81 protein-coding genes, 2 tRNA genes, 2 pseudogenes and 2 riboswitches (1 of these 87 running past the window's edge) are annotated in these 104,584 nt (G+C 44.6%); of the genes and pseudogenes, 15 read left to right on the forward strand and 70 right to left on the reverse strand.

From position 1 onward, the window contains the following. From ACQXR1_RS16065 to ACQXR1_RS16145, 17 genes are all read right to left on the reverse strand, one after another. Positions 1 to 1,128, reverse strand: the 5' portion of a protein-coding gene (locus tag ACQXR1_RS16065) for a beta-ketoacyl synthase N-terminal-like domain-containing protein (protein WP_430772479.1). The gene continues 6,426 nt to the left of window position 1, outside the view; the window shows 1,128 of its 7,554 coding nt (coding positions 1-1,128); it begins with the start codon at positions 1,126 to 1,128; the stop codon falls past the left edge of the window. 17 nt (positions 1,129 to 1,145) lie between these two features. Continuing rightward, positions 1,146 to 5,672, reverse strand: coding sequence for a type I polyketide synthase (locus ACQXR1_RS16070; protein ID WP_430772480.1), 4,527 nt, complete (start codon positions 5,670 to 5,672; stop codon positions 1,146 to 1,148). Next, positions 5,665 to 8,334 (reverse strand): non-ribosomal peptide synthetase, encoded by a 2,670-nt coding sequence (locus ACQXR1_RS16075; RefSeq protein WP_430772481.1) that lies wholly within the window; start codon positions 8,332 to 8,334, stop codon positions 5,665 to 5,667. The genes ACQXR1_RS16070 and ACQXR1_RS16075 overlap by 8 nt, the downstream gene beginning before the upstream one ends. A gap of 19 nt (positions 8,335 to 8,353) precedes the next feature. Then, positions 8,354 to 17,452, reverse strand: a complete 9,099-nt coding sequence (locus ACQXR1_RS16080; protein ID WP_430772482.1) for an amino acid adenylation domain-containing protein — start codon at positions 17,450 to 17,452, stop codon at positions 8,354 to 8,356. 21 nt (positions 17,453 to 17,473) lie between these two features. Next, on the reverse strand, positions 17,474 to 18,616 hold the full coding sequence (locus ACQXR1_RS16085; RefSeq protein WP_151257098.1) for an acyl-CoA dehydrogenase family protein: 1,143 nt from the start codon (positions 18,614 to 18,616) through the stop codon (positions 17,474 to 17,476). After that, complete coding sequence (locus ACQXR1_RS16090; RefSeq protein ID WP_003240117.1) at positions 18,603 to 18,872, reverse strand: acyl carrier protein; 270 nt, start codon at positions 18,870 to 18,872, stop codon at positions 18,603 to 18,605. The genes ACQXR1_RS16085 and ACQXR1_RS16090 overlap by 14 nt, the downstream gene beginning before the upstream one ends. A gap of 25 nt (positions 18,873 to 18,897) precedes the next feature. Beyond that, positions 18,898 to 19,959 (reverse strand): HAD-IIIC family phosphatase, encoded by a 1,062-nt coding sequence (locus ACQXR1_RS16095; protein WP_014663084.1) that lies wholly within the window; start codon positions 19,957 to 19,959, stop codon positions 18,898 to 18,900. A gap of 15 nt (positions 19,960 to 19,974) precedes the next feature. Beyond that, on the reverse strand, positions 19,975 to 20,829 hold the full coding sequence (locus ACQXR1_RS16100; RefSeq protein ID WP_014663083.1) for a 3-hydroxyacyl-CoA dehydrogenase family protein: 855 nt from the start codon (positions 20,827 to 20,829) through the stop codon (positions 19,975 to 19,977). Position 20,830: 1 nt separating this feature from the next. After that, positions 20,831 to 21,532 (reverse strand): thioesterase II family protein, encoded by a 702-nt coding sequence (locus tag ACQXR1_RS16105; RefSeq protein WP_430772483.1) that lies wholly within the window; start codon positions 21,530 to 21,532, stop codon positions 20,831 to 20,833. Continuing rightward, the gene (locus ACQXR1_RS16110) at positions 21,529 to 22,512 is read right to left on the reverse strand and encodes a hypothetical protein (protein ID WP_430772484.1); all 984 of its coding nucleotides are present in this window, start codon (positions 22,510 to 22,512) and stop codon (positions 21,529 to 21,531) included. Before ACQXR1_RS16110 ends, ACQXR1_RS16105 begins: the two co-directional genes overlap by 4 nt. Further along, the gene (locus ACQXR1_RS16115) at positions 22,502 to 24,007 is read right to left on the reverse strand and encodes a serine hydrolase domain-containing protein (RefSeq protein WP_430772485.1); all 1,506 of its coding nucleotides are present in this window, start codon (positions 24,005 to 24,007) and stop codon (positions 22,502 to 22,504) included. Before ACQXR1_RS16115 ends, ACQXR1_RS16110 begins: the two co-directional genes overlap by 11 nt. Beyond that, complete coding sequence (locus ACQXR1_RS16120; RefSeq protein WP_430772486.1) at positions 24,004 to 28,500, reverse strand: amino acid adenylation domain-containing protein; 4,497 nt, start codon at positions 28,498 to 28,500, stop codon at positions 24,004 to 24,006. The genes ACQXR1_RS16115 and ACQXR1_RS16120 overlap by 4 nt, the downstream gene beginning before the upstream one ends. Before the next feature lie 81 nt (positions 28,501 to 28,581). Then, positions 28,582 to 29,775, reverse strand: a complete 1,194-nt coding sequence (locus tag ACQXR1_RS16125) for an MFS transporter (protein WP_069840057.1) — start codon at positions 29,773 to 29,775, stop codon at positions 28,582 to 28,584. 125 nt (positions 29,776 to 29,900) lie between these two features. Beyond that, positions 29,901 to 31,091, reverse strand: coding sequence for a CamS family sex pheromone protein (locus ACQXR1_RS16130; RefSeq protein ID WP_014663077.1), 1,191 nt, complete (start codon positions 31,089 to 31,091; stop codon positions 29,901 to 29,903). A gap of 15 nt (positions 31,092 to 31,106) precedes the next feature. Continuing rightward, on the reverse strand, positions 31,107 to 33,113 hold the full coding sequence (gene ligA / locus ACQXR1_RS16135; protein ID WP_040083946.1) for an NAD-dependent DNA ligase LigA: 2,007 nt from the start codon (positions 33,111 to 33,113) through the stop codon (positions 31,107 to 31,109). A gap of 23 nt (positions 33,114 to 33,136) precedes the next feature. After that, entirely contained in the window at positions 33,137 to 35,356 is a 2,220-nt protein-coding gene (gene pcrA, locus ACQXR1_RS16140) for a DNA helicase PcrA (protein WP_103031688.1), read from the reverse strand. 61 nt (positions 35,357 to 35,417) lie between these two features. Then, positions 35,418 to 36,104, reverse strand: a complete 687-nt coding sequence (locus tag ACQXR1_RS16145) for a heptaprenylglyceryl phosphate synthase (RefSeq protein ID WP_040083949.1) — start codon at positions 36,102 to 36,104, stop codon at positions 35,418 to 35,420. 265 nt (positions 36,105 to 36,369) lie between these two features. On the opposite strand from ACQXR1_RS16145, the gene ACQXR1_RS16150 reads away from it, so the two are divergent. After that, positions 36,370 to 37,947, forward strand: a complete 1,578-nt coding sequence (locus tag ACQXR1_RS16150) for an FMN-binding glutamate synthase family protein (protein WP_103750056.1) — start codon at positions 36,370 to 36,372, stop codon at positions 37,945 to 37,947. A 37-nt stretch (positions 37,948 to 37,984) separates the two neighbouring features. On the opposite strand, the gene ACQXR1_RS16155 is transcribed toward ACQXR1_RS16150, so the two are convergent. The 3 genes from ACQXR1_RS16155 to ACQXR1_RS16165 are packed head-to-tail and all read right to left on the reverse strand — an operon-like array spanning position 37,985 to position 41,066. Then, complete coding sequence (locus ACQXR1_RS16155; protein ID WP_003219429.1) at positions 37,985 to 38,299, reverse strand: YerC/YecD family TrpR-related protein; 315 nt, start codon at positions 38,297 to 38,299, stop codon at positions 37,985 to 37,987. A gap of 2 nt (positions 38,300 to 38,301) precedes the next feature. Beyond that, positions 38,302 to 39,297: a DUF3048 domain-containing protein gene (locus tag ACQXR1_RS16160; protein WP_148343770.1), complete on the reverse strand. Its 996-nt coding sequence runs from the start codon at positions 39,295 to 39,297 to the stop codon at positions 38,302 to 38,304. Between the two features lie 26 nt (positions 39,298 to 39,323). Beyond that, a complete protein-coding gene (locus tag ACQXR1_RS16165; protein ID WP_430772487.1) occupies positions 39,324 to 41,066 on the reverse strand; it encodes an adenine deaminase C-terminal domain-containing protein in 1,743 nt (580 codons plus the stop codon). Positions 41,067 to 41,195: 129 nt separating this feature from the next. Here ACQXR1_RS16165 and ACQXR1_RS16170 point away from each other — a divergent pair, with 129 nt between their 5' ends. Further along, positions 41,196 to 41,423, forward strand: coding sequence for a YgaP family membrane protein (locus ACQXR1_RS16170; RefSeq protein ID WP_040083954.1), 228 nt, complete (start codon positions 41,196 to 41,198; stop codon positions 41,421 to 41,423). 14 nt (positions 41,424 to 41,437) lie between these two features. On the opposite strand, the gene ACQXR1_RS16175 is transcribed toward ACQXR1_RS16170, so the two are convergent. After that, positions 41,438 to 42,712, reverse strand: coding sequence for an APC family permease (locus ACQXR1_RS16175; protein ID WP_430772488.1), 1,275 nt, complete (start codon positions 42,710 to 42,712; stop codon positions 41,438 to 41,440). Positions 42,713 to 42,855: 143 nt separating this feature from the next. On the opposite strand from ACQXR1_RS16175, the gene ACQXR1_RS16180 reads away from it, so the two are divergent. After that, on the forward strand, positions 42,856 to 43,278 hold the full coding sequence (locus tag ACQXR1_RS16180) for an Lrp/AsnC family transcriptional regulator (protein ID WP_430772489.1): 423 nt from the start codon (positions 42,856 to 42,858) through the stop codon (positions 43,276 to 43,278). Between the two features lie 37 nt (positions 43,279 to 43,315). Here ACQXR1_RS16180 and purD read toward each other — a convergent pair whose 3' ends face one another. The 24 genes from purD to mneS all read right to left on the reverse strand — a co-directional run bounded on the left by purD (position 43,316) and on the right by mneS (position 69,661). Next, on the reverse strand, positions 43,316 to 44,584 hold the full coding sequence (gene purD, locus ACQXR1_RS16185) for a phosphoribosylamine--glycine ligase (protein WP_071581614.1): 1,269 nt from the start codon (positions 44,582 to 44,584) through the stop codon (positions 43,316 to 43,318). 15 nt (positions 44,585 to 44,599) lie between these two features. Further along, positions 44,600 to 46,138 (reverse strand): bifunctional phosphoribosylaminoimidazolecarboxamide formyltransferase/IMP cyclohydrolase, encoded by a 1,539-nt coding sequence (gene purH, locus ACQXR1_RS16190; protein WP_430772490.1) that lies wholly within the window; start codon positions 46,136 to 46,138, stop codon positions 44,600 to 44,602. Continuing rightward, positions 46,135 to 46,722 (reverse strand): phosphoribosylglycinamide formyltransferase, encoded by a 588-nt coding sequence (gene purN, locus ACQXR1_RS16195; RefSeq protein ID WP_014663065.1) that lies wholly within the window; start codon positions 46,720 to 46,722, stop codon positions 46,135 to 46,137. The genes purH and purN overlap by 4 nt, the downstream gene beginning before the upstream one ends. After that, positions 46,719 to 47,759 (reverse strand): phosphoribosylformylglycinamidine cyclo-ligase, encoded by a 1,041-nt coding sequence (gene purM, locus ACQXR1_RS16200; RefSeq protein WP_071581616.1) that lies wholly within the window; start codon positions 47,757 to 47,759, stop codon positions 46,719 to 46,721. Before purM ends, purN begins: the two co-directional genes overlap by 4 nt. A 100-nt stretch (positions 47,760 to 47,859) precedes the next feature. Continuing rightward, on the reverse strand, positions 47,860 to 49,290 hold the full coding sequence (gene purF / locus ACQXR1_RS16205) for an amidophosphoribosyltransferase (RefSeq protein ID WP_003233947.1): 1,431 nt from the start codon (positions 49,288 to 49,290) through the stop codon (positions 47,860 to 47,862). After that, positions 49,266 to 51,494 carry a phosphoribosylformylglycinamidine synthase subunit PurL gene (purL, locus tag ACQXR1_RS16210; RefSeq protein WP_430772491.1) on the reverse strand — a complete coding sequence of 743 codons (2,229 nt, stop codon included), beginning with the start codon at positions 51,492 to 51,494 and terminating at the stop codon, positions 49,266 to 49,268. Before purL ends, purF begins: the two co-directional genes overlap by 25 nt. After that, positions 51,478 to 52,161, reverse strand: coding sequence for a phosphoribosylformylglycinamidine synthase subunit PurQ (gene purQ / locus ACQXR1_RS16215; RefSeq protein ID WP_014663062.1), 684 nt, complete (start codon positions 52,159 to 52,161; stop codon positions 51,478 to 51,480). The genes purL and purQ overlap by 17 nt, the downstream gene beginning before the upstream one ends. Then, positions 52,158 to 52,412, reverse strand: coding sequence for a phosphoribosylformylglycinamidine synthase subunit PurS (gene purS / locus ACQXR1_RS16220; protein WP_003219409.1), 255 nt, complete (start codon positions 52,410 to 52,412; stop codon positions 52,158 to 52,160). Before purS ends, purQ begins: the two co-directional genes overlap by 4 nt. Beyond that, on the reverse strand, positions 52,405 to 53,130 hold the full coding sequence (gene purC / locus ACQXR1_RS16225) for a phosphoribosylaminoimidazolesuccinocarboxamide synthase (protein WP_014663061.1): 726 nt from the start codon (positions 53,128 to 53,130) through the stop codon (positions 52,405 to 52,407). Before purC ends, purS begins: the two co-directional genes overlap by 8 nt. Positions 53,131 to 53,203: 73 nt before the next feature. Then, positions 53,204 to 54,499, reverse strand: a complete 1,296-nt coding sequence (purB, locus tag ACQXR1_RS16230) for an adenylosuccinate lyase (RefSeq protein ID WP_003233955.1) — start codon at positions 54,497 to 54,499, stop codon at positions 53,204 to 53,206. Continuing rightward, a complete protein-coding gene (gene purK, locus ACQXR1_RS16235; protein WP_134975876.1) occupies positions 54,496 to 55,638 on the reverse strand; it encodes a 5-(carboxyamino)imidazole ribonucleotide synthase in 1,143 nt (380 codons plus the stop codon). The genes purB and purK overlap by 4 nt, the downstream gene beginning before the upstream one ends. Continuing rightward, the gene (gene purE / locus ACQXR1_RS16240) at positions 55,631 to 56,119 is read right to left on the reverse strand and encodes a 5-(carboxyamino)imidazole ribonucleotide mutase (protein WP_014663058.1); all 489 of its coding nucleotides are present in this window, start codon (positions 56,117 to 56,119) and stop codon (positions 55,631 to 55,633) included. The genes purK and purE overlap by 8 nt, the downstream gene beginning before the upstream one ends. Before the next feature lie 141 nt (positions 56,120 to 56,260). Continuing rightward, positions 56,261 to 56,362: riboswitch (purine riboswitch) on the reverse strand. A gap of 79 nt (positions 56,363 to 56,441) precedes the next feature. Next, on the reverse strand, positions 56,442 to 56,639 hold the full coding sequence (locus ACQXR1_RS16245) for an NETI motif-containing protein (protein ID WP_003219403.1): 198 nt from the start codon (positions 56,637 to 56,639) through the stop codon (positions 56,442 to 56,444). After that, a complete protein-coding gene (locus ACQXR1_RS16250; protein WP_009966729.1) occupies positions 56,639 to 57,193 on the reverse strand; it encodes a DUF2179 domain-containing protein in 555 nt (184 codons plus the stop codon). The genes ACQXR1_RS16245 and ACQXR1_RS16250 overlap by 1 nt, the downstream gene beginning before the upstream one ends. Before the next feature lie 210 nt (positions 57,194 to 57,403). Then, entirely contained in the window at positions 57,404 to 57,571 is a 168-nt protein-coding gene (locus ACQXR1_RS16255) for a Fur-regulated basic protein FbpA (protein ID WP_014663056.1), read from the reverse strand. Positions 57,572 to 57,729: 158 nt separating this feature from the next. Beyond that, positions 57,730 to 58,533 carry a hypothetical protein gene (locus ACQXR1_RS16260; protein ID WP_326274344.1) on the reverse strand — a complete coding sequence of 268 codons (804 nt, stop codon included), beginning with the start codon at positions 58,531 to 58,533 and terminating at the stop codon, positions 57,730 to 57,732. A 210-nt stretch (positions 58,534 to 58,743) separates the two neighbouring features. Beyond that, the gene (gene pbuG / locus ACQXR1_RS16265; RefSeq protein WP_014663054.1) at positions 58,744 to 60,066 is read right to left on the reverse strand and encodes a hypoxanthine/guanine permease PbuG; all 1,323 of its coding nucleotides are present in this window, start codon (positions 60,064 to 60,066) and stop codon (positions 58,744 to 58,746) included. A 134-nt stretch (positions 60,067 to 60,200) separates the two neighbouring features. After that, positions 60,201 to 60,302: riboswitch (purine riboswitch) on the reverse strand. Between the two features lie 147 nt (positions 60,303 to 60,449). Next, entirely contained in the window at positions 60,450 to 61,916 is a 1,467-nt protein-coding gene (locus ACQXR1_RS16270; RefSeq protein ID WP_430772492.1) for a DUF4179 domain-containing protein, read from the reverse strand. Further along, positions 61,898 to 62,431: a sigma-70 family RNA polymerase sigma factor gene (locus tag ACQXR1_RS16275; protein ID WP_017695646.1), complete on the reverse strand. Its 534-nt coding sequence runs from the start codon at positions 62,429 to 62,431 to the stop codon at positions 61,898 to 61,900. Before ACQXR1_RS16275 ends, ACQXR1_RS16270 begins: the two co-directional genes overlap by 19 nt. 108 nt (positions 62,432 to 62,539) lie before the next feature. Beyond that, the gene (guaA, locus tag ACQXR1_RS16280; protein ID WP_040083968.1) at positions 62,540 to 64,081 is read right to left on the reverse strand and encodes a glutamine-hydrolyzing GMP synthase; all 1,542 of its coding nucleotides are present in this window, start codon (positions 64,079 to 64,081) and stop codon (positions 62,540 to 62,542) included. 162 nt (positions 64,082 to 64,243) lie between these two features. After that, the gene (locus ACQXR1_RS16285) at positions 64,244 to 66,457 is read right to left on the reverse strand and encodes a transglutaminase TgpA family protein (protein ID WP_430772493.1); all 2,214 of its coding nucleotides are present in this window, start codon (positions 66,455 to 66,457) and stop codon (positions 64,244 to 64,246) included. Positions 66,458 to 66,478: 21 nt separating this feature from the next. Then, a complete protein-coding gene (locus ACQXR1_RS16290) occupies positions 66,479 to 67,675 on the reverse strand; it encodes a DUF58 domain-containing protein (protein WP_430772494.1) in 1,197 nt (398 codons plus the stop codon). Then, entirely contained in the window at positions 67,675 to 68,637 is a 963-nt protein-coding gene (locus ACQXR1_RS16295; protein WP_040083971.1) for an AAA family ATPase, read from the reverse strand. The genes ACQXR1_RS16290 and ACQXR1_RS16295 overlap by 1 nt, the downstream gene beginning before the upstream one ends. Before the next feature lie 151 nt (positions 68,638 to 68,788). Beyond that, the gene (gene mneS, locus ACQXR1_RS16300; protein ID WP_430772495.1) at positions 68,789 to 69,661 is read right to left on the reverse strand and encodes a manganese transporter MneS; all 873 of its coding nucleotides are present in this window, start codon (positions 69,659 to 69,661) and stop codon (positions 68,789 to 68,791) included. 398 nt (positions 69,662 to 70,059) lie between these two features. Between mneS and gabP the strand changes: the two genes are divergently transcribed. The 6 genes and pseudogenes from gabP (at position 70,060) to ACQXR1_RS16330 (ending at position 75,052) form a co-directional block, all read left to right on the forward strand. Continuing rightward, entirely contained in the window at positions 70,060 to 71,469 is a 1,410-nt protein-coding gene (gene gabP / locus ACQXR1_RS16305) for a GABA permease (RefSeq protein WP_430772496.1), read from the forward strand. 151 nt (positions 71,470 to 71,620) lie between these two features. Beyond that, the gene (gene cotA, locus ACQXR1_RS16310) at positions 71,621 to 73,162 is read left to right on the forward strand and encodes an outer spore coat copper-dependent laccase CotA (RefSeq protein WP_430772497.1); all 1,542 of its coding nucleotides are present in this window, start codon (positions 71,621 to 71,623) and stop codon (positions 73,160 to 73,162) included. A gap of 160 nt (positions 73,163 to 73,322) precedes the next feature. After that, positions 73,323 to 73,563, forward strand: a pseudogene (locus ACQXR1_RS16315) (DUF4003 family protein); the annotation flags it as partial. 38 nt (positions 73,564 to 73,601) lie between these two features. After that, on the forward strand, positions 73,602 to 74,417 hold the full coding sequence (locus ACQXR1_RS16320; RefSeq protein WP_430772498.1) for an alpha/beta fold hydrolase: 816 nt from the start codon (positions 73,602 to 73,604) through the stop codon (positions 74,415 to 74,417). Positions 74,418 to 74,499: 82 nt separating this feature from the next. Next, positions 74,500 to 74,709: a cold-shock protein gene (locus ACQXR1_RS16325; protein WP_003234008.1), complete on the forward strand. Its 210-nt coding sequence runs from the start codon at positions 74,500 to 74,502 to the stop codon at positions 74,707 to 74,709. Positions 74,710 to 74,893: 184 nt separating this feature from the next. Further along, positions 74,894 to 75,052: a hypothetical protein gene (locus tag ACQXR1_RS16330; RefSeq protein WP_040083974.1), complete on the forward strand. Its 159-nt coding sequence runs from the start codon at positions 74,894 to 74,896 to the stop codon at positions 75,050 to 75,052. A 32-nt stretch (positions 75,053 to 75,084) separates the two neighbouring features. Here ACQXR1_RS16330 and ACQXR1_RS16335 read toward each other — a convergent pair whose 3' ends face one another. Together ACQXR1_RS16335 and walM are read right to left on the reverse strand one after the other, a co-directional pair. After that, positions 75,085 to 76,131 (reverse strand): hypothetical protein, encoded by a 1,047-nt coding sequence (locus tag ACQXR1_RS16335; protein WP_430772499.1) that lies wholly within the window; start codon positions 76,129 to 76,131, stop codon positions 75,085 to 75,087. Between the two features lie 65 nt (positions 76,132 to 76,196). Continuing rightward, complete coding sequence (gene walM, locus ACQXR1_RS16340; protein WP_004397746.1) at positions 76,197 to 76,568, reverse strand: cell wall metabolism protein WalM; 372 nt, start codon at positions 76,566 to 76,568, stop codon at positions 76,197 to 76,199. A gap of 436 nt (positions 76,569 to 77,004) precedes the next feature. Between walM and bdhA the strand changes: the two genes are divergently transcribed. Further along, positions 77,005 to 78,045: a (R,R)-butanediol dehydrogenase gene (gene bdhA, locus ACQXR1_RS16345; RefSeq protein WP_069149081.1), complete on the forward strand. Its 1,041-nt coding sequence runs from the start codon at positions 77,005 to 77,007 to the stop codon at positions 78,043 to 78,045. A 46-nt stretch (positions 78,046 to 78,091) separates the two neighbouring features. Here the strand turns inward: bdhA and iolT are convergent, their stop codons facing one another. Next, entirely contained in the window at positions 78,092 to 79,513 is a 1,422-nt protein-coding gene (gene iolT / locus ACQXR1_RS16350; protein ID WP_014663039.1) for a myo-inositol transporter IolT, read from the reverse strand. 569 nt (positions 79,514 to 80,082) lie between these two features. Between iolT and ACQXR1_RS16355 the strand changes: the two genes are divergently transcribed. Then, positions 80,083 to 81,108 carry a potassium channel family protein gene (locus tag ACQXR1_RS16355; RefSeq protein WP_430772500.1) on the forward strand — a complete coding sequence of 342 codons (1,026 nt, stop codon included), beginning with the start codon at positions 80,083 to 80,085 and terminating at the stop codon, positions 81,106 to 81,108. Positions 81,109 to 81,154: 46 nt separating this feature from the next. Here the strand turns inward: ACQXR1_RS16355 and ACQXR1_RS16360 are convergent, their stop codons facing one another. From ACQXR1_RS16360 to gutB, 7 genes are all read right to left on the reverse strand, one after another. Next, the gene (locus tag ACQXR1_RS16360) at positions 81,155 to 82,126 is read right to left on the reverse strand and encodes an SPFH domain-containing protein (RefSeq protein WP_069840082.1); all 972 of its coding nucleotides are present in this window, start codon (positions 82,124 to 82,126) and stop codon (positions 81,155 to 81,157) included. Positions 82,127 to 82,156: 30 nt separating this feature from the next. Continuing rightward, complete coding sequence (locus ACQXR1_RS16365; protein ID WP_430772501.1) at positions 82,157 to 82,924, reverse strand: TPM domain-containing protein; 768 nt, start codon at positions 82,922 to 82,924, stop codon at positions 82,157 to 82,159. Next, positions 82,924 to 83,949: a TFIIB-type zinc ribbon-containing protein gene (locus ACQXR1_RS16370; RefSeq protein ID WP_014663034.1), complete on the reverse strand. Its 1,026-nt coding sequence runs from the start codon at positions 83,947 to 83,949 to the stop codon at positions 82,924 to 82,926. The genes ACQXR1_RS16365 and ACQXR1_RS16370 overlap by 1 nt, the downstream gene beginning before the upstream one ends. A gap of 65 nt (positions 83,950 to 84,014) precedes the next feature. Then, positions 84,015 to 84,698, reverse strand: coding sequence for a PspA/IM30 family protein (locus ACQXR1_RS16375; protein WP_430772502.1), 684 nt, complete (start codon positions 84,696 to 84,698; stop codon positions 84,015 to 84,017). Between the two features lie 194 nt (positions 84,699 to 84,892). Beyond that, positions 84,893 to 85,855: a carbohydrate kinase family protein gene (locus ACQXR1_RS16380; protein ID WP_430772503.1), complete on the reverse strand. Its 963-nt coding sequence runs from the start codon at positions 85,853 to 85,855 to the stop codon at positions 84,893 to 84,895. A 94-nt stretch (positions 85,856 to 85,949) separates the two neighbouring features. Beyond that, a complete protein-coding gene (locus ACQXR1_RS16385) occupies positions 85,950 to 87,341 on the reverse strand; it encodes an MFS transporter (RefSeq protein ID WP_430772504.1) in 1,392 nt (463 codons plus the stop codon). Between the two features lie 73 nt (positions 87,342 to 87,414). Further along, positions 87,415 to 88,476: a sorbitol dehydrogenase gene (gene gutB, locus ACQXR1_RS16390; protein ID WP_069840103.1), complete on the reverse strand. Its 1,062-nt coding sequence runs from the start codon at positions 88,474 to 88,476 to the stop codon at positions 87,415 to 87,417. Positions 88,477 to 88,677: 201 nt separating this feature from the next. Between gutB and ACQXR1_RS16395 the strand changes: the two genes are divergently transcribed. After that, on the forward strand, positions 88,678 to 91,167 hold the full coding sequence (locus tag ACQXR1_RS16395; protein ID WP_430772505.1) for an NB-ARC domain-containing protein: 2,490 nt from the start codon (positions 88,678 to 88,680) through the stop codon (positions 91,165 to 91,167). Positions 91,168 to 91,249: 82 nt separating this feature from the next. Here the strand turns inward: ACQXR1_RS16395 and ACQXR1_RS16400 are convergent, their stop codons facing one another. The 4 genes and pseudogenes from ACQXR1_RS16400 to groES form a co-directional block, all read right to left on the reverse strand. After that, positions 91,250 to 91,939, reverse strand: coding sequence for an alpha/beta hydrolase (locus ACQXR1_RS16400; RefSeq protein ID WP_430772511.1), 690 nt, complete (start codon positions 91,937 to 91,939; stop codon positions 91,250 to 91,252). A gap of 144 nt (positions 91,940 to 92,083) precedes the next feature. Next, a pseudogene (locus tag ACQXR1_RS16405) lies at positions 92,084 to 92,378 on the reverse strand (hypothetical protein); the annotation flags it as partial. A gap of 529 nt (positions 92,379 to 92,907) precedes the next feature. Beyond that, positions 92,908 to 94,542 (reverse strand): chaperonin GroEL, encoded by a 1,635-nt coding sequence (groL, locus tag ACQXR1_RS16410; RefSeq protein ID WP_243572482.1) that lies wholly within the window; start codon positions 94,540 to 94,542, stop codon positions 92,908 to 92,910. Between the two features lie 44 nt (positions 94,543 to 94,586). Beyond that, the gene (gene groES / locus ACQXR1_RS16415; protein WP_003155970.1) at positions 94,587 to 94,871 is read right to left on the reverse strand and encodes a co-chaperone GroES; all 285 of its coding nucleotides are present in this window, start codon (positions 94,869 to 94,871) and stop codon (positions 94,587 to 94,589) included. A 238-nt stretch (positions 94,872 to 95,109) separates the two neighbouring features. On the opposite strand from groES, the gene ACQXR1_RS16420 reads away from it, so the two are divergent. Beyond that, positions 95,110 to 95,844 (forward strand): type II CAAX endopeptidase family protein, encoded by a 735-nt coding sequence (locus tag ACQXR1_RS16420; protein WP_148343756.1) that lies wholly within the window; start codon positions 95,110 to 95,112, stop codon positions 95,842 to 95,844. Continuing rightward, on the forward strand, positions 95,841 to 96,032 hold the full coding sequence (locus ACQXR1_RS16425; protein WP_003225680.1) for a YdiK family protein: 192 nt from the start codon (positions 95,841 to 95,843) through the stop codon (positions 96,030 to 96,032). Before ACQXR1_RS16420 ends, ACQXR1_RS16425 begins: the two co-directional genes overlap by 4 nt. 37 nt (positions 96,033 to 96,069) lie before the next feature. On the opposite strand, the gene tatC is transcribed toward ACQXR1_RS16425, so the two are convergent. From tatC to moaC, 4 genes are read right to left on the reverse strand one after another with little or no spacing between them, the layout of a single operon-like run. After that, a complete protein-coding gene (gene tatC, locus ACQXR1_RS16430; RefSeq protein WP_103031660.1) occupies positions 96,070 to 96,834 on the reverse strand; it encodes a twin-arginine translocase subunit TatC in 765 nt (254 codons plus the stop codon). Between the two features lie 6 nt (positions 96,835 to 96,840). Then, the gene (gene tatAY, locus ACQXR1_RS16435) at positions 96,841 to 97,014 is read right to left on the reverse strand and encodes a sec-independent protein translocase protein TatAY (protein WP_003234072.1); all 174 of its coding nucleotides are present in this window, start codon (positions 97,012 to 97,014) and stop codon (positions 96,841 to 96,843) included. Between the two features lie 21 nt (positions 97,015 to 97,035). Then, the gene (locus ACQXR1_RS16440; protein ID WP_003234073.1) at positions 97,036 to 97,683 is read right to left on the reverse strand and encodes a redox-sensing transcriptional repressor Rex; all 648 of its coding nucleotides are present in this window, start codon (positions 97,681 to 97,683) and stop codon (positions 97,036 to 97,038) included. Then, positions 97,680 to 98,192: a cyclic pyranopterin monophosphate synthase MoaC gene (gene moaC, locus ACQXR1_RS16445; protein WP_003243499.1), complete on the reverse strand. Its 513-nt coding sequence runs from the start codon at positions 98,190 to 98,192 to the stop codon at positions 97,680 to 97,682. Before moaC ends, ACQXR1_RS16440 begins: the two co-directional genes overlap by 4 nt. A 125-nt stretch (positions 98,193 to 98,317) precedes the next feature. Between moaC and ACQXR1_RS16450 the strand changes: the two genes are divergently transcribed. Then, complete coding sequence (locus tag ACQXR1_RS16450; RefSeq protein WP_430772506.1) at positions 98,318 to 100,246, forward strand: ABC-F family ATP-binding cassette domain-containing protein; 1,929 nt, start codon at positions 98,318 to 98,320, stop codon at positions 100,244 to 100,246. A 225-nt stretch (positions 100,247 to 100,471) separates the two neighbouring features. On the opposite strand, the gene tsaD is transcribed toward ACQXR1_RS16450, so the two are convergent. The 7 genes from tsaD to ACQXR1_RS16485 all read right to left on the reverse strand — a co-directional run bounded on the left by tsaD (position 100,472) and on the right by ACQXR1_RS16485 (position 104,507). Continuing rightward, positions 100,472 to 101,512, reverse strand: coding sequence for a tRNA (adenosine(37)-N6)-threonylcarbamoyltransferase complex transferase subunit TsaD (tsaD, locus tag ACQXR1_RS16455; RefSeq protein WP_069840093.1), 1,041 nt, complete (start codon positions 101,510 to 101,512; stop codon positions 100,472 to 100,474). Beyond that, positions 101,505 to 101,960: a ribosomal protein S18-alanine N-acetyltransferase gene (gene rimI / locus ACQXR1_RS16460; RefSeq protein ID WP_003243019.1), complete on the reverse strand. Its 456-nt coding sequence runs from the start codon at positions 101,958 to 101,960 to the stop codon at positions 101,505 to 101,507. The genes tsaD and rimI overlap by 8 nt, the downstream gene beginning before the upstream one ends. A 9-nt stretch (positions 101,961 to 101,969) precedes the next feature. Next, the gene (gene tsaB, locus ACQXR1_RS16465; RefSeq protein ID WP_430772507.1) at positions 101,970 to 102,659 is read right to left on the reverse strand and encodes a tRNA (adenosine(37)-N6)-threonylcarbamoyltransferase complex dimerization subunit type 1 TsaB; all 690 of its coding nucleotides are present in this window, start codon (positions 102,657 to 102,659) and stop codon (positions 101,970 to 101,972) included. Then, positions 102,640 to 103,116 (reverse strand): tRNA (adenosine(37)-N6)-threonylcarbamoyltransferase complex ATPase subunit type 1 TsaE, encoded by a 477-nt coding sequence (gene tsaE, locus ACQXR1_RS16470; protein ID WP_430772508.1) that lies wholly within the window; start codon positions 103,114 to 103,116, stop codon positions 102,640 to 102,642. Before tsaE ends, tsaB begins: the two co-directional genes overlap by 20 nt. Before the next feature lie 14 nt (positions 103,117 to 103,130). Beyond that, positions 103,131 to 104,108 (reverse strand): thiamine-phosphate kinase, encoded by a 978-nt coding sequence (gene thiL, locus ACQXR1_RS16475; RefSeq protein ID WP_430772509.1) that lies wholly within the window; start codon positions 104,106 to 104,108, stop codon positions 103,131 to 103,133. 180 nt (positions 104,109 to 104,288) lie between these two features. Further along, positions 104,289 to 104,365: transfer RNA gene (locus tag ACQXR1_RS16480), tRNA-Asp, on the reverse strand. 65 nt (positions 104,366 to 104,430) lie between these two features. Further along, positions 104,431 to 104,507: transfer RNA gene (locus tag ACQXR1_RS16485), tRNA-Met, on the reverse strand. Positions 104,508 to 104,584: the final 77 nt, after the last annotated feature.

Raw genomic sequence — 104,584 nt, forward strand, 5'->3', positions numbered from 1 at the left:
CATTTTATGATGGAGCATCATAACGGTTTTTATAAATCCCGCTACCCCCGAGGCGGCGTCCAAATGCCCGATATTCGCTTTGACAGAACCAATGCGGCAATATGCTTTTTTATCTGTATTGAAAGCACGGGTCAGCGCCTCAATTTCAATCGGATCTCCAACAGGCGTTCCCGTCCCGTGAGCCTCAACATAACCAATGGTTTCCGGTTCCGTTTCCGCCATCTCCATAGCTGTGGCAATGACATTCGCCTGGCCTTCAGCACTGGGAGCCGTATACCCTGCCTTATTGTTTCCATCATTATTAATTGCAGAGCCCTTGATGACCGCATAAATCACATCACCGTCAGCTTGTGCGTCTTTCAATCGCTTTAACGCCACCACTCCGGCTCCTTCACCAAAAATGGTTCCGTTCGCCTTTTCGTCAAACGGACGGCAATGACCATCTGCTGAATAGATCATTCCTTCCTGATAAAGGTACCCAGATATATGCGGCAGGCTCAGGGTAACACCTCCGGCTAATGCAAGGTCACATTCTCCCCCAATTAAGCCCTGGCACGCCATATGTATCGCGACAAGAGAAGTCGAGCAAGCAGTTTGAACTGATACACTCGGCCCTTTCAAATTAAGTTTATAAGCGATACGTGATGCAAACGACGAATCATTTAAATGCATGATTTGAAATGCGTCTTCATTCTTATGAAGAGAAGACATATGACGGCCCATCCAGGACAAATTGCTGGAAGCACCAGCATACAGCCCGATCAGCCCGTTAAACCGTTCAGCGTCACAGCCCGCATGCTCCAGCGCTTCCCAGGTGCATTCATGCATGAGTCTGATTTGCGGATCCATCAATTCCGCTTCTCTCGGTGAATAGCCGAAAAACGCCGCGTCGAAGTCAGAAACGTCATCAATGATCGGCTTTGCTTTTACATATGCCTCTTGACCAAGCAGCTTCTCATCAACCCCGGCTTCTTTTAATTCTTCATCGGTAAATTGAGTGACCGATTCTATTCCTTTTGAAATGTTGCTCCAATACTCATCAATATTTGCCGCGCCTGGAAACTTGCCCGCCATACCGACGACCGCTATTTCCAGTCCTGTTTCTGTCCATTGTTTCTCGTCAGCCATGGAAATCAGCCTCCCATCTATTTTCGTCTCATTCGCTGTTTTCGCCGGTTTTTCCCTTCATTTATGGCTTTTTGGCGATCTGGCTCTATTCCTTTTATGTGTAAGTCATCACCGTTTTGCTGTGCTTTGACGGCTTCGGTTAATGCTGCAACCGTCGGGTGGGCATACATCATCACAACCGGGATATCCACACCGAGCTCGTTTTTGATTCTCCCGCTCACCTGAAGCAGATCAAGTGAAGAGGCTCCTAATTCAAAGAAATTCATATTTACATCTGTCTCAGAATGAAAATAATCCTTAAAAATATTCATTAACCTTTCTTCAAGTGTATCCAAGCGGTCTTTTGTCAGGACATGCGCTGCGGTTTGTCTGTCTTCTTTCACATAGCTGTCTTTTATTCGTTTGTTCACGTCCTGCAGCGAAATCAGGACTTGCGGGTAGCGCAGCTGCAAAGCTCTCATAAATGCTTTCGCACCTTGAGCCGGCAGGATTCCTTGGTGTTGCTCTCCCTTGTCCGCTATCTTCGAAAGAATGGCCGCCGTTTCTGATTCATATGCCATCCCTACTTGTTCCCAACGGTCCCAGTTAACCGACACCATGTTTTCGCCTTCTTTTCGGCATGCGTGAGCATAGCTGTCCAAGAATGCGTTTGATGCAGCGTAGCCAACTTGGCCCCCCGCTCCTAAAAATGAAACAAGAGAGGAACAAATGAAGAAGAAGTCCGGCTGTTTGTTTTTAAGCGCTTTTCTTAACAGAGCGGTTCCTGTTATTTTGGCTTTTGCCATCTGCCTCTCATCGTCTGGTGTCCTTGCGTGAATCACTTTGCCATCAGGAATGCCCGCTGCATGAATAACGCCATGAATGGCTTGTCCAAAACGAGATTCTGCCGTTTGCAAGGCTTTTTGAAGCTCTGCCTCATCTGAAATATCCGCCTGTAATACCAGCACCTCGGCTCCAGCCTTCTCAAGCTCTTCAACAGCTTTGAGTTTTTTGATTGCATCGTCATTTGCTATTAGTTTATCGGGCAGTCCTGTCCGGCTTAGCAGCACAAGCTTTGCTTGAACTGTTTCAGCTAAATGAGATGCAAGAGATAATCCGATCCCGCCAAGGCCGCCTGTAATGATATAAACTCCTTTATGCCTGAGATTGCCGGCCATATCAATCTCATCTTGCTTGCCCGGCTGCTTCGCCTGCCGAATCCATCTGCTGTTTCCGCGATAAGCCACAATAGGCTGATCATCCTCTTTTTTAAGTTCATAAGAAATCATTTCAGGCCAGTTTGATTGACCGTGCCGCGGGTCCGGACAAAGATCAACAGCTTTACAGCTGATCTGCTGATACTCTTGCGGAATGGTCAAACAGACTCCGGTCAGCGCAGCCTGATGAGGCTGAAGCTCCTCCATTCCCGTCACATCGTGAGCTTGATTGGTCACTACGGTCATGCTGAATCTTTTGTTGCTCTCTGTTCCAAGTAAACGGACAAGATCAAGGAGGGGAAGATAACCGGCTATTGTGCGCTCTGCAAGATCTCCATCACGACAATCACAGTCTTGCAGCCACATCCAGATGATTTCATCAGGGATAAACCCCCTTGCATTCAGTTCATCCAGCAGCTTCCGAAAGTGGGCCGTATCCCGATGGTTTACCGTAAACGTGTTTTTGTCCATTTCCGCAAAGCAATCACCCGGGAGGACAGACACGGCTTCCGCTTGCTGCTTTAGGAGATATTGGCTGACATTATTGTTTTCTTCAAAGACAAGTATCCTTTTTCCTTGATGAATGAATGTCTCATTGGCTGGTTCCATTCGTTCCCAATGCGGGACGGAAAACCACTTATCAAAAGGAAGCTGTTCTTCACTGGAGGCAATGTTTAATTTCAATTCGTTTTTGATCTTTTCTTCCATGCCGCCCTGAGCTGGTTGCGGATCGGGAAATACTTGATGCTCAAAAGGATAAGTCGGAAGCGGGACCCTTTCATATGAGCTCCCCTGGCGAAAGTGCTCCCAGTTCATGTTTACACCATGCGTCCAAAGCCTGCCGATGCGGTTTAACAGATAGACACGATCAGACGATACTTCCTTTGGATGCCTGATGATATTAACCGCAGCATGTTGCTCCGTCATAAAACCCTCATGTTTTCTCACAAACTGCGTCAACGTGTTCCCTGGCCCGATCTCAACAAATACAACATTCCCCATTTGTAAAAGCGTGCTCAGCCCTGAATGAAAATCAACCTTTTCCGTGATTTGCGAAGCCCAGTATTTCGGATCTGCGGCCTGCTCTGCTTGTATCCAATCGCCTGTCACATTTGAAATAAACGGAAGGTCAGGTGCTTGGAATTCTATCTCTTGCAGAATATCAGCAAAACGAGATGCTGCCGGCTTCATCATGCTTGAATGAAACGCATGGGACGTTTTTAAATGCTGAATGGCCACTCCTTTCGACTGAAGGCGCGCGGCAAAAGCATTGATTGGCTCCATAAGGCCTGATACAACCGATAAATCAGAGCTGTTTGAAGCCGCTAGCTCAACCCCTTCTGTCAATTCCATTTCTGTCTCTACGCCAGGCAGTCTGACGCTCAACATTTCTCCCTCCGGCATTTCCTGCATCAATCGGCCTCTCATCACAACCATATGAAGCGCGTCTTCCAATGAACAAATGCCTGACAGACAGGCTGCCGTTAATTCCCCTATGCTGTGGCCAATCATGTATTGCGGTTTTAACCCCTTTTTGATTAAGAAGGACGCCAGCGCATATTCAAAAGAAAATAAAATAGGCTGCGTATACGAGGTTTCATGGATAAGCTGTTCAGCTTCCTCGCTTTCTGTCTCATTATTCGGAAACATAATGCTTCTAATATTGAGTCCTTCCTCAGTTTGCAGAATGTCAAAACAGCGGTGCAGCTCCTCCTGGAATATGGGTTCTTGTTCATACAATTGTTTCCCCATATTGACGTATTGAGAGCCTTGGCCGGAAAACATAAAGACAACGGCCGGCTTCTCCAGCGCTATTGAAGTACTTGCCATATCGCTTGTTATCCCTAAAGGGCCAGCCGTAAACGCTTGACGATACTGAAAATGCCTGCGGCCCTCTTGCAGTGTGTATGAAACGTCTTGGAGCGGCACCTCTTCATTCTCTTTTATAAATCGCTTGACCTGATCCGCGGCCTTCTTTGCCGCTTTTTCAGAACGGGCAGAAATAAGCATAAGGCAGTCTTCATAATCCTCTTGATGACGTCTTTCCTTCATCGGCGGCTCTTCCATCACAACATGAACATTCGTGCCGCCGATCCCAAAGGAACTGACGCCCGCTCGAAACACCCGGCCAGCTACTGTCCATTGCTTTGCTGATGTGCTGACATAAAAAGGAGTGTTTTCAAAATCAATTTTAGGATTAGGCTTTTTGTAATGAAGGCTTGGCGGCAGAGTTCTCGCTTTGAGACTCAGCGCCGTTTTAATAAACCCCGCAATACCCGCGGCGGAATCCAAATGACCGATATTTGTTTTAACAGAGCCGATTGCGCAGTATTGCTTCTTTTCAGTTTGAAACGCTTGTGTTAGCGCCTCTATTTCAACCGGGTCTCCTAACGAGGTGCCCGTGCCGTGCGCTTCGACATAAGAAATACTTTCGGGCTCTACACGGCTGATGTTCAGCGCTTTTCTAATGACATCGGCCTGCCCTTCGATACTTGGCGCGGTGTAACCGACTTTACGGCTGCCGTCATTGTTATATGCGGAACCTTTAATGACAGCGTAAATATGATCTTGATCCTTCAGCGCCTGCTTTAAGGTTTTCAGCACTACAACACCGCAGCCCTCTCCCCCGACTGTCCCATTTGCTTCCGCGTCAAACGCGCGGCAGCGGCCGTCCGGCGACATAATCATTCCTTCTTGATACATATAGCCCTTTTTGTGGGGGCAAGTCACCGTTACACCTCCGGCCAGCGCCATTTTACAGTCGCCGGTAAGCAAAGCTCTGGACGCGAGATGCACCGCCGTCAGAGAAGATGAACAGGCTGTATCCACCGCGATACTCGGCCCTTTCAAATTTAATTTATAAGAAACTTGTGTATTCATAAAATCCTTGTCCGTCAACTGAACAGCAGCAAACTGTTCAGAAGAACTGCTATTTCTCAGCAGCATTGAACTTGCCTGCCAGTACAAATTCGCAGACGCAGCGCCGAATAAGCCGATAGGCTGTGAATAGGTTTCGGGATTGTAGCCGGCGTTTTCAAGAGATTCCCACGCAACTTCATGAAACATGCGCACTTGCGGGTCCATTACCTCAGCTTCTCGCTGTGAGTAGCCGAAAAACGCCGCGTCAAAGTGGTCATGCCGGTCTACTTTTCCTTTGGCTCTGACATAATTCTCATGATCGAGCTGTTCTTTAGGCACACCGGCTTCCATAAGCTCTTCTTTTGAGAAAAATGTGATGGATTCCGTGCCCGTTTTCATGTTCTCCCAAAACTCTTCAATATTTTTGGCTCCGGGGAAACGGCAAGCCATTCCGATAACCGCTATTTCTAAGCCTGTTGTTTTACTCATCAGAAATCCCGCCTAACAGTTGTGCGACATTTTCTAAATCTTCCGCTGCCTCTTCCTCACTTTCTGCATTTGCCTGACAACCCTCAGACTCCGCTTGCCGGCTGAGCTGGGCAGCTATTGCCGATACAGATGTATACTGAAACAGCTGAACAACAGACAGCTCTTGTCCAAACTGCTCTTTCAATTTGTTCGATAGTTCTACGATATGAAATGAGTTTCCGCCGATATCAAAGAAGTTATCTTCCATGCTGATATCAGATTCAGGTATATTCAGAATGCCGGCAAAAATGGAAACCAGCTTTTTTTCGGTTTCATTGTGCGGTTTTATGACCTGCTCGTCAGATTCAGGCTCTTCAAAGGGGTCTGGGAGTGCTTTGAGATCAAGCTTCCCTGACAGGTTCATTGGAAATGAGTCCACGCGGATGAATCGTCTCGGAATCATATACCCCGGCAGCTTTTCTCCTAAAAATCCTCTCATTTTTCGAGTTTTCAGTTTTTGATAGGAAATGAGATACGCCACAAGAAATGGATCATCTGATTCCTTTTGAACTGGAATAATCACCGCATCATGAATAATTTGTCCCGACTCCCGGTAATCAAGCAAGGCTTTTCTAATCTCATCAAGCTCTATTCTGAATCCTCTTATTTTTACTTGATCATCATACCTGCCAAAAAATTCGATGAAGCCGTCACTACGCCATCTCGCCAAGTCACCGGTATGATAAAGCTTGCCGGCAGGAATATGCTGCGGTTCTGTAAATTTTTCTGCCGTCAGCTCTGGCTGACGGATATATCCTCTTGCCACCCCGTCTCCGGCAATGCACAGTTCTCCGTATACGCCGATGGGCACAGGCTGTCCGCAATGATCCAAAATATAAATCTGTTCATTCGGCATCGGCCTGCCGATCGGTACGACGGGTTCATTCCAAGACTCAGGTATGGTAAAAGCCGCTGATTGCACAGCGCATTCCGTCGGACCGTAATTATTTGTCATCACCGGCTTACCCGCACGAAACGTTTGTAAATATTGCTGAACCAATTGGGGCGGCAGCATTTCGCCGCCAGCCATTATTAACTTCAATTCGTCAACGTGATGCGGCTCTTTCTCAGCGGCTTTGATCATGAGGCGCAAATGAGAGGGTGTCGCGTCTGAAATATGAATGCGGTTCTCCTCATAAAAAGACCACAGCTGCTTTCCATCCATCCTTGCATGATCTGGCGCAATATATAAGGTGTGTCCAAGAAGCACTGCCGGAAATATCGTTTGCACGGATGCGTCAAAAATATGTGAAGCAAGCATGCCGATACGGAGGTGCTCTTGTGAAAATGGCTGAAAATGAAGGCTGTCTATGCCATATACTAAATTGATGACTTGACGATGCTCCACCATCACGCCTTTCGGTTTTCCTGTTGTCCCTGATGTATACAGCACATAAGCGAGATTTTCAGGAGATGGCAGGCACCCATGCTCCGCCGCCCCTTCAAATTTCATCATTTCCTCTATACATAAGCTTTTTTGATTCTCAGCAGAAGTGCTATAACCCTTGTTCGTGATCACAAACCGCGCCCCGCTGTTTTTCAGCATATAATCCATTCGTTCAGACGGCATATTTACATCTATCGGCAAATAAGGACAACCTGCTTTCAAAATGCCTAATATGCCGATAACCATTTCTGCCGAGCGATGAACCATCAGCCCCACAGGCTCCTCATGACAAACGCCTTCTTTTGTCAAAAAAGCAGCAATCCGATCTGACAATTCATCAGCCTCACCGTATGTGAAGCTGACATCTTCATACACGATTGCAGGCTGATCAGGTTTGAGAGCTGCCTGTTCTTTGAAGAGATCGACAATCGATTTTTCCTTCGGGTATGGTTGATTTGTGTGATTAAATGTCGTGATGACTCTCTCTCTCTCCTCATGAGAAAGTAACTGCAGCTCAGAGACCAGAGTCTCAGGCGCCGACAAAGCCTGATCTGCCAGCATGCAAAAATGGCCGGCTATCCGTTCAGCAGTATCGAATGTGTAATGCTTCAAATTCCAGCTCAGCTTTCCAGTCAATCTCCCTTCATCACACTGAATGGAGAAAAATAGATTCGTGTCCAGCGCTTTCAATGACACCGGCTGCTGAAGATCATTCACAGCAAGGGAAATGCCGAAGCGGGGCTCCCCTTTTTTATGCAAAGGATGAAGCTCATCCAATAGGATTTTCACAGGAAAATTTTGATGGGCATACACTTCTTGAAAAGCTTGTTTCACATGCTCTAAACAGTCTCTGAAACTCATAGAAGGATTGATTTTCACCAGCAGCGGAAGAAGATCATTGATCACCGGCTGTGTTTCCCGCTGTCTCAACACAGGGGCCGACGCCATGATATCCGTTCTTCCATCGTACCTGTGCAACAATGTGACTGCCGCAGTCATCAAAATCATAAACATACGCAAATCTGAAGCTCCGGATGCCTTTAAGATGGCCTTTTCCAGCTGAGCCGGGAATGAAAAAGGTATTGAAGCTTCTTCATCGTTTTGATCAAGAAGCTGTGAATCATAAGGAAAACGGCAGTCCGACGGGATTTGAGTTAATACAGAAGTCCAATATTGCCGCTCCTTCACTTTTTCAAGAGCTGCGGTTTTCAATTGAAAGACATCGGTTTGGTTCATTGTTATTCACCTATTTCTGCTAGATTTTCAGATCGTCTAGTTCCAGCAACGATACCTTTTCTAAATCATTGATGCCTGAAGTCAGGTCAATATCCTTGAGAGCAGTTTGCTTACAATCAATTACGGCTGACAGCACCTTTTTAATCCCTTTCGCAATGCCTTCAATCGTTTCTCTTGTAAACAGCTCAGTGCTGTATTCAATGACAGAAGATAAACCGTTTTCGTCTTCTGAAGCGATCCAAAGCAAATCAAACCGGGAAACCGCTGTTTCATATTCATAGTCGGTTAGTGTGATCCCGTCTACCTCTAAAGAAGGCTGGCTTAGATTTTGCAGAGCAAAAACGGTATCAAAAATATGATTCCTATTTAACGTCCTATCTAACTTCAAGTCTTGAACCATATGTTCATACTGATAATCTTGATGATCAAAGTCATCAATCACCAGCTGCTTGACATGGTGCAGAAGTTGAGTGAACGTCATCTCTTTTTTCGGATAAAAACGAAGCGGAAGCATGTTAACGAAGATACCGATGATCCGCTGCAGCTCCTCCTGCCTTCTCCCCGCAACCGGAACGCCGACTACAATGTCGGACTGTCCAGTGAGCTTGTGCAGCAGGATTTGATAGATTGATAAAAGTCCCATAAACAGCGTGGCGTCTTCATCGGCCATAATGGCTTTAAACGCCTCAAGCTCTTTTTTGCTTACATCAAAACGATAATGGGCGCCGGCAAAGCTTTTGACATCAGGTCTCCGGTAATCAGCCGGCAGCTGAAGCTCACGGAAGCCGTCAAGCCGTTTCAGCCAATATGTTTTCACCTCATTCAGGTCATCAGACTGAAGCATCTGATTCTGCCATTCTGAGAAATCTTTATATTGCAGTTCAAGCGGTGCAAGCTCTTTGCCGTCATATAGATCCATAAACTCGCTGACCAAGATATCCTGAGATAGACCGTCAGAAATAATATGGTGCATATCGAGCATCAGAATATACTCGTTTTCAGAGTTCTTCATCACACCAGCTCTCATCAAGGGTGCCTGATCAAGCTGGAACGGCTTTAAAAAGCTGCTGATGACTTCTTGTTCTTTTTCGTTTTGCCCTTCCTGGCCTGCCAAATGGGATAGGTCAAAAAAGTCTGCATGAAATTCCGCATGCTCAGCTATGCACTGCATAGGAACACCCTCTATTGCTTTAAAGGATGTTCTTAAACTCTCATGACGATGAATCAATTGCCGGAACGCATTCTCCAGCCTTTGCATATCAAGCTTTCCTGCAATCCGTCCGGCAGTGAACTCATTGTAGCCAGTGCTTGTTTGATCTAACTGCTGAACAAGATAAAGCCGTTTTTGCGCTGAGCTCAGCGGATAATAATCCTGTTTTTCAGCTTTTTCTATCTTTCTGTAAATCTTCTTGTCGGCTTGGCTGATAAATTCGGCCATCTGCCTGATCGTCGGAATGTTAAAGAAATCCGGCAGCGCAATTTCCACATTGAACGCTTGATGAATAATGGAAATGAAAGTAATCGCCTTTAAAGAATCACCGCCCATCTCAAAGAAATCATCGTCTATGCCGATTTGATCAATTTTGAAAAATGACTGCCAATGAACAAGGAGTTCTTTCTCCATTTCAGTTACTGGTTCAACATATTCAGCGGTAAGCTCTGGCCGCCCATACAGCGAAACGTCCTCTTCTTGCTGTTCATCGCTAGGCTGGTGCAGACGATTCACATACTTTTGTATCCTCTCCTGCAGATCCGTGGCAGACACGACAATCTGATCCATATGATCAAATGTGAAAATTCTCTCGAAAACCTCTCTGCCCTCATGCGCACGAATCAGGGTATTTTCTAAATCCCCTCCGACTGGAATATCCGGTTTTTTGCCGTCTTCAAATTCCCAGCCGTCTAAATTTATGGCTGTCCACTGAACAGGATGCTGCGCATTATGTTGATATACAAAGGCATCAACAAAATGGTTAACTGCAGTATAGGCGGTAAATCCAAGTCCTCCCAATATCGGAGACAAGGACGAAATCAAAAAGCAGAAATCAAGCGGCCGATCGTCCAACACTTTTTCTAATACCGCAACGCCCGTCATTTTTGCTTGAATGTGAGCATTCGAAAAACTTCTATCCGTTTGCTCCATCATCCTAAATGATTGTTCGCCTGTTATTCCAGCTGCATAAATTACGCCATGTATGGAGCCGTACTTATGTTCAGCCGCATGAACCAGTTCAGACATATCCGCTTCACGGCTTGCATCCGCAGCAACAGCAGTAACTTCCGCGCCTGTTTGTTCTATCTCATATATTGATTTTATTTTTTTAACAGTTGGATCATCCTCAGCATGCGTGCTGATTAAGGACTCCCATTCACTCCGCGGCGGAAGGCCGGAACGGCTTGTCAGAATAAGCTTTCCTTTTGTTTTCTCAGCAATGGTTTTGGCAGCATGTAAACCGATGAAGCCCAGCCCGCCAATCAGAATATATACGCCTCCGGGACGAAGGTGCCCTTGCGATGATTCTGCAGGCACTGCTTTGTGAATAAAATTCCTGGTGTACCTTTTATTATTTCTGTAAACCGTTAGGAGATTGCCTGATTCGGTCATCAGCTCAGATCTGATGAGTCCCAGCAGCTTGTCTTCTTTCCAGGAATCTTCTTTCTGCCTGTCTATATCAATCACTCGATAGCGAAGGAACGGTGTTTCCTGAGATATGACCATACTCGGCCCCAGATGTACGGCTTTCTCTGGATATAACGTTTCTTCTCCATCAAGCTGATACGTAAGAGACGATAATACAAAGATCGAAATTTCCTGGTTTGTTCCTTTCTTTTTCAATGCTTGCCCTAAGTAAAGCAACGAGTAATAGGATTCGTTTTGCATCTGCTCAATCCACTCGGCAGCAGCGGTTTCATTCTTCTCTGCCAGCCCCCAGAGGTGCAAAATCCGGCTGTACTGAATCTTTTCCTTCTCCAACACTTCAAAGAGACGGCAGTAATCTTCCGCAGAGTCTGGGCGAAGTGTGTACACTCCTTTTTCAACCTGCTGAAAGTTATGCCCTTTTTTAACGATGACACAAGAAGCACAGGCAGATTGCAGCCCCTGAATAAGCTTATGTGAAAAATCGCCATCCTCCATGAAAACAAGCAAACGTTGTTCCGCCGCTTCAATCTCTCGGGAAATCGGCAGGATTTCTTTTTCCCATTGCGGCAGATAAAACCACTCCTGAAGCGGGAGCTTTCCTCCGGAATGTTTATTGCCTTTTCCGCTGGCAGTATGCTTCCGTTTGGGCCAAAAGGATTCCTTTTCAAAAGGATATTGCGGCATTGTAATTTTTTCAGGATTTCTGCCCTCATGCAGCCCGCGCCAATCAATGACTGCGCCATACATCCACAGCGTGCCAATTCTGCTGAGTAAAAATTGGACATCCGACATATTCTGCCTGCTGTGTTTCAGCACATTGCAAACATGCTGGCACATCTCATCGTTAATCGATCTCTTCACAAGCACACTTAAATCTTGTCCCGGGCCGATTTCGATAAAAATAGCATGCTTCTGCTTCGTTAACACGCCAATCCCCTCAGCAAAACGAACAGTCTCAGTCATGTGCCGCTTCCAATAGTCATAGTCCGCAGCTTCTTCATCCGCTATCCAGTCTCCCGTTAAATTCGAGAAGAAGGGAACACCCGGTTTTTGATAAGAAATGTTCTTAGCCGTGTTTCCAAATCGTTCAGCGGCGGAAGCCATGACGTGCGAGTGAGCAGCAATTGAACCTTTTACTCTCATACAAAGCACTTTTTTGGCTTTTAACTGTTCTTCAAACGCTGAAATGTCAGACTCAAGCCCCGACACAATGCAAGAAGCGTCATTCACAACAGCCAATGAAATGCAATCGGGGAGAATCGCTTTCAGTTCTTCCTCTGGCATTGGCACGCTTAACATGATGCCTGACGGCGCTTCGTGCATCGCTTGTCCACGCAAGCTGATCAGCTTGATGGCATCACTGAGCGTAAACACTCCCGATACCGCGGCAGCCGTTAGTTCACCAAAGCTGTAGCCGATCATAGCCCATGGCCGCAGCCCCCACTTCATCAATAAAAGTGACAGCGCATATTCCAGCATAAAAATAGCCGGCTGGGCATATTTCGTCTCTTGAAGCTTTATCGCGGCAGCTTCTTCATCCTGCTGATCAGGGTATAGAATATCCTCAAGCCTCTCACCAGTTGCTTCATAGAATTCTTGAAAACAGTGATCCATCGTCTCTTTGAAAAACGGCTCCTCCGTGTATAAATCCCTGCCCATGTTCACGTATTGACTGCCTTGGCCTGTGAACATGAAGATCAATTTTTTCTCCTTTTTTTCCTGAATCCGCGACATTCGACTGAGTCCCCTGTCCTTTTTCTCGGAAAGCAGTCGGATGACATCCTGCCTGTCCTTTGCCACAAACATTTGCCTATAATCAAAGTGCTGTCTTCCGGCCTGAAGTGTATAGGCGGCGTCTGCTGCATTAAGTTCAGAGTTCCTTTCCATGTGTTCAAGCAAAAGGTCTTTCGTTTTCTCTAAAGCATTCATCGTTTTTGCTGAAAGAGGAAACAGCTGATACGAACGCGAATGTTTTTCACGTTCACTGACAGGCGCTTCCTCCAGAATCACATGGGCATTTGTGCCGCCCATACCGAATGAGCTCACGCCTGCACGTCTCGGGGCATTTGTTTTCTTCCACGTCCGGAGCGTGTCATTGACAAGGAAAGGACTGTTTTCAAAATCAATATTCGGATTTGCTTCTTTAAAATGAAGACTAGGCACAAGTTGTTGATGCTTCAAAGATAGAACTGTTTTAATGAGACCCGCCGCGCCTGCAGCAGCATCAAGGTGTCCGATATTCGTTTTTACGGAACCGATCCGGCAAAACGCGGTTTTATTCGTTTGAAACGCTTTGGTTAAGGCCTCAATTTCAATTGGATCTCCGAGAGCCGTACCTGTCCCGTGGGTTTCCACATAGCTGATGGTTTCCGGCTCAATCCCCGCAGCAGCAATCGCCTCTCTTATAACCTCTGTCTGGCCTTCCACACTCGGCGCATTAAAGCCTACCTTTTGGTCACCGTCATTGTTGACCGCAGATCCTTTTACAACCGCGTATATCCTATCGCCGTCAGCCAACGCGCGGCTCAACGATTTCACTGCGACAAATCCGACTCCGTCGCCTCCTACAGTGCCTTTCGCGTCTTTATCAAAGGCTCGGCAATGGCCGTCTGGCGATTTCACCATATTCTCTTGATAGATGTAGCCTGACTTAACCGGGTGGAGAATGGACACACCTCCTGCGAGAGCGATATCGGATTCTCCATTCAGCACTGATTTGCATGCCAAATGCAGCGCGACCAAGGAGGTTGAACAAGCGGTCTGCAGGGTAATGGCTGGACCTTTCAGATTAAGTTTATGAGCAACCCGCGTGCTGATTGTATAAGTATCATTTAAAGAGCCGATTTCAAACAGCTCTGACATCCTGCCGTCTAATGATTCAGCGAAATGCTGGAGCCATTGAAAATTTGAGGTTGTTCCTGTAAACAAACCGATTTTCCCTTCATATTCAGCTGAAACACACCCTGCGTCCTCCAGCGTTTTCCATACATACTCATGAAGAAGGCGGATTTGCGGGTCCATGACCTCTGCCTGCCCCGGTGAATAGCCAAAGAAAGAGGCATCAAATAAATCAGGGCCATCGATGATTCCTTTCGCCCTTACATAATCACCTCTTGTAAATGTTTGTTCATCAATGCCCGCCGCAAACAGCTCTTCATCAGTGAAAAAAGAGATGGATTCCTTGCCGTTTTTCAGATTATGCCAAAATTCATTTATGTTTTTAGCGCCGGGGAAACGCCCCGCCATCCCGATGATGGCGATGCTGTCATTTGAAGGAGCCTTCCTTTTTGATATGAATGGTGCTTTCTTTTTTGATTGCCCTTCATCCTGGCCTGATAAGAATTCAGCAAGCAACTGAACTGTTGGACGGCGGAACATCTCAACCATCGGAATACTTTTTCCCGTTTCCTTAGAAAGCTGCTGATTGACTTGGATCAAATGCAGGGAAGTGCCGCCGATTTCAAAAAATTTATCGTGAACATTGATGCTGTCTTGACCAAGTACACGTTTCCAAACCTCCAGCACCATCTTTTCTGTTTCAGAAGCTGGGGCCTCCGTAAGCACCTTCCGTTTTGTCTCTGCGGCAAGCTCGGGCAGTGCTTTTTTATCCAGTTTTCCATTAGCCGTCAGCGGCATCTCATCCATCACAATAAATCGGGACGGAATCATATATTCCGGCACATGACGGCGCAGGTATTCACGCAGCTGCTTTTCATCAATCGTCTCATCAGTGAAAAGATAAGCAGCCAGGCACGGTGTCTGGGACGCGTCCTTCTTCACGACAGCCGCCGCCCCTTTGATCCGTCCGTACCGGCAGAGCCAATGTTCAATCTCCCCGCTCTCAATCCGATAGCCCCTAAGTTTGATTTGGTCATCATTTCTGCCTAAAAATTGAATGGTTCCATCTGGTAAAAAGCGGGCTGCGTCTCCTGTTTTATACATTTTTTCTCCGGGCTTAAAAGGATGCGCCACAAATCGCTCTGCCGTCAGTTCCTTCCGGCCTAAGTAGCCTTCTGCTACTCCTTTTCCGGCAATATAGAGTTCTCCCGCTGCTCCTCGGGGCAGCAGATTCATATGTGAATCAAGAATGTATATATCAGTATGTGCTGCAGGCCGGCCGATCGGCACATACAGATCCTTATCCATTTCAGATGAGTAGCGGTGAATCATGCAGCCGACTACCGTTTCCGTCGGTCCGTATTCGTTAAAAATTTCAATTTTCCCATCGAAGTTTTGTTCAATTTTCGCCGCAAGGGAGGTTTCTAATTGCTCTCCCCCCAGTATCAGGCACTCCATGACACTGTCCTGAAACGGCATCTCAGAAATGAAATGAAGATGGGACGGCGTTAACTTCATAACGTGGGCCCGATTATCTTTCAGTATTTGTTCCACAAGAAGCTGCTTGTTTTTATCCTGATACACAATAATTGCGTTTCCGGTTATAAGCGGGGTAAAGATAGAAGTTACTGTTAAATCAAAAGATAAAGACGTATAAAGGGCAAAATCTCTTTTATGGCCTCTTACATATTGCTCGGCGGCCCAGGAAACATAATTTTCAAGACCCAGATGCTTAACAAGCACCCCTTTTGGCCTGCCTGTTGTTCCAGAGGTATATATGCAATACGCAATGTCTTGCGGACCGTATTGTTTCACCAGATTGCTGTCGTTTCCTTGGTAAAGGTTCTGATCGGTAATATCTATTTTCACACCGTCGTACGAGTAAACCAGCCCATCGATATCCTCTGTCAGCAGCAGGTTTATCCCGCTGTCCTGAAGAAGATATTCAATTCTTTCCGCCGGATAATCGGGATCAACTGGAACATAAGCGCCGCCCGCTTTTAATACAGCGAGACAAGCGATCACCATTTCAATTGAATGTTCTGTTAAAATACCGACTCTTTGTGCAGGTCTGACTCCCTGACCTTCTAAAAAACGGGCGAGCTGATTCACTTTTTTATTTAATTGATCATAGGTCAGGGATTCCGAGCGAAACTCCACAGCAAGAGCGTCCGGCGTCTTTGCTGTCTGCCGCTCAAACAAATCAATAACAGTCTGATGTTCGTTGCCGGACATACCTTTATAGTTGCAAAACTCTTCAAGCTGATAATGCACTTCATCTTCGGAAAGCATATTCAAGCGGTGCACAGATCTGTCTGCCGGATTGTCAATCACTTCCGATAACAGGTTGAGAAAATGATCCCCAAGCTGCTTCACTTGAAGAGCAGACATAGCACCAGGATTGTAGATAAAAGAAAAATGAATATGTTCATCAAAAGCTTGTACACTCAATGTCAAATCAAACTCAGTTTGCTCAAACATGTCATATTGTTCGATTGAAAGAGGAAGACTGTTTGACTTAAGCATTTGATCAAGCGGATAATTTTCAATCACGACAATCGTGTCAAATAATGACTGCTCAGCCGTCAGACCCGCATATGTTTTTAAATCAGACAGCGGTGTATGTTCATATTCACTTCTTTTGGCAATCTGCTCATGCGCAAGCTGAATCACATCTAAAGGCGTGGATTGAGGCGCAAAGCGAAGACGAAGCGGAATGGTGTTAATAAACAGCCCCGTCATTTGTTCTATTCCCGGTACATCCGCGCTTCTTCCTGAAACGGTTGTCCCGAACACCACTTCTTCTTGATCAGAATACTTCTTTAGCAGCAGCCCCCACACACTATATAAAATGGAAGCAAGCGTAACTTGCCGTTCAGCAGCGAGTGAGCGCAGAGCTTTTCCTGCTGAAACCGGAAGCTGTATCTCATGTTTAGAAAAAATAGCATTTCGCTTCCCTGGCCTTTCTGTATTCGGCAGCAATTGCACAGGCTCCCAGTCTTTCAATAACCCTTTCCAAAATGACGCCTGGCTGTCTTTTGTTTTACGCTGCTGTTCCTGCTGCCATTTCACAAATCCTTGATATGACGGTTTTTGAGAAACAACAGGTGTTTGACCCATGGATAACGCTTGATATGACTCCATCCACTCTTTGAGGACAATCCCCATGCTCCAGCCGTCCATCAAGATATGATGAAAGCTGATCATCATCCAGATCCCGTTTTCTTCTGTTTGATAAAGTGTGACACGAAAAGGGACTTCCTGAAGCTGAAACGGCTCTTTCCGATCACGGGCCGCAAGCTCCTCCTTCAGCTTATCCTGAGAAATCCCTTTCTCGAACGGGATGCTCTGATAACGGATATCTATATTATGATGCTTTAATATCACTTGAATTGGCTTAGCTGTTTCCTTCCACCTAAACACCGTCCGCAGCATTTCATTTTGCTGAACCGTTTGCTGCCATGCTTTTTCAAAAAGATCACGGGCTGGTTCACTCTCTAGTTTTATCAGCATTTGTTCAAAATAGGCATTGCCTTCCGGCTCCATTAAATGATGAAAAAGCAGACCTTCCTGAATGGTTGTCAGTCCGAGAATGTTGGCTATGTTATTTTTATCTATTTTCTTCATTTGCTCACTCACAGAATCCTCTCCATCCTCTGCCTATATATGTTTGACAAAATATCGTCTCAATCCATAATTCGCTATAACTTGCTGCTGAATTTGAGATGTTCCTTCAATGATCTCCAATACTTTGGCTTCTCTGTACAGGCGGGCTGCTGAATGATCTCTGCTGAAGCCGCTTCCTCCGTGGATTTGCACATTTGAATTGGTAATCTCAACAGCAACCTTTGAAGTGAAATATTTCGCGACAGACGTTTCCGTCACGGCCTCTGGATCTTGTTTCATCCGCATTTCGCCGGCTTTCATGCATAAGGCGCGGGCTGCATGCAGCTGTGTTACGGCATCACCGATCATTCCTTTAATCATTTGATGTTTGTAGAGCTTCTCTCCGAATTGGCTTCTCTTCCGTGAGTATGTGACTAAAGAATCGACGGCTTCCTGTGCAATCGCCAATCCGGCCCATGCTACACTGTATCTGCCATGATCCAAAGCCAAGTTAACGATGTAATTAAAACCGCCCCCGATTGGCCCTAATATTTGGTCATCAGAAACCTCGACGCTGTCAAACTCTATTTCCGCAAGATAAGAAGCTCTATTGGCCATCATGCCTTCCATTTTTTTTACCGTTACTCCGCTCTGGCGGCTGTCTACAATAAAGGCTGTAACCACTTCTCCATCCCGGGCTATAACCAGAAAAAAGTCAGCAATGGCGCCAAAGGAAATCCATTTTTTTCTGCCGTTGATGACATAGCTGCTTCCGTTTTTTGCATACGATGTTTCAATGTGGTTTGCGTCTGAACCAATGTTTGGTTCAGACAATGCAAACGCTCCGATTTTCTCTCCTTTTCCGATGGGGACAAGCCATTCTTCTTTTTGGCGCTCTGTACCGTACCGCAGCAGAGATTCACCGACTAACGAATTTACAGTCAAAAGGGTTCGAATATTACAGCACGCTTTTCCTGCTTGTTCAGTAAACAAACCGTACTCGACAGGGTTCAATCCCAATCCGTGATAAACTTCCGGAATACCCGCAGCAAAATAAGATTTGCTCCCTAACTCTTTTATTAATTCTGCCGGGATGCATTCCTTCTCATCAAATTCGCCTGCAAAAGGTCTGATTTTTTCATCGCAGTAACCCCGGAAATCTTGAATGATGTCGGCTTTCATCTCAGCTATTTTCATTAGCAAGTGCTCCGTTCTGTTTCTTTTCAATTAGGCTGACGATTCGGTTTACTGTGCTGAAGTTGGCAATATCTAAATCTTCGTTATCAAGCTGAAACCCAAAGTTTTGCTCAAGAAATGTTACAAGCTTCATCGCAAATAAAGAATTTACAAATCCCATTTCAAAAATGTGATCATCATTGGTTAATTCGATTTCATCGTCAAAGACCACCAAATTTTGTTCAATATATTCTCTAATTTGTTCATGAAGATTCATCTATTTGCTCTCCCCGCTATTTAGATTAATTGCTGCTTCCCGCAACAGGTGATTGGCTGAATTCCGTTTTGACCTCGACATACGCAGGATACGGCTGAATCTGGCTCAGGTCATTTTCAAATAGAATGTAGCCGTCCGGGCCCTTCGTATGTTCTTTGAAATTGGCAAATTTATAGGTGATATACATGACTCTGTTGCGATCTGTTTGTTTAAAATCGGCAAACAGTTTTTTCCCTTTTTGTTTCGCTTCATTTAAAATAGCTGTCAGTAATATGGTACCGACACCGCGGGACATAACCCGGCATGACATTAAAAGAAGATTAATATGCCATTCATCTCCCTTTTCTTCTATTAAAGAGAGTCCGATCTTTCCATAAGAGCCGTACTTGTCCTCAAGTTCGCAGACTAGCAGCATATGAGAGTCTGATTCTCGGAAATAATTTAATTCCTGATAATCGTATGTTTTTCCGCTTGCATTCAGCTGGTTTGTACGCACCGTAAGCTCTTCTGCCCGCTGCAAGTCGCTTTCTTGCGCATGGCTGATCGTAAACTTCATATTCAGAGTGGCAAGAAATTGTTCGGACGGTCCTTCAAACTGCTCTTCATCCTCTTTTCTGCGATCATCCTCCAGATACATCTGCCGGCGTCTTTTGGCATCCTCTGTTACGAATGCAGGCTTCAGCAACGGGTCGACGATTAGATCCTTATACCGAACGGCATCCCAGCACGAAATCTCCGGATGGGCATTTTTCACTTCTTCCCTTTCAAACGCTTGGTCGTCAATAAAGAGAAGCGTATCCTTATGAATATTGAGGTTTTTGCTGATTTTTTCCAAAGAGACCGATTTGGCATTCCAGCTGATTTCCGGATATAAAAAGAAATGGTCTATTCCAAATTCCTTTAATTTTTCCATAGCAGCAGCTTCGTCATTTCTGCTGGCGACAGACAGCAATATGCCGCGTTCATCAAGCTCAGTCAGAATCTCTTTGATATGTTCCTTCAGCTTTACATCATCTGATTCAAGCAGAATACCATCCCATAGCGTATGATCTAAATCCCAGACAACACACTTAACTCCCTTTTTCAATGGCCTGCCCCTCCTTTAACTGTATTGAAAGAATCCTTGTCCTGACTTTCTCCCTAACTTTCCTGCGTCTACCATTTTCACGAGCAGCGGACACGGCCTGAACTTTGAATCTTTGTAGCTTTCATATAAAACCAGCAAGGAGTTAAGGATCGTATCGAGACCTATTAAATCTGCAGTCGCGAGCGGACCCATTTTATGCCCGAACCCGCCGCGGAAAATTTTATCCACATTGGCTGGTGTCGCCACTTGATCTTGTACCGTCCAAATGCTTTCATTAATGGTCAGCATTAACACACGATTTGACACAAAGCCAGGCAAATCATGAACGACGACAGGGTTTTTGTCGAAAGATTTCAAAAACTCGACGGTTGCATTGACAGTCTCGTCAGAGGTGGCATCGCCCCGTATCACCTCTACAAGTTCTTTCAGAGGAACAGGATTCATAAAATGTGCTCCGATTACCTTTTCCGGACGATGCATCAGTGAACCGACCTTCGTAATTGAGATGCAGCTTGTATTGACAAGGTAGACGGCATCCTCTCGGCAGATATCCTTTAACTGTAAATACACTTGTTTTTTGATCTCCCAATCTTCTGTTACGTTTTCAATGATGATATCAGCCGGCTCTACATTGTGCGGCTCAGTTGTGAATTGAATGTTATCAAGCACATCTTCCAGTGACATGCTGAATTTTTCTTTCCGCATCAGTTGAACAAGCCTGAATGTCTTTTTAATGTTTTCCTCTGCGGCTTTCAGTTTTTCATCACTGATATCCAGCAAAATCACTTGATACCCATTCGCAGATAAATCAAGAGCCATATCGGCCCCCATGACGCCTCCCCCGATAACACCGGCAGTTCTGAAATCCATTTCATACCACTCCTGTCTGATTCAAAATATGATTGATTTTAGCTGTCACTTCTTCTGTCTTCTGATTAATGAAAAAATGATCTCCTTCAAATTCGTAAAATCTGCATGTCTGATCGGTGTACTGACTCCAATCAGATAAATCAAACAGCACTGACGGCAGATCACGTTTGCCGTAAAAAACTGAAATATCGCAGGATAATGGAGCAACTGCTGTATTCCTGTATGTTTCCAGCAACTCAAAGTCAGCTCTTAAAATAGGAAGGAAAAAGTCAAGCACCTGCTCATTTTTGCTGAATTCTTCCGGTACACCCCCCATCTCAATAATCGCTTGTTTTAAAGCGGAATTTGAAAGCTGATGAAGCACTTTCTTTTCCGGGATATGAGGCGGGAAACGCCCGGAAAAAAACATATGGATCGGCTGTTTATTGTCCATGGTTAATTTCCTTTGCAATTCGTATGCAAGCAGCGATCCCATGCTGTGCCCAAAAATGGCATAATCCGAATCACCCAAATGAGATTTTGCTTGCATAAACAGATCTTCCGTCACGGATTCTGCACGATTGAGCAATGGCTCAGACATTCTCGTTCCATGTCCCGGAAGCTCTAGGACCACCAGTTCAACTGACGCATCAAGAAACCTTTTCCATCCGCTGAAGATGGTGCTCGAACCCCCGGCATACGGCAGACAGAATAATTTGATCATTTGACCCTCTCCTCTTTTCCTATATCCTTCAGGCATTCAATATGGGCTGCTTCAAGCTCCAGCACTTTTTTCAGTGAATCTTTGATCCGCTCTTCATAACCAGAAGAAGATCCCCCCGAAAAATAAAGCTTAGCCGCAAGATGCCGCGCTGCTTCCCACTCATCAATAATGTCAGATGTCACAGCGGCAAGCTGTTGAAAATCCGGAAGAAATGCGAGGCGGTATTGCTCTGTTTTTTTCACATTTAAAATTCCATTAAATGAATGAAGGAGCTTTTCGCTGTCTCTTATGCTGTGAAATTGCTCAGTAAACTGGCTGAAGGACGCCAAACCGGATAACATCCGATCTACATGCCCGGTGATGTTATGAGCAAAGAAGGCAGCCGCATCCTTGAAAATGCTTTGCCCTGAGCGGTCCCTGCCCGGATCATAAGAAAAGGAGGCATATGAATGAAAAGCGGCAGGAGGCTGAAAATAACTGTGAAAGCCTTGATAGGCTTTGGCCAAATGCTGATATGAAATATTTCTGGCTTCATATGACAAGTTATCGGGATAACGGTTTTCAATGGCAAGAACAGACTGATCTATGTCATGAAAGCCATAAATCAGTATGCTGTTCCGGTTATGCTTAGACATATATTCCTGTCTATAAGGCTGCGCATATGTATCCAACCAAATGATGACGGGTTTATGTTTAAGAACATCGCGTTTCACATCAACTATGAGACTGCTGCTGACCGATTGCTTATCCGCGATGATTCCCTGCTGATTCATGACATACTCAGGATCATAAACTTCTATCCGATCAACCATTGGATAACCATCCTCATCCAATTGATACGAATACATGTCATTTAAAAGATAAGGATAGATTTCTTGCTGAAACGAGCGAACCACGGAAAAATAACAGTTAAAAAAACAGCTGCGATAAAATAGGTCGTTAAACGGCTGAATACCAAGGATGGATGTTTCACATTTCATGCGTCTCACTCCTTCTTGCGGCACGGTGATTGAAAAAACAAGCAGTTAAACCGAATAGACAGGAGGCAAGGAGCAGCAAACCATAAACCGCCGCCAAATAACGAAGAGATCCGGGCCCCCAAATAAATATCATGCTCCAAGGCAAGCCATTAAAGGCAAAGACTGAAATAAGCTTTTGCACCACTATTCCGGCTGCCAGCAACCCTCCCCAAAGCAGCGCCTTTATTCTTGTTCGCTGCTGAACGGGAACATTTTTCGATTTAACGTTTTTTAGAAAAATATAAACCCTCCACACCAGAACAATAAGCAATAAACTGAATAAAACCAGCAAGGCAGCCGCAGCTTTATCAATGACCTGAAACGGATCAGTGACAGAACCGTCCTGCTTTTGGTTTTGATCGGCAATCACTTGTAAAACAGAACGAGCGATTTTCTCAGGGTACGCGCTGTTCATATTGGCCAAAACCCCTACAGCCGCATTATCGTCTGGGCTGATGATAATAAACGAAGAAAAGTTCGGGTTGGAGCCGGCATGGAACAATTCTTTGACCCTGCCCTTTTTTTCAAAAATTGACCATCCCGCACCGTAATACACGCCCGGCTCGTCCGTTTTTACGCTTTTATCAGGCAGGTGGCTTTGCTCAATCAAACGGCTTATATCACCGTCACTGTGATTCAGCTGAGATCGAAGCCATTTGGATACATCCTCTGCGTTCGTGATAATATATCCGGCAGGCGTGTTTCCCCGATACTCAGGCGCGTCATAGGCTCTCGCCTTTAAAAATCCAATTTTAAAACCTGATGATACATCGCCGTCATCACCAGCGTGCCGCCCAGCATACGTGTTTGACATATCTAACTGCTTAAAAACGTGCTCAGCCATATATTGCTCGTACGGCTGGCCTGATGCCTGTTCAATGATATATCCCAGTACATCATAATTGATTGTGGCATATTCAAATGTGCTTCCCGGCTTATGACTAAGTTCAACTCCCTTTAGCCCCTTCGCCGTTTTTTCCAAAGCATCTTCCTTAGAATCAATCTTGATATCCGCTATTGATAAAAATGGAATTCCGCTTGTATGATGCAGCAGCTGATGAACTGTGATATCTGTTTTCTTTCCGTTGTAAACTGCATAGAATCCGCTGATATACCGGCTGACAGGGTCATTTAGACTGATTGCCCCCGAATGGACAAGCTTAAGTACCCCCAGTGCAGTAAATGCTTTAGAGGTTGAGCCCAACTCAAACAATGTCGAGGCGGTTACAGGGCGGCTATGCCTGTCGCCGGCATAACCAAACCCCTTTTCGTAAACCGCAGCATTTCCTTTTACCACTGTCACTGAGATCCCCGGTATTCCGCTTTCCTTCATTTGCTTTTCGATCAGAGCGTCAATGCGCTTATCAACTGGCGTCTGAGCGCTTGCGTGTCCGCCGCTCCAGATTTGAACCGACAAGATACAAAGACAGAAAACCAGCCATACGTTTCTCATCATTTGAACAAGGAATCCAATTCTTCAATAGATAATGAGGCGGTTTCGAAATCTGATGGCGTATATTCGACAGACTCTTGTTTACAGCAATGTTCAGTCAGCTCTTCCAGCTGTACAGAAAATTCATCTAAAAGCTGTTCCATATCCTCTGTCTGATAAAGATTGCTGCAGATTAAATCCAACGTTAGCTGTCCGCCATAGATTCCCGCTGTCAAATCAAGACTGACTGTCAGATCATTTTCAGGCGATGACTCAGCGCCTGAATTTAAATAAGTCATGCGGTATTCTGATTTATCTGCTAAAAAACGGTCAACTTCTCCTAGATAATTAAAGCGCAGCTCAGGCTTCTTGTGATCCGGCATTCGTTTATTCAAATAGGTGAGAGCGCCGTAGCCAATTCCCTTATTGGGGATATTGCGCAGGTTTTCTTTCACTGAACGGATTTGCGCCGGCAGATCAGCCTCTGCCTGAAATACTGCGGGATACATTGCTGTAAACCACCCGAACGTCCTTGAAAAATCTAAGTCTTCCTTTAATGGCTCTCTTCCATGACCTTCTAACTCCAAAGAAATAACCTCTTTGCCTGTGCAATGACGGCAAGCCCGGATTAATGCAGTGATAATCAAATCATTTGTTTGGGTTTGATACGCCTCATTTGCTTCACTGAGCAGTTTTTGGGTCATCTGGCTTGTCAAAACCCGTTTCAGTTTTATGCTATTTTCAACTTTGGAATTTTCCGAACAAATCCCATAGAGCGGCTCAATTTTTTTCACTTTTTCATTCCAATAACTGCATTCTTCCTCCGCTTCACGTGAATAAGCGTATTCATGGATCGAATGTGAAAATTCCTGATAAGAATGTGTCTTTAAAGGGAGTCTCTTCTCTTCCTTCTTATCTAATGAATCTAAAAGAGCAAGAAAATCATCAATCAGGATTTGCCATGATACACCGTCCGCGATTAAGTGGTGGGCTGTAAATAACAAATGCGTTTTTTCGTTTGCTTTGATCATGCCGGTTTTAAAAAGCACTCCATTGTATAAGTCCGTGCTTTTTCTCATTTCCTGCCCGATTACCGCTATTTGTTTGGTTTGCTCTTCCTCGGAAAAAGTAGACAGATCCCAGTATTCAATATAAGGTTCGATATCTGTATTGTGATAGACCAAGGCATTCGTCTCTTTTTCTACATTCATTCGCAAGCTGTCATGATGATTGATTAAAAGAGACAGAACCGTCTTAACGTCTTCAAGGTGAATCTCTTTTTCAGCAGTTAGCATTACCGATTGATGCCAGAAATGAGCGCACTTTAAATCCAAAGACCAGAACCATTGGGTAATCGGCGTGCCCATCACTCTGCCTTCAGCCTGCTGTTGAGAAATTGCAGGCGATTGTTTGCTGGTCACAGCACTGACAAGTTCTCTAAATACGGGATATGTCATAATATCCTGAGTCTTGATAAAAAGGCCTTTTTCTTTCATTTTCGAAACGAATTGAATGGCTTTGATAGAATCTCCGCCAAGCTGATAAAAATGGTCCTCTGGGCAAATGTCTGTCTGGCCGAGAATCTCCTTCGCGGTTTCCAAAAGAACCGCCTCAGCTTCTTTCTGCTCTTCATTTAACAATCCGTAATCTGTCTGCTCTTGATAAAGTAAAGGATCAGGGAGCGCTTCTTTGTCTGTTTTTCCATTTTGCGTAAGCGGAATATGATCCATCTTGATAAAGTAGGCCGGGACCATAAAAACGGGCAGTTTGCCAGAAAGCTTTTTCCTAAGCTCCAGCACTGGCACAGGTGCAGAGCTCACTACATATGCCGCCAATTGCTTTCCGCCCTGTGAATCATCAAAATCAATGACAACCGCTTCTTCTATTTCCGCGAGAGAAAGCAGGGCTAATTCAATTTCTCCCAGTTCTATACGGTAGCCTCTTAATTTGATTTGATGGTCTTTACGCCCTGCATATTCAAGCAATCCACTATTCGTTCTTTTCGCCAGATCTCCTGTCTTATACATTTTTCTGCCCTTTATGAAAGGGTTATCCAGAAAACGCTCGGTTTGCAAATCCGGACGCTTCCAATATCCTCTGGCGACATTATCGCCTGATATATACATTTCGCCTTGAGTTCCCGGCAATACCGGCTGCAGCTGTTCATCTAATAAATAAATTTCAGTATTCTGCAGCGGAACCCCAATTGGAACCGAGGCTTGCTGATCCTGTTCTCGGTCATACTTGTGGATCATACACCCAACGGTCGCTTCTGTCGGCCCGTATTCATTAAAGATCTCGATGCGGTGATCCGATGCTTCTGTTATTTGGCGTGCTAAAGAAACAGACAGCTGCTCACCGCCAACAATCATTCTTTTAATAGAGGAATCTTTTAAGTTTGCATCTTTCAGCAACGCTAAATGCGCTGGTGTCAGCTTGATAACAGCTGTTTTCTTTTCTTTTACGATTTGATGAAGTATAAATTCCGGGATATCTTCTTGTCTGTAAATGACAATCTTATTTCCTGTCACTAATGGGGTGTAAATGGATGTAACGGTTAAATCGAAAGCTATGGATGAGTACAGCGCAAAGCTGTCCTCTTGGGAAGAAGTATAATTCTGAGAGGCTGATGTTATGTAGTTCACAAGGCTTTGATGTTCGATCATCACGCCTTTCGGCTGCCCTGTTGATCCAGAAGTGTAAATCATGTATGCGATGTCGGAAGGATCGTTCCTGATGTCTAACTGTCCCGTATCTAAATCGTTGAACATGGTGCAGTCAATACTGATTTTTTTCACGTGCCTTGGCAAACGGCAGTCTATTTTAAAAAGAGGGTCTGTAACCAAAAACGCCGCTTCACTATTTTCTAAAATATACTTGATTCGTTCCGCGGGATATTCGGGGTCGATCGGCACATAAGCGCCGCCTGCTTTTAAAATGCCTAGTAAAACAGCAATCAACTCCGGTGAGTGTTTCATGCTCACGGCAACAAAATCACCGCGGCTTATTCCTTTATGTATTAGGCAGCGGGCAATTTGGTTGGAGCGTTCATCCAGTTCCTGATAAGTAACATGTCTGCCCCCATCCTCTATCGCTGTCCGAAACGGATGCTGTGAGGCTGTTGCTTGAATTAATTGATTGATTGTCTGTTCTTTCGAATAGTCGGCCTGCGTCTGATTCCACTTAAATATCTCGTCCCTTTTTTCTTGTTCAGTTAATATAGACAAATGTCTGAATTGAACGGCTGGGTCCTCGATAAGCAATAAAATCAGGCGGAGTAAACGGTCTTTCAATTGCTGAATTTGCGTTTCGCTGTAATCCGCTACCTTGTAGTCGAACTGCAATTCGATTGCCCCGCCTTCGTCCCATTCTTTAACTGCAATTTGAAGGGAATAAGGCTGTGATCCGTTATATAATTCATCATATTCGACATGGCATCCATCTATATCAGAAGCAAGGTCGGTGTTGTATGAATTGATATACATTTGGAAGAGCTGGTCATATCCCTGTTTTGCCAGCTGTAATTCCTTTATCAGTTCGTCATAGGGGTACCGTTGGTGGAGAAAGTATTTCATATAGTCTGAATTGACTTCTTGTAAAAAATCTGAGAAACGCTGGTCAAGGTCTGTTTTCTTTCTAAACGGCATCGTGCTGACAGTCATCCCCGCCGTGCTTTTTTCCTTCTTTCCAGACCTGTTTAGCACCGGCGTGCCGATTATCAAATCAGTCTCTCCCGTTGCTTTGCTTACATACCAAAACAGCGATGCGGTAAACAATGCGTTTAACGAAGAGCCTTGCTTTTGAATAAATTCATAAACAGCAGCAGAATGTTCTTTGTCTAGTTTAAATCGTTTGCGTTTACCAGCAATGTTCGCTGAACTTTTTGACAAGAAGCTGTCCGGTAAATGAGAAAATTCTTCTTTCCAAAATGCGGCATCTTTTTGATATCGTGGCGAAGAAAGGTATTTTTTCTCTTTTTCTATGAGAATTGAATAGTCATCAGCGGCTTCTTCAGGCAGTTCTCCTTTTGCCAGAAGCATGTACAGATCCTTAATCTTATCAATGATGATTTTCATAGACCAGCCGTCAGCAACAATGTGATGGCATTTTATTAAATACCCGCATGTTGCTTCATCTGTTTGAAAAACATAAAATTGAACAAGCGCGCCATCAAACAAAGAGAAAGGGATTTTAAATTCCCGTTCGGCCCAATCTAGCATTCTTTCATATGGATGGTCGGTTGAAGTAAAATCGACTGATGGCACATGGGCCTGCACTTTTTCGTCTATGTATTGAAGAACTGATCCTTCCTGCTTTACGAGCCGTATTCTGAGGGATTCTGTCTGTCTGATGCAATGCTGAATGGCTTTTTTTAATGTCTCAAGATGAAGTTTTCCATTGATTTGGATAAGGCCGCCAATATGATTAATAGCTGTTTCGGGGTATAAATTTTCGATATTTAAAACTCTTTTTTGATGATGAGAAAGAGGAAATAAATTCAAGTTACCACTCAACATTTCCACCTCTTTACAAATAGTATTTTACATCACCAATTTAAACACATAACAAATAATTTGTAAATATTTATAAAAGATTGTCTATATTTGTTCATTTTTTAGTTTTAAAGATAAAAGCGCTGAAACAGTAAAAATAATAAAATTTAAGAAAAATACATATTGGACACCCAGCCAATCAGTAAGACTGCTCATAATTAAGATCGATGCACCGTATACAAATGTACTTATTGTATGCTGAGCCGACAGTATTTTCGGAAGCAAAGTTTCATTTATGCTCTCCTGCACATAGGTTCTGATCGCAATTCCCCGGAGTTGAAATGAAGGTCCTAAAATAAAGACAAAAAGCAGCGATGCCAACGCATACTTATTAAGCGCAAGGCATAGTGTGCAAGCGCCGATGGCAAGTGATGTCCATAAAATCATCGAGAACAGTTTTCCATTCATTATTTTTGAAAGTTTCCAAACGATTAAACCGCCTGTAATGGTGCCGGCGAAATAGCTTGCGTTAATAAACCCCCACCATGTTTCGCTTTTATGCAGCACTTCATCGACATAAACAAGGATAATGGCTCCTGTCCAAATACTTCTGCCGAACATGGATAAAAGCTCAAGAACAGTCAGCATTCTGATAACAGGCATGCGATAAATCGCTTTCCACCCAGAAGAAATTTTATCCATAAAGGACTCGGTTTCTTCCTTTTCTGCATCTCCTTTTCCCGCATCCTTGACAAAAAATAAAGAGACTGTAGAGGTGCCATAAAGCGCAAAAGTCAACAATAGCAGCAATTGCGGCCCGAGCCATTTGATCAAAATACCGCCGAGCATCCATCCAAGCAGGAGTACGATTTGGTCAGAGGTCAGCACCAGGCTGTTTGCTTTCAACAACATGGATTTTGGAACAAAGCGGGGAATCATTGAATTTCTGACTGGAATCGTTCCTCCGTCTAACAGCGACATTAAAAATACGATAAAGAAAAAAATAAAAATAGATTTAAAATCTATCATAAATATGAGAAGCAACAAAGATAACAGAATGGTTTGCGTTAACTGTAAAAAAATCAAAATGTGCTTTAGTCTGTATTTATGAATGAAAATCGGTATAAATACTGCGCTTAATGACTGACCCACGAACTGCATCATGGCTACCAGCGATGCCAAGAAGGCCGAGTCTGTGACTTGATACGTAAATAGAGTCAGTACCAGCACGTATAAAGAATCTCCTAAATTGGCAATTGACTGGCCCGCCCATATAAAATAAAAGGATTTATTTTTCATAATTTCAACCCTTTTCTATTTTTAGAACATCATAACATAAATAAACACCCTCTCCAATGCTACTTAGCCTTCAAAAAAAACGCAAAAAACCCCTGCGCCGCAGCGGCACAAGGGGTCATCCAATATTAGTCATAAATGTGAACAGTCGGCTCTTTATCTCCGGCATTGCGGATAATAACCGCTTCTTGTCCGTCTGAGGACGTGATATTGACTTCGACATCAATTGAGCCTTTAGAGTAGTAGTCCATCACTTCACCCGTTAGGAACTGGGTAAACGCGACAACTTCACTTTTTCCGTAGAATTGCATTGGTATGTCAATCTTTATTTTCTTCATTTCATCATTATCATACAGCGCTGTACCGACAACGCCTGTATAGTTCGGGAAATATTCTTCAATTGAATTTTTGAACCGCTTAAAGACCTCGGTGTCATCCGGGTACTTTTCTGCTGTGGTTGTATCCGCTGGATAGAATACGTATTTTTCATTGATGTCATCCCAATTTGAGATATCAGTAGAGCCTGCTTTGACCTCTGTTTTGGCGATGAAGTTCCCTGGCACAATCGATGTTTTCGACGCCTGCTTGTAGAGTGCGACTGTAATTGGCACATTCTTCAAGTTATCTTTTTTGCGGAGGCGGTTAATAACCTCCTGTGCGATTTTTTCTCCCTGCTGGCGGAGCGTGCTGTCCTTAATCTCTACTTCTTTTTGCGGGTCGCCCGTTTTTTCACGATAGTAATACACGGAGTTTAACGCCAGTCCGATCATGACGCCGCCAAGCTGGATAGAATTCTTGTCTTTTCTGACTAAATAATCGTGCTCAAGCATGGATGCTAAATAAATCGGGCTGCTTTCGTTCTTTTCTTCTGTTGAACCAGAACTCGGGAGCGCAGGGTTCAAGCCTTCATTTTTGAAGTTCTTATCTTCTTTTTCGGCTTTTTTCAAATCAGAGCCCGTTTTTTTCCGTGCCAGCCAGCTTAATACTGTATCCTCATCTAAATATTGTCCTTCTTGGAACAGATAATCGTCAGTCGAGAAAGAATCTTGGGCAAGACGCATCAGCCCTGTTTCAAACTCGTCAATGTCCAGCCTAGTATTCAGCTGTTCCGTTGTTAAGCCGCGCGCTTTGCCTGCCTTAAACGGCAGCACCATTTTGTAATAGGAGTCAGAGATATTATATTTCGGGACAATCGCTTTTTCTGACGATTTCGCCGTCTTTTGCGTAATCTCTTCCTCCTTCTCCCCCCCAAAACCTGACGAGCAGGCAGACAGCATTAATACTGCCGCCGTTGCCGCCAATGCCAACGTCTTTTTCAATAGAAAACACTCCTCTTATTTCTTTAGCTCTTCCATTAACTGTTCTTCATTCCACACTTCAATGTTCAGCTCTTGTGCTTTTGTCAGCTTGCTTCCCGCCGCTTCTCCGGCGATGACCAAGTCTGTGTTTTTGCTGACGCTTCCCGTCAGTTTTCCGCCCAGCGCTTCGATTTGCGCTTTGGCTTCGTTTCTTGACAGTTCTTCCAGCTTTCCTGTCAGAACAATTGTTTTACCGGCAAAGTAAGAATCACTGTCCTCTGCCTTTACTTTTTTCGGGCCTTTGTAAAGCGTGTTTACGCCCAGCTCCTGAAGTTCATTCAAGAGTTCAAGCATTTCTTCTTTATGAAAATAGGTGATGACCGCGTCAGCCATTTTTTCACCGATTTCATCAACCGCGAGAAGTTCGTCTTTAGAGGCTTTTTTCAGGTTCTCCAAGCTTTCAAACTGCATGGCGAGCGTCTTTGCAGCCTTTGATCCGATAAAGCGGATGCCAAGCCCAAACAGCAGGCGCTCTAACGAATTTTCTTTTGATTTTTGGATGGAGCTGATCAGGTTTTCAGTGGACTTTTCACCCATGCGTTCGAGCTGGATGACTTGTTCCTTCGTCAGCTTATATAAATCTGCCACATTGCGGACAAGGTTTTCCTCAAACAGCTGTGTGATCACTCGTTCGCCGAGCCCGTCAATGTTCATGGCATTGCGAGAAACAAAATGGATCAGCCCTTCCCGGATTTGCGCCGGACATTCAGGGTTAATGCAGCGAAGCGCTACTTCTCCTTCGATCCGGACAAGTTCGCTCCCGCATTCAGGACATTCCGTCGGCATGCTGAATTCCTTTTCTTCTCCTGTGCGCTGTTCAACAAGGACGTTCACGACTTCCGGAATGATATCGCCCGCTTTTTTGATGACGACCTTATCCAAAATCCGAATGTCCTTCTCTTTAATTAAATCTTCGTTATGAAGGGATGCTCTTGAGACCGTTGTGCCGGCAACTTTTACCGGCTCAAGAATCGCGGTCGGCGTGATCACACCCGTTCTGCCGACATTTAATTCGATATCGAGAAGCTTCGTCACGACCTCTTCAGCAGGAAACTTATACGCGATGGCCCAGCGCGGGCTTTTCGCCGTAAAACCGAGCTCCTCCTGCTGATCGAGAGAATCGACTTTAATGACAATGCCGTCTATTTCGTACGGCAGGTCAGCGCGCTTCGCCTGAAGCTCATCGATCAGCGTAATGACTTCTTCTATGTCGCCGCATTTTTTTCGTTCCTGATTCGTTTTAAATCCGAGTTCGTCGAGAAAATCAAGCCCTTGGCTTTGCGTCTCCACACCCATCTCGTCAAGCTCCGCTATACTGTAGACGAAGATATCGAGGTTTCGTTTCGCTGCAATTTTCGGATCGAGCTGTCTAAGTGATCCTGCCGCGGCATTTCGCGGATTAGCGAACGGTTCTTCTTCATTTTTAATTCGTTCCTCATTGAGTGCTTCAAACGAACGCTTCGGCATATACGCCTCGCCGCGCACTTCGATCGACAGCTCACGGTTCATTTTGAGGGGGATATTGCGAATCGTCTTCAGATTCTCCGTAATATCCTCTCCCGTCGTTCCGTCACCTCGGGTGGCTCCTCTGACAAAATAGCCGTCTTCATAACGGAGAGAAACAGCAAGACCGTCTATTTTCAGCTCCACATTATACGCCACATCGTCGCCGACGGCTTGGCGCACACGGCGGTCGAAATCACGGAGATCATCAGCATTAAAGGCGTTGCCCAGACTGAGCATCGGTGTGCCGTGGGTGACCTTTTGAAACGCTTCAAGCACGGCTCCGCCGACGCGCTGCGTAGGAGAGTCAGGCGTTCTGAGGTCTGGATGCTCCTCCTCGATCGCAATCAGCTCCTGCATCAATCTGTCGTATTCGGCATCAGGGACGCTCGGTTCATCTAGGGTGTAATATTCATAGCTATACTTGTTGATGGTGCGGCGCAGTTCGTCTGCCCGCTGCTTGGCTGTTTCTTTGTCCATCTGCTTCTTCCTTTCCTCTTCAATTACTGCTTTTCAATAGGAGCAAATGCTGCTAACAGGCGTTTCACGCCGACAGGACTCGGGAAGGCAATATCGAGCTCCGTCCCTTCTCCTTCGCCTTTCACACTGACGACAGTTCCTGTTCCCCATTTTTTATGGCCCGCCTTATCTCCGACTGCCCAGTTCAAGGTGTCGCCGCCTGTTTTGCTGGCGTAGGATACCGGACGTGAAACAGGGCCGCGTCTCGGCTGCATTTTTCTTGCAGACGGCGCTCTCGTTTCTTTTTTCTCATTTAGGTTTTCCAATAAATCATCCGGTATTTCAGCAATAAAGCGAGATTCCGGGTTCATATTCGTTCGGCCAAACAAGGTGCGCATTTTGGCGTTGGTCAGATAGAGCTCCTGCTCCGCCCTTGTAATCCCAACGTAAGCAAGGCGGCGTTCTTCTTCCATTTCCGCTTCCTCCATTAATGAACGGCTGTGCGGGAAGACGCCTTCTTCAAGCCCCATCAAGAAAACAACCGGGAACTCCAGCCCTTTTGCGGCGTGCAGTGTCATCAAGGTGATTGCATCCTTGCCGCCTGACTCTTCCTCCTTCTGGTCGAGCTGATCGATATCTGCAATCAGCGCCAAGTCTGTCAGGAACGCAACGAGTGTCTTGTCCTCACTTTTCTGTTCAAAGTTTTTCGTAACAGACAGGAACTCGTCGATGTTTTCTAAACGGCTTTGGGCTTCGATCGATTTCTCAGCCTTCAGCATTTCTCTGTATTCGGTCTTATCAAGAATTTCTTCTGTCAGCTCTGTAATGGATAAGTAATCCTGCATATTGGTCAGGTTCTCAATCATCTGTCTGAAGCCGTCAAGCGCGTTGGCTGCTTTGGCACTGACGCCGATAAAATCAACCTGCTGAATCGCTTGGAAAAATGACAAACCGTTTATGGCCGCATACGAAGCGATTTTCTCAAGTGATGTCGCGCCAACTCCGCGCTTTGGCACATTGACAATGCGCGTGAAACTGATATCGTCATCCGGATTGGATACGAGGCGCAGGTACGCAAGAATGTCTTTAATTTCTTTTCTGTCATAGAACTTTGTGCCGCCGACAATGTTATAGTTCAAGCCCGCTTTGAGAAGCGTTTCCTCAATCACACGGGACTGCGCGTTTGTCCGGTATAAAATGGCGATATCCGACAGCTTCCGCTTGCCTGAACTGTGAAGCTGATGAATTTTGCCGGCCACAAACTGTCCTTCACCGAACTCATTATCACCGCGATAATAAGAAATCTTGATGCCTTCATCGTTTTCCGTCCACAAATTTTTCGGTTTGCGGTTAGAGTTATTTTTGATGACCTCGTTAGCCGCGCGCAAAATCCGTTTCGTTGAACGATAGTTTTGTTCTAGCAAAATCACGCTTGCATTCGGATAATCTTTTTCAAATGAAAGAATGTTGGTGATATCCGCGCCGCGCCATCTGTAGATCGACTGATCAGAGTCCCCGACAACGCAAAGGTTCTGGAAACGCTCGGCAAGCTGCTTAACGAGCATGTATTGCGCCCTGTTCGTATCCTGATACTCATCAACGTGGATGTACTGGAATTTGCGCTGATAAAATTCAAGCACTTCAGGCACTCTGTCAAACAGTTTAATCGTCGTCATAATTAAATCGTCGAAATCGAGCGACTGGTTTTTCAAAAGCTTCTTCTGATAATCAGCATATACGTCGCTGACCACCTGATCGTAGTAGCCGCCTGCAACCTTAGAGAATTCCTCCGGTTCGGTTAATTCGTTTTTCGCACTGCTGATCGTGCCAAGGATGCTTCTCGGGTCAAATTTCTTCGGATCAAGATTGCGCTCCTTCAAAATCCCCTTGATCACTGAAAGCTGGTCCGCCGTATCAAGGATGGAGAAATTTCGGTTAATCCCAATCCGGTCGATATCTCTGCGCAAGATCCGCACGCACATGCTGTGGAATGTGGAAATCCAGATATCGTCCGCGCCGGGCCCGAGGATGCTTTCCACACGTTCTTTCATTTCGCGTGCCGCTTTATTGGTAAATGTGATCGCCAGAATGTTCCACGGCGCCACATGTTTTTCTGCCATTAAATAAGCAATTCTGTGTGTCAGGACACGCGTCTTTCCGCTTCCCGCTCCCGCCATCAGCAAAAGAGGCCCGTCCGTTGTTTTGACTGCTTCCTGCTGAACGGGATTTAAACCGCTTAGTAATTGATTGCTAATATAATTCAAAATTTGTTCACCCGCCTATACAAAACATATGTTCTATCATAAACCAAATCCGTACAATTTACTACTCGCCTTTCACAGCCGCTACTGTTTTCAAAGCCTTGTCGAAATCTTCATACACCGCATTGCCTACAACGATCACGTCCGCATGCTCTGCATACTGTTTGGCCGTTTCCGCATCCTTGATGCCGCCGCCATAAAACAAGGTGGACGTTTCCAATACAGCCTTCGTTTTCTTGACAGCTTCTATGTCTCCAAGCATGCCGCTGTATTCTAAATAAAAAATCGGCAGCTGCAGCAGCTCTGACACACGCGCATAAGCGACAATATCGTCAGTACTCATTTCGGCATCCGCTTCAGTCAGTGCCGCTGCTTTGCAATCTGGATTTGCGATGCAGTAGCCTTCCGCCACGATTTCTTCCATAGACATCAGTTCTCCGTATTCCTTCATGGCTTTCTGGTGCATTCCGACAATCCAATCCGTGTTTTTGCTGTTTAATACACTCGGAATAAAATATAAGTCAAAGCCGGGAACGATCGCTTCAATCGCTGACACCTCAAGGACACACGGCACCAAAAACCGTCTGACCTTAGACATCATCCGCAGGACATTATCTTCTGTCACACCATCACTTCCTCCGATAATGACCGCATCCGTTCCTGATTCGCAAAGGATCTCCAGCTGTTCGTCAGGCAAATCTTTATTTGGATCGAGTTTAAAGACATGCTTCCACTCTGTTACATCGTACACGTCATACGTTCCTCCATTCGTTTGTTACCATTTAAACATTATAACAAATTCACATAGCGCGGAAAAACGGAAAAAGCCGTTAATCTCGTTATTCACTGAAAAAGGTGTTTTGATTCTTTTTTCATCAAAAAAGAGAGCAGACGGACGTACCTGTGCGGTGAGTCTTGTCTCTGCAAAAGCGCACATTTTTCACCAGATTCCCTCTCCTATTGTTTGGAAAGTGTTCAACTGTGGAAATGGTTACATAAAAAAGGGAGGCTGAGAGATGGAAACCATTATTATTGCACTCATCGCATTTATCATTGGGATCATCGCTATCCCGATCGTCTTATTTGCCTGGATCTACATAAAGGATGAAAAACAGCAGGAGCACTCAATTCTTCGCAACTACCCCGTCATCGGAAGGTTTCGGTATATCCTTGAAAAAATCGGGCCGGAGCTCAGACAGTATTTATATAGCAATGACAATGAAGAGCAGCCTTTTTCACGAAAGGAATATGAGCAAACGGTTATCTCTGGCAAATACAAAAGCAGAATGATGGGCTTTGGATCTGTAAGAGATTTTGATAAACCCGGCTATTATATCCGTAACGCTATGTTTCCAAAACAAAGGGAAGAAATGCACGTAAATCAAACGCCAAAAATTGAAACCCAAATCTATAAAATGGATGCAAACAATCTCTTCAAACGCAAGGAACACGCCGAACGCATCAAGGCAGATCCGTATTTTCTTCATCCTGATGATGTGCAGGTGATTGGCGAGCATACATGCGAGAAGCCATTTCACGTCAAGGGATTAGTCGGCCAGTCTGCAATGAGCTACGGCTCCCTCGGAGAACGAGCAATTACGGCGCTCTCAAAAGGGCTCCATCAGGCAGGCGGCACCTGGATGAATACAGGTGAGGGAGGATTGTCTGAGTATCACTTAAAGGGCGGCGCCGATATCATTTGCCAAATCGGACCGGGGCTATTCGGCGTGCGCAAAAGAAATGGAGAATTTTCGTGGGAGGAATTTAAAAGAAAAAGCAGAATTGACCAGATTAAAGCGTTTGAGCTAAAGCTGGCACAAGGAGCAAAAACCCGGGGCGGCCACGTGGACGGCGCCAAAGTATCAGAGGAAGTGGCAGACATTCGGAATGTCGAGCCAGGAAAGTCGATTGACAGCCCGAACCGCTTTTATGAATTCTCAAACCCTCCTGAAATGCTCGACTTTATTGAAAAACTTAGGGATGTCGGGCAAAAGCCAGTCGGCATCAAACTGGTCGCAGGGCATCCTGAAGAATTGCATGAGCTTTTCTCTTATATGCAGAAAAGCGGAAAGCATCCGGATTTTATCACGATCGACGGAAGTGAAGGCGGTACCGGAGCTTCCTTTTACGAGCTCGCGGATACAGTCGGCCTTCCGATTATGACAGCGCTCCCTATTGTTGACACGCTTCTTAGACAGTACGGGTTGCGCAGACAGCTGAAAATCTTTGCTTCCGGAAAGCTCCTGACTCCTGATAAAATCGCGGTCGCCTTAGCTCTCGGCGCTGACTTTGTCAACATCGCACGCGGCATGATGTTTTCGGTTGGCTGCATCCGCGCTCTCGTCTGCCACAACAACACCTGTCCAGCAGGCGTGGCGACGACAGATCCAAAATTGCAAAAAGCATTGAGCATTGAGGAAAAACAGCACCGTGTCTGCAACTATGTTATTTCACTGCGCGAGGGGCTGTTTAACCTTGCAGCCGCAGCAGGAATCAATTCGCCGGTTCACTTTTCCAAGGAGCATGTTGTCTATCGAAAAGAGGATGGCAGCATTGTCGATATCGACAACCTGATCCATCAATTTGTTTCATAAAGAAACCGCCCTTGCCAAACGGCAGGGCGGTTCTTTGTTATTTAGAAGAAGACTCAGTTTCCGTCTCCTTCACACGGTCAAGCGCCATTTCATAAGCGTCATTTCCGTAATTTAAGCAGCGTTTCACACGGGAAATCGTAGCCGTGGAAGCGCCTGTTTCTGTTTCAATCTTATGATACGTGTTTCCTTCGCGAAGCATGCGCGCCACTTCAAGGCGCTGAGCCAGCGATTGAATTTCGTTAATTGTGCATAGATCATCGAAGAATCGGTAACATTCCTCCAGGTCTTTCAGCGATAAGATCGAGTTAAATAACTGGTCCAGCTCTTTGCCGCGTAATTTATCGATTTGCATCGTTACACACCTTCTCCTTTACTAATGGAAGCCACATCAAGATCAGGTACGATATTGATCCAAGTCTTTCCTGGCACAAACGGAAGCCACTTGCCGTCTTTTATCGGCACAATTCTGCCATTCACTTGTTTCCAGTCTGTTTCAATGACGTTTCCGTGCTGAAACAACAGACCTTTCCCCCCTGATTCCAAGTCGATGTCCCGCCTTCCATCTTGATCAATAATATGATGGCTGGCTTCAACAATGAAAATATTTTGCATTGCAACCGGCTTTCCGGTTTCCCGGTCTGTCGTTATGACACCATCAGAGCTTCTTGTATAAGATTCAGCTTTTTTATCATAGTTGTATTCGACAAGATTTGTAACGTTTTTTGTTCCATAATCTACCCGAACATTGTAAGATTCATTTGCAGGTTTTGCTTCTGATGTTTGAAACAGCAGCGGATTTGTTTCCCGCTTCAGCTCATATCCCTTTTGTTCCGCCGCCTTTTTTATGTAATCATAAGACGTGTAGGAATTATGGGGCGGTTTGCTGAAATCAGCTCTCCAAAATAAGCTTCCGTCAAAATCCAATCCGTTTATATAATCGGCAGCTCCGGATTCTAGCTGCTCTTTGGCGCCGGGACTCCAGCCGTGATGGACAAATATGCTGTCAAAGCCATTGCTGAGAGTGACGAAATATTCCCGCGCGCTCCGCACAGGTCCGACAGTTTCAGGCATCTGGCTTTGGAAAATAGCCAGAAATCGTGTGATCTGCCCTTCTGCAAGCGCTTCTATGACAATGTCGGCTTTAGACAGTCCAGACTGCGGCCTCGCCTTCGGATGATTGTTCACCACAACAGCAACAGGCCGGCGTTCAGTCACCTTCTGTTCAATCTCCAGTCCCGTCAAAGGAGCTTTCGGCTTCTTTGCGGAATCCGGGACAGCGTCCTTCTGCTGGCAGGATACAAGCAGAAAAAACACGAAACACAGCACGCAAACTGTCATCCATTTTTTCATATGTCGGCTCCCCGCTCTTTTATATTTTAACGCATTATCGATGGAAAGAGTACAGTTTTTTTCATGACGTCGAAGATTCCTCTCGGCGTAATGCGTATATACGGAAGGTGCGTACTTTGCAAAAAGAGCAGCGTATAGACGGGATCACTAAATTTGTAGCCTCTTTCTGTCAAAAGATCTCTCAGCTTCTGTTCCTTCTCAAGCACGACTTCATATGCTTCTGAAGAGGCGCAGCCGCACAGCGAAAGGGGAATTTCATACAGAATGTTCCCGTTTTCCGCCAGAACGATTCCCCCCCCGATCTCTTTCATACGGGCGAAAGCGAGCAGCATATCCGCTTTATTTTTACCAATCGCGACAATATCGCCAGTCGTCGTAAAGGAGCTAACAAATCCCTGCACGCTTGAGGCAAAGCCTTTTATCATTGTATTGACGCGCCATTTTCCATGTTTATCAAGCATTGTCAAATAACTTTCATCATGGTCAAATGAGAGCTGTTCCATCGAATTGTCGATCTCAATCATATACGGCTCCATAATGACCGCATTCCGCATTTTCACGCCCATCGGCATGGAAAACTGCAAATCATCCATCGTCATATCATATGAAAGCTCAAGCGGGACAAGACCGCCTTTGTTCCAGTCCATATTTGTAAACGCCTTCAAATCACAGCCGTCTTCTCGCAGGACGGTCCCTTTTGACAGAACAGTCACGGGATTTGGATTTAGCGGGTCTTCCAGTATGTTCAGCGAAGCCAGTCTGCCAGGTCCGACAACTCCTAAATAATCATCCATTTGGTAATACTTCGCAATATTAAATGATGCCATATTGTAGGCGTCAATTGCAGGTACGCCTTCTTCTAACGCAATGCGGATCAGCTCGTTTGTCATGCCGCCTTTATAGAAATTCGGCGTCGCGCCGTCTGTCGTGTAAAAGAAGTGGTCATAATAGCAGAAGCCCTTCTCATGCAGCTCCTGCAAGATTTTTCTTACATCAGGGCGAATGGAAGAGTTCCGAAGGGAAACATAATAGCCCAGTTCCAGCCTTCTCATCACTTCATCACCTGTCATCGCTTCATGATCGCAATCCGCTCCGAACAGCTTCATTTTTGTAAGCGTTTTATCAGAAGCGCCGGGAAAATGCCCTTCAATGCGTTTTCTTTGTTTCTTTGTAGCTTGCATGCAGTGTAGCATTAAATCATCACCATCTACAAGGCGAGGCCATCCGGTCATTTCTCCGCCTTGAATCACATCCGGATGTTCAATCCACTGTTTTCTGACATCAAACGGAAGAACGTGGTCCTCGTTCAAAACCTCTGTCTGGAGGTCATAGCGTGACCACCAGAAATACTGGACAGGCTGCTTTTTGAGTTCATTCAAAATCGTAAGCGCTTTCTTTTTTCCGCTTTGCAAAAGCAAAAATAAATTATCATTCACAAATGTCGTGGTTCCGTATTGAGACACATATTCCGCCAGTGTTTGGGGATTATATATTTGAAAAGGATGTGCGTGCGGTTCAATATAACCCGGCACAATGTATTTTCCTTCACAATCAATCGTATGAATTTTTTCGGCTCTATTCGGAAGTTCATGACCCACATAAACAATGCGGTCCTGATAAATCCAAATGTTTTTTTTCAGCCATTGTTTTACATATGGATTTAAGACGAGAGCATTCCGTAAAAGGAGCGTTGGAAGCAGCTTTGAGTCTACAACATCAACCTGTGCCCTGATGTCTTTGTTTTTCCAGTTAAAGGTGCGTTCGGACATTCACATACTCTCCTTTATATGTATTAGACTCATGGTATCACATCCTTCCTCATCACGCACGATAAAAACGTTACAAATTTTTGAAGGTTCAATTAAAAAACTTTTTCAAGTAAAAAGGAGCGGATTTCCATGAAGCCAAACATCAGTCTCATCAATGCCGTCTTCAGAATCGCCTGCGGATTGACGATTATGTCAGCCGCGAGCGCAAAGTTTACGAAAAAACCTTGGTGCAGAATGCATCTCTTTTACATCTTTATGGGGGCCATGAAAGCGGGTTCGGGAATCCTGCGATTCTGTCCTGTGACCTACATGTTTCAAAACAGCGATTCTGGAAATAACGGCCAGCAAAACGGATAAATGAAAAAGCTTGATCACGAAACGTGATCGAGCTTTTTTTTATGCCCACCCTTTGTTTTCATATAGAAATATCCTGCAGCTGCCAGCACTGCCGGATAAAGAAGCGCCCAGCCGCTGAATGAGTAAATCACTGCGCACGCCACAAATGCCCCGAGCGCCATCCACCAGCCTATATCTCTCCTGCCCAGCAGTTTCAGTGCTGCCGCCATTGTACATATGTAAGATGCGATGAAAGCCGCGCTCGGCCCTTTCAACAGAGTCGTCAAATCGATTTGAAACAGGCCATGCGCTGCAAGCACTAAGCCAAACACCGCGGCCATCGCTGTCAAAACACGGATAGGCGTACGTTTTGTCGCATTGAGTTTTCCAAAAAATACGGGTATGTGCCCCTCTCTCGCCAATGCGTACACCATTCTTGAAAAACCAGCAATATTGGCGTGTATGGTGGCGAATGTAATAAAGAGCGCTAAACATACCGTGACGTATACACCGCTTTCTCCTGCTCCTTTTGAGATGAGCATGGCAAGCGATGCAATTTCTCCATTCTCTCCATATGAATGAGTCCCCACCGTCACAAATGACAGCATGATATACAGCCCTGCCACACAAGACGCTGCCAAAAACAAGCTGAGCGGGACATCTTTTTCAGGGCGATGAAATTCCTCAGCCAACGGGGTAATCATTTCCCAGCCTACAAAAGAGAAAAAAATCATAACTGAAACAGATCCCGCGGCAGACCAGCCATGCGGAAGAAACGGCTTGAATTCTGCTATCGTGACGTGTGGCAATGACACAGCAATAGAAGTGACAAGCAGAAATACGATGACACATATAACGAGTGTACTGATGTTTGCGGATAGTTGAATCCCTCTCATATGAAGCAAAATAGATATAGCCAGCATACAACCAGCAATCGATGTAACCTGCCAATCCGCCGCCTCTGTGACGTAACTGACGTAATGCGCGCCAGTCAAAGCGATGATGGGAACGCCGATCGGAACGGACCCTAACATGATCCAGCCCAAAATAGCCCCAGCTTTTTTCTGAAAGGCCAGCTGTACATAAGCCGTGATTCCTCCCGCGCTGGGCGCTATTTTCACAAGCCGGGCCAGCGTGCCGACAAGAAGAAAAGATAAGAAGGACATGAACACCCAAACAAATAAAGAAGCAGGACCGGCTGCGTCAGCTGTTACAGACGGCAGAATTAATATCCCGCAGCCTAAAACGGCTCCAATCGTTAACGCTGTCCCTTGTATCCAAGTAATAGAACGCTGTAATTCTGGCAACATGATGCCTCCTCTCTGATTGATGGCTTTATTATAGAAAAATTAAGACGGCATCCATATGCTACAATGAAGCTAAATCAACAGCATTACCTTATGATTAAAGGAATTTTCATTCATTCGCCTAAATATGTAAAGGAGCCAGACAAATGGACGATACAGACCTTCAGATTCTCTCGCATTTGCAGCGAAATGGCAGATTAACGATGGTTGAGCTGGGAAAGCTTGTTGGACTCAGCTCGCCAAGCACGGCGGAGCGTGTCAGGAAGCTTGAAGACAAAGGAGTGATTACCGGCTACAGCGCGAATATCTGTTACGAAAAACTAAACAAACATGTCACCGCTTTTATTCTCATGGAGCCGAAAAGCTGCAAACACTACGCCGCCTTTGCAACATCGCATCCTGATGTAGCAGAAAACCACCGTATCACGGGTATGTACAGCTATGTGACAAAGATCGTGACAGAATCGGTACATACGCTTGAGGATTTTATTGACGCCTCGATGGCCCATGGAAAACCAACCACACTCGTTGTGCTTTCTTCTTCCGCTCACCATCCCGCTTTTATGTAACAAAAAACCCGCAGATTAATCTGCGGGTTTTCCTCACTTATTTTTGGGCAGCCTTTAAAGCGCGTGCCCCAATGTCTTTTCTGAAAAAGAGTCCCGGTTTGAATATTTCATCAACCGCTTTGTACACTCGGTCTCTAGCCGCTTCAAACGTTTCATCAAAAGCCGTCACATTGGCGACGCGGCCCCCGTTTGTAACGAACTCTCCGCCTTCTGCTTTCGTTCCGGCATGGAAGACCACGACCTGCTCGGTTTCCGCTGCAAGGCTTCCGATCGGCGTGCCTTTTGCATAGCTTTCCGGATATCCTTCTGAAGCAAGCACCACACTAACAGCCGCGGTATCCTTCCATCTTAAGTCAACTTCCTTATCATCTAAAAGATCAAGAAGCACCTGTACCAGATCAGATTCCATGCGCGGAAGCACGACCTGTGTTTCCGGATCGCCGAAACGGGCATTAAATTCAATGACCTTCGAGCCGTTTTCAGTAAGCATCAATCCAGCGTACAAAACGCCAGTGAAGGAACGGCCTTCTTGTACCATTGCTTTGGCGGCCGGCTTCACGATTGTTTCTACCGCATGGCGGACCGTTTCTTCCGAAATTTGCGGAACTGGAGAGTAAGCCCCCATTCCGCCCGTGTTCGGGCCTTTGTCTCCGTCAAACGCACGTTTGTGATCCTGGGCGATCACCATTGGATACACCTTTTCTCCTTTGACAAAGGCCATTAAAGAAAATTCTTCACCAGAAAGGTATTCTTCAATGACAACAGACGCGCTCGCATCACCAAACTTTTCATCCTCAAGAAAATCATGCAGACATGCGATTGCTTCTTCCTCTGTCATAGCAACAGTAACGCCCTTTCCAGCTGCGAGTCCATCTGCTTTTATAACAATCGGAGCGCCTTTTTCCTGCACATATGCCTTCGCCTCTTCAAAGGATGTAAACGTGTCGTATTCTGCGGTCGGAATGTCGTATTTCTTCATTAAATCCTTAGCGAACTGTTTGCTTCCTTCGATGATCGCCGCAGCTTTTGACGGGCCGAACACACGCAAGCCCGCTTTTTCGAATTCATCCACCAGACCTTCAATTAAAGGAACCTCAGGGCCAACAATGGTCAGGGCGACCTGATTTTCTTTTGCAAATGAGACAAGCCCTGCGTGGTCGCTTTCCTCAATGTTTACAAGCTGTGCGGAAGCTGCCATGCCGTCATTTCCGGGAGCGGCAAATACATTCTCGACGAGGCTGCTTTGCGCTGCCTTCCATGCCAGCGTATGCTCTCTTCCGCCTTTACCGATAATTAATACATTCACGTCGTTTTCATCCCCTTAATGTTTGAAGTGTCTGATGCCGGTGAAGACCATGGCAATGCCGTATTCATCCGCTTTTTTGATGGAATCCTCATCACGGATTGATCCGCCTGGCTGAATGATGGCTGTAACGCCCGCTTTTGCCGCTTCTTCGACAGTATCTGGCATTGGGAAATATGCATCAGAGCCGAGCGCGCTGCCCTTCGCTTTTTCTCCTGCTTGCTCGATGGCGATTTTCGCTGATCCAACGCGGTTCATTTGGCCTGCTCCCACGCCGACTGTCATGTTGTCCTTCGCGAGAACGATCGCATTTGATTTCACATGCTTCACGACTTTCCAAGCGAGCTTCAAGTCTTCCCACTCTTGCTCATTCGGCTCTCTTTTTGTCGGAATGCTGATCTCCGCATCATCGAAGCCGTGCATATCTAAATCTTGAATCAGCAGCCCGCCTTGAACGGATGTCAGCTGTTTTTCCTTTTGAACAGCAGCAGATACGTCAAGCGTCAGCAGACGAAGATTTTTCTTCGCAGTCAGGATGTCAAGCGCTTCTTGGCTGAATGAAGGCGCAATGATGATTTCTAAGAAAATGTTGTGAAGCGCTTCGGCAGTTGCCTTGTCCACTTCACGGTTCAGCGCGATAATGCCGCCGAAGATAGATGTTTTATCCGCTTCAAACGCTCTGTCAAACGCTTCTGAGATTCTTTCCCCGGTCCCAACACCGCACGGATTCATATGCTTCACGGCAACCGCAGCCGGCTCAGTGAATTCACGAACGATTTGAACTGCCGCGTCCGCGTCTTTAATATTGTTGTAAGAAAGCTCTTTGCCGTGGAGCTGTTCTGCTTGCGCAATGGAGCCTTTAACAGGAAGTGCTGTTTGATAGAATGTTGCTTCCTGATGCGGGTTTTCTCCGTAGCGAAGCGATTGTTTTTTCTCAAATGTTACAGTGAATTGCTCTGGTTCTTTTTCACCGACAACATTTGTCAGATAGTCAGCGATCAGTGCATCATATGCCGCAGTATGACGGAATACTTTTGCCGCGAGCTCGCGTTTTTTCTGAAGGGATACGCCGCCTTCTTCTTTGATTTGCTTCAGCACTGAGCTGTAATCGGCCGGATCGACGATAACCGTCACATCCTGATGGTTCTTTGATGCCGCACGCAGCATGCCAGGTCCGCCGATGTCAATATTTTCAATCGCTTCTTCATACGTGACGTCTTCTTTAGAAATCGTTTCTTTAAATGGATAGAGGTTGACGACAACGAGGTCAATCGGCTGTATCCCGTGTTCATTGATCTGCGCCATATGCTCTTCATTGCCGCGAACCGCCAGAAGACCGCCGTGAATATTCGGGTGAAGGGTTTTTAACCGGCCGTCCATAATTTCAGGAAAGCCTGTCACTTCAGAAATTCCGATCACATCCACGCCGTTTTCTTGAAGAAGCTTTTTCGTTCCGCCTGTGGAGATGACTTCAACGCCAAGCTCTGTCAGTTCTTTTACGAAAGGAACGAGATTTGTTTTATCTGAAACACTGATTAATGCACGTTTAATGGTCATGCCTTTTCACCTCTGTTATTTAATCCTAATAGCTGTTTAATCACACTCGGATACCATTTATGCTCAAGCTTGTGAATTCGCTGTTCGATTGTTTCCAATGTATCATGTTCATCAATTTCGATTGCCTTTTGAGCGATGATCGGACCTGTATCCATTCCTTCATCGACATAATGCACGGTGATTCCGGCCACCTTCACACCCGCTCGGAACGCCTGTCCGACTGCGTCGATTCCAGGAAACGCGGGAAGAAGCGACGGGTGAATGTTAATGATTTTTCCTCCATATGCTTGAAGGAGCGTATCACCGATCAGCCTCATATAGCCGGCAAGAACAATCAATTCAACCTCGTGAAGACGAAGCTGTTCAATAATGGCTTGTTCAAATGCAGCCTTGTTTTCATAAGACTTCGGCTCAAATGCAAAGGATGGAATGTGGAATGCTTCCGCCCGTTCGATGACTTTCGCCTGCGGTTTGTCGCAAACGAGGAGTGCTACTGACGCATCCCAGTTCTCCTCCTTCAAACGCGTGACGATGGCTTCGAAGTTTGAACCGTTTCCTGATGCAAATACCGCAATCTTTTTCATGAAAGTGCCGCACCGCCAAATGTGACGCCTTGGCCTTTTTTCACACGCCCGATCAAATAGGCTTTTTCGCCATGTCTTTCAAGCGTTCCGATCACATCTGTCAAATGCTCTTCTTTGACTGCCAAAACAAAGCCGATCCCCATATTAAAGACGTTGAACATGTCTTCTTCCTTCAGCTTGCCGTACTCTTGCAGGAAAGAGAAAATCGGCGGGATCGGCCATGAGCCGTGATCGATTTCCGCACTTAAGCCTTCTGGAAGCATGCGCGGGATATTTTCGATAAATCCTCCGCCTGTGACGTGCGCCATGCCGTCGATTTTTCCGCTTTTGACTGCGGCGAGCACAGGCTTCACGTAAATTCTTGTCGGTTCAAGCAACTCCTCGCCAAGCGGGCGTTCAAACGGCTCATATGTTGTATCAAGGTCCAGCTCCGCATCATCCAGAAGCACTTTTCTGACAAGGGAAAATCCGTTGCTGTGAAGGCCGCTGGAGCTGAGGCCGATCAAGAGATGGCCCTCTTGGATGTTTTCTCCAGTCACGATTTCGTCCTTTTCTGCCACTCCGACTGAGAAACCGGCAATATCGTATTCATCAGCTGTATAGAGCCCCGGCATTTCAGCCGTCTCGCCGCCGACTAAGGCTGAACCTGACTGCTCACAGCCGTCCGCCACACCTTGTACAATCTGTTCAATTTTGACAGGGTCCGCTTTGCCAACCGCTAAATAATCAAGGAAAAACAGCGGCTCTGCACCTTGTGCCAGCACGTCGTTGACGCACATCGCAACAGCGTCCACGCCAATCGTGTCATGCTTATCCATGGAAAAAGCGAGCTTTAATTTTGTGCCGACACCGTCCGTTCCCGAAATGAGAACTGGCTTTTGATAAGAAAGCTCAGACAGGTCAAACATGCCGCCAAAACCGCCAAGGCTGCCCATAACGCCAAGTCGTTTCGTGCGCTCCACGTGTTTTTTCATTCGTTTTACAGCTTCATATCCGGCTTCGATGTCAACCCCTGCGTTTTTATATGCTTCAGACATCCTATTCACTCCTTTAAGGCGCTTTTCAAAATATCTCCCCTAAAGAGGGCAGAAAGAGAAAGGCAGCCGAACTGCGCTGCCTTTATGTCATTTTCAAGTTTTATTTGGTTAATACTGCTTCTTTCACATGAGGAAGCACTGTATCCTGGTAAATTTCAGTCGGATATTTCCCTGTAAAGCAAGCGAGACACTGTCCGCAATTCGAGTCATCGTATTTTCTGCCGATGCCTTTCAGAAGCCCTTCCACACTCAAAAATGAGAGGGTATCGGCTCCGATTTCCTGACGGATTTCTTCAACAGAATGCGAAGACGCGATCAGTTCTTCATGTGTGGAAGTGTCAATGCCATAAAAGCACGGATGAGCGATCGGCGGTGAACTGATTTTCACATGCACCTCTGTCGCACCCGCTTCTCTCAGCATCGTGACAATCCGGCGGCTAGTTGTTCCGCGTACGATCGAATCATCCACCATCACGACGCGTTTGCCTTCTACAACCCCGCGCACCGCAGACAGCTTCATTCTGACGCCTTGCTCACGCAGAGCTTGAGACGGCTGAATAAACGTTCTGCCAACATACCGGTTTTTGATTAAGCCGAGCTCATACGGAATGCCTGTTGCCTCTGCATAGCCGATTGCCGCTGAAATACTGGAATCTGGAACCCCGGTTACGACGTCAGCTTCAACTGCGGATTCCTGAGCCAGCATTTTCCCAAGGTTTTTACGGGCACTGTGCACATTAATACCGTCAATATTGCTGTCTGGTCTGGAGAAATAAATGTACTCCATGCTGCAAATAGAACGGTTGATATTCATGGAAAAACGCTCTGATTTCATGCCTTCATCATTGATGATCAGCATCTCACCCGGTTCTACCTCACGAAGGTACGTTGCGCCGACAACATCAAATGCGCATGTTTCCGATGCGACCACATAAGCGTCGCCCATCATGCCGATCGACAGCGGTCTAAGCCCGTTCGGGTCAAGCGCGACAATCATTTCGGTCTCTGTCATGATCAGAAACGCGTAGGCGCCTTTCAGCATGGAAAGCGAGTTTTTAATTTGATCCTTCAGTGTGAAGTGGCCGCTTCTTTTGATCAGATGGGCCAAAACCTCTGTATCCGAAGAGGTTTGAAAAATGCTCCCTTGATTTTCGAGCTGCTGCTTCAGCTGAGTGGCGTTGACAAGGTTTCCGTTATGAGCAAGCGCCAGGCTGCCGTTGTTTTGGGAACGGAAGAGGAGCGGCTGAACATTTTCGTATCCGCCGCCTCCAGCCGTTGCGTACCGAACGTGCCCGATAGCGCCTTTTCCCTTTACTTTGCTGAGTTCGCCATTTTGAAATACTTCAGTGATCAGCCCTTGGCCTTTGTGCGCCGTCAGTTTTTCACCATCAGTCGCTACGATGCCCGCACCTTCCTGTCCTCGGTGCTGAAGGCTATGGAGACCGTAATATGTGATCTGCGGGGCTTCTTCATGCCCCCAAATCCCAAATACGCCGCATTCTTCATTTAAGCCTTTGATTTCAGCAAGCATGGGATAGCTCCTTTCCATGCGCGTTCAAGCTCTTTCGTTTGCGCATGAATCATTTGTTGTCCGTCTTGGTTTTGAATCGCCAGAATTCCGTCAGCCGTTACCTCACCAATATGAACCGCATCTTTTACAGCTGCTTCAAACGCTGCTTGGTGTTCTTTTTTCACTGAAACAACGAAGCGGGATTGAGATTCAGAGAATAATAACGCTGCTTCGCCTTCTACAGTTACGTTAGCGCCAAGGTTTTCCGTCGTCATGACACTTTCCGCAATCGCTACGCCTAAGCCGCCTTCAGACACATCATGCGCAGATTGAACGAGGCCTTTTTTAATCGCTTCAAGCAGTGCTCTTTGGCGTGACAGTTCGACATCAAGATTGATTTGCGGCGCTTTGCCGTAAATGCGGCCTTCTGTCATTTTTTGCAGCTCGCTTCCGGCAAACTCTGGTTTTGTTTCGCCGATCACGTACACAAGATCGCCCGCTTGTTTGAAATGCTGTGTTGTAATGTGTGCTGTATCTTCAATTAAGCCGACCATGCCAATAACAGGTGTCGGATAGATCGCCGTGCCGTTTGATTCGTTATAAAGCGATACGTTACCGCCGATAACCGGTGTGCTGAGAACATTGCACGCCTCGCTGATGCCGTCAGCCGCTTTTTCGATCTGCCAGAAGATTTCCGGCTTCTCAGGGTTTCCGAAGTTAAGGTTATCCGTGACTGCAAGCGGTTCTGCGCCTGAGCAAATGATATTGCGCGCCGCTTCAGCAACAGCAATTTTCCCGCCGACTTCAGGATCAAGATAGAGATAACGCGCGTTACAGTCTGTCGTCATCGCCAGCGCTTTTTTCGTTCCGCGGATTCTGAGAACACCAGCATCAGACCCGGGAGCGACAACTGTATTCGTGCGCACCATGTAGTCATACTGGTCGTAAACCCACTCTTTGCTCGCAATCGTCGGCTGCTGAAGAAGCACCTTCAGCGTTTCATTCGCATCTTCAATTTGCGGGGCGGGAACGTCCGTTTCCAAAAACTCGCGATAGTAAGCAGGCTCTTGAGAAGGCTTATGGTAAACCGGTGCTTCTTCTGCCAAGGCATCAACAGGCAGCTCGCACACAACCTCTCCTTTGTGTGTCAGGCGAAGCATTTTATCATCTGTCACACGTCCGACAGAAACCGCTTCAAGATCGTACTTGTCAAAAATATCGATGATTTCCTGCTCACGTCCGCGCTCGATGACCAAAAGCATCCGTTCCTGTGATTCAGAAAGCATCATTTCATACGCGCTCATGCCTGTTTCGCGCTGAGGAATCAGGTCAAGGTTCATTTCAATACCAGAGCCGGCTTTACTTGCCATTTCTGCACTTGAGCTTGTTAAACCGGCAGCTCCCATATCCTGAATGCCGACTAAGGCGTCGCATTGGATGACTTCCAGACACGCTTCAAGCAAAAGCTTCTCCATAAACGGATCGCCGACTTGGACAGCAGAACGCTTTTCTTCAGATGAGTCTGACATCTCTTCAGAAGCAAACGTAGCGCCGTGGATTCCGTCACGCCCTGTTTTCGCTCCTACGTACATTACGGTATTGCCGACACCCTTCGCCTGGCCTTTTTTGATGTCTTCATGATTGATTAAACCGACGCACATGGCATTGACAAGCGGATTTCCTTCATAGCTGCTGTCAAACTGCACCTCTCCGCCGACTGTCGGGATGCCGATACAGTTGCCGTATCCGGCGATACCCGCTACTACTTCTTCAAACAAGTACTTCACTCGCGGTGAAGTCAGTTCACCAAATCGAAGAGAGTTCAATACAGCGATTGGACGGGCACCCATCGAGAATACGTCACGGATGATTCCGCCTACGCCAGTCGCAGCGCCTTGGTAAGGCTCTAGAGCTGATGGGTGGTTATGTGATTCAATTTTGAAGACAACCGCTTGGTTATCACCGATATCAACGATTCCGGCGCCTTCCCCCGGCCCCTGCAGCACACGCTCGCCGCTTGTCGGGAATTTACGCAAAATCGGCTTTGAGTTTTTGTAGCTGCAATGCTCAGACCACATGACAGAAAAAATTCCGATTTCAGTGTAGTTCGGCAATCTTCCAAGAATGGATTCTATCAATGCAAACTCATCATCACTGACACCCATTTGCTGATATAGTTTCTCTTCTTTTATTTGTTCTTTACTTGGTTCAAGCAGTAGTGACATGAGTTTCCCTCCAATTTTTCACGATAGACTGGAACAATTTAAGACCGTCGGCGCTTCCAAGCAGTTCATCGACCGCGCGTTCAGGGTGAGGCATCATGCCTAATACATTGCCTTTCTCATTCACGACACCGGCAATGTCGCTGACACTTCCATTAATATTAGAGCCGTATGTGAAAGCAATTTGATTGTTTTCCTTTAATGAAGCAAGCGTCTCGTCATCACAGTAGAAATTCCCTTCACCATGGGCAACCGGGATTGTAATCGATTGTCCCTTTTCGTAGGAAGCTGTGAATAATGTTTCGTCGTTCTGCACAATCAATTCAACCGGACGGCAAATGAACTTCAAATCTTTGTTGCGTCTCATTGCGCCTGGCAGAAGCCCAAGCTCCTGTAAAATCTGGAATCCGTTGCAGACGCCAAGAACAGGTTTTCCTTCAGCCGCCGCCTGTTTGACAGCTGGCATAATATTCGCAAATCGGGCGATGGCGCCGCATCTTAAGTAATCGCCGTAAGAAAATCCTCCCGGAATTAACACGCCGTCGAAGCCGTCAAGACTTGTTTCCTCATGCCAGACATATTCCACTTCATGGCCGAGCTCATCCTTTACAGCATGATACATATCGATATCACAGTTGGAGCCGGGTAACACAATCACCGCAAATTTCACTGTGCGACTACCTCCTCAACTTCATATCTGTAATCTTCAATCACTGTATTTGCAAGAAGTTTTTCGCACATTTCTTTCACTAGCACGTCAAGATCACGGTCAGATTTTTCAATGGTAAGCTCCATGTATTTCCCGATGCGCACATCTTGAACTTCGTTGTAAGTCATACTGTGCAAGGCATGTTGGACAGCGCTCCCTTGTGGATCTAGTACACTTTCTTTTAAGCTGACATAAACTTTTACTTTATACATGATGAATGCCTCCCAGTCTTTTGAAAATCTCTTCGTATGCGTCGGTTAAGCTTCCCAGATTGCGTCTGAATAAATCTTTGTCCAGCTTTTCGTTCGTTTCTTTATCCCACAAGCGGCATGTGTCAGGAGAAATTTCATCCGCCAAAAGCACTTGCCCTTCTGCATCTAAACCGAATTCAAGCTTGAAATCTATTAATCTGACATGACAATCGTCGAAAATGCTTTGAAGCTCTTCATTTACTGTTTTTGTAATGGACTTAATGGTCTCTACCTGCTCAGGAGTCGCCGCCTTCAAAAGCCAAATATGATCTTCGGTGATGAGCGGATCACCTAGCGCGTCATCTTTGTAGTAAAACTCGATAATCGGCTGTTCAAGTTCCGTGCCTTCTGGAATGCCGAGACGTTTGGACATGCTTCCTGCCACAACATTTCTGACGACGACTTCAAGCGGCACGATCGTTACCTTTTGAATGAGCTGCTCCGTTTCCGAAATGCGCTCGATAAAGTGATTGTTAATGCCCTTTGTATGAAGATGTTTGAAAATCAAGCTTGAAATCTCGTTATTTAAGCGTCCTTTTCCGCTGATTTCTGCTTTTTTCTCGCCGTTAAAGGCAGTGGCGGAGTCTTTATACACAACATACAGCGTGTTTTCGTCATCGGTTTTGTAGATCTTTTTTGCTTTTCCTTCATATAAAAGTTCATTCTTCACAATATTCACGGAAGGCCTCCTAACCCGAATGTTGGGAATTTTCAAACTGCGGCGGCTTAGAAGAAGCCGCTAAAAGCTTCTTCTATGCTAAACCTAAACGTTCAAAGATCAGATCAACATTTTTCAGATGGTAGTTGTAATCAAAGCAGTCAGCAATTTTTTCCGGAGAAAGACGTGACGTGATTTTCTCTTCCGCTTCCACAAGCTCACGGAACGGCACTTGTTTTTCCCACGCTTCCATTGCTTTCGGTTGAACAGTATCATAGGCTTCTTCACGTGTCAGGCCTGTGTCGATCAAAGCAAGCAGCACACGCTGAGAATAGATAAGGCCTAGAGTGCGGTCCATGTTGCGCTTCATGTTTTCCGGGAAGACCGTTAAGTTTTTCACGATGTTGGAGAAGCGGTTCAGCATATAGTTCAGCGCAATTGTCGCATCCGGAAGAATAATCCGTTCTGCTGAAGAATGAGAAATATCGCGCTCATGCCATAATGGAACATTTTCGTAAGCTGTCATCATGTAGCCGCGGATCACGCGCGCCATGCCTGTCATGTTTTCAGAACCGATCGGATTTCGTTTATGCGGCATTGCAGATGAACCCTTTTGCCCTTTCGCGAAAAATTCCTCAACTTCACGTGTTTCACTCTTTTGCAATCCGCGGATTTCCACAGCGAATTTCTCGATGCTTGTCGCGATTAAAGCAAGTGTTGCCATATAGTCAGCATGACGGTCACGCTGAAGGGTTTGAGTTGAAATTGGTGCTGCTTTCAATCCGAGCTTCTCACAGACATATTGCTCAACAAATGGATCAATGTTCGCATATGTGCCGACAGCGCCGGAAATCTTTCCAACCTCGATGCCTGCTTTGGCTTGTTTAAAACGCTCAAGATTACGTTTCATTTCTTCATGCCAAAGCGCAAGTTTTAAGCCGAATGTTGTAGGCTCAGCGTGTACGCCGTGTGTGCGCCCCATCATGACTGTGTATTTATGTTCTTTTGCTTTTTCTTTAATAATGTCAACAAATCTCTCAAGATCCTTGAGCAGAATATCGTTTGCCTGTTTTAATAAGTAGGAAAGAGCCGTATCAACAACATCAGTTGACGTTAAGCCGTAGTGCACCCATTTTCTTTCTTCGCCCAGTGATTCGGAAACGGCGCGTGTAAAAGCGACAACGTCATGACGCGTGTCCTTTTCGATTTCTAAAATGCGGTTGATGTCAAATGACGCGTTCTCACGCATAACCTTTACATCTTCTTTCGGAATGACGCCAAGCTCTGCCCACGCTTCACAGGCAAGAATCTCTACCTCCAGCCATGCTTGAAATCTGTTTTCGTCCGTCCAAATCGCAGACATTTCAGGTCTTGAATAACGTTCGATCATTCTGCTTGTCCTCCGTCTCTATTCATCCATTTATTTGTGATCTCCTGAATCCATTCGTCTTCAGGCTGCTTCATAAATGTAATATGCCCCATTTTGCGGCCTTTTTTGATTTCATGTTTTCCGTATATATATAGCTTTGCCTCTTTTAAAAGATCCGGGTCTTCCTCAACAAGCTTTACTTCATTGCCGAGAAGATTCACCATCATGCCCGGCTTCAGCAAATCTGTCTTGCCAAGCGGGAGCCCGCATACCGCCCTGATATGCTGTTCAAACTGGCTCGTCTCGCAAAGGTCCAGCGTATAATGCCCAGAATTGTGCGGTCTTGGCGCCAGTTCATTAACCAAAAGCTCTCCGTCCTCTGTCAGGAACATCTCAACAGCAAGCGGCCCGACAAGATTGAGCTCATCAGCAAGCTTAACGGCCAGCTCAGCAGCCTTCTGCTGAATCCCTTCCCCGGCCCGTGCAGGCACAATGCTTTGGAAAAGAATATTGTTGTGGTGAATGTTTTCAGCTGCCGGAAATGTTGAAACTTCTCCGTTTACCGATCTGACGACAATCACTGACAATTCCATTTTAAAAGAAACCCAGCTTTCAAGAATACAGGTTCCGTGTTCTAAAAGAGCGGCTGCCTGCTCCATTTGCGCCTCTTCTTTTATCACAAATTGGCCTTTGCCGTCGTACCCGCCGCGGCATGTTTTCAGCACTGCCGGAAGCCCGAGCTCCTGTACCGCCTGTTTCAATTCATTCTGTGTTTTGACGATGCTGTACGGTGCGACTTCACAGCCCGCGGCTTGAATTGCTTTTTTCTCTGTTTCACGGTTTTGGGTAATGAGCAGCAGCTCACTTCCTTGCGGGAGATACGCATGGTCTTTCAGCCAATGCAGCGCATCATAGTCAATGTTTTCAAACTCATATGTGATGATATCGCTGATTTCAGCCAATTGTCGAATCGCTTCACGGTCATTATAATGAGCGGTAATTTCGACATCCGCAACCTGCCCGCACGGCGAATCTTTCACAGGATCAACGACCGCGACTTTATACCCCATTTGTTTGGCGGATACAGCCATCATTTTCCCAAGCTGGCCGCCGCCGATTATGCCGATTACAGCTCCCGGATAGATGATTTGTTTAGACAAGCTGATCACTGCTTTCTAACACCGTCTGTTTTGTATTTTCTCTTCTCTCATCCAGCTTACGGGCAAGATCTTCGTCAAAAGCTGACAAAATTTGCGCCGCTAACAGGCCTGCGTTCACTGCGCCCGCTTTGCCTATGGCTGTCGTCGCAACAGGTACGCCTCCAGGCATTTGGACGATGGATAGCAGTGAATCCATGCCGTTCAGCGCCTTGGACTGAACCGGCACTCCAATGACCGGAAGCGTTGTTTTCGCCGCCGTCATCCCAGGCAGATGCGCCGCTCCTCCGGCACCGGCGATAATCACCTTGATGCCTCTTTCTCTGGCAGTTTCAGCGTATTCAAACATAAAATCAGGCGTCCGGTGAGCGGAAACGACCTTTTTTTCGTACGGAACATTAAGTTCGTCAAGTATGTCGCATGCGTGTTTCATTGTCTCCCAATCGGAAGTGCTTCCCATGATGATTCCTACTAGCGGCTGCATTCTGTTCCCACCTTCTAATGCTTTAGTTTTCAGAAAATAAAAAATACCCGAATTTGCATTGCACTTATGAGGAAGCAATACAAACCGGGCATGGTACATGTATCGTCAGTCGTTCGCTTCTGCGATATATCCATGTCAGTTTTATCGATCACTTTCCTGCATAGTCCGGCAATTTACGGTTGCCGGGTAGAAACTTATGGGCCATATTCCCAAGATTATATGAGGTCGTGTTTTGATTTCATGTTTATCTTAACAACGGACATGGATAATGTCAACGATATTATCGAACGATACAAAAATTCATTCTACTAATGTTCGTGTTTTAGATCAATTTCCCTTCAAATACGATTTTTTTTCCGCACGGAACGATCTGAATTGACCCATTTTCCTTTTTTTCCATAAAAATAGGCTCTTCCATTCGCCTTACAGGCAGATAACCTTCTTCTTTCATTTGCTGAAGCACCGCATCAATCGTTTGCTGCTCTGTCACTTCAAACTTTTTCTTCTTCGGCTTTGCCATTATTCTTTAATTCTCCTCTTCTTCACCGCTTTGACCCAGAAGCCCCCGTGGATTGTTTTTGGTTCGTACGCAATAATAAAGGCCTTTGAATCAAGTGTTTTAATCGTATCATATAGCTGGAGTTCATATCTTCTCGGCGTCAGAATCTGAAGGGCTGTACGGTCACCTTCAAGTCCGCCGGCCACCCAGTTTGTCACGCCGTAGCCTTTTTCACGGAGCTGCTTCGGAAGATCAAGATCGAGCTCCTTCGTAATGACGTTGACCATAATATAGCCAAGCGCCAATTTTTCTTCTATTTTCATGCCGACAATCACGCCAAGACCGTAACCGAGCGCGTACGCGATCACGTTTTGAATCTGGTCTAGGTTGTCAAGCACAAGACTCAGCCCTGTCACATAAACCAGTATTTCAATCGTGCTGATGCCGGCCGCTAAATAACGCTGTCCTTTCAGCGTTAATATCATTCTTATCGTAAAAAATGACACATAGACAATATTAATAATGAGAATTATGAGAACCATGGCTATCCCATTTGATAAGATGGTTTGCATCATTTTATTTCATCCCCCTACTCTTCAGCTTGCATAAAGCATTCATATTCTACTAGAGAAATGAGTCGTTTACAATGAGCCGAGGCCCAAAGCCTGAGGAAAATATTTCGACACGCTTTATGAGGTTAAACAGTAGTAGTTTACCCGCTTTCTCACCTTTTCAAAATTAAAAAAAGCCCGCTTTTCAGCAGACTCACCTCTTCTCATCTATTGTCAGATCTCTTTTTTCATTTTCAGAAGGGACTTGTATTCTTTCTCAAGCTCACTAAGCGTGTAGTGGGCCAGCTGTTCCCCTCTTCCCTGATAAAATTCCGAGAGCAGTAATTTGGTTTTTAAAAATTGCTTCTTTTGATTAATTGCGCGGCGAAGTACTTCAGCCATGTCCATCATCCTCCTTCAATATAAAGGTTTTTGCGCTGGACGTTTACAGCATTTTCCCCATCATACACGGGTTAATCCTACAAATCAACTATGTTTTTTAGATATATTTGTAAAAAGTGTGACATGAAAAAACCGGCTGCTTTGAGCCGGTTTTTTCATTAAAGCGGAATCAGCGATGCCGTGAAATATTCAGAAATAAATGGCCAAGTCACTGCCGTAAACAGCAGCGCTATCCCCACCACAGCCAATACACAATAGATATAATCAATCGGTGCATCTTCTGCCGCCTGGTACACCCGCTGTACATACAGCGCGATGATAAAAAAGATGGAAAACAGGATCAGCACCGTAAACAGAACTGTCAGCATCGGGATATTCACGATCGCAAAGATCAGCCATATAATTGAAACAGCTATCACCGGTACAAGCAATGAACCCAATACGGCAGCCGCTTCTCTGAACGTCACCTTCTGCTTCACCATGTAGCGGGAGACAGCCCATATAGCAAAGACCATTACCGCGAAAAAGATCAGCAAATACACTAGAACAACTAAAAACCCGTCATAGAAAGCATGATGGCGTTCTCCGAAACCGAGCGGCCGGTTCCAGCTCGCCTTTAACTGAAACCAGTTCCCAATTGAAAAGATCACACTGAATATAAGCATTGAAATCAGACCGTACTTATAATGAGAAAAACCATCCGCTATGACGGTTTTCGCCGGTGATTTTAAAATCGAGAATGCAAAACCGCAGTATCTGTTGATGGCTGCCCATACAGACGCAAGCTTGTCTTTAACAGCCGATTCACCGCGTTCCTGGCGCGGTTTCTGCTTTTGTTTTTGCTTCTGCTTGCTTTGGCGGCTTGCCTTTCTGGACATTCTCGATAGCGGTTCTTCATCTGCATCTATTCTTTCACTCTGGTTAATTTCTTCTTCAAACGTTTCTTTTCTTTCTTCCGTCATGTCAGCAACTCCTATCAAAAAAATACGGCGGAATACCATTCAGCAAGAAAATAAAACACTTATATAAGGTACCGAAGCCTTCCTGAACAGTCAAGTCATTTCCATTTAAGTAAAGCATGGCTTCACATCTACATGACGGTATATCGTATGAAATGGTTTTATCTTTTGCAACAAAAAAACCAGCTGCACCGGCAGCTGGTTTTTCATTCCTTATTTTAAGAAGAGAAAGTACAGGACAAATACAACAAACAGCCCGTACATGATTGGATGAACCTCTTTGGCTTTTCCTTTGCACACCATCGTAATCGGATAGAAAATAAATCCGATGGCAATACCAGTTGCAATGCTGTACGTTAACGGCATCATGATCATGGTAAGGAAAGCAGGAACGGCCACCTCGAACTTATCCCAAGCGATTTTGCCAAGCGGCGCCACCATCAATGCACCAACAATAATAAGCGCCGGCGCTGTTACATTTGACGTGACGACCGATAGAAGCGGCGAGAAAAACGTAGCCAGTAAAAAGAGAATCCCTGTTACAATTGCGGCAAATCCTGAACGGGCACCCGCAGCGACACCTGAGCTTGATTCCACGTAAGAAGTTGTTGTAGACGTACCAAGCACGGCACCGATCACAATCGAAGATGAATCAGCTAAAAGCGCACGGCCCGCTCGCGGCAATTTGTTTTCCTTCATTAAACCAGCTTGTGTTGCCACAGCAACAAGTGTACCAGCTGTATCAAAAAATCCGACAAACAAGAATGTTAAAATAACGATCAGCATTTGTACGGAGAAAATATCAGGAAGGTGAATCCACGCTTGTCCGAAAGTCGGCGCAAGGCTCGGCACACTGCCGATGATTTGAGTCGGAACCGGAACCAAACCGAAAATCATGCCGGCAACCGCTGTTAACAGCATCCCGATAAACACGCCTGCGTTCACGCGAAGCACCATTAAAATAACTGTTACAATCACACCGAAAATGGTTAACAGCACAGGACCGCTGTGAATGTTTCCGATCGTGACGAGCGTAGAAGGGTTTGCAGTAATGATTCCTGATCCTTGTAAGCCAACGAATGTAATAAACAGGCCGATCCCCGCACCGACTGCCAATTTCAGCTCAGGCGGAATGGCATTGATGATTTTTTCACGAAAACCTGTTAAAGAAAGAGCAACGAAAATAAGACCTGAAATAAAAACACCAGACAAAGCTGCCTGCCATGAAATGCCCATACCAAGGACAACAGAAAACGCAAAAAACGCGTTCAGCCCCATACCGGGCGCGATGGCGATCGGATATCTCGCTATTAATCCCATTAAGATACAGCCTGCTGCAGACGCCAGCGCTGTCGCCGTAAAGACCGCACCCTGGTCAATTCTCAGCGCCTCCGGAAAATCTTTCACGCTGTCCAAAGCAAGCGTAATCGGATTGACGAACAAAATATATGCCATAGACAAAAAAGTCGTTAATCCGCCAATGATTTCATTGCGATAGCTGGTGCCCAGCTCATCAAACTGAAAATACTTTTTCAAGCTATTTGACTCCCTTCACTCTTTGCTATTTATCCTGCCCTGAAATCGCCAAATAAAAAACGCCCCAATAATTTTGGGACGCTTGACTACAGACGGATTTCAGTTCGAATAAATAAACGTGTTTTATTTATATCAAACGAAAGAAATGTTTACGTAGTCAAGCCATTTACGGTAGCTTGGTAGAGACTTGCGAGCCATATCCCCGCGATTATACGAATTCATCTTATTTGATTTCTGTGTCTATTGTACCAAGTTCATTTTGAATTGACAATATAAACAACGAACATTACTTATTAAAAAAATTGGTTTATTCGTCTATTGACTAAATTGGTAACAATGATAAAAACCGTATGTATGGCAACATACGGCTTTTCAACTTATGATTATTTTTTTTCGGTAGGCTGACTCACCTGATGCACTGGTACAGTAAACGAGAATGGCTTTAGTTGAATCAGGTGATTTAAAACGCCGTTATCAATATACAGACCATACTCATTAAACTCAAAACGCTTTAAAGATAGCTTATCATTATAATCATCATCCAGTTCAAAAGTAGATACCATTTCGGCTGTTTTCATATTTTTCACTTTAGCTATATTTCCTTTCAAATAATAACCTTCTTCATACTCACCTACTGGATCAGGCCAAGATTGCATTTTTTTTATATCACCAAGGCCAATCGTTTCACCGATATTCACTAATTTATTTTCGTCCACGCTTGAGGTATCAATTCCAGTGAAATGGTAATGAACCAATACTTTCTTTCCTTTTTGGTTAATGTTGTTGATTTCAATCCCTATGTTTTGATGGTTTGTTTCTGAAACATGAAATGGCATCTCTGCATTTAACGGGATAATTTCACTGCCCTCTGCCTCAGATTTAATATCAGCTATTAATGTTAGCTTTTTCGCTTTTGGATTAATTGGTGATTCTAACTGTGTTTGTCCTTTTGCTCTTACCGTTCTCTCGTTTACTTTTTTGCGGTCTCCAAGTTGGATGTTTGACGCTGTCATCTCATATGTGTTCCCTAAATCATCTTTGACTTCGTTAATTTCAACCGTATCATGCTTTGCTACGCCTTGATAATCGATTGTAAATTGAAGGACAGATCCGAGCTTTCCGTTCTCCACTTGAATATTGGAAAATTGATAACGATTGTGTTGCACTGATACCACTTTCGAGCTTTCTAAATAACTAGCATTCTTTTTGGTAATAGGCAGTTTGAATCTCCAATTTCCCTGTATTTCATTGATGTGAGTAATCACAAAAGGCACGGTATCCCCATTATTTATTTCTGTCCCTTTTGTATAAAGCCTTAATTGACCAGCATATTGTTTGTTATTTAATTTTTTGAGCATTAAGGAATCGTAGTTAATTGAAAAATTATTGTTAAAACTCGCTTTACTCACATTATAACTGAGCTCTTTTTCATCAGACTGGAGGTTATCAACAGTAAAGTTATACACAAGCTGCCCGGCATCGTAATACGAGCTGTTTACCGAAACAGTGATTCCCCTTGACTCAGCTTTTTCATTCAAAGCTGTGACCAGATTGCTTTTAAACAATGATAGGCCAACTTTATCTTGAAACTCCTTATAAATTTGGCCGACAATGGGTATGCTCCCCATCGCTTTGTTTACAGAAGGCAGAAAAAGACCGGACGTTAAATACAGTATACCTACCACAGCAGCAACAGCGATTCCATTTGTAATAGTTCGTGCCCATTTAAAACGGCGCCTTGTGTTACTCACATTTTCAGCACGAACAACAGCTTGATGTATTGCTTTTTTTAGCGCTGTCTTAGGCACTTCAATGTCATCAAATATCTGCTTCATTTGGTGTTTGTCCATTTGTTTTGATCCTCCTTTTCCAGCTCCTGTTTCAATGCTTTTCTCGCTCTATGTAAATGGGTTTTAATTGTGCCTTCTGCCATTCCTGTTTGTTCAGCTATCATTGAAATCGAATAATCTTGAAAATAATAGAGCTGTATCGTGAGCTGAACATGTTCATCAAGTAAATCAATCGCATTTCGCAAGTCTATGTATTCCTCAATATTTGCTTGATTGGTTCCAGCATCATGATGTTTCTCAAATGGAACCAAATCTCCTTTCTTTTTATTCATGGCAAAAATGGTATGAATCAATATTCGAGTAAGCCACGTTAAAAAATACTTTGGCTCTTTTAGTTTTTCTATACTGATAAAAGCTTTATAAGCTGTTTCCTGTACAGCATCAAGTGCATCTTCTTTATTTCTTAAATAAAGATAAGCGGTTTTATATAAAGTTTCCTGATGTGCCAGCATAAGCTTTTCAAAGGCCCGAGCATTTCCTTTTCTCGCCTTTGTAATCAATCTTTCTTCCTTCACCTTATCCACCTCCTATGTTGTTAGATACGAAAACTGCCGAAACGGTTTCAAAAAGTTAACAAAAAACGCCCCTTTTGAAAAAGGGACGTTTTTCTCATTGTTATTTACTTATTCCCACTCAATCGTCGCAGGCGGCTTACTTGTAATATCGTACACCACGCGGTTGATGTGCTTCACTTCGTTTACGATACGTGTCGAAATGACTTCAAGCACATCCCACGGGATACGCGCCCAGTCAGATGTCATTCCGTCGATTGATGTAACGGCGCGGATTCCGATTGTGTAATCATATGTTCTTGCGTCACCCATAACACCAACGCTGCGGATGTCAGGAAGAACAGTGAAGTATTGCCAGATATCACGCTCTAAGCCGTGATTTGCAATTTCTTCACGCAAGATTGCATCTGATTCACGAACGATTTCTAGTTTTTCTTCTGTTACTTCGCCAAGAACGCGGATTCCGAGTCCCGGTCCTGGGAACGGCTGGCGCCACACGATTTCATCCGGAATGCCGAGCTCTGTGCCAAGCGCGCGCACTTCGTCTTTGAAGAGCGTGTTTAACGGCTCGATCAGCTCAAACTGCATGTCTTCAGGAAGCCCGCCGACATTGTGGTGAGATTTGATCGTTTGCGCCGTTGCGGTACCGCTCTCGATGATATCTGTGTAAAGCGTACCTTGTGCAAGGTAGTCGATGCCTTTGAGCTTGTCCGCTTCATCATCGAATACGTAAATGAATTCATTACCGATGATTTTGCGTTTTTGCTCAGGATCAGAAACGCCTTTTAGTTTATTTAAGAATCGATCTTGTGCGTCTACTTTAATCACGTTCATGTTAAAGCCTTCGCTGAATGTTTTCATAACACCCTCAGCTTCGCCTTTACGGAGAAGACCATGGTCTACAAAGATACAAGTCAGCTGGTCGCCGATCGCTTTATGAATCAAAACAGCAACAACAGAGGAATCAACGCCGCCGCTTAGCGCGCAAAGAACCTGTTTGTCTCCGACCGTTTCACGGATTTTTTGCATTTCGATTTCGATAAAGTTCTCCATTGACCATTCGCCTTCGCATTCGCAAACACCGAATACAAAGTTTTTCAGAAGATCATTGCCGTATTCAGAGTGGCGCACTTCCGGGTGGAACTGAACGCCGTACCATTTTTTGTCTGCTTTGCTCATTGCTGAGTTCGGGCAGTGATGGCTTGTCGCGTCAACAGTGAAGCCTTCAGGAACTTCTACAACCAAATCGCCGTGGCTCATCCAAACCACTTGTTCATTCGGAAGATCTCTGAACAAATCAGGTGTGCCTTCGATGTGGATGTTTGCTTTTCCGTATTCACGCTGGCTTGCCGCTTCAACTTTACCGCCAAGGTAATGAGTCATCAGCTGCATGCCGTAGCAAATTCCCAATACAGGAATATCAAGCTCGAAGATTTTCTCGTCACAGCGGAAAGAGTTTTCATCATACACACTGTTTGGACCGCCGGATAAAATAATTCCTTTTGGATTCATTTTTTTAATTTCTTCAGCCGTCAATGTATGTGGATGCAACTCGCTGTATACACCGAATTCACGGATACGGCGTGTAATCAGCTGGTTATACTGACTGCCGAAATCAAGGACAAGAATCATTTCATTCACTAACTTTGTCATGGTTGTCACCTAATCTCCTCTAAGTTTTTTGACACAGAAAAAAACGAGGACAGATATGAAGCTCGCTCCGCCCTCTTTGGCAAGGCCGTTTGCCGGAGTCAGGCCAACTCGCTCCCAGACTCCGATAATATTCACTAATTCTAACAACACGTCGATAAGTGGTCAAGACCATCTTCTTTTAATTAAATTTTCCCATAACTCTCTCGAATCATTCCATAGCGCCGAAGAATCTTCATTTCTGTAAAGCGCCCTTTCATAACTTAATGTCAGCTTTGACATGTCTTCTATGTCGTATTTTTCATCGATTCGTTTCGCATAATCACGCAGCGTTTCACTGTCTCGTTTCGGCAGTCCTTTTCTCTTCAGTTGTTTCAGCAGCGCGCCATACGCCTCAAAAAACTCGTGCTGATCGCTGCGCCGCTTCAATCTCCTCACAGCGAAAACAGGAATCCATAACGAACGGAAAGCATACAGCAATACCGCTGCCACCAGGAGGACTGCAAGAACCACAAGCGCTGCATACCAGCCTGCACCGGCATTTGTATGCGAAGCGGACGGCTTTTTAGAAACAGCTGGCTCCCGCTTTTCCTTTTGGTTTACCTCTTTTTGCGGCTGTTTTTTCTCTTCTTTCTGTTTCTCTTTTGTTTTCTTCGGCGAGCTGCTGTTATCGCTGGCAGAGTCCTTTGTTTCAGAAGAAGTAAATTGAGCCGGATTAGTAAACCCTTTAGTCGGCTCAAATGTAACCCAGCCCTGTTCCGGGAAATACACCTCTACCCAGGAATGGGCATTGTTATTTGTCACTTCGTAGATGCTGCCATTTTTGTTTCCTGCTTCTTTGTATTCGCCGGACGTATAGCCCTTTACCCAGCGGGCCGGAATACCGGCCGAGCGCAAGAGCACCACCATGGCGGAAGAAAAGTTATCACAATAACCCATTTTCGTTTCAAACAGAAATTGATCGACATAATCCTCATCATTCTTAGGAATGGTCACTTTTTCTGTTTCATATGTGAACGCATTTGACCCTAAATAGTCCTCAACCGCTTTCACCTTATCAAACATATTGTCGTGATCCTGAGTCAGTTTGATCGCAAGGGTTCTCACCCGCTCTGGCAGTGAATCTGGAAGCTGCATGTAGCGATCGCTGAATGTGTACTCCTCACTGTTTTTTCTCACTTTTACCTTTCTCAGTTCATCCAGCTTATAGACCGGGGAATTGTACGCTACTTTATAATTCCCCATATTTCTGATTTCACCGGCTTGTTCACTGATCGGAGAAATTTGCTCCGTGTTGCCGTTCATTTCAAGTGAGACAGCCTGCTTTGGCTGAATGGTGACCGCACCAATCGGATACATCAAATGGTTGTACCCATAGTGCTTATCAACCTTTACACGGACTGTGCGGCGCTCTGTTGCCACTTTATGGTCAAACCACAGATTTTCCACTTTTCCTCCGCTAAGCTGATATGACATGCCTGTGTCTGTTTCAACCCAGCCTTTCCCGGTATACGTATCCTTCGTTTCCACACGGAAATACGTCCGCTCTTTTCCCTGCCATGTAAAAACAGGTGTAGCATCCTGCTGGAACGGTCCGCCGAGTGATTCATCATGATTCCCGTATCCGATTTTGCTTTCTCCTGCAGACACGCGGTCTTGATGAGTGATTTTTTTAAGAAAAGGCACCGGATCAGGCCAGGCTGGATCTGATTTTGGAGCGGCGAGTCCGAATCCCACTGCAGCCAAAACCAATACAGATAAAGGAAGAAACCATTTCAGGACAGATGTTTTTGGCAGTGTGATTCTTTCCATCAGCTTAATGCGTTCTAAGTATAAAAGGCCCAGCATAAAGAAGCCGATCAGCACGATACGGATGACGGCAAAAGTGGCATCATATGGCGTAAAGGTGTCAAGAATCGTAATATACGCTACTGTCATCATAAAGAAAAACAAAATTCTTCTCTGGTAAATCACCCAATAATGCAGGAGATAGACCAGCAGCCACAGCAGCACAAAAAACAGCAGGGTCCGAAAAGAAGGAATCATGTCATTCCATTGCCCTGATTGAATCAGCGTGATATTCAGATAGACATCCTGCAAAAAAGAGCTGACCCAGCTCAAATCGAATATAGATCCTTGATAAAACAGGATGTGTATCGAAATCAGCGTAAATAAAACACAAAAAGGAACGGTGACAAACCACTTCATCCTGAAAAATGTCAACAGAAACGTCAAGCCGATAAAGACAATAAAAAAGCCCGTATGTTTCGTTTCTGTAAAATGATCAAGCGGCCTGAGCCACTCCCACAGCAATAAAAAAGCCAGAAAATAAAATAACAGCAAGCTCAAACGGCTTCCCTTCTGATCATCGTGCGGCATGTGAACCCGTCACCTCTCTTTCTAAACAACATGCGAAACTCGTCCGCCCCTCATGACCTGAACTCTGATTTGGCGTTTCATCATGCGTTCAATCACGATATTTTCAGCTTGAGAAAGCTCAGCAGCTTTCTCTTTTGCCAGTATCACCGTAACCCGGCCGCCTCCGATTTCTGCGAGGTGCAGCAGATCTTCCGTTACCTGTCCCGTGACGACCACTTGATCAGCCTGGCGAACAGATGGCTTTCCCAGCTCCCCCCGTGCATATCGGCTTATCGGGTCAGCCGCATTACAATGAACCACGGCTAAATGCCGAAGCATGTGCTTAAAATGCTGATCCCCTTCCTGAATGGGGAAAATGTTTTTTTCCTTTCCGACGGAAGCCAATCCTGCACCCGCTCCGTTTTTTAAAACAGAATAAAGGATCGAAGCAGTCGCTGAAACAACTTCTTCGAATGCTTCAGAGGGAAAACGGTCCATCAGAAGAAACAGATTTTTGCTTCGGGACGGTTCAAATTCCTTCGTCATCAGCTGGCTCCGCCGTGCAGAAGTCTTCCAATCTAATGCAGCAAACCGGTCTCCCGGCTGATAATTCCGCACACTTGCTGCGACTGAGGAATGGTGCTGATGAATAGGAGAAGAACCGCTTACACCGTCTTCCTGATGCCTCTCATTCACCTGATAGGAAAAACGCTGAAAGGATGGATAAACAAACAGGATATCTCCCAGCTCAAAAAATGCTGTTTTTTCAATCAAGCCAAGAACATCTCCGGTTCGCACCCTGACAGCATGAAAGTGATGCTCTCCGCGCGGTACCCGAGCTAATTCATACGACATCGTCATACTCCGTTTAAACCAAGGAAAAACAAGCCGTTTAGCCGCGGCTTCGTCTCGCTTCAAGGACTCAATTCCTTCTGGCAGGCAATCTTCAATCACCATATACATCAGGGGAAACGGCAGCTTCCGTCTCAGCGTAATCGTCACGCCCAGCCTGTCCCCCGCATGCAATTGTGTTTTATCCATCTGCCGTGAAGCCTGAAATGAGCGGAGCGGATACAATGCCAGCAGCCCGGCATACAAGACAAAAGGGAAAAACGCGTAAAACAAAAACCAACTGACAAAGCCGCCCTGAAACATCGCATAAGAAAAAACAGCAGCCGTCAATAAAGTTAATATTATCAGCTTCCAACCATATACAAGCCATTGCCAATTCTTATTCATCAGCGGACCGACGACCTTTGAACCGGCACCTTCACAGCTGACATGATCTCCCCTACGATCGCTTCTGCCTGAATCCCTTCAAATTTTGCCTCAGGATGAAGCATCATCCGGTGCGGCAGCGTGAAAGGAGCTAAATATTGAATATCATCCGGGATGACATAGTCGCGATGATGCAGCAGCGCGTAGGCCTGTGCCGCTTTCATGAGAGCGATTGAGCCGCGCGGACTGACACCTAATTGAACAGAGGGATGCTGTCTCGTTTTCTGCACGATTTCAACGATATATTCTTTAATACTGTCATCGGCACGGACATTTTGCACTTCCCGCTGCAAACGGATGAAATCTTCTCTAGTAATAACCGGCTCAAGCGTCTCAATCGGATGGCTTTTTTCCTGAAGAGATAAGACATCAAGCTCTTCATTAAAGGACGGATAACCCATCCGAAGTTTGAATAAAAAACGGTCAAGCTGGGCTTCCGGCAAAGGATAGGTCCCTTCATATTCGACCGGGTTTTGCGTTGCCATCACAAAAAACGGAGCGGCAAGCGGCATCGTATGGCCATCTACCGTTACGCTTCCCTCTTCCATCGCTTCAAGCAAAGCCGACTGTGTCTTCGGAGAGGTACGATTGATTTCATCGGCCAGCACGATATTTCCCATAATCGGACCGGGACGATATTCAAATTCCATCGTTTTTGCATTATAGATAGATACCCCTGTTACATCAGATGGCAGCAAATCCGGAGTGAATTGGATTCTTTTGAAATCGGCGCTGATTGACTTCGCCAGCGCGCGGACCATCATCGTTTTTCCGACTCCGGGTACATCCTCAAGCAGCACATGCCCTTTGGCAAGAAGTGCTGCCAAGCTGAGTATGGCGATGTCTCGTTTTCCAACCATTACTCTATTAATATGTTCAACTGCTTTCCCCAGCAAAGGATGCAGGTCTTCTTGATATGCCATTCTTTTCCTCCTATTTATCTACAAAATTCATCATATCGTAACCTAACTTTACCACAAAAAGAGATTTGTATAAAAAAACGATTCTAGCAAATTGTTTCCAACCCAAGCAGAAGAAATCACGCAAAAAAGCTTCCTGTGACAGGAAGCTCCATTATTTTTGTTCCAAAGGCTCCATATGAACATGTGAATAGTCAATCGCATGCTCCTCCTTCATCCTCCGCTCAATTTCATTGGCTATATCGTGGCTTTCCGTAATATTTAAATCTGCCGATACCTCAACCACCACATCAACATGAACCGTACTGCCCAAGTATCTTGCTTTTATGTCTTTTAAACGGCTCACGCCGGAGATTTTTTCAATCGTCTGTTTATAAGCTGAAATGTCCTTTGTATCGAATCCATCAGTCAAAGAGTGAGATGACTCTTTAAAAATATCCCATGCGGTCTTGCAAATGAGAAGGCCTATCACAAACGCAGTGACCGTATCGATCCAAGCTAGATGGAATTGAGCAGCCACAATGCCGATAAACGTGCCGATACTGACGAACGCATCTGATTTATTATCAGCAGCCGCAGCAAGGAGCGCCTGGCTCTTTACCTTCTTGGCCAGCCTTTTATTGTACTGGTAAACGACCAGCATCAGCGCTGCCCCGCCTGCTGCCGTCCAAGCCGCAATCATATCCGGCGTCTCTTGCTTAGCAGAAAAAATAGATTCTCCGGCATTGAACAACACTTGCAAACCGACAACCATCATAATAAAGGATGCGATAAGCGATGCAATCGTTTCCGCCCGAAAGTGGCCGTATGGATGATCTTCGTCAGGAGGTTTTTGAGAGATGCGCAGACCGATCAGAACAGCAACAGAAGCAATAATGTCCGTTGTGTTATTTAACCCGTCTGCCGTAAGTGCTTCCGAGTGAAAAAAATAACCGATGACCAGTTTAATCGCGGAAAGGACAAGATACGCGGCAATACTGATCAGCGCCCCGGATTCGCCTTTTTTCAATTCATCATACCTCTCCATACAAAAACCTCCTCTCCACTCACGTTTTCCTATGATTATCATACAAAGCTGAACCGCAGTGGGTCTACAGAAACATGATTCACCTGCCACAGAAAAATAGTGATGATGGAACACTTTTTCTCTAATCCAATTTATTGTGACTCTAAAAAGCCCTTTAAACCTAATGAAAATCTACACATTAGCGATCCTTAGAATTGGAAATATCAAACAAACTTGCAAAAGTGAATTATAAACAAAATATTCATTCCTATATTTTGAGAAAGCGCAAACAAAACACTACAAATTTGAAATAAAACGTTATATTTTCTCACATGAATTTTCGACAAACTGTATATTTATGATAGAGTTTCAATTATCATAATATTCAGTAATGATTTCATTCTTAAAGGAGGTAACTTATGAACCAGTCTCAACCAGGATTAAAAAAAGAATTAAAGACGCGCCATATGACAATGATTTCGATCGCCGGCGTCATCGGTGCCGGGCTATTTGTAGGCAGCGGTTCAGTGATTCACTCGACCGGTCCCGGTGCGATTGTTTCTTACGCGTTGGCCGGATTATTGGTGATTTTTATTATGAGAATGCTCGGTGAGATGTCTGCCGTAAACCCGACGAGCGGATCGTTTTCTCAATACGCTCACGACGCCATCGGACCTTGGGCAGGATTTACAATCGGCTGGCTGTACTGGTTTTTCTGGGTGATCGTTATCGCGATCGAAGCCATTGCCGGTGCTGGCATTATTCAATACTGGTTCCATGATATTCCGCTCTGGCTGACAAGTTTGATTTTGACGATTGTGCTCACCCTGACAAACATCTACTCCGTTAAGTCTTTCGGTGAGTTTGAGTATTGGTTCTCCCTCATTAAAGTTGTGACCATCATTGCTTTTCTAATCGTTGGTTTTGCCTTTATTTTTGGCTTTGCACCGGGCAGTGAGCCAGTCGGTTTTTCGAATATTACAGGCAAAGGCGGGTTTTTCCCGGAAGGCATCAGCACTGTACTGCTCGGCATTGTCGTTGTCATCTTCTCTTTTATGGGAACTGAAATCGTTGCCATTGCAGCAGGAGAAACATCCAACCCGATCGAATCTGTGACAAAAGCAACCAGATCCGTTGTATGGCGCATCATCGTCTTTTACGTGGGCTCTATCGCCGTAGTCGTGGCGCTCTTGCCATGGAATTCAGCAAATATTTTAGAAAGCCCTTTCGTCGCTGTACTTGAGCATATAGGGGTGCCAGCAGCCGCACAGATCATGAACTTTATCGTCCTCACAGCCGTACTCTCTTGCCTGAATTCAGGTTTGTACACCACATCCAGAATGCTGTATTCACTTGCAGAAAGAAACGAGGCGCCGCGCCGTTTTATGAAATTGAGCAAAAAAGGCGTTCCCGTACAAGCTATTGTAGCCGGAACATTTTTCTCTTATATCGCGGTCGTCATGAACTATTTCTCACCGGATACTGTCTTTCTATTTTTAGTCAACTCATCAGGCGCAATCGCTTTACTCGTCTACCTTGTCATCGCTGTTTCCCAGCTGAGAATGCGGAAAAAACTCGAAAAAACAAACCCGGAAGCTTTGAAAATCAAAATGTGGCTTTTCCCTTTCCTCACTTACTTGACCATCATCGCCATCTGCGGGATTTTAGTGTCTATGGCATTTATTGATTCCATGCGAGATGAGCTTCTGCTGACAGGTGTCATCACGGGAATCGTTCTGATTTCTTACCTTGTATTCAGAAAACGCAAGGTGGGCGAGAAAGTAGCTGCAAAGCCAGTCACACAGCAGCAGCCCGATATCCTGCCTTAACGCTGATCAAATCCTAAACGGCCTGCCGTTTAGGATTTTGTTATTTTCTTCATTAGGCAGTCTTCAGCACGAAGATTTTTTGTAACCATCACGTCCTTATTGTCATTAACTATAATACCAATTTGGAAAATTTAAATAAGGACAGATGAAAATGACACTTGAAAAATTTGTGGATGCTCTCCCAATCCCAGATACACTAAAGCCAGTGCAGCAATCAAAAGAAAAAACATACTACGAAGTCACCATGGAGGAATGCACTCATCAGCTTCACCGTGATCTCCCTCCGACCCGCCTGTGGGGCTACAACGGCTTATTTCCGGGGCCTACCATTGAGGTTAAAAGAAATGAAAATGTATATGTGAAATGGATGAATAATCTTCCTTCCACGCATTTCCTTCCGGTTGATCACACCATTCATCACAGTGACAGCCAGCAGGAAGAACCCGAAGTAAAGACTGTTGTTCATTTACACGGCGGCGTCACGCCAGATGACAGCGACGGGTATCCGGAGGCTTGGTTTTCCAAAGACTTTGAACAAACAGGACCTTATTTCAAAAGAGAGGTTTATCATTATCCTAATCAGCAGCGCGGGGCTATATTGTGGTATCACGATCACGCCATGGCGCTCACCAGGCTAAATGTCTATGCCGGACTTGTCGGCGCTTATATCATTCATGATCCAAAGGAAAAACGCTTAAAACTGCCTTCAGGCGAATACGATGTGCCGCTTCTTATCACAGACCGCACGATCAATGAGGACGGTTCTTTGTTTTATCCGAGCGGACCGGAAAACCCTTCTCCGTCACTGCCTAATCCTTCAATCGTTCCGGCTTTTTGCGGAGAAACCATACTCGTCAACGGGAAGGTATGGCCATACTTGGAAGTCGAGCCGAGGAAATACCGATTCCGTGTCATCAACGCCTCCAATACAAGAACCTATAATCTGTCACTCGATAATGGCGGAGAGTTTATTCAGGTCGGTTCAGATGGAGGGCTCCTGCCGCGATCTGTTAAATTGAATTCTTTCAGTCTTGCGCCTGCTGAACGTTACGATATCATCATTGACTTCACAGCGTATGAAGGAGAATCGATCATTTTGGCAAACAGCGCGGGCTGCGGCGGTGACGTCAATCCTGAAACAGATGCGAATATCATGCAATTCAGAGTCACAAAACCATTGGCACAACAAGACGAAAGCAGAAAGCCGAAGTACCTCGCCTCATACCCTTCCGTACAGCATGAAAGAATACAAAACATCAGAACACTAAAACTGGCAGGAACCCAGGACGAATACGGCAGACCTGTCCTTCTGCTTAATAACAAACGCTGGCACGATCCTGTCACAGAAGCACCAAAAGCCGGCACAACTGAAATATGGTCCATTATCAACCCGACACGCGGAACACATCCGATTCACCTGCATCTGGTCTCCTTCCGTGTATTAGACCGGCGTCCGTTTGATATCGCCCGTTATCAAGAAAGCGGGGAATTGTCCTATACGGGTCCGGCTATCCCGCCGCCGCCAAGTGAAAAGGGATGGAAAGACACCATTCAAGCGCATGCGGGTGAAGTCCTGAGAATCGCGGCGACATTCGGGCCGTACAGCGGACGATACGTATGGCACTGCCATATTCTTGAGCATGAGGACTACGACATGATGAGACCGATGGATATAACTGATCCCAACAAATAACCCGACAAACTTGCCTCTAGCAGGCAAGTTTTTTCTTTATGAAACCTTTTCCTCAATTTATCGTATTACGTAAAAACAGCAAAAGGAGCTGCTTTTTTTCTGAACACCATCTACACAAAACATTTCCATTTATGCTGAATGAAAATCAAAATGAAAATGAAAAGTTTCACACGATCAGATATTAATACTCATTTCCTCTGCATATATTGTGAATAAAAGAGAGTTTGATTTTCAGCGCTTTTATGATTTGAGCAGCGATATTAAATCAAACATCGGCAGCTTCACAACACTCAATTCACACCACTGCTTTACTATTGCTTCTATTCTGGACAATTCATTTTCAGCATGAGGCAAAACAAACATGTCATACTTTCATTGATGTATACAATGAAATGGTGCAGCCAGTCATACTCATGACGGAAACTAAGGGAGGAGAAATATGCCATACATCACATTAGAAGATCAGACACGCCTTTACTATGAAACACATGGGAGCGGGACACCGATCCTGTTTATACATGGGGTGCTGATGAGCGGACAATTTTTCCACAAACAATTTTCGGCGCTTTCTGCCAATTATCAATGTATTCGTCTTGATCTTAGAGGACACGGCGAATCTGACAAAGTGCTTCATGGACACACCATTTCCCAATACGCCCGTGACGTAAGGGAATTTCTAAACGCAATGGAGCTTGATCATGTCGTTCTTGCCGGCTGGTCAATGGGGGCCTTTGTCGTATGGGATTATCTTCATCAATTTGGGAATGATAACATACAAGCTGCTGTCATCATTGATCAATCTGCTTCCGACTATCAATGGGAGGGCTGGGAACACGGCCCATTTGATTTTGACGGTTTAAAAACAGCGATGTACGCCATTCAGGCTGACCCGCTGCCATTCTACGAAAGCTTCATCCAGAATATGTTCGCAGAGCCGCCTGCCGAAACAGAAACAGAATGGATGCTGGCAGAAATCCTCAAACAGCCTGCCGCCATTTCAAGCACGATTTTATTTAACCAAACGGCTGCTGATTACCGCAGCACTCTTCAAAACATTAGTGTGCCGACATTGCTGTGCTTCGGGGAAGACCGGAAATTTTTCTCTACCGCAGCTGGGGAACACTTGCGCAGCAATATTCCAAACTCGACACTCGCCACCTTTTCTAAAAGCAGCCATTGCCCGTTTTTAGAAGAGCCCGGCGCTTTTAACAGCACACTCCTCTCCTTTTTAGATGGGCTGACTGGAAAGTCATAAAGAAAAAGGAATTAGGAGATTAGGGAAAAGTATGAGACAATAAGAAATGTGCAGTAAAATACATGAGGGAAGAAGTGACTTTATGTCTTACTATAACAAACGTAATCAAGAACCGCTGCCAAAAGAAGATGTGAGTACTTGGGAATGCACAAAAGAAGACTGTAACGGCTGGACCAGAAAGAACTTCGCCAGCAGTGATACGCCATTGTGCCCTTTGTGCGGAAGTAAAATGGTCGACGGCATCCGTTCATTAGTGAATCTCCAAAACAACAGTCAAACGAAAACAAGCTAGTTCTTCCCTATAACAAACGCAGTCTCCTGCAAGCAAACAAACCTCGAACGGAGACAAAATTCTATATTTCAGAATAAAGCCTCTCATGGCAAGAGGCCAAAAGGAAAGAAGCCCAAAACTGTAAACGTTTAGGGCTTTTTTGTTTGTTTTAATGGTATAATATGGATACAAAAGGAGTGATAACGTGATCTCAAACCAGCAGCAAAAAGACCTGCAAAAAAGAGCTGCGTTCAAAAAGCTGAACCTTGCAATGAACTCTTATGTTGAACTTCTGTTTTTGTCGATACCACTAATCCATTTTTTAAAATGGCTCGGATCATTAGCCCGGCACCTTGTCCATTAAAAAACCACTCAGCCTAAGCCGAGTGGTTTTTATTAGTTGATCACAGAAAAGCTATTAATAATACCGTTCGGATTTTCCCATACTTTTTTGAAGGTCTTATTTTCAAGGTTATAGGAATAAATCGTCCGCACCTTAGCTTCACGCCCTGTTTCGTCCTTCAGCTTTTTAGCCCTTTTGGCTTCGGCAAGAAAATAAATGTTCTTTCCATCCTTAGAGAACTGAGGCTGTGCGTCAATTAACAGCTTAAATGATTTTTGATTTGTGATGATGCTTTCATACTTTTTCGTATCCGCATTGAGCATCTGAATAGCAGCGGTTTGCTCCGTCCCTTTCTGCGTATATGATGTAAATAAAATACGTTTATCATCATCAGAAACAGCAATATCGCTGATAAATTGATTTAGGCTTTTAAGCTCATTAAATTCATTTTGGCGGCCTTCCGCAAAATGAATCGTTGTCGGTTCAGGGTCAATGCCCTTTTCGTTTGCTTCATCTGTTTTCATGTAGTCTTCTTCTACAGAATAATGAAGCAATGCAAATGAATCGTTTTTTTGGTTATAAAAGAAGCTGCTGACGGTGTCATCCTGATCATTAGCGGCAGGATAAATGTTTTTGTACTTCTTCGTTTTCAGATCAAAAGCGGCGATCCGGAAATTACTTTCATCCGCTTTTCCTAAACGGAAATAGATGGTTGAACGGTCCTTTGATAAAAACAAACTGTCCGCACTCTCCGCGCCTTTATAAAGCATCGTCTTTTTATTAGACTTTAGACCTAGCCTAAAAAGCCTCATTTCATTCTGATCATTATTGCCCGTATAATAGAGCACCTGCTGTTTTTGATCCAAGGCAAATGCCGGATAGCTGGTCAGCTTCTCCTCATGGATCACCTTGTCCTTTTCATAATACTTTGTCAGCAGATCCGTATCTGTAATGGAAACCAGCAGCTCATCACCGCTTTCGGTATTGACTGTCACATCAGCAGCCTTCTGATGGCCTTTATCCTTTGCAACATAAAACGCAACCCCCGCGGCAGCTGCCGCTATTATCACTGCTAACAATAATATGATTCTTTTTTTCATCTTTTATCTCCACCAATAGAAAAAGCAAGAATGTGACTTCTTGCTTTACAGATTATATATGTAAATTAATAGCTGTAATGCCCCGCTACCTTACCTTTGCTTAGTGGATATCCAAGCGCTTTAAACGCTTTAGGACTTACATCAAGCACCGCATTAGGCATTCTGCCAACATCATTTTTATAAACCGTAATCACCTTTTTAGGCTTCGCTTTTGCATAAGCTCTGATTTTTGTTCCGTTTCTAGGAACATCAAATCCGATCTTGGTCGCACAATCCCAATGTCCAAGTTTCTTACCTGAAGAGCCTTTTTTCCCGACTCCATTATACCAAGTAATATTTCCGTTCACATGTTTCGCACTGGCATCTGATGAAAAACTCAAAGCTCCCAAAGTACTTCCTACTAAGATAAAAGCGGCTAAAATGACTTTCTTCAACATTTCGTCCCCCTGTTTGTTAACATCTAGGAAGATTATACACGATCAACCAGCTATTTTTTATTTCAATATCCTTACAGTAATGTTACAAAGTCAAAAAAGTTACCTCTGCTAAAATAAACCATGGAAGATTATCCTATTATAATAGCGGTATTAGCGTTATAATTATTAATAGAGTAGTTGTCGCATTCAATATGAACGAACCATTACCGTATTGTTCAAACCAAATTCATAGCTATGTAAACGATTGATACTCTCATATAAAGAAAAAAGAGTGTGCGAGACTCTTTTTTCTTCAAAGTTTCTTTTTTCAAAAAACGTAGATTATATTATATAAAAATTTCATTTCTTTTTTGGTTTTAAAAATGGCGATTTTGTGAACAGTTCATATTGACCGGTGCGGAATTACTCACATCAAAAGTTATAGGAGTGGTAATCCATGAAGGCAGCAAGATGGCATAACCAAAAGGATATCCGTATTGAACATATTGAAGAGCCAAAAACGGAGCCGGGAAAAGTAAAGATCAAAGTCAAATGGTGCGGCATCTGCGGGAGTGATTTACACGAATATCTCGGCGGCCCGATCTTTATTCCGGTTGACAAACCGCACCCATTAACAAATGAAACAGCACCTGTCACAATGGGGCATGAATTCTCCGGTGAAGTTGTCGAAGTCGGAGAAGGCGTTGAAAATTATAAAGTTGGAGACCGCGTCGTAGTAGAACCGATTTTTGCTACACACGGCCACCAGGGCGCTTACAACCTTGATGAACAAATGGGATTCCTCGGCTTAGCCGGCGGAGGCGGCGGTTTCTCTGAATACGTCTCTGTAGATGAAGAGCTTTTATTCAAACTCCCTGAGGAATTATCATACGAACAAGGTGCGCTCGTTGAACCTTCAGCAGTCGCTCTATATGCTGTCCGCTCAAGCAAACTCAAAGCCGGCGACAAAGCGGCTGTATTCGGCTGCGGCCCGATCGGACTTCTGGTGATTGAAGCACTGAAGGCGGCCGGTGCTACTGATATTTATGCTGTTGAGCTTTCACCTGAACGCCAGCAAAAAGCTGAGGAGCTTGGCGCGATCATCGTTGATCCATCTAAAACAGACGATGTAGTCGCTGAGATTGCAGAACGTACAGGAGGCGGAGTTGACGTAGCATTTGAAGTCACTGGTGTTCCGGTGGTGTTGCGACAAGCCATCCAGTCCACTACAATTGCCGGTGAAACAGTCATCGTCAGCATTTGGGAAAAAGGTGCTGAAATCCATCCGAACGATATCGTCATCAAGGAACGTACAGTAAAAGGAATTATCGGATACCGCGACATTTTCCCGGCTGTATTGTCATTAATGAAAGAAGGCTATTTCTCAGCCGACAAACTCGTAACGAAAAAAATCGTGCTAGATGATTTGATTGAGGAAGGCTTCGGGGCTCTTATTAAAGAGAAAAGCCAAGTCAAAATCCTTGTCAGACCTAACTAATCAGCATAAAAAAGAATCCGCGCTCGTATGCGGATTCTTTTTTATTTTATCCAATCACTTCAGCGCCAGAATCTGTCTTGGCCCCGCCGTGATCATAAGCGCGGAAGTTTTCTTCCAGCTGCTCAAGCGAAAGTCCCTTCGTTTCCGGTAAAAACTTCTTCACAAACAGGACAGAGCAAATGCCTAATCCAACGAAGATAAAGAACGTTGTGGACAGCCCAATGGCGGCCAGCAATATCGGGAAAGTGAAGCTGACTGCAAAATTCACCATCCACAGACAGAATACCGTGACACCCATTCCCAGTCCGCGAAGGCGAAGTGGGAAAATCTCAGAAAGCATCAGCCACGTCACTGGTGAAATGGCCCCCTGCTGAAAAGCAAGGAATGTAACTGTTAGTGACAGAACCACATACGGAAGTGCCGGTGATCCTTGAAGTACAAGTGAAAATATCCCGATCAGCAATAATGCTGTTGTCGTACCGATCAAGCCCGTCATCAGCATCGGCCGGCGCCCCACTCTTCCCAGCAGCCAGATTCCGACGAATGTTGCCAATACTGAAATCACGCCATTCGCAATGTTTCCGATTAAAGCGGCTTCCGTTTGGAAACCAGAATTTCTTAGAATTTCAGTCCCATAATACATAATCGAATTAACACCTGTAATTTGCTGTACAATCGCAATCCCTAATCCAATAAACACAATACGGCGCACCCATGGGACTGAAAGATCTTTAAACGTTGCTTTTTCAAGCTGATCTTCTTTTTTGAAAGCGAATTCAATTTCTTGCAGCTCAGCTGCTGCCCGCTTTTCATCCCTGATTTTTTTCAATACACGCAAAGCATCTTCTTTTCTCCCTTTCGATACAAGCCAGCGGGGACTCTCGGGCATTCTGATCATCCCGAAAAACAGGAACACGGCTGGAAGCGACGCAATGACCAGCATGAACCTCCACACATGGGAGTTGTCTCCCATTGTTGTTCCAAGGATTGCATTAAAAACAAAGGCCAAAAGCTGTCCTGATACAATCATCAATTCGTTCTGCGTCACCATCCGTCCCCTGCTTTCCACAGGAGACATCTCTGCTAAATAGGCAGGCACCGTTACTGATGCACCCCCTACCGCAATACCAAGCACAAAACGGGAAATGATCATGACCGTAACATTCGGAGCAAACGTACACCCGATCGTCGAAATAAAAAATATAACAGCGAGGAATAAAATATTTTTGCGGCGGCCGTTAAAATCAGACATCCTGCCGCCAAACACAGCACCCAGCGCGGCTCCAAAAAGAAGTGAACTGGTGACAAGGCCCTCTGTAAAGGCATTGAGATTAAGCTGATCCGGCTCTCCCATATAAGGCAAAGCTCCATTGAGCACACCGGTATCATAGCCAAAAAGAAGCCCGCCGAAAGTAGAGACTAAAATAATCGTGCGTAAAAATGACATTTGATTGCCTTGTTTATTCATACTGTTTCCCCCAGTCTTTTTCAAAATCGATCAATGCGTATTTCAAAAAACTTATTCCAGGGCTGCTGCCTTCCTCACATTTCGTCATCAGGCTTCAGAAAAAAGTTCTTTATGTTTTTATGCAATAACCTTATAACCTTCCCTTCTTATTAGCATTCCAGCCTCCTTGGAAGCGATTTCATTTTTAGCTAAAAAAACAATGAGTATTTCTTTGAGCATAACCTTTCTATTTTGTTATCTTATAGTCACTTTATAGTCCTATTGTAGTAATATGATAGTGACATTTTTGTTATATCTGATATTATCATAATTATAAAAACGTTTTCAGTCAATATAAATTTCTGAAAATTTTTTATTCAACAAAAGGAAAATCACTAATTCAAGGGGAAAACGAACGGAAAATGTGTGAATTAAGTCAAAATCTCTGTGATTTTCTGTTCATATCGATAAATGAGTAAGTGTTGGTTAACTTCATCTAAAATCAAACATTCGGTCAATTGTTTCAGACTCAAGATAAAAGGAAATAGAAAAGAAAATAAAAGAAGGCTGGCTTAAGGGAGGCAAAAAAAATGAATGAGGGTTATATCATTGCAGGCCTTTTATTATTGACAGCGGGGATGATTGATTTTTTATGGACCACGTTATGGTTAGAGAGCGGTGCAGGCCCGATCACAAGATGCCTGTCTGCTTGGCTGTGGAAAGGCTGCCGCAAAATCAGCGGAGACCACGCAAAGGTTCTGAGTACGGCAGGTCCACTGCTGTTATGCCTGACGTTAGTGATATGGATCAGTCTATTTTGGAGCGGATGGGTGCTGATTTTCTCGAGCGACCCTCATTCACTTGTGGAAGTTCAATCGAAAGAACCGGCTTCCTGGTCAGACCGAATTTATTTTTCCGGCTATGTCATGTTTACTTTAGGAAATGGCGATCTCGCACCAAACGGAGGCCTATGGAAGCTTGTCACGGTTATTGAAACAGCTCAAGGACTGCTTACCATCACTTTTTCCGTCACGTATTTGATTTCCGTCTTGAGTGCGGTGAATCAAAAGCGTTCCTTTGCCCAAAGTGTATTAAGTCTAGGGCATGATGGAACAGAAATCGTCCATAATGCATGGAATGGCAAAGACTTTCACAACATTGATTTTCTTCTTGTCGCCGCCTCATCAGAGCTTGGAAAGCTGACCGCTCAGCATAACGCCTTCCCCATCCTTCATTTTTACCACAGCACGCAGCATCAGGAATCCTCCATTATAGCTGTTGCTGTATTGGATGAGGCTTTAACCATTTTCAAATATGGTATTCCTGAACAATATCAGCCAAATCAGCTTCACATTAAAGAAGCGCGCTCAAGTATCAAAAACTACCTGGACACCGTTCATACTGCCTATATCCATCCTGCAGAACAAGCGCCGCCGGAACCAGACATCTCAAAGCTTCAACAATCAGGCATACCGGCTTTATCTAAGCAAACATTTCAAATTGCCGTCAATTCAATAAAGGAACGTCGTCAATTGCTGCTGGGAATTGTCCAGGCGGGTGCTCGAAAATGGCCTGTTCAGGAGCAAGCAATAGATAACGCATATTCTCCTAAATAAAAAAGTCCCGAGTGCTGATCACTCGGGACTTTTCACTGTATGATTCTTATACAAGCTTCTGGCCGCAATTCGGACAAAAATTGGCTTCGCCCGTTTTTGTTCCGCAGTTTGGACAGAAATTCGGTTTGCTTCCGCTGCCAGTTGACTGTGGGCCTGATGACTGTGCCTGCTGACTCTGATTCATTTGATTCATCATCTGATTGGCCATATTCATTCCCATCATCATTCCTGCCATATCCGAAGCCGCTCCGCCTCCGCTCATCTTTCCGGATGCCATTCCATCCGTCATCGATATTTGCTGGTATCTGTTCACATCCCCAACCATACCGTAGGAAGCGTTCTTTGTTATCATATCCTGAACCTCTTGAGGGTAATTAAAGCTCATGATTTGAAAACCAGTGACCGTCATCCCGTCACTTATTAATTGCATATCTAAGTCCTCTTGTATTCCCTTAGCAATATCAAAAGCGTTTGCTTGAAGATTAAACATATCTTTCCCTTCTCTTGTGATCCACTTCATGAGAAGCTGGTCCAGAATAGAAGTGATACGGGTTTTAATATCCTCTACATAATATTGATCCTTCACGCCAGCGATTTTATCAATCAGGCTGATATAGTCCTGCACTTTAAAATTAAATGTGCCGTTTGCGCGAATGGGCATCCCGCCTGGCATTCCCGCTGCCGGAATATTTATCGCCTGTTTTGTTCCCCATCTTACGGTAAATTCCTTCGTATTGACAAACAGCACCTCGGCACGCATGCCGCTGTTAAAACCAAACTTAAAGCCCTTTAACGTTGAAAGGAATGGAATAATTTCTGATTCAATATCATAATCGCCATCATCTTGAAAAACCCCTTCAACCCGCCCATTGTTCAAAAAGACAGCATCCTGTCCGGGACGAATGATCAAACGGCTCCCTTTTTTGATTTCACGATTGTTCCATTTATAAAAAATCATATCATCTCTAAATTCTTCCCACTCTATTACATTTGCTAATTGGTTTCTGAAAAACGACATGTTACCTCTTCCCTTCTCTATTTTCTACTACTAGAAACTGCCCCGGCTTCCACTGTATGACGTGCCGCCTTTCGTCACACCGCCATCGCTGCCGCTGTCTTTATCATTTGATGGTTTTCTTTCTCTTGTTACAGTCGTTCTGATATAAGTGTCATATTGATCAATCACATCAGACGTACGCTGATCCATATATGTATTCCCATTAACCGTTACTTTGCCGCCCGCCTGATAAAGCATAATTGAAACCGCAATTCCCCCGACTGCGATGGCAGCAATCAGCTGAAACCACCATGTGAAGAATATGTTGTCGGGGTTTATTCCCGGTTTTATGCCCATATCTTTATAGGAAAGCTGAATATATGTCTCAAAAGCTTTGAAATAATTTTCATTGGATAAATCAGATGAAATCGTATTTCTGATGCTGTTTAGCCTGCTGTTGTCCAAATACTTTTCAGCTTTTTTGTAGCCCGAGATGAATACTTCTCTATCCGCCATATCAATCGTTAAAATAGCTGTACTGCCTTTTCCGTAACGATCATAAAAATCGCCGGCATAATCGGCAATATCTTCACCATTTGTGCTTTTAGTCGTAATAATAATGAAATCAGTGTCTCTCTTTGCACCTAGCTCTGCCGAGAGAGATTCAAGTTTTTCGATTTCTGTTTTTGATAATAGATGGGCATGGTCATACACATGCTGCTGTGATTCAGAAGCTCTTGCCGCTTCGATCCCCAGTAAAGGCATCATGATGAAAACCGCCAGCACAACAAAGATCGCTTTCCCTAAAAATCCCCGCATCAAAATCCGCCTCCCATCATCAATGAGACGAGCTTCAATGCAAGAAATGTCCCGCCTGCTATTCCGCTAAACCATGCCGCTACTTTTCCTGAACTGATCGGCGGCTTTCCGACGACCTTACCTGTTTGCCCGTTCATCGCAAAGATATGCTCCGCTCTTTCATAATCGTAACTGACCATCCAAACGGGAAGCAAAACGTAAAAGCTGTTCACATTTTTCGTGTGAATATGTTTGTCCCTCACATTGACTGACGTATATCCGGAAAAAGTAGAATGGATGTATGAATCTATATAACTGCTTATTTTCTCTTTTGCCCTTGGAAAAAGCTCCTCATCGGTATAATTGTACTTTTCCGCAATATAGCCGGCCAAATATGCCGTTTGAAAGTCCTTCAGCTGATCGTATGAATATGGCTCCAACTTATCCATTAACTCATCATTCATTTTTTCTGAGGCATCAACAGGAATTTTCAAATAATCGAGATTGATATCACGAAACGCTTCAAAATGCTCTGTTTCTGTGCATATATAATCCCCTTCTTCATACTGGTGGACTCTGGTACAGTTTGCTCTCACCTGTACTTCACTATTTAAATCAAACATCCAAAACGGAATATACATGCCGGTGATGCTTTTAATTCGATCAGCCGACATGAAACCTCTTGGTGTCAGAAGGCCTTTTTTGCACCACTTTCGAAATGCCTGTTCGGCTTCTTGCTTGCTGATTGTAAATGGGATGACTTTCGCCGGTGCCAAATGTCCTGATAAACGATCGGCAAGTATTGCAGCACCCCCGCAGAAGCTGCACGTCGTTGCTGTCGTTTCAGCTTCCGTGATCAAAACGGCGCCGCAGTTTTCACATTGATATTCTTTTGCCTCATCTTCAGAAAACCGCGCCGCAATGTTTTCTTTCGGAAGGCTTTCAATATTGTCCTGTCTTCCGCAGCTGCCGCAGGATAACGAGCCGGTTTCACTGTCAAATGCCATATCACTGCCGCAGTTCGGACACTTATAAGATATTATCATTACCGTTCCCTCTCACATCTTATGATAAAATGGCGCCGCAGCCGAAAGCTGCGGCATCCTATGTATTATTTATCGAGCATCATTTTCGCTTTTAACGCCGCAAGCTCATCATCAACCTGGCTTGTACCGCCAGTGTCATACTTTGCAGTCAGATCAGCCATATCATCCTGTGGAGCGCTGTTCAGTTCAGCCATTGCATTGGCCTGGTCTAGCGCCTTATTTACTTTGTCCTCCATTCGGCCGAATGCAGACATTGATTGGCTTGTACTCGAAACAGAGGCGCCCAGTTTGTTCATTTTTTCTTGTGTTTTCGCTACTGCCCACTTCGCCTTGATCATATTTTTGCGTGCTTCCAGCTCTCCAATGTCAGATACCAATTTGTCATGCATCTTTCTCATCTGTGCTGCATTGGTTGCAGCAATTTGATTCGCCGTCTGCAGCTCAGAAAGCTTTGATTCCAAAGATGTTTTTCTTTCAAGGAACTTTCTCGCATCGCCCTCATTCCCGGCTTGCAGCGCCTTCATTGCATAGCTTTCCATCTTTTCCATATCCGCCTGGCACTCGTGATATTCTCTTTTTGCTCTCTGCTCCTCAGCCATAACAGCTGCTGTTTCTGCCTTAACCTTAGCCAAATCGTTATTCATGTTTCTTAAATATTGATCTACCATTTTCTCCGGATTTTCAGCCTTGTCCAATAAAGCATTGATATTCGCAGACATAATATCTTTAAATCTTCCAATTATACTCATTATACCGTTCCTCCTAAAGCTATTCGGTAACCCTTGTTACATATACTATTTATTATCGTTAAAAGTTTCACTTTTTTAATAAAAAATGACATTTCAAACGAAAAATATACAACTTTTTACCTGAACAAAAATGTAAGCAATAAAAAAAGGTGCCCCCAAAAGTCCAAAGACTTTTAAGAAACACCTTCAATGATTTACAAAGAAACTTCAATCTCATCCATGCTTGGCAGTGCATCAATCGCTCCAATTTTAGTGCACACAAGAGCTCCGACCTTATTGGCAAACGCCACAATCTCACGCAGCTTCACAAAATCTGCTTCTACAGATTGAATATGGTCCGTGTTTGCCAATTGATATAAAGCCGCACCGACAAAAGCATCTCCCGCTCCTGTTGAGTCGATTGATGTCACCGGAATACTTGGAATGATTTCACGGCCTTTTCCATTGGAAAGAAGCGTTCCGCTTTTCCCAAGGGTCACAGCGACAATCTTGGCTCCGATCTCATGAAGGATCGCAACTCCCTTTTCATGATCCTTCACACCGCTGATAATCTCAAGCTCCTCGTCACTGACTTTTACAAAATCACTTACAGCGATCGCTTTTTTCGCGACACTTACAAACTCTGAGACTCTCCCCTTCCATAAATCTTCACGATAGTTAGGGTCAAACGAGATAAACTGTCCATTATCCTTCGCAATCGACATCAGCCGTAAATAAGCTGAGCAAAATGGATCTGATAACAGAGCCGTTGCAGAGCCGAAATGAAGGATTTTCGCTTTGTTTACTTTTTCCTGGTCAATATCCTCCAGCGTAAACAAAGCGTCCGCGCCTCTATTAAAAACAAAGTCACGCTCTCCGTTTTGTTTTAATGAAACAAAAGCAAGAGTTGTAGGCGCTTTCTCATCCATCACCAGCATAGAGGTATCGACATGTACAGCGTCCAATGTGCGCTTCAGAAAATACCCAAATGGATCCTTGCCTACTTTTCCGCTGAAAGCGGCGTCTCCACCCAGCTTGGCAATCGCTGCTGACACATTCGCCGGTGCACCGCCGGCACTTTTCAAGAATTGGCGCCCGTCCATTAAATCAACGTCAACATCGGTACAAAAGAAATCAATTAACAATTCTCCAATACAAACAACAGATTGACTACGCATATTATCACACTCATTTATAAAGTCTAGATTATAGTCTCAGTATATTACTTTCTGCTATAAATACAACATTGAATATTGAAAATTTTACATATATTTATTTCGCAGACCTTTGCTCCAGCTCAGAGATGATATGCTTATATCTTTTTTCCGTTAAAGGATAGAAGGCGATGAGAATAATAGAAAGAAAAATGAAAAATCCCGGAATCAAAGCATTCATGTTTTTAATCGCATTCAATGACGTAACTGTCTGGTCTGCATTCGCCACATACCCCGCGATTCCTAAATAAATGGCCGAAAATGAACCGGCTAACGCCACACCCAGCTTATTAATAAAGCTCATGCTCGAAATCACCACACCATCCGCGCGAATTCCGGTTTTCCATTCCGCATAATCGACACAATCCGCAACCATTCCCCAAGCAAGCGTATTTAAAGGCGTTGTGAAAAATCCCGATGCAAAAAGCCAAATGAAAATGAGTGTAATGGAAGAATACGGCGTAAAATGCAGGCCGGCATAAGAAATAAGCGATAGAGCCGCCGTGATAATCATGACTTGTTTTCTTCCCCACTTCTCAGAAAAGAAAGGAATAAACAAATTGCTGATCAGCGCTGCTCCGAAAAATAAAACGGTTCCCATAAACACAAATTCTTTATGGTTTACGTTATACGTAAAATAATACACCATCGTGCTGAGCTTAATATTAAACCCGATCGCAAAAGCTAAAAATGATGAAATTAGCATAATCAAAGGTTTGTTTCGGAATAAAACGGATAATGTCTTTTTGATCCCTTGTTTTTTTCTCTTTTTAGGCTGAATCCGCTCCCGTACAGTAAAGAAACTGAATAGATTCAAAACAATGCTGACCGCCGCGTAGATGAGCGCAGTCATTTGAAATCCAAACGCCTGATCCTCTCCTCCGATAGCAGTTGCAAGCGGTGTCGCACAGGAAATGGATAAAAGAATTCCGATATACACCAAAATCATCCGGGTTGTGGTTAGAACCGTCCGTTCCTCCACAGAATTCGTCATCCGCCCCGTTAGGCTGTTCACCGGGATTGTTTGCATACTAAAGGACATCCCAAGCAGAATATAGGTGACGTACGCATATACCATATTCCCGGTCTCACCGAAATGAGGCGTCGTGAAACATAAGAATGTGAATAGCGCAAAAGGAAATGCCACCCACAGCAAATATGGCCTTGCTTTTCCCCACCTTGTATTCGTTTTATCTAAAATCAATCCCATGATCGGGTCAAAAATAGCATCCAGCACACGCACAACAAGAAACAAAGTTGCGATCACCGCAGGCTGAATGCCGCCGACGTCTGTATAATAAAATAATAAGTATGCGTTTACAAACTGAAAGATAATATTATACGACATATCGCCGAATCCATAGCCGATTCGTTCAAACCAGGACAGTCCGGTGCTGGATTTTGACTGGTGCTTCACTTTCATTGCCGTTACTTTTTCCGTTTCAATCATCATTTCCCACCCCAAGAATCCGTTTTCATTTCCAGTACACAAGAGGGAGAATACAAAGATCCTCCCTGTTCACTCAGCGATTTGGATACACCATCACTTTTAAACATTCATTCTTAAATTGAAGCGCCCGCTCCATCGCCTCTTGTGTCTGCTCCAGTGAATATTGGTCCGTTATAAGATGCTTCGTGTCCACAATGCCGGAAGCGAGAAATTCGATTCCCTTCGGATACGTATTGGCATAACGGAAGATCCCGTAAATATCAATCTCGTTATCCGCAATAAACGGCACATTGAGCGGAATCTCGTTTTGTGAAGGCAAACCGACAATCGCCAATTTTCCGCCCCGGCGCACAGAAGCCAGTGCAGTTTGCAGTGCCGCTGGATTCCCCGCTGTTTCCCAAGCAACATCAACGCCTTTTTCATTCGTGATCGTCTTAATCTCTTCAAGCGCATCCTGTTCACGGATATTAATGACATGAGTCGCTCCCATTTTTTTCGCAGCCTCTAACCGCAGCGGCTCTAAGTCAGTGACGATAATTCTGCCTGCCCCAAATGCTTTAGCTGCGGCAACGGCCATTAACCCAACAGGGCCCATCCCCATAATCGCAATTGTTGATCCGGGCTGAAGCTTCGTTCTTGCCGCCGCATGAATGCCGACAGAAAACGGCTCGATCAAAGCAGCATCTTCATAAGAAAGTGAGTCTGGGATAGAGAAAACAAAGTCCTGCCGCATTTTGATATATTGGACAAACGCGCCGTCCACCGGCGGTGTAGCCAAAAACTGTACATCCGGGCAAAGATTATAGCGCCCTTCCTTGCACGCCTCACAGCGTCCGCACGTAACACCCGGCTCTACAGCGACGCGGTCTCCCACCTTGAATTGATCGACGGATGATCCGACAGCGGCAATTTCGCCTGCACATTCATGGCCTAGGATAAATGGTTTTTCCACTACATAGTTGCCGATTCGGCCATTTGTATAGTAATGCAGATCTGATCCGCAAATTCCGACAGCCATCACCTTAATCAACACTTCATCCTGATTGATGTCAGGCACAGGCACTGTTTCGATTTTGATTTCTCTTGTGCTATGCATAACAGCCGCTTTCATGTTCTGAGGTACTGTGTGAGTCATTTGGCAAATTCCTTTCTTCAGAAAATAAAATGTAAGTGCATACATTTTTGTTTTCTCTGTTACTGCCCCCATTTTATCTGCTTTTCAAGACGTTCAACAGCCTTTTCTGCTGTATAAAAGGACAGCGGCACTGTACTTTTATTTTTTCATATACAAAAAACGCTGAATTGATAAAATAGTACTAATAGGAGGTGCAGGCTTATGGCTGAACTTGAAAACCGAAAACAATTTGCACAACTGCTGGCACCTGGCGTCAAAACGCTAAAACTTCATCCTGATTATAAAGTCAGAAGGAAAAAGAACGAAAAAACAGGACAGTCTTACATAGATAAAATCGCACTCCAGCTGGGAGTCTCCCCAAACACGATCAAAAGCTGGATCGGACAGATGGGGGTAAACTACATTCCCGGGAGAATTGAGGACGGAAAACTGTTCGGAATGATCTGGATCATTCTCGAAAAGACCGACTTGGATATCGAGTGGTTGACCGACCTGCTGGAAACCACCACCATCCCAGTCATCAAACCCGCATTGCCTGTATGGGCAGCGTCTTGTTTGAAAAAAGCAAAAACACTGCGAAAGGACGGGTCATTCGGAGCTCCCCATGATGACGATATAGAAAAAGCAGTAAAGCGGCTTTTTCATGACAGACCTAACCAAGAAACGAATGCGCTTACAGAGCAGCCAATCACGCATAACCTACCGTCACGCTGGTCAGCACACTTTATCGGACGCAGCTTTGATATGGAAGCGATACGGCAATGGATGCTTTCTCCGTCACCAGTCTGTTTAATCACCGGCTGGGCCGGTATGGGTAAAACCACAGTCGCTCTTGAAGCCGCCTATTCCTGTGTCGACGATACTTCAGATTGGCCCTCATTCAACAGCATCATTTGGGTCAGCGCTGATTGGAAAGGATTGAGCTTTAGCGATTTTTTAAATACGATCGCCTATCAGCTCGGGCGCACAGAACAAATCGATAAATCAATCAATGAAAAACGGTTTGTCGTCCGCAATGCGTTAGCCAATTACACTAGAGAAAAACCGATCCTCCTGATCGTTGACAGCATTGATACTGCAGAACGTGACATTCACGAATTTATCACAAGCCTTCCGCAAGGCGTAAAAGTTCTCCTCACTGCACGGGAAAACGTAAAACAAACCTATCGGGAAAGCTTCGGAGAAATGACAGCTATTCAGCTGAGCGGCCTTGACCAAACAGATGCCTTGGATTTTTTTCAGCAAGAAGTGCACCGATGCTTACAAACATGCAACCTCCCACATAAACGGGAAAAGCTGGAGCAGCTGTTACAGCTATCGGCTGGCCTGAAAAACGAATTCATTTCAGCGACTGCCGGAAACCCGAAAGCCATGGCACTCAGCATCGCCTATATGTCAGATGATGACATACCCGCTCAGCAGCTGATTCATGAACTTGGAAAAGCGGGCTACTCACTGCTGGAATTGTTTGAGTTCCTCTTCGGCCGCACCTGGGATAGATGCAATGAAGATACGCGAAAGCTATGGCAGACGCTTTGCTTTTTCAGCAAGCCGCCTGATGAAAAAAGCCTGGCAGCAGCAGCCGGATTAGACGCCCGCCGTTTTCATTACGCGATTGAACAAATGCGGTCAAATGCGCTGATTCAGCCGGAACGAAACCAAGGCAGGACGCAATACTTAGCGCACCAAACCGTTGTCGCCTACGGAGAACAGCACTTATCCGAACAGCACGAATATGAAAAAGAAGCCCGCAATCGCTGGGCGCACTATTATATTGATTATGCCGAAACCCATTTAAAGCGTGAACAGCCCAACTCTATCTATTGGAGCTACCTGCTGGGACGGAACTTAGATCAAATGAAACAAGAATGGCCAAACATCTTAAAGGTCATCAAATGGGCAAGCGAAACCGATCAAAAAGAAATCCTAATCGAACTCATCACCCGCGTCAGCCATTTTCTAAGCAGAATCAACCTGCCCTTACGTATCGAATACGGATGCAAAGCCGCCGACGCCGCCCATCAATTAGGCAAACACACACGAGAAGCGTTCTTCCGAATCGACACAGCAGGCTGGGCACTGATGGAAGTCAATGATTTAGACGGAGCGCTTCAGCAAATAGAAGCCGGGCTGAAGATTCTTGAACAATCAGACGCTCAAGATGCCCATGATCTAAAAGTTTGGGGACACGCACTCAAAGCAAGGCTGTTTTTAAAAGCCGGGCAACAGAAAAAAGCAGAGACCATTTTAAGCGAAATTGAAGATCAACCAATTTCCCCTACAATTCAACATAGGGTTCTGCTGGTTCGCGGAGACCTAAGCTTTGCGAGAGGTCATGAGGAAGAAGCCATTCAATTATACGAAGCCGCAAATGAAATCAGCTCCACGTACGGCGGCGAAAAAACGATAGAAGCCTATTTCAATCTGGGTGTCGCTTACGTGAAATGTGATCAGTTTGAAAAAGCGGAAGAAGCCTTTGAGCAGATGCTCTATGACAAACATAACGCCAATCAAGTTGAACTGATCTACTATCACTACGGAATGGCACAGCTGTTGTATCGTAAAGGAGAGAAAACGAAAGCTATGGAAGCTAATCATAAGGCAATCCGTTTGATTGATTCGTGGGAGCCTGCGATTGGGATTCGGGGAGAGGTGGAACGATTAGCAAGGGCGACTAAAGAAAACGAGTAGTACGAATTCTGTCAGCAATCTCACTCAATAAATAGGAAAGGCCAACTTAAGTTGCAGTTGGCCTTTCGTTTCTTATTAAGGTCTACAAATGTACTGAACCAGGTTTTCCCGTATTTATCCTTTCTCTTATAAAGGAAAGCGTATCATTCGCCAACTTTTTTCGACAAAGAACAATACCAGAATGACCACAATTGTAGACATATCTTGTAGGTCTCCCCCAACTTTCCCATAAATAATCGGCATCTTTTAAGTCTATATACTGATCATGTTTAGCAGAGATCAGCAGTACGTTATCTTTATTAACTTTAGGCAAGGCTTGACTAGGATCTGTGATATCCCAATATTTTATTAACTCATTATAGGTCACACCATTTTGTTCTAATTCTTCTCTTATGTATTTACCTGGGATCGTGTTCCATATCGAATAAGAAAGGCGATTGGCATAAAAGATAGATACCACTACATCAATTTTCGATTCCAGGGTAGCAATTAGATTAGTAACCCATCCCCCAAGGCTTACTCCGACTATGATAACAGGCCCTTTTTTATTTGCTTTTATCCAGTGAATGAACGCCCGTAAATCTACAATAGCCTGTCTTGTCGACTCAATTGTACGATCAATATTTGCACTAATCATCAATTCGCCACTATACAGTGAGTTTTCCGGTTCTCTTTCAAAATGGTATGGAAGAGAATAATAATACATATTCCAGCCTAAATCGTTCATTATACGATTATGAAATATCTTTTTGACTCTATCGAACGAATCCATGCGCCAGCCGTGTACAAAGATGACATTGGGCGGATCTATGTCATTTTCATTTAAAAAAACCTCCCCTTTTAAAGTATCATTAACAAGATTCCCAGATTGAATTAAGGATTTATAACGAAACGTTCCAACCCTATACTTTTTTTTAGATTCATTCAAATCAATTGAAACATCAGCTATATTTGCACTGTAAAATTCCTCTCTATCATTGATATCGACTGTAAAAGCAGCAGAAAAATGTTTATCTATGCTTCTTTTTCTGTGTAAATCATATAAAGCCAAACGATCTATCATTTTTGAGAAATGCACTATTATAAGTCCTCCTTGATAATCATAAAAAACTAATATTAGAGTTAATAATTGAATTGTCTGTCTCCAGAGAGTCGGGACGGATATTATCAAGATGTTGTTGGAAGAACCTAACTACATCGACAGTTAATTTTCAGGAATCAGATTATTCTGCTGTTCTTTATATTTAACATACATCGGGTAGTAGCTAAAAAGCAGCACAAATAGACATTTTAAAAGGATTTCTCTTTGACAGTGTTTCTCTTGGGGAAACGTCTAAGAGATAACTGGGGCTTTTTTGTCTTATGAGAGGATACCATCTCGTGTCTGCAATAGGGAGAGAAGTAACAGAGGTTTGGACGAATAATTTTTAAACCCTATTTATAATCATAACAGAAATGCAGTTTACTGAAGTTACAGTAAGCCGAGACGTAAACAGGAATCTGCGCCGGTAGAATTTTGTATTTTGGTCAATTGTATAGTTCATATCGGGATTATTAAAAATATTAAAAATCGACATAGAACATTGGTGAAAAAGTCAAACTACGAAAGACAGAAAAAAGCCTCTCACAAGTTCGGTGAACTCATGAGAAGCCTCGAAAATTCATAAATGGATCAATAGGGCATCAAAAATGACGTCCGTTGCCGACAAACCCTTGTAAATCAAGGATTTTTTGTCGGTTTTACATCATGCCGCCCATACCGCCCATGCCGCCCATATCAGGCATTCCTGCGCCGCCACCGTTTTCTTCTGGCTTGTCAGCGACAACAGCTTCTGTTGTTAAGAACATTGCAGCTACAGACGCAGCGTTTTGAAGAGCTGAGCGTGTAACTTTAGTTGGGTCAACGATACCTTTTTCGATCATGTTTACCCATTCGCCAGTTGCAGCGTTGAAGCCTACGCCGATTTCTTCGTTTTTGAGGCGCTCAACGATGACAGATCCTTCAAGACCAGCATTGTGTGCGATTTGACGGATTGGCTCTTCAAGCGCGCGAAGCACGATGTTGATACCTGTTTGAGCATCGCCTTCAGCTTCAACTGCAGCGACTTTGTTATATACGTTTACAAGCGCTGTACCACCACCGGATACGATGCCTTCTTCAACAGCTGCGCGAGTTGAGTTCAGGGCGTCTTCGATGCGAAGTTTACGCTCTTTCAGTTCAGTTTCAGTCGCAGCGCCGACTTTGATGACAGCTACGCCGCCAGCAAGTTTAGCAAGACGCTCTTGTAATTTTTCTCTGTCGAATTCAGAAGTTGTTTCTTCCACTTGAGCGCGGATTTGAGTCACACGGGCAGAAATTTTGTCTGTTTCGCCAGCGCCTTCAACGATTGTTGTGTTTTCTTTAGTAACGACAACTTTAGAAGCGCGTCCCAATTGAGCGATTTGAGTAGATTTCAGGTCAAGGCCAAGATCTTCTGTGATGACTTCTCCGCCAGTAAGGACAGCGATGTCTTCAAGCATTGCTTTACGGCGGTCACCGAAGCCAGGAGCTTTAACAGCAACTGCGTTGAATGTGCCGCGAAGTTTGTTCACAACAAGTGTTGCAAGTGCTTCGCCTTCAACGTCTTCTGCGATCAGAAGCAATGGTTTGCCTTGCTGAACAACCTGCTCAAGCACAGGAAGGATTTCTTGAATGTTTGTGATTTTTTTGTCTGTGATTAAGATGTAAGGATTGTCAAGAACCGCTTCCATCTTATCAGAGTCAGTTACCATGTAAGGAGACGCATATCCGCGGTCGAATTGCATACCTTCAACAACTTCAAGCTCAGTTGTGAAGCCTTTAGACTCTTCGATTGTGATAACGCCGTCGTTTCCTACGCGCTCCATTGCTTCAGCGATAAGGCTTCCGACTTCCTCATCAGCAGCAGAGATCGCAGCAACCTGAGCGATAGACTCTTTGCCTTCGATTGGCTTAGAAATTTCTTTTAAGTTTTCGATCGCAACCGCTACAGCTTGTTCCATACCTTTACGCACGCCTACAGGGTTAGCGCCTGCTGTTACGTTTTTAAGGCCTTCACGGATCATTGCTTGCGCAAGAACTGTCGCAGTTGTTGTACCGTCACCGGCAACGTCGTTTGTTTTGCTGGCTACTTCAGCAACAAGCTTCGCACCCATGTTTTCAAACGCGTCTTCGAGTTCGATTTCTTTAGCGATTGTTACACCGTCATTTGTGATTAACGGAGAACCGAATTTTTTCTCTAGAACCACGTTGCGTCCTTTTGGTCCTAAAGTTACTTTTACAGCATCAGCAAGTGCATCGACACCGCGAAGCATTGCGCGGCGGGCTTCTTCACTAAACTTAATATCTTTTGCCATGTTTACAGTACCTCCTCGAATTTTTAAATGTTTTTATTTAAGAATTAGCCGATAACAGCTAAAATGTCGCTTTCACGTAAGATTAAGTATTCAGTACCTTCGTATTTCACTTCAGTACCTGCGTATTTTGAGAAGATAATGCGGTCGCCCTCTTTTACTTCTAAAGCAACGCGCTCTCCGCTTTCTAACACGCGACCTGAACCAGCTGCCACGATTTTGCCTTCTTGCGGTTTTTCTTTTGCAGAATCCGGCAACACAATTCCGCTGGCAGTTTTTTCTTCAGATTCTACGAGTTCAATGACAACGCGATCACCTAATGGCTTTAACAATGTAATAACCTCCTCAATAGTATGAATATGTAATTTTAGCACTCAGCACTAAAGAGTGCTAACACAATTCTTATAATAAAGAATCTCCCTTCCAATTTCAAGTGATAAGATAAAAAATTTTTCACGCTTACATCATTCTTTTCCGCTCGCTTTTCCGTTAGCTTTTTCACCCCCGTACCGATTATGTTACAATAGCTGTAGATGAACGAAACCCACTTAACAAAGGAGTACATACCATTTGAGAAAACAGTATTGGTTTATTATTTTGACATATATCATCATGCAGTTTTCCGCATTAATCGCGATTCCCTTGTTATTTAAATTCGGTTATGCCGGAGGACAGCCTACAAATGAAAATATGCTGCATGCACAAGGATTATGGTCCGTCATCAGCTTTATCGCCTGTCTCGTTATTGTTCTGCTCATTTTGAGAACCGTTCCGAAAGAAACGCTGCGAAACGGACAGAAGGACTCAATCGGACTTTCTATCCTTTGGGCGATAGCCGGTTTTTTCATTGCCCTTTTCTCTCAAGGAATTGCAGGCTCTATTGAATACTATGTATTTGGCATCGGAAGAGAATCAGAAAATACACAAGCGATTCTGGATGTCATTCAGGCAGTCCCGCTCATGATTATCGTTTCTTCCGTCGTCGGGCCTATATTAGAAGAAATCATCTTCAGAAAAATCATTTTCGGGGCACTGTACGAAAAAACGAATTTCTTCTTCGCCGGACTGATTAGCTCGGTTATTTTCGGTATTGTTCACGCTGATTTGAAGCATCTTCTTCTATATACAGCAATGGGCTTTACCTTTGCCTTTTTATATGCGAGAACAAAACGGATATGGGTGCCGATTTTCGCCCATTTAATGATGAATACATTCGTTGTCATCATGCAGCTTGAGCCTGTTCAGAAATACCTTGAACAGCAGAGTACACAAATGCAACTGATTATTGGAGGATTATTTTTATGAGAAACCCGGTAGTTTGGGGAATGATCTACTTTGCCGTAGGGTGCATCTTTACTTATCTTGCCGCAAGCTCGCCAGGCAGCATGTGGTCATTTTACTCCATCCTGCTGATGGTGTTCGCCGCTTACAACATCAGCATTTCTTTTAAGATGTTCGCCTTTTCATTTAAAATCAAAAAGAACCAGAAATAAAGAAAATCCATTTCTCGTATGAGAAATGGATTTTTTATTATTGCCCGGAAGACACGTCCTGATCGGCAGCACTGCTTCTCTGCGCTTTCCGATAAGCGGTCTTCGATATCAGAATACTGATTTCATATAAAATCAACAGCGGGACCGTCACCATCATATGGGACAGTAGCTCAGGCGGTGTAATCAGGGCAGCGATCACCAAGAGCGTAAAATACGCATACTTTCTGATTTTCGCTAAGAACATCGGTGTCACAATTCCGAGCCTGGTCAAAAACATGAGAATGACCGGCATTTGGAACAGCAGTCCAAACGGAATCGTCAGCTGCAGAAGAAAATGAAAATATTCATTAATTCCGATCACCTGATTGACATTCAAGTCCTGAGAAATCCGCTTCATAAAATCAACAACAAAAGGAAATAAAATATAATATGAAAAAGATAAGCCCGCTAAAAACAGCAAAATAGAGATCGGAATGTAGCTGAGCGTTACTTTGCGCTCTTTCTCATAGAGGCCCGGGCTCACAAAAGCCCAAAGCTGATAAAGAATAACCGGCGAGGTCAGGACGATGCCGATGATAAACGCAAACTGCATAAACACATAAAGCGGGTCTGTCAGGTTAAACGCGTTAAGCGTAAGCTGCTTCGCTTCATCTGTTTCTTGCAGATACACAATAATCGGCTTCGCTAAAAAAAATCCAGCAATAAAGAAAACGACAAACGCCAGCGCTACAATCAGCAACCGTTTTCGAAGCTCAGCAATATGCTCCAGCAGCGACATTTGATTCACTTTCATTCGTGTCATCCTAACTTACTGATCTTCTTTCTTTTTTTCCTCTTCATCACTTGTTAATCCTTTAGTAGCGTTTTTGAATTCACGAAGTGTGTCTCCGGCTGCTTTGCCCAATTCAGGCAGCTTTTTGGGACCGAAGATAATCAGAGCAACGATTGCGATAACAGCAAGGCTTCCAGGACCGATCGGCATATTTGGGCTCCTCCTTTCCCTCTATTCGATTTCCTCTAAAACTGAATAATGCTTCAAGAAATAAACCAGTGACTGAAGCTCAACTGCTAAATCTATATGATGAATTCGAATGTGTTCCGGCACATTCAAACGGGCCGGCGTAAAATTAAGGATTCCCTTGATTCCTAACGCAACCAATCTGTCTGTAATGGATTGAGCGGCAACTGCTGGCACTGTAAGAATGGCAACTGATTCATCTTTTACGTGTTGTTCAAGGTCATCAAGGTTATAGACGGGCACGCCGCCTACCTCAGTTCCTATTTTACTCTCATTTATATCAAAAGCCATAGAAATTTTTGTGTTATTATTTTTTGTGAAATTATAGTGAAGAAATGCCGTTCCCAAGTTCCCGACACCAATCAAAATGACATCAGTCATCTCATCCTGATCAAGCGTTTTTCGGAAAAAAGACAGCAAATAATCCACATTATATCCGTATCCTTTTTTGCCAAGAGCTCCAAAATAGGAAAAATCCCTCCGAATCGTGGCAGAATCAACCTTTACGGCATCACTGAGTTCAGCGGATGATACACGCTGTTTTCCTGACGCATGCAGATTCTTTAAAAAGCGATAGTAAAGCGGCAGCCGTTTCGCCGTCGCCTGCGGAATTTTTGATTGATCCTTATTCATTTTTGGTCCTCCAAATTATACTCGGATAGTTCTCTTTTAAAGTCACCGTTTTTCCCGCCTGTCTTCTCAAGCAAGAAAGTAGGGCCGATGACCATTCCCTTATCAAGGGCCTTGCACATATCGTAAACGGTAAGAGCGCACACCGATGCAGAAGTGAGCGCTTCCATTTCCACACCTGTACTCCCTTTCGTTTTGACCTGTGCTTTTATATGAAGTATAACTTCTGCTTCTTTTATTTTCCAGTCAAACGATATATCTACCCCGCTCAATGAAAGCGGATGGCACATTGGAATGATATTCGACGTTTGCTTTGCGGCCATAATGCCTGCCACCTGTGCGACAGCCAGCACATCTCCTTTGCCGATATCGTGACTCTGTATTTTCTCGTACACCTCATTCTTCATGTGTACGCTTGAAACAGCCGCCGCAGTACGGACAGTCGAAGATTTTTCGCTGATATCCACCATCTGGGCTCTGCCCTGTTCATTAAAATGAGAAAATCCATTCATATTAAAACGCTCCTTAAACAGATCATACACTATTTTCTTCTCTATGTCTTATATGGCCAATGTATTGTTTGCTGACTTCTGGTTCATAAGCTACACTTAACTTATTATAACAGAGGTGAAATAATATGATGATCTTACAAGTTAATCAGCTGTCCAAATCGTTTGGTGCTGATACTATTTTAAACAATATAAAGCTGGAAGTCAGAAATCGTGATCGCATCGCCATTGTAGGAAGAAATGGCGCCGGAAAATCTACGCTCCTTAAAATTATCGCAGGCCAGCTTTCGTATGAAAAGGGCGAAATTATTAAACCGAAAGATACTACAATGGGATATCTCGCCCAGCATACTGGCTTGGATTCTAAGCTTACCATAAAAGAAGAGCTGCTGACTGTTTTTGACCACTTAAAAGCAATGGAAAAGGAAATGCGGGCTATAGAAGAAAAAATGGCGGCAGCTGACCCGGGTAAATTAGAAAGCATCATGAAAACCTACGACCGCCTTCAGCAGGAATTCAAAGATAAAGGCGGCTATCAATATGAAGCGGATGTCAGATCTGTGCTGCATGGCCTCGGCTTCAGCCATTTTGACGATTCTACACAGGTTCAAAGCCTCAGCGGAGGCCAAAAAACAAGACTGGCTTTAGGTAAGCTTCTGTTAACACAGCCTGATTTACTCATTCTCGATGAGCCGACAAACCATCTGGATATTGATACGCTTACCTGGCTTGAGCATTATTTACAAGGCTATTCAGGCGCCATTCTCATCGTTTCGCATGACCGCTACTTTTTGGACAAAGTGGTAAACCAGGTATACGAGGTATCAAGAGCCGAAAGCAAAAAGTATCACGGCAACTACAGCGCTTATCTCGACCAAAAAGCCGCGCAGTATGAAAAGGATCTTAGACTGTATGAAAAGCAGCAGGACGAAATCGCAAAGCTGCAAGACTTCGTAGACCGAAATCTGGCGAGAGCCTCTACCACCAAAAGGGCGCAAAGCCGCAGAAAGCAGCTTGATCGAATGGAAGTCATGTCAAAACCGCTTGGCGATGAAAAATCCGCAAACTTTCATTTTGATATTACCAAACAGAGCGGAAATGAAGTCCTCCGTGTTCAGGATCTCACAATCAGCTATGAAAACCAGCCGCCGCTTTTAACAGAAGTATCATTCATGCTGACAAGAGGAGAAAGCGCCGCGCTTGTCGGCCCTAACGGAATTGGTAAATCAACATTGCTGAAAACATTAATAGACACCCTAAAACCAGATCAAGGAACGATCTCATATGGCTCAAATGTCAGTGTCGGCTACTATGATCAGGAACAGGCTGAACTGACTTCCTCTAAACGTGTTCTTGATGAGCTGTGGGACGAGTACCCCGGGCTCCCAGAAAAAGAAATCAGAACGTGTCTCGGAAATTTCTTATTCTCCGGAGATGACGTGCTGAAACCCGTCCATTCACTGAGCGGGGGCGAAAAAGCAAGATTGGCTCTAGCTAAGCTGATGCTTCAAAAAGCCAACTTTCTCATCCTTGATGAACCGACAAACCATCTGGACTTAGACAGCAAAGAAGTTCTCGAAAACGCGCTGATTGATTATCCAGGTACACTGTTATTTGTCTCACATGACAGATATTTTATTAACAGAATCGCCACAAGAGTGCTGGAGCTTTCTTCAAGCCATATAGAGGAGTATCTGGGAGATTACGATTATTATACAGAGAAGAAAACAGAGCAGCTTGAATTGGAGAAAATGAATCAGCAAGAAGAAACTGAAACAACGCCAGCTGCAGTGAAGTCTGACTCCAAACGTTCCTACGAGGAAGAAAAAGAATGGAAAAAGAAAGAGCGCCAACGACTTCGTCGAATTGAAGAAATTGAAGCCACTGTTCAGAGCATTGAAGAAAACATCAGCCGCAATGATGAATTGCTATGTGATCCTGAAGTCTATCAGGATCATGAAAAAGTACAAGCTATCCATGCAGACAATGAGAAACTCAATCAGGAGCTGGAATCCCTTTTGTCCGAATGGGAAGAACTATCCACAGAAGAAGATTAAAAAAGTCAAGCACCTCTTTTTAGAGGTGCTTTTTATCCACAGAAAATAACCTTATAAACAAGTGAAGTAAGCGCTTTATACACATTATCCACAAAATATTCTGAATTTATCCACTTGATTAACAGTAACTTCAGCCCTTTATCCATCTATATCTCTATAATTGCTCACAGATATGTGGATAAATTGTGAATTATCTGTTAATAACAAATAAAAAGTCTCACGCTATTATCTCGTGAGACTTTGATAAGAAGTCAATTCAAGGCCAGGCTGCCCATTCATATCGTATGCACCGCGAATACCCTTTTCAAAAGCAATTGTGCCAGCGGCAGCAATCATCGCAGCATTATCTGTGCATAACGCTAACGGAGGAATGACAAGCGAAACCCCTTCGTGCTGGGCAAATTCCTTTTCTAATGCAGCTCTGAGACCTCTATTTGCAGCTACTCCGCCGGCTAAAAGAACCTGTTTGACATCATATTCCTTTGCCGCGCGTGCCGTTTTGGTCACCAAGACATCGATCACACTATTTTGGAAGCTGGCAGACAAATCTTCCGGAGCAATCTCTTGCCCTTTTTGAGACGCATTATGAAGCGTATTGATCACCGCAGACTTCAATCCGCTAAAACTGAAGTTGTAAGAGCCTTCTTCAAGCCATGCGCGAGGAAGCGGAATATTGTCATTCCCTTTTTCAGCTAGCTTGTCAATTTGCGGTCCACCTGGATATGGCAGACCCATCGTCCGCGCCACTTTATCGTAAGCTTCTCCTGCCGCATCATCAAGGGTCTCCCCAATGACTTCAAATGATCCATGTTCCTTCATATAAACCAGTTCTGTATGGCCTCCAGAAACGACCAATGCCAGTGCCGGGAACACGATGTCTTCTACAAGACGGTTCGCGTATATATGACCGGCTATATGATGAACGCCTACTAACGGAATGTTATGTGCAAAGCTCAATGCTTTAGCAGCGTTCACTCCGATAAGAAGCGCTCCCACCAGTCCCGGACCTTCCGTGACTGCAATCGCATCAATATCCCTATACGTCATGCCAGCTTTACGAAAAGCCTCTTCTATGACCAATGTAATTTGTTCAACATGATGTCTTGAAGCTATTTCCGGAACGACGCCTCCAAAGCGCTTATGACTTTCAATTTGAGAGGCTACTACGTTTGAAATGATCTCTTTTCCATTTTTCACAATAGCTGCCGCAGTCTCGTCACAGCTTGTTTCAATTCCTAATACGTACATGTCTTTTTGCTCACTCATTTATCGTCACCCACATAATTAACGCATCTTCCCCGTTATCAGTATAATAGTTCTTTCTTATTCCGCCGGGCTGCATCCCGAATTTCTTATATAAGCCTTGAGCAGGATGATTAGAAACCCTCACTTCAAGCGAAAGCCGTCTTGCGTCTTTTTCTTTGCACAGTTCAACAGCTGAGCGAAAAAGCGTTTCCCCTAAAGACTGGCCGCGATACTCTGGTTTTATCGCTATATTTGTAATTTGGGCATCGTCCATCACAATCCAAATCCCGCAATACCCAGCTAGATGGCCGTCCTTTTCAATCACGAGATAATGAGCATACGGGTTTTCCAGCAGCTCATGATAAAACGAATCCTTCGTCCAAGGAGACGTAAAGGAGGATGCTTCGATTTCGTATACGTGATCTATATCCTCAAGCCGCATATTTCTGACCGCTGCTTTTGTTTTCATCCTATCACCCTACTTTTGACTTTCAATCCATTTCGCTTCAGCTTCTGCCAACCGCAAGTAATCAGGGACAAGCCTATGAACATCAGCTGCTTCCTTTTCCTTCCCGAGAAATGCCAATTCTGAAGGACGCGGGTTATGCTGGGCAGCAGTACCAATGAACCCTTTTGTTCCAAGCACTTCCTCGATCATCTGCTTGTGAATAGAAGTATCATGACCTAAAAACAGCACTGGGCTGTCCATTTCTTTTAGCATCTCCAGCCAATCTGCCAGCATCACATTTTGATCTGGAGCAACTTGCTCTAAAAGCCCATTTTTGTACTCATACAGACCTGTGTACACCTGTCCCCGTCTAGCATCAAAGATTGGGCAGATCAGACCGTCAAAATGCCGGCCATTTGCCGCAAGCGTCTCAAGACTTGATACAGCAGTAATTGGAATGTCTAAAGACCAAGCAAGTGTTTTGGCCAGCGTCACACCTATTCTTACTCCTGTGTATGAACCAGGGCCTTTTGCAACGACAATTTTAGATAGGTCCTGCGGTGCCATATCACAATCATTCAGCAATGAATGAACAGCAGGCATCGCTCTTACAGAATGGTTCTTTTTCAAGTATGTAATGTATTCTGCTATAACGGTGTCTCCTCGAAGCAGCACAATGCCCAATGTATAATTTGATGTATCAATTGCTAATATTGTCATGTCTACTTATCTCCTCACAAAGCATTTCGTACCGATTCCCGACAGCAGTAAAGGTGATTTCCCGCTCACTATCACCAGCTCTTTTGATGACAATTTGCAGACGCTCCTGCGGCAGCTGTTCTTCAATTAAATGGGCCCATTCAACGAGACAGATACCTTGTCCGTGAAAATATTCATCGAGTCCCAAATCTTCACTTTCATCTTCCATTCTATATACATCCATATGATAAAGAGGAAGCGAGCCATCGTTATATTCTTTTATAATTGTAAAAGTCGGACTGTTTACAACACGTGTAATTCCCAGCCCTTCCGCAAAACCTTTCGTAAAAGTCGTTTTACCTGCACCTAAATCGCCCTCTAATGTCAGGACGTCTCCCGGTTTAGCAAACGATGCAGCCAGCTTGGCAATTGCTTTTGTTTCTTCAGGATTTACGGTTCTCCACTTTAATTGCTTCACACGAGTCACCTGTCTTATTTAAAATGATTATATCCTTTTTTCTCTAAGATCCTTAATCCGTTATCAGTTTTTAGGATCACGTTGGATCCTGTTTTTTCTCTGACATGGCCAATCTTTGTAATGGGCAGTTGATGCGTTTCACACTTCTGCTTCAACACTTCCCACTCGTCATTTGAAACCGTCCCTGTCAGCTCAAAATCCTCACCGCCAAACAAAGCCCATTCTTTCCAATTACGATGAAGCTTAGGCAGATCAGAATGAATTGGAAGCATGCTTTCATCAATTTCAATTGAAACACAGCTGGCTTCTGCAATCTCGTTCAGTTCACTAGCCAATCCGTCACTAATATCATTTAAAGCCGCCCGATTCATACTTGAGCACAATCTGCCGACACTTACTCTTGGCTGAGGCCGTTTATGCCTGTGGATAAAGTAATCCGTTTCCACAGATGAGTTTTGAAGATTAGTCTCTTCCAGCAATAAAGAAAGTCCTGCTGCAGAAGAACCGATTTCACCCGTTACAAACACTATATCATTCGGTCTAGCCAAGCTGCGTAAACAGGCCCTTCCCTTTTCTACTTCACCGATCACAGTGACAGTTACGACTAATTTGTCAGAGATAGAGACTGTATCACCGCCAATCAGATCCATATGATATAGTTTCCCCAGTTCATTCATTCCTTCATACATCGCCTTGATTTCAGCTTTAGTCCATTTTGAAGGTACCGCAATTGATACCAAATAATATTTAGGAATGCCGCCCATCGCGGCAATATCACTTATATTAACGGCTAACGCCTTATACCCGATATCTTCAGGTGAGGAATAGTGTAATTTGAAGTGCACGTCTTCTACCATAGTATCAACACAAACAATTTCCTGAACGCCGTGTTTCGCAGTGTAGAGCGCTGCATCATCACCAATTCCTACATCAACGGAAGAATGGTGAATGGTCCGTGGAGTAATGCTATGTATCAAATCAAATTCATCCATGAAGCAAAACCTCCTTTCAACCCTAGTTAAGCCTATATGTGCTCTCCCTAGTTTATCGAATTTTGCTAGAATATCCAAGAAGTTGCCGATATAAAGAAAGCTTGGCTAAGACACCAAGCAGAAGATACAGTAAAAGAAAACACAAAAAAAACGAAAACATGATCGTTTCGTTTACATTAATGGCGGTCCGGACGGGACTCGAACCCGCGACCTCCTGCGTGACAGGCAGGCATTCTAACCAACTGAACTACCGGACCATATTTATATAGTGTATTATTTCGGTTGCACCCTTTGGGCACTCCTTTTTTCATTCAAAATAATTTGGTTGCGGGGGCAGGATTTGAACCTGCGACCTTCGGGTTATGAGCCCGACGAGCTACCGAACTGCTCCACCCCGCGATGATATAATTTAAGATAACAGCTTGGCGGCGTCCTACTCTCACAGGGGGAAACCCCCGACTACCATCGGCGCTGAA

Source organism: Bacillus sp. ATD (assembly GCF_050585765.1).
GTDB lineage: Bacteria > Bacillota > Bacilli > Bacillales > Bacillaceae > Bacillus > Bacillus stercoris.

Coding starts and splice junctions, on each gene's coding strand:
- ACQXR1_RS16070 (WP_430772480.1), bottom strand. CDS start 5,672: ATGAGTAAAACAACAGGCTTAGAAATAGCGGTTATCGGAATGGCTTGC.
- ACQXR1_RS16075 (WP_430772481.1), bottom strand. CDS start 8,334: ATGAACCAAACCGATGTCTTTCAATTGAAAACCGCAGCTCTTGAAAAA.
- ACQXR1_RS16085 (WP_151257098.1), bottom strand. CDS start 18,616: ATGAAAATAGCTGAGATGAAAGCCGACATCATTCAAGATTTCCGGGGT.
- ACQXR1_RS16090 (WP_003240117.1), bottom strand. CDS start 18,872: ATGAATCTTCATGAACAAATTAGAGAATATATTGAACAAAATTTGGTG.
- ACQXR1_RS16100 (WP_014663083.1), bottom strand. CDS start 20,829: ATGGATTTCAGAACTGCCGGTGTTATCGGGGGAGGCGTCATGGGGGCC.
- ACQXR1_RS16105 (WP_430772483.1), bottom strand. CDS start 21,532: ATGATCAAATTATTCTGTCTGCCGTATGCCGGGGGTTCGAGCACCATC.
- ACQXR1_RS16110 (WP_430772484.1), bottom strand. CDS start 22,512: ATGAAATGTGAAACATCCATCCTTGGTATTCAGCCGTTTAACGACCTA.
- ACQXR1_RS16115 (WP_430772485.1), bottom strand. CDS start 24,007: ATGATGAGAAACGTATGGCTGGTTTTCTGTCTTTGTATCTTGTCGGTT.
- ACQXR1_RS16120 (WP_430772486.1), bottom strand. CDS start 28,500: ATGTTGAGTGGTAACTTGAATTTATTTCCTCTTTCTCATCATCAAAAA.
- ACQXR1_RS16125 (WP_069840057.1), bottom strand. CDS start 29,775: ATGAAAAATAAATCCTTTTATTTTATATGGGCGGGCCAGTCAATTGCC.
- ligA (WP_040083946.1), bottom strand. CDS start 33,113: ATGGACAAAGAAACAGCCAAGCAGCGGGCAGACGAACTGCGCCGCACC.
- ACQXR1_RS16150 (WP_103750056.1), top strand. CDS start 36,370: ATGGAAACCATTATTATTGCACTCATCGCATTTATCATTGGGATCATC.
- ACQXR1_RS16155 (WP_003219429.1), bottom strand. CDS start 38,299: ATGCAAATCGATAAATTACGCGGCAAAGAGCTGGACCAGTTATTTAAC.
- ACQXR1_RS16160 (WP_148343770.1), bottom strand. CDS start 39,297: ATGAAAAAATGGATGACAGTTTGCGTGCTGTGTTTCGTGTTTTTTCTG.
- ACQXR1_RS16165 (WP_430772487.1), bottom strand. CDS start 41,066: ATGTCCGAACGCACCTTTAACTGGAAAAACAAAGACATCAGGGCACAG.
- ACQXR1_RS16170 (WP_040083954.1), top strand. CDS start 41,196: ATGAAGCCAAACATCAGTCTCATCAATGCCGTCTTCAGAATCGCCTGC.
- ACQXR1_RS16175 (WP_430772488.1), bottom strand. CDS start 42,712: ATGTTGCCAGAATTACAGCGTTCTATTACTTGGATACAAGGGACAGCG.
- ACQXR1_RS16180 (WP_430772489.1), top strand. CDS start 42,856: ATGGACGATACAGACCTTCAGATTCTCTCGCATTTGCAGCGAAATGGC.
- purH (WP_430772490.1), bottom strand. CDS start 46,138: ATGACCATTAAACGTGCATTAATCAGTGTTTCAGATAAAACAAATCTC.
- purN (WP_014663065.1), bottom strand. CDS start 46,722: ATGAAAAAGATTGCGGTATTTGCATCAGGAAACGGTTCAAACTTCGAA.
- purM (WP_071581616.1), bottom strand. CDS start 47,759: ATGTCTGAAGCATATAAAAACGCAGGGGTTGACATCGAAGCCGGATAT.
- purF (WP_003233947.1), bottom strand. CDS start 49,290: ATGCTTGCTGAAATCAAAGGCTTAAATGAAGAATGCGGCGTATTTGGG.
- purL (WP_430772491.1), bottom strand. CDS start 51,494: ATGTCACTACTGCTTGAACCAAGTAAAGAACAAATAAAAGAAGAGAAA.
- purS (WP_003219409.1), bottom strand. CDS start 52,412: ATGTATAAAGTAAAAGTTTATGTCAGCTTAAAAGAAAGTGTACTAGAT.
- purB (WP_003233955.1), bottom strand. CDS start 54,499: ATGATCGAACGTTATTCAAGACCTGAAATGTCTGCGATTTGGACGGAC.
- purE (WP_014663058.1), bottom strand. CDS start 56,119: ATGCAGCCGCTAGTAGGAATCATCATGGGAAGCACTTCCGATTGGGAG.
- ACQXR1_RS16245 (WP_003219403.1), bottom strand. CDS start 56,639: ATGGCAAAGCCGAAGAAGAAAAAGTTTGAAGTGACAGAGCAGCAAACG.
- ACQXR1_RS16250 (WP_009966729.1), bottom strand. CDS start 57,193: ATGATGCAAACCATCTTATCAAATGGGATAGCCATGGTTCTCATAATT.
- ACQXR1_RS16255 (WP_014663056.1), bottom strand. CDS start 57,571: ATGGCTGAAGTACTTCGCCGCGCAATTAATCAAAAGAAGCAATTTTTA.
- ACQXR1_RS16260 (WP_326274344.1), bottom strand. CDS start 58,533: ATGACGGAAGAAAGAAAAGAAACGTTTGAAGAAGAAATTAACCAGAGT.
- ACQXR1_RS16270 (WP_430772492.1), bottom strand. CDS start 61,916: ATGGACAAACACCAAATGAAGCAGATATTTGATGACATTGAAGTGCCT.
- guaA (WP_040083968.1), bottom strand. CDS start 64,081: ATGACAAAGTTAGTGAATGAAATGATTCTTGTCCTTGATTTCGGCAGT.
- ACQXR1_RS16285 (WP_430772493.1), bottom strand. CDS start 66,457: ATGCCGCACGATGATCAGAAGGGAAGCCGTTTGAGCTTGCTGTTATTT.
- ACQXR1_RS16290 (WP_430772494.1), bottom strand. CDS start 67,675: ATGAATAAGAATTGGCAATGGCTTGTATATGGTTGGAAGCTGATAATA.
- ACQXR1_RS16295 (WP_040083971.1), bottom strand. CDS start 68,637: ATGGCATATCAAGAAGACCTGCATCCTTTGCTGGGGAAAGCAGTTGAA.
- mneS (WP_430772495.1), bottom strand. CDS start 69,661: ATGGAGAGGTATGATGAATTGAAAAAAGGCGAATCCGGGGCGCTGATC.
- gabP (WP_430772496.1), top strand. CDS start 70,060: ATGAACCAGTCTCAACCAGGATTAAAAAAAGAATTAAAGACGCGCCAT.
- cotA (WP_430772497.1), top strand. CDS start 71,621: ATGACACTTGAAAAATTTGTGGATGCTCTCCCAATCCCAGATACACTA.
- ACQXR1_RS16320 (WP_430772498.1), top strand. CDS start 73,602: ATGCCATACATCACATTAGAAGATCAGACACGCCTTTACTATGAAACA.
- ACQXR1_RS16325 (WP_003234008.1), top strand. CDS start 74,500: ATGTCTTACTATAACAAACGTAATCAAGAACCGCTGCCAAAAGAAGAT.
- ACQXR1_RS16335 (WP_430772499.1), bottom strand. CDS start 76,131: ATGAAAAAAAGAATCATATTATTGTTAGCAGTGATAATAGCGGCAGCT.
- walM (WP_004397746.1), bottom strand. CDS start 76,568: ATGTTGAAGAAAGTCATTTTAGCCGCTTTTATCTTAGTAGGAAGTACT.
- bdhA (WP_069149081.1), top strand. CDS start 77,005: ATGAAGGCAGCAAGATGGCATAACCAAAAGGATATCCGTATTGAACAT.
- iolT (WP_014663039.1), bottom strand. CDS start 79,513: ATGAATAAACAAGGCAATCAAATGTCATTTTTACGCACGATTATTTTA.
- ACQXR1_RS16355 (WP_430772500.1), top strand. CDS start 80,083: ATGAATGAGGGTTATATCATTGCAGGCCTTTTATTATTGACAGCGGGG.
- ACQXR1_RS16360 (WP_069840082.1), bottom strand. CDS start 82,126: ATGTCGTTTTTCAGAAACCAATTAGCAAATGTAATAGAGTGGGAAGAA.
- ACQXR1_RS16365 (WP_430772501.1), bottom strand. CDS start 82,924: ATGCGGGGATTTTTAGGGAAAGCGATCTTTGTTGTGCTGGCGGTTTTC.
- ACQXR1_RS16370 (WP_014663034.1), bottom strand. CDS start 83,949: ATGATAATATCTTATAAGTGTCCGAACTGCGGCAGTGATATGGCATTT.
- ACQXR1_RS16375 (WP_430772502.1), bottom strand. CDS start 84,698: ATGAGTATAATTGGAAGATTTAAAGATATTATGTCTGCGAATATCAAT.
- ACQXR1_RS16380 (WP_430772503.1), bottom strand. CDS start 85,855: ATGCGTAGTCAATCTGTTGTTTGTATTGGAGAATTGTTAATTGATTTC.
- ACQXR1_RS16385 (WP_430772504.1), bottom strand. CDS start 87,341: ATGATTGAAACGGAAAAAGTAACGGCAATGAAAGTGAAGCACCAGTCA.
- gutB (WP_069840103.1), bottom strand. CDS start 88,476: ATGACTCACACAGTACCTCAGAACATGAAAGCGGCTGTTATGCATAGC.
- ACQXR1_RS16395 (WP_430772505.1), top strand. CDS start 88,678: ATGGCTGAACTTGAAAACCGAAAACAATTTGCACAACTGCTGGCACCT.
- ACQXR1_RS16400 (WP_430772511.1), bottom strand. CDS start 91,939: ATGGATTCGTTCGATAGAGTCAAAAAGATATTTCATAATCGTATAATG.
- groL (WP_243572482.1), bottom strand. CDS start 94,542: ATGGCAAAAGATATTAAGTTTAGTGAAGAAGCCCGCCGCGCAATGCTT.
- ACQXR1_RS16425 (WP_003225680.1), top strand. CDS start 95,841: ATGAGAAACCCGGTAGTTTGGGGAATGATCTACTTTGCCGTAGGGTGC.
- tatC (WP_103031660.1), bottom strand. CDS start 96,834: ATGACACGAATGAAAGTGAATCAAATGTCGCTGCTGGAGCATATTGCT.
- tatAY (WP_003234072.1), bottom strand. CDS start 97,014: ATGCCGATCGGTCCTGGAAGCCTTGCTGTTATCGCAATCGTTGCTCTG.
- ACQXR1_RS16440 (WP_003234073.1), bottom strand. CDS start 97,683: ATGAATAAGGATCAATCAAAAATTCCGCAGGCGACGGCGAAACGGCTG.
- moaC (WP_003243499.1), bottom strand. CDS start 98,192: ATGAATGGATTTTCTCATTTTAATGAACAGGGCAGAGCCCAGATGGTG.
- ACQXR1_RS16450 (WP_430772506.1), top strand. CDS start 98,318: ATGATGATCTTACAAGTTAATCAGCTGTCCAAATCGTTTGGTGCTGAT.
- tsaD (WP_069840093.1), bottom strand. CDS start 101,512: ATGAGTGAGCAAAAAGACATGTACGTATTAGGAATTGAAACAAGCTGT.
- rimI (WP_003243019.1), bottom strand. CDS start 101,960: ATGAAAACAAAAGCAGCGGTCAGAAATATGCGGCTTGAGGATATAGAT.
- tsaB (WP_430772507.1), bottom strand. CDS start 102,659: ATGACAATATTAGCAATTGATACATCAAATTATACATTGGGCATTGTG.
- thiL (WP_430772509.1), bottom strand. CDS start 104,108: ATGGATGAATTTGATTTGATACATAGCATTACTCCACGGACCATTCAC.